We start from the raw sequence: 112713 nt of genomic DNA, 5'->3' as shown, positions 1-112713 counted from the left end.
GCCACCGGCGTGAGCACGTCAAGCAGCAGCGCCGCCCGCTCGCGATCGGCCGGCTCCGGCGCGGTGTCCTGCTCGTCCACCAGCCGGGCGCAGTACAGGCCCAGCGCCAGTCCGCCCTCCACGTAGGACTTCTGGGCCAGCAGCATGCGGCGCACGTCGGCGTGCTCGATGATCGGCACCGGCGGCGAGGCCGGGTCCTTGGCGGTGGCCGGTCGGCCCTGGGTGCGGGTGCGGGCGTAGTCCAGCGAGTGCAGGTAGCCGGTGTAGCCCAGCGCCGTGGCGCCCAGGCCCACCCCGACGCGGGCCTCGTTCATCATGTGGAACATGTAGGCCAGCCCGTGGTGCTCCTCGCCCAGCAGGTAGCCCACTGCGCCGGCCGCGCCGCCAGGGGTGTGCTGGCCCTCGCCGAAGTTGAGCATGGTGTTGGTGGTGCCCCGGTAGCCCATCTTGTGGTTGAGCCCGGCGAGCACCACGTCGTTGCGCTCGCCCAGGCTGCCGTCGTCGTCGAGCAGGACCTTGGGCACGATGAACAGCGAGATCCCCTTGACCCCGGCCGGACCGCCCGGGACCTTGGCCAGCACCAGGTGGACGATGTTCTCGCTCAGCTGGTGGTCGCCGCCGGAGATCCACATCTTGTTGCCGAAGAGCCGGTAGGTGCCGTCAGCCTGCGGCTCCGCTCGGGTGGTGATGTCAGCCAGCGAGGACCCGGCCTGCGGCTCGGACAGGCACATGGTGCCGAAGAAGCGCCCCTCGGTCATGGGGCGCACCCAGGTGGCCACCTGCTCGGGCGTGCCGTGCGCGACCAGCAGGTTGGCGTTGGCCATGGTGAGGAACGGGTACGCCGACGTGCCGACGTTGGCGGCCTGGAACCAGGCCAGCATCGCGCGGGCGACGACGCTGGGCAGCTGCATGCCACCGAGGGACTCGTCGAGCTGGCCGGACATCAGGCCCGCCTTGGCGAACACGTCCAGCGCGGCGGCGACCTCGGGGATGAGCTCGACGGTGCCGTCCGGGCGCATCACCGGCTCGTTGGCGTCGGCCTTCTTGTTGTGCGGCGCAAAGTGCTCGGTGGCGATCTGCTCGCCCAGCTCGAGCACCGCGTCGAAGGTCTCCCGGGAGTGCTCGGCGAAGCGCGGCCGGGTGGTCAGCAAGGTGACGTCCAGCCACTCGTGCAGGAGGAAGGCAAGGTCGCGGCGAGAGAGGATCAGTCCCGACTTGTCCATGCCGTCATCTCACCACGCGGCGGCAGGCCCGGGCCGGGCTGGGGGGAACTACTCAGCGGCGGTGGGTAGGCCCACCGAGTCGCCCCGGGCCGGAGCGGCCGTCTCACCTGTGCACGGCGACGACGGCTGAGGGGTTGTGCAGAGACTCGCACCCCGCCGGGGACGAGGAGAGGAGCTGACCACGTCGAGGCTGGACCGCGGAGGGGCGGTACGGCCGCGACACCCGCCGTCGACCGTCGAGCGGCAGCGCGGCCCGGGTGAGGGTGAACCTCCCCGGGCCGCGCTCACTCGTGCCAGGGCCGATGGCCCTCCCGCCAGCTACGGCTCGGCCTCGACCTCGACTCGCGCAGCTGCTCGGGCCGGACGACGCCCACTCCCGGGTGCTCGCCGGTGAGCCCACGCCGCCGGAGCCGGCGCACCACCAGGCTGAACACCAGCCAGAGCGCGGCCAGCGCAGCGATCACCATGACCGTCTCCACGCGCTCCACTCTCCCCCTGCACGGCCGAGGGGCGGGCACCCGGCCGGTTGGCTTGCGGTACCCGCCCCTCGGGCAAGCGCGCACACCCACGTGGGGTGCGTCGTCGGTGGTCAGCCCAGGCGGTGCTTGAGCGCGTCGAGCTCGTCGCTCAGGCTGCTGGGCAGCTTGTCCCCGAACATGGTGAACCACTCCTCGATGGAGGGGATCTCGCGCTTCCACTCCTCGTCGTTGACCTCCAGCGCCAGGTCGACGTCCTCGAGGCCGCCGGTGAGGCCGTCCAGGTCGATGTCGGCGCTGGTGGGCACGTAGCCGATGGCGGTCTCCCGCGCCGCGGCCTTGCCCTCGATGCGCTCGATGGCCCACTTGAGCACGCGGGCGTTCTCGCCGAATCCGGGCCACAGGAAGCGCTTGTCCTCGCCCCGGCGGAACCAGTTGACGTAGAAGATCTTCGGCAGCTTGGACTCGTCCGCGGACTTGCCCAGGTCGATCCAGTGCTGCAGGTAGTCACCGGCGTTGTAGCCGATGAAGGGCAGCATGGCCATCGGGTCGCGGCGGACGTCACCGACCTTGCCGCTGGCGGCAGCGGTCTTCTCGCTGGACATGGTGGAGGCCATGAAGACCCCGTTCTGCCAGTTGCGGGACTCGGTGACCAGCGGGATGGTGGTCGCCCGGCGGCCGCCGAAGAAGATCGCCGAGATCGGCACACCCTTGGGGTCGTCCCACTCCGGCGCGAGCACCGGGCACTGCGACATCGGGGTGCAGTAGCGGGAGTTGGGGTGGCTGGAGAGCTCGCCGCTCTCCGGCGTCCAGTCCTCCTGCTTCCAGGACGTCAGGTGCTGGGGGTCGCCCTCCATGCCCTCCCACCACACGTCGCCGTCGTCGGTCATCGCGACGTTGGTGAACAGCGAGTTGCCGCGCTCGATGGTGCGCATGGCGTTGGGGTTGGTGGCCCAGTTGGTGCCGGGGGCGACACCGAAGAACCCGAACTCCGGGTTGACGGCGTACAGCCGGCCGTCCTCGCCGAAGCGCATCCAGGCGATGTCGTCGCCGAGGGTCTCGACCTTCCAGCCCGGGATGGTGGGCTCGAGCATCGCCAGGTTGGTCTTGCCGCAGGAGCTGGGGAACGCGGCGGTGGCGTAGTAGACCTTCTCCTCCGGCGAGGTCAGCTTGAGGATGAGCATGTGCTCAGCCAGCCAGCCCTCGTCGTGGGCCATCGCCGAGGCGATGCGCAGCGAGTAGCACTTCTTGCCCAGCAGCGCGTTGCCGCCGTAGCCGGAGCCGAAGCTCCAGATCTCGCGGTCCTCCGGGAAGTGGGTGATGTACTTGGTGTCGTTGCAGGGCCACGCGACGTCGGTCTCGCCCTCGGCCAGCGGCGCACCCACGGAGTGCAGCGCCTTGACGAAGGGGGCGTCGGTGCCGAAGCGCTCGAGCGCCACGTTGCCCATGCGGGTCATGATCCGCATGGAGACGACGACGTACTCGGAGTCGGTGAGCTCCACGCCCAGCTTGGGGTCCTCGGCGTCGACCGGGCCCATGCAGAAGGGCACCACGTACATGGTGCGGCCCTTCATGCAGCCGCGGTAGAGGTCGGTCATGAGCGACCGCATCTCCGTGGGGTCCATCCAGTTGTTGGTGGGGCCCGCACTGGACTCCTCGCGGGAACAGATGTAGGTGCGCTCCTCGACGCGCGCCACGTCGGCCGGGTCGGAGGCGCACCAGAAGGAGTTGGGCTTCTTCTCCGGGTTGAGCCGGGTGAAGGTCCCCGCGTCGACGAGCTGCGTGGTGAGTCGGTCCCACTCCTCGTCCGAGCCGTCCACGAAGACGACACGGTCAGGCTGGGTGAGCTCGGCAACGTCTCGTACCCAGGCCAGCAGGTCGCTGTGCTGGGTTGGCACGGTGCCGTTCTGCTCGTCGAGGCCGGGAATGGTCGCTGCCGTCATCAGACTCTCCTGAAGTGGACCGAAGCAGGACCTGACGAGCGGAGCCGACAGGCCCGGCTGCGGCCCTTGAAGGGACGCGGCTCGGGTGCCTGCCGGGTGGCGGGCACGAGCGCCGGGTTCAGTACGTCCTTAGGTTAACTGGGCGGCCCGGAGAAAAGCGACTCCACTTAGGGGAATTGGTCACAAGTTGGTCACGGCCCCTGGCAAAGTCGGCGCAAGCGCGCTACCGGGCGATCCACTCGCCGGTGACGGGGTCGGTCACGGCCGGCGCCGGCGGCTCGGTGGCTCCCGCGCCGGGGCTGCCGGTGCCGTCGCCGAGGTCCCCGCCCCCGGCCTCCCGCCACTGGCCGTCAGCACCCTGTTCGTAGGAGGTGTGCTCCCCGCTGCTGGTCACCTCGGTCAGCACGTCGGCAGTGCCGTCACCGTCCACGTCGGTCACCAGCACGGTCCGGCCGGCGGTCTGCAGCACGGCGGTGTCGGCCACGCCGTCGCCGTCGGAGTCCACGGTGGAGGGACCGGCTTGGTCTGCGGCGGCCTGGATCTCGGCGGAGACCGTGGGCGCGGTGGACACGGCTGCGGGGGTGGTGGTGGTCCTGTCGTCCGCGGTCCAGGTGCCGGTGGCGGGATCGAGGACGGCGTGGCCGAGGACCTTGCCGTGCACGTCGTAGCGGGTGAGCTCGTCCGCCGCGCCGTCCCCGTCGGTGTCGGAGTACTCGTAGCTGCCGTCGACGGTGTCCAGGTGGACGGTGTCCGCGATGCCGTCGGCGTCCGCGTCGACGGTGGCGTGGTAGGTGTGCTCGTCCCCGTCCACGGTGACGGTCAGCAGCTCGGCCGGGCTCTCGTCGATGTGCATGGACATTCCTCTCGGCAGGTTCGGGTCGGAGATGAGACTCCCTCGTCTCGGGTTCGGTTCCCTCAGGGCATGCTCGCGGCCGCGGCCGGCGCTAGGGTCGCGCCATGCGCAGCCGAAGCCCCCAGGTGGTGGTGATGGGCGTCGCGGGTGCCGGCAAGAGCACGGTGGCGCGGTTGCTGGCTGAGCGGCTGGGGGCGGAGGTGGGCGACGCCGACGACTTCCACCCGCCGGCCAACGTCGCCAAGATGTCGGCGGGCGAGCCGCTGGAGGAGGCAGACCGGTCGCCGTGGCTGCTGGCGGTCAGTGCCTGGATGCAGGAGCGGGCCGACGCCGGGCGCACTGCGGTGATGGCCTGCTCGTCCCTGCGGCGGGCCCACCGCGACGTGCTGCGCGCTGCCGCCGGCGACGTCTGGTTCCTGCACCTGCACGGCTCGCCGGAGCTGCTGTCGCGCCGCCTGGGCTCACGCGTCGGGCACTTCATGCCCCCGGAGCTGCTCGGCTCGCAGCTGGCCGCGCTGGAGCCGCTGGGCCGGGACGAGGCGGGGATGACCGAGGACGTCACCGCCCCGCCCGCCGTGCTGGCCGAGCGCGCTGCCCGGGCGCTGCGGCTGGGCGAGGGCGTCGCCCGGGTGCAGTAGCGCCCGGCCTCGGCCAGCTCCTCACCGTGCGTAGGCGACGATCCGGTACCGCAGGCCGGTGGTGGAGGTGTGCCAGCCCCGCTGGGGGTCGCGGTCCACCACCTGCCATCGAGAGCCGATCTCGGGGGCGTGCACGTCGCCGTCCACCGGGTCAGCCAGCTCGGTGACCACCAGCTGCTCGGCCAGGGGCATCGCCGCCGCGTACACGCTGGCACCGCCGATCACCCAGGTGTCGCCGGCACCGAGGGCGACGGCCTCCTCCAGCGAGTGCACCACGGTGGCGCCGAACGCGGTCCAGCCAGGCTGGTGGGTGAGCACCACGTTGTTGCGGCCGGGCAGCGGGCGCACCAGCGGCGGCAGCGACTCCCAGGTGGCGCGGCCCATCACCACGGTGGCACCGCGGGTGGTGTGCCGGAAGTGGGCGAGGTCCTCGGGCAGGTGCCAGGGGAGGTCGCCGTCCCGGCCGATGACGCCGTTGGCGGCCTGCGCCCAGATCAGGTTCAGACCCATGCCGGCCTCACACCGCCACCGGCGCCTTGATGGCCGGGTGGTGCTGGTAGCCGACCACCTCGAAGTCGGCGTAGGAGTAGTCGAAGATCGAGGACGCCTTCTGCAGCTTCAGCTGGGGGAAGCCGTAGGCGGTGCGGGCGAGCTGCTCGCGGACCTGCTCGACGTGGTTGTCGTAGATGTGGCAGTCGCCGCCGGTCCAGATGAAGTCCCCGACCTCCAGGCCTGCCTGCTGGGCCACCATGTGGGTGAGCAGGGCGTAGCTGGCGATGTTGAACGGCACGCCCAGGAACAGGTCGGCGCTGCGCTGGTACAGCTGGCAGGACAGCTTGCCGTCGGCCACGTAGAACTGGAACAGCGCGTGGCAGGGCGGCAGCGCCATCTGGCTGATCTCGCCGACGTTCCAGGCCGAGACCATCATCCGGCGGGAGTCCGGGTTGGTGCGCAGGGTCTGCATCACCTCGGCGATCTGGTCGACGTGGCCGCCGTCCGGGGTGGGCCAGGACCGCCACTGCACGCCGTAGACCGGGCCGAGCTCACCGTCGGCCCCGGCCCACTCGTCCCAGATGCTGACGCCGTGCTCGTGCAGCCAGGCGACGTTGGAGTCGCCCCGCAGGAACCACAGCAGCTCGTAGGCCAGCGACTTGAAGTGCACCCGCTTGGTGGTGACCAGCGGAAATCCCTCGGCGAGGTTGTAGCGCAGCTGGTGGCCGAAGATGCTGCGGGTGCCCGTGCCGGTGCGGTCGGCCTTGGGCGTGCCGTGCTCGAGCACGTGCGCGAGCAGGGCCTCGTACTGGGTGTTCGGGGCGGGCTGGGTACCGGGAGCAGCCGAGGTGTTCACCGCGACCACCCTAGGCGAGCGCGCAGGGCACTAGGCCCGAGTGTCGCGGACCGCACGTACCCGGGTGAGCAAGCTCGCCACGCGGTCCTGGGCCGCGAGCAGCGAGGCGAGCTGCCGCTCGGTGGCGCTCAGCTGCTCGGCGCGCTCGGCACCGTCCATCCGCAGCGCCTCGTCCACCGCGTGCAGCTCGCCGTCGATCTGCTCCAGCCGGGTCGCCAGGGCCTCGTCCAGCGCCGCGCTGAGCTGGTGCTCGGCGTCGATCAGCTGCTCGGCCACCACCTGGTCGAGGCTGGCCCGAGCCTCCGCGAACACCTCGCCCGACCACTGCTTCACGTGGGACTTGTCGGCCAGGTGCCCGCGGGCGCGGGCCATCCACCACGCGGCGCCCGCCCCCAGGCCGAGGGTGAGCGGGATGAGCACCACGTTGAGCCCCGGCACGAGGGCCAGCGGCATCAGCGCCAGCCGACCCAGACCGATGCCACCGGAGGCGCCGGCGATCACCATCAACCGGTCCTCCGCGGCCGCCTGGCGCTTCTCCACCGGCCGGATCACCAGCGGCACCTGCTGGGCGCGGACCGTCTGCGCAGCCAGCGCCGCCAGCTCCTCGGGCGTGAACAGTTCGGCCAGCACCTGCTCCACCAGCAGGCGCAGCCGCTCGGCCAGCGCCGCGCTGACCTTGTCCGCCACCCCGGCCAGCGCGGGCTCGAGCTGGCCGGGCAGGGCGGCGAGGGCCTCCCGGTCGGCGTTGTCCACCGCTGCGCGGAACGCGGCCTGCACCTCCCGCACGTGCCGGGCAACCTCGTGGGTGGACTCCACCCTGGCGTGCTGGACGAGGGCGCGCAGCCGCAGCGACCAGCCGCGCTGCCCGGTGCGTCGCTGGGCCAGCAGCTCGGCGCGGCGGCGGCGCAGCTCGGTGGCGGTGCCCGCCCCGGAGCGCAGCACCCGCACCCGGTCGCGGCGCTGCTGGGCGGCGTGGCCCAGCGCGGAGTGCAGGGCGCGCAGCGTGTTGGCGTCGGCCAGCATCGCGGCCCGGTGGGTGACCAGCCGCTGCAGCTGTTCCTGCAGGTCGCTGATGCCCGACTGCAGGCGGAGCGTGGTGGCGACCTCGCGGCTGGGGGCCTGGGCGGCCAGCGTGGCGAGACGGGCGGACACCGTCAGGAAGGGTGCCTCGGCGAAGCGGGGGGCGTGCTCGGCGAGCAGGGCGCGATCGGCGGCCAGCACCTCGCGCCAGCCCCGGTGGGCATCGGTCTTGGTGAGGGCGAACACCACCGTCTCCACGCGCTCGCTCACCTGCCGCAGGAAGTCCAGCTCGCCGCGCGTGAACGGGCTGCTCGCGTCCACCACCATCAGCAGGGCGGTGGCCGTGGCAGCGGCCTCGGTGGCCAGCTCGGCGTGGAAGGGGCGCAGCCCGCCGACCCCGGGGGTGTCGACCAGGGTGAGGTTGGCCAGCAGCGGGACGGGGCCGCAGACCTCCACGTAGCGGGGCGGGGCGACCGGCTCGGCACGCCCGTTCGGGCCGCCGCACACCCACGCGGGCAGCTCGGCGAGATCCACTGGCACCGGTGGGCGCTCGTCGGCGTAGCGACCCTGAGCCGACCACTGGGGGCCGTGGCGCAGCACCAGGTAGGTCGACGTCGCTGGCCCCGCCTGCACCGGGGACAGCTCCGGGGTGGCGAGCAGGGCGTTGACCAACGAGCTCTTGCCGCGGTTGGTCTCGCCGATCAGCACCACGGTGGGCGCCTCGGTCGGCCTGGCCTGCTGCCGGCTCAGCTGCGCGGCGGCGGTGGGGTCGGCCTCGGCCAGCAGCGCGGACAGCTCGGTGATCGCGGCGCGGACCGCGGTCGGCAGCCCGCTCACCGAGCAGCGTCCCGCAGCTCCTGCCAGAGCAGGAAGTACGCGCGGTGGACCACCTGGCCCACCCGTGCCTGCCCGGTGTCCTCGGCGAACGTGGCGAACGAGCGCCACCACCCCGCCCGCTGCAGCGCGCGCTCGGCCAGCTCGGCGCGGGTGGCGCCGGGCAGCCCGAGCTGGTGAGCGGGGGCGGTGCCGGGGCGCAGCCGCAGCGCCTCGCCCACCAGTGCCGGCGGCAGCGGCACCGCCCCGGTGCGCAGCAGCGTCTGGACCTCCACCAGGCGCAGCTGGTGGGTCTCCGGCCGTCGCAGCAGCTGCTCCACCGCCCCGCGCAGCAGCCGTTGGTCGCTCGGCTGCGGACAGCTGCGGGCCAGCGCGGACAGCGAGGCGAGTGCGGCGGAGGCCTTGATCCCCTCGGCGCGGGCGCTGAACACGACCGCCAGCCGCTCCCGCACCTGGGCCAGGCCGGACACCGCGTTGAGGGCGGTCCGCAGGCGGCCCACGGACATGTGCGGGTCGGCGCGCAGGGCCCGCACCGCGCATGCCACCCCGTAGAGGTCGAGCACCTCCAGCAGGTGCCGCCGGGTGGCCACGTCCAGGGGGCAGTCCAGGGAGAGGAACAGGTCAGTGGCCAGCAGCATCGCGATGCGGGTGTCGTCGGGGACGGCGGCGAGCACCCGTAGCGCCTCCACCTCGCGCGCCCCCAGGCCCCCGGTCTCGCAGGTCTCGCCCAGCAGACCGATCACCGGCAGCACCTCGGCCACCCGTGACCCCAGCAGCCGCTGCTGGGCGGCGGCGAGCAGCCGTGCCGCCTGCGAGACGTTTCCGCCGGCCTCGGCCACCGACTCCGGGGCCACGGTGTCGGCCTTGTTCAACAGCCCCAGCGCGTTCACCGGGCCCGCTTCCTGCCCGGCGGTGGCACCGGCGAAGGCGGCCAGCGCCTCGGCGTCGTCGGCGCGCACGGTCTGGGTGAAGACGTAGAGCACCGCCTCGGCTCCGGCCACCGCGCTGCGGGTGCTGCCCACCAGGTGCGCATCGGTGCGCGCCGACGACGCGATGTCCAGCGACCCCAGGCCGGGGGTGTCCACCACCGTCAGCTCCGCGAGCAGCGCGCTGGTCAGGTAGGCCTCGAGGTGGGACACCTCCTCGGGCCGCACCCCGGCGAGGGTGGCCACGTCGGCCGGGATCATGCCCTCGGCGGTCAGCGGCACCACCGTGCGGGCCCCGGCGTGGGTGATGACCTCCACCCGGTCGACGTCACCGTAGGAGAAGCGGGTGACCAGACGGGTGCACTCACCCACCGCGGTGGGCGCCACCCGGCGGCCGATGAGGGCGTTCACCAGCGTGGACTTGCCCGAGGAGATGCGTCCGGCGACGGCGACCTGCAGGGGACTGCTGAGCCGTGCGGCGACGTGCCCCACGCCGGCCGCGGTCTCCGGGGAGCAGCGCTGGGCCAGGTCGTGGCAGGTCGCGAGCAGGGCGTCGCGCAGGGAGGTGGCCGGGGCGCCGGGCAGGGCCTGGCCCACGACAGCGGTCATCAGCCCTCCCTCCGGTGCACGCCTGTCGGACGATCGTGCCATGACGCAGCGTTGCCGTGGGGTGACCGGCAGCAGTCAGCTCCCGTCACAGTGGGCAGGGTCCGTCGACGACCCGGTCAGGGCCATGAGGCAGCCTGGTACCGGCCCCGACCCCTGAAGCCCTGACCCCCGAAGCCCTGACTCTGGAGCACACCCGATGTCCGACACGTCCGCCCCGCTCGACCGGCCCCGCGCCCGGGTGGTCAGCTTCCGGTCCCGGCGCGACGCGCTGACCCCGGCCCGCCAGCGCGCCTGGGACGAGTGGTGGCCGGCCATGGGCACCGACGCGGGCGACGAGCCGCTGGACCTGGCCGCGTGGTTCGGCCGCGAGGCCCCGCTGGTGGTGGAGATCGGGTCCGGCACCGGCACGGCCACCGCCGCGATGGCTGCCGCGGAGCCGGAGGTGAACCTGCTGGCCATCGAGGTCTACCGGCCGGGCCTGGCCCAGCTGGTGCAGCACTGCAGGGCCTCGGGCGTGACCAACGTGCGGGCGGTGCGTGGCGACGCGGTGCAGGTGTTCACCCACCAGCTCGCCGAGGAGTCGCTGGCCGGGGTGCGGGTGTTCTTCCCCGACCCCTGGCCCAAGCACAAGCACCACAAGCGCCGCCTGCTCAAGCAGCCGGTGGTGCAGCTGATCGCGACCCGGCTGCGCTCGGGGGGCGTGCTGCACGTCGCCACCGACCACCTGCCCTACGCCGAGGAGGTGGCGGAGGTGGGCGACGCGGAACCGCTGCTGACCCGCGTCGACCTGGCTGCGGAGTCACCGATGCTGCTGCGTCGCCCCGTCACCAAGTTCGAGAACCGGGCCGAGCAGGCGGGCACGGCGGTCACCGAGCTGCTGTGGCGAAAGCGATGAACGTCGCGCGAGCGATGGTCGCCTGAGGCATCATCACAGCATGAGCACCAGCACTGCGAGCGCCTCACCCGCGATCTCCTCCCAGCCTGAGCAGAGCCGTCGGGTCCTGCTGGTGTGGGACGCCCCGAACCTGGACATGGGTCTGGGGTCCATCCTCGGCGGCCGACCGACAGCGGCCTTCCGGCCCCGCTTCGACGCGCTGGGTCGCTGGTTGCTGACCCGCACGGAGGACCTGCAGCGCGAGAACGGCTCGGGCGGCCCGCTGGAGCCCGAGGCGACGGTGTTCACCAACATCGCCCAGGGCACCGCGGAGGTCGTCCGCCCGTGGGTGGAGGCCCTGCGCAACGTCGGCTTCGCGGTGTTCGCCAAGCCCAAGCTGGACGAGTACAGCGACGTGGACGCAGACATGCTCGACCACATCGCGCTGCGCCAGCACACCTGCGGCTTGGCCGGGATCATCGTGGCCTCCGCCGACGGTCAGGCCTTCCGGGAGCCGCTGGAGGAGCTGGCCGCCGAGGGCGTGGCCGTGCAGGTGCTGGGCTTCCGGGAGCACGCCAGCTGGGCGGTCGCTGATCCGCTGGTGAACTTCGTGGACCTGGAGGACATCCCCGGGGTCTTCCGGGAGCCGCTGCCGCGGATCAACCTGGAGAACCTGCCCGACGACGGTGCCTGGCTGCAGCCCCTGCGCCCGCTGTCGGCGCTGCTCGCACACCGCTGAGCCGCGGACGGGCCACCGGTACGCGCGAGGGGGCCCGTCGCGCACGGGGGGTTGGCGCGACGGGCCCACCTTCGAGTTTGCCACGGTCGACGCGCTGGGGTCGGGCCGGTCAGTCGCCCTTCGGCGCCCGTTAGGCAGACTGTCCGCGGCCCTTCTCCCCACCGTCAGGAGTCCCGTCCGTGTTCGCCAGCTGGGGTTACCTCGTGCACCGCCGCCGCCGGTGGGTGCTGGGGCTGGTGGTGCTCGCGGCGGTGCTGGCTGGCGTCTTCGGCGCGGGCCTGTTCGATCGCTTGGCGCAGGGCGGATTTGACGATCCGGAGTCGGAGTCGGCGCGGGCCGCGCAGCTGGTGGAGGAGCGCTTCGGCCGCACCGGCGGGGACGTGCTCGCCGTCTACACCGCGCCGGCGGGCACGCGCATCGACGACCCCGTGCTGGGCCAGCAGATCCGCGACCGCCTGACGACGCTGCCGCCGGAGCACGTCGCGTCCGTGGTCTCGCTGTGGACCACCCCGGCTCCGCAGCTGATGGACGCGACCGGCACCCGCGGCCTGGCCGTGATCACCCTGGCCGGGCAGGACGACTCCGCGGTGCTGGACAGCTACACCCAGGTGCAGGACGCCTTCGCGGTCGACGGGGTGGAGCTGGCGCTGGCGGGATCAGCCCCGGTGGGCACCGAGGTGAACGAGCGCACCGCCGCCGACCTGGTGCGGGCGGAGAGCATCTCGCTGCCGGTGGTGCTGGTGCTGCTGCTGTTCATCTTCGGCGGGCTGGTGGCCGCGTCGCTGCCGCTGGTGGTGGGAGTGCTCACCATCCTCAGCTCGCTGGGCCTGCTGCGGCTGCTGAGCCTGGTGGTGCCGGTCAACTCCTTCGCGGTCAACGTGGTGACCCTCATCGGGCTGGGCCTGGCCATCGACTACGGGTTGTTCACCGTCAGCCGCTTCCGCGAGGAGCTGGCCGGTGGACGCACCGTGGCCGACGCGGTCGCACGCACCGTGGCCACCGCCGGGCGCACCGTGGCGTTCTCGGCGACGCTGCTGGCGGTGGCGATGTCCGGGCTGCTGCTGTTCCCGCAGAACTTCCTCAAGTCGCTGGGCTACGGCGGCATGGCCGCAGTGGGCATGGCCGCGTTCCTGGCACTGACCGTGCTGCCCGCGCTGCTGTCGGTGCTGGGTCCGCGCATCGACGCCCTGAGCGTGCCCGGTCGGGCTCGCCGCAAGGTGGGCGCGGCGCAGCTGGACGGCTTCTGGGGGCAGGTCGCGAGCACGGTGATGCGCCGCCCCGCCCTGGTGGCCGTCCCCATCGTGGCGGTGCTGGCCGCGCTCACCCTGCCCTTCGCCGGAGCCTCCTTCGGCGACGTCAGCGAGCGTGCGCTGCCCGCCGACTCTGCGGCCCGCACCGCGACCGAGCAGGTCGCCCAGCAGTTCCCCGCGCTGGCCTCGGAGTCAGCGACCGTGGTGATCAGCAGCGCCACGCCCGAGCAGACGCAGCAGGTGGTCGCCGCCGTGAGCGGCGTGCGTGGCGCCGGCCCAGCGCAGCCGGGGGCCAGCGGCGAGGGCGTCACCGTGCTCACGGTGCCCCTGGCCGAGGGCGCCCCTAGCCGGCAGCAGGTGGTGGACGAGCTGCGTGCCCTGCCGGTCCAGGAGGGCACGAACGTGCTGGTGGGCGGCAAGACCGCCAGCAGCATGGACAGCCTGTCCGCGCTGCAGTCGACGCTGCCCTGGATGGCGCTGCTGCTGGCGGTGGCCACCTTCGTGCTGATGTTCCTGGCCTTCGGGTCGGTGATCCTGCCGCTGAAGGCGGTCCTGATGAGCGCCCTCGGGCTCGGCTCGACGCTGGGCTTCCTGACCTGGATCTTCGTGGACGGCCACGGTGCGGGGCTGGTGGGCATCACCCCCGGTCCGATGGAGGCCGGCGTGGTGGTGCTGATGGCGGCCATCGTCTTCGGCCTGTCCACCGACTACGAGGTGTTCCTGCTCTCCCGGATGGTCGAGGCGCGGGCCAACGGGGCCAGCACCCGGGACGCCGTGCGCGCGGGCACCGCCCGGACGGGCGGGGTGATCAGTGCCGCTGCGCTGCTGCTGGTGGTGGTCACCGGGGCGTTCGCGTTCTCCGAGGTGTCCACCATGCGCTTCCTGGGGCTGGGCCTGATCTTCGCCCTGGCGCTGGACGCCACCGTGGTGCGGCTGCTGCTGGTGCCCGCGGTGATCGCGCTGATCGGGGACCGGACATGGTGGGCCCCGCCGGCGCTGCTGCGGCTGCAGCAGCGCATCGGGCTGTCCGAGCACGAGCCGAGCGAGGCGGGCGAGGACCATCCCGACGGCTCGGGCCCGCCGTCCTCGGGCGGACGTCGTGGATCACGGCAGCGCAGCGCCCCGGGCAAGCACCGCTCGACGCCGGAGCGCCCCGGCTACCCCGTCCCCCGCTGGTAGCGGGGGGAGGCAGCGCGGGACGGGGTAGCCGGGCCCGGGCGGTCAGCCCAGGTGGTGTGCCGAGGGCACCTGCGGGCCACCCGGCTGCTGCTGCGACTCGGGCTGGCTGCCGATGGCCCTGGCGTAGCGCATGCCAGCGGCGATGAGCATGAGGCCCACCACGATGAACCCGATCACCCGGGCGATGCCGCTGACCGCGGCCAGGTCGAACAGCAGCAGCTTGGCCACGGCCGACCCGGCCAGGATCAGCCCGGCCACCCGGGCCACCAGCGACTGCCTCGTGGTGGACAGGCCCAGGCTCAGCAGCACCAGCGCGGCGATCATCCAGGTCACTGTGGCTGCGGTGTGGCCCCCCATGTAGCCGTGCTCCGGGGAGATCAGCACGCCGGCGGCGACGAGCGCGGTGCTGGCGCCGTAGAGCATCGCCGCTCCGCCGACGAGCCAGCTGATCGGGTCGGCACCGAGCACCCGGGACCAGTGCACCTCGTAGGCGAGGGCTCCGGCCGCCACGACGAGCAGCGTGCCGGCGACCACGGCGGGCCAGCCGGCGTGCGCCGAGGCCCAGGAGTCGGACAGCGCGAGCTCGGGCGGGGCGAGCTCCATCAGCATCGCGAGGCCCAGAGCGCCGAAACCGGTGGCCAGGCCCAGCGCCAGCCGCGAGCGCAGCTGGTGGGCGATCACCACGAGCACGATGGTGGCCGTCAGCATCAGCGAGGCCCGCGACTCCACGGTGGCGGCCAGGCACATGGCCTCGAACGCCGCGACGCAGCCGGCGCCGGTGAGGACCATCTGCACCGATCGGGGCAGCCACGGCAGGGAGAAGCGCAGGGCGATGAGCACGGCAGCCGCGCCGGAGACCACGGCGACCGCCGACCACTGCGACAGGATCGTGGGAGTCAGCAGGGTGGGCACCACCGACAGCGGCAGCAGGCCCGGCGCCACGCTGTCGGTGCGATCACGGTGGACGGCCAGCAGCGCGAAGACCAGGCCCGTCACGGTCACCAGGACGCAGGCGCCGGCGGTGGTCCAGAGGAGGGTGTCGCGATCGGCTGCCACGACGATGGAGATCGCCGCTGCGAGCACCGGAGCCACGGTCTGCACCACGTAGAGGCCCTGCCAGGGTCGCAGCAGGTGCAGCACGCCGGCGGCGACGCACACCGCCAGGACGAAGCCAGTGAGCTCAGGACCGCCGTCCTGGATGAGGAACGGGGAGAGGGCGCACGAGGCCAGCACGGCGAGCAGGGCCATCAGCTGGGAGCGCCACCAGTAGGCGATGCCCAGCCCGGCTGCGGTGATGGCGAAGCCGAGCACGAGACCGACGGGCACCGGCACCCAGTGGTAGGTGCTGGTGACCACCACGACGTCCAGGTACAGCCCGACCGCTCCGGTGGCGGCCAGCGTGACCGAGCCGATCTGCCCACCGGGCCGGTTGCGCACCCAGAAGGACAGGCCCAGCAGCGCGGTGGCCAGCACGGCGCCGCCCACGACGCGGGGGACGACTCCCAGGAAGCCGTTCTGCACCGCGAGGACGAGCAGCATCACCACGCCGAGCAGGGTGATGACGGAGCCGGCGACCGCCAGCACGCGGCTGGTGGTGTTCTCCCGGGCCCACCACCCGGGCTGGGCGGCCGGGGCCGGCGGCGGGGGGTAACCCGGGGGTGAGCCGGACCACGGCGGTGGGCCCGCCGGCGGGCGGGGCGGGCCACTGGGCGGGCGGGGGCCGCGGGCGGCCGGGGGGATCGGCCCGCTGGGCAGCTGGGCGACCTGGGGCGGGCGAGGCGCGGGCCCCTGGGGGCCGGCGCGGAAGGCCGGCTGGGGGGGGCGGACCGGGGCGGGCGGGGGCACCGGGGCCCAGCTGGGGCCCGGTCGGCCAGGCGCAGGCTCGGTGGGTGGCGCCGGAGTCTGTGGGGGTTCAGCACCGACCTCGTCCAGCCGCTTGCGCAGCGAACGGACCTCGTCGGCGAGCTGTGCCACGGCGTCGTCATGGTCGGGGTGCTGAGTCATGAACCCATCGTGGCCAAATGCCGCGGCCGTGTCCTGAGTATTGCTACTTGTGTCGGGCAGAAGTGTTCTGCGCGTTCACTACTCGAGGCCGTGCTCGATGGCGTAGCGGGCCAGCTCGACGCGGTTGGCCAGCTGCAGCTTGCGCAGCGTCGACTGCACGTGGTTCTCCACGGTGCGGTGGCTGATCACCAGCCGGGCGGCGATCTGCTTGGCGCTGAGGCCCTTGGCCACCAGTCGCAGCACCTCCGTCTCCCGCTCGGACAGCTGCGGGGTGGACGGTCCTGCAGCCGCCGGCTCGGCGGACATGCGCCGGTACTCACCGAGCACCAGCCCAGCCAGGCCCGGGGTGAACACCGCCTGCCCCGCGGCAGTGGCGCTCACCGCGTCGACCAGCTCGGTGACGGACGCGCTCTTGACCAGGTAGCCCGAGGCGCCTGCCTTGACGGCGTCGAGCACGTCGGACTGCTCGCCGGAGGCCGACAGCACCAGCACCCGCGTGCCCGGCGACACCTGCAGCACCCGGGCAGTGGCGTCGACGCCGGAGCCGCTGCCCAGCTGCATGTCCATCAGCACGACGTCCGGCTGCACGGCACTGGCGATGCGCTCGGCGGAGTCCACGCCGTCGGCGGTGGCCACCACGTCGAAGCCGCGAGCGGTGAGGTCGCGGGCGACCCCGTCCCGCCACATCGGGTGGTCGTCGACCACCATCACCCGGACCACGGTGTCCCGAGCCGGCTCGGTCGTGCTCTCCTGCATGGTGCCCCCCGTTGGCAGTGTGGAACCTCGGGCCCGCTGAAGCTGGGCGCTGCTGATCTCGGCTACCGGCCGCGCCGGTGCGCCCACCGACGCACAGACATCATGACGGTCTCGTCGCTCCTGCGGGGCGTGCTCGGCCGCGCCACCCGGACCTCCCACTCGGTTCCCTCGCCCGGCGCGGTCTCCAGCACCAGCTCACCGCCGAGGTCGGCGACCCGGCCGCGGATCGACCGCGCGACCCCCATCCGGCCCTCGCGCTCGGCCTCCTCCAGGCGGCCCTCGGCGATGCCGCAGCCGTCGTCGCGAATGCTGAGCACCACCTCGCTGCCCAGGTCCTCCAGCAGGACGAAGGCCTTGGCCCCCACCCCGGCGTGCACCGCGACGTTGGACAGCGCGGTGCGGGTGACGGCAGCCAGCTCGGTCGCCACCGCTCCCGGCAGCGGGACGCTGGTGCCAGGCACGGACACCGACACCGTCGAGCTCGCCTGGGCCTGCAGCAGCGTGCGCAGGTCGATGCTGGGCAGCTGGCGATCGTCGGTCGGGTCGGTGGGCGCGGCCGAGACCATCGCCCGCAGGGCCACCTCCTGCTCCCCGGCCATCGCCGCCAGCGACGCGGCGTCACCGCCGAGCTCGCTGCCCTGGCGACGGATGTAGGCGAGCACCTGCAGCACGCTGTCGTGCACCTCGCGGGCCAGTCGGTCCCGCTCGGCGATCGCGGCCTGCACCCGCAGCGCGCGCTCGAGCTGGGCGTGCGAGCGTCGTGCGGTGTCGGCGGCCACCCCGAGCACCAGCCCGGTGCACAGCAGCAGCACCCCGTCCCGGCTGATGTCGGTGTCCACGTAGCCGTTCACCAGCGCGGTGGCCACCGCGACCACCAGTCCCACCCCGAAGCCCAGCGCCGGGCCCGCGAGCACCGCGGCGGCCACCACCGGGTTGGCCGCCCAGATGGTGGTGACCAGCGGGTCGGGGGAGGCGAGCTGGTCGGTGGTCAGCGCCAGGCGGGACAGGGCCAGCAGCGCCAGGACCACGCCCACGTCGGCCGCCACCATGGCGAGGTTGCGGCCCCAGCCCTGCGTGTGACCCAAACCGGTGACCACCGTCCAGGCGCCCATCACACCCACCAGCACCCAGCTCAGCACGGGGTGGGCGTAGCCGGGGGAGAAGGCGACCTGCACCCCGAGGGCGAAGAGGAAGGTGAGCACCCGGAAGACGGTGGCGCCCTGCCACAGCGGCGTGGCCGGGTCGATCCGTGTGCCGGCCGACGAGCGCGCGTGCTCACGCCGACGGCCGCCCCCCGTGGCGGTCACCGGGTCAGGCCGGTCCGGGGCCGGGGCCCGACGAGCCCGGACGGTCGGCATCGGCATCGGCATCGGCGCTGGTGTCGGTATCGGTGTCACGAGGCTGCGGCTGGCCGCTCGGCACCTTCGCCTCCGCGGGATCGGACCCGCTCAGCCCCGCCGCGTCCGCGTGCTCCTCGTCGGAGAACAGCGACCGCACGGCCGAGTTGAGCACCGCCACCATGGGCACGGCCAGGACGGCACCGAGGATGCCGCCGAGCACGGTGCCCGCCGCGATGGCCAGCACCACCGCCACCGGGTGCAGCGCCACGGCGCGCCCCAGCAGCAGCGGCTGCAGCACGTGGCCCTCGAGCTGCTGCACGGCCAGCACCACGCCCAGCACGATGAGCGCCACCACGAAGCCCTTGGTGACCAGGGCGACCAGCACGGCGACGATCCCGGTGAGCACCGCTCCGATGATCGGGACGAACGCGCCCAGGAACACCAGCGCGGACAGGGGCAGGGCCAGCGGGACCTGCAGCACCGCCAGCCCCACGCCGATGCCGATCGCGTCCACCCCGGCCACCGCGATGGTGGCCCGGACGTAACCGACCAGGGAGGCGAAGCCACGGTGGCCGGCGACGTCCACCGCGTCGCGGTTCTCGCGGGGGATGACCTGGATGCAGAACTCCCAGATCTGACGGCCGTTCTGCAGGAAGAAGATGAGGGTGAACAGCGTGAGCAGCCCGCCGGTGAGCAGCTCCCCCAGCGTGCTGGCGGTGCTCAGGGCGCTGGTGGTCAGCGCGTCGCTGTGCGACTTCAGCGCGTCGGTGAAGGTGGTGCCGGCGTTGTTGATCTCCTCCTGGCGGAGGTGGAACGGCCCGGTCACCAGCCATTCCTGCACCTCGGTGACGCTGGAGCCGACCTTGTCCTGCATCTCCGGCAGGCCGTTGATGAACTGCTGCACCACGAACGTCAGCACGCCGCCCACCAGGGCGAGCCCGCCGACCATCGCGATGGCCGTGGCGAGGGCACGGGGCAGACCGGCGCGCTCCATCCACGCCACGGCCGGCGACATCAGGGCCGAGCCCAGCAGCGCCAGCGCCACCGGCACCGTCACCACACCGAAGTTGCTGACCAGCTGGAAGACCACGTAGACGAGGGCACCGATGACGAGCAGGCGGGCGGACCACGACGCGGCGACGCGGACGCCCCACGTGACGGCTTCCTTGCTGTCCCTGCGTGCGGGAGCTTCTGGGACTGCGGCGGATCTGGTCACGGGGCGTGAGCCTAGTGACGCTGGGCGCACTACGGTGAGCGCGTGCCCACCCGCGTCGAGATTCTCCAGCGGATGCGCACCAGTCCATGGCCGGGCTACGCGGCAAGCATGTTGCTGGCCAACCTGGCTGGTGCGCTCATCCTGTGGGCCTTCGTCCGCTACGTGCTGCCGCTGCCGCCGGAGGACATGCAGTACGCGCAGGGCCTCAACCGGCTGATATTCGGCACCTACCTGGCCCTGGCGCTGGTCGTTGACGTCGTCCTGGGGCTGCGGATCCTCAAGCCGGTGCTGCTCTGGCGACGCCGCGGCGGTCCGCCCACCGCGGCCGAGCAAGCAGCGGTGCTGCGCGCCCCGTTCTGGCAGACCGTGGTGCACGCCGGGATGTGGACGGTGGGCGGGGTGATCTTCGTGGCGCTGAACGTGGCCGCCTCGCACCGCCTCGCGGTGGTCATCGCCTTCAGCGTGGTGCTGGGCGCGGCGGCCACCTGTGCGGTGGGCTACCTGCTGGCGGAGCGCTGCCTGCGGCCGGTGGCAGCCGACGCGCTGAAGGCGAACATGCCGGACAACCCGACCGGGCCCGGCGTGGCCAGCCGGGTGCTGCTCACCTGGGGGCTGACCTCGGCCCTGCCCACGTCGGGGATCCTGGTGATCTGCGTGGCCCAGCTGACCGGCTCGCTGGTGGACGACCCCCAGCGGGTGGTCGGCGCGATCATCTTCGTCGGTGGCCTGTCTTTCCTGGTCGGCCTGCTCGGCACGGGGCTGACGGCGCGCTCCATCGCCGACCCCATCGAGCAGGTGCGCTGGGCGCTGGGCGAGGTCGGGCGCGGCCAGACCGAGGTGTCGGTGGAGGTGTACGACAGCAGCGAGGTGGGCCTGCTGCAGAAGGGCTTCAACGAGATGGTCTCCGGGGTGGCCGAGCGGGAGCTGCTGCGCGACCTGTTCGGCCGGCACGTCGGGGTGGACGTGGCACGGCGGGCGCTGGAGACCGGCACCGACCTGGGCGGGGAGCTGCGCGAGGTCGGCGTGCTGTTCGTGGACATGGTGGGCTCGACCCGGATGGCCGCCAGCCACCCTCCCGCCGAGGTGGTGGCCCTGCTCAACGACTTCTTCCGGGTGGTGGTGGACGTGGTCACCGAGCACGGTGGGCTGGTGAACAAGTTCGAGGGCGACGCCGCCCTGGTGATCTTCGGCGCCCCGCTGGAGCACAGCGACGTGGCCACCGCCGCGCTGGCCGCCGCCCGCCAGCTGCGCCGCGAGCTGGAGCGGGCCACCGGGGTGGACCTGGGCATCGGGGTGTCGGCGGGCATGGCGGTGGCCGGCAACATCGGGGCGGCCCGCCGGTTCGAGTACACCGTGATCGGTGACCCGGTGAACGAGGCGGCCCGGCTGACCGAGCTGGCCAAGAACCGGGACTGCCGCGTGCTGGCGTCGGAGCGGGCCCTGCTCGCGGCGACCGTCGAGGAGCGCCAGCTGTGGGCCACCTGCGAGGAGGTCACCCTGCGGGGCCGGCTCGAGCCGACCCGCCTGGCCATGCCGATCGAGGTCTCCGCGGTCCCCTGACCAGTGGGTTCGCGTCCACCCCTTCGTCGTCTGGTTCTGCGCCGCCGGCCCAACATCGGCACACTGGCACCACGGTGTGCAGAAAGCTGCGCCCAGGCGTCACCTCGCGGCCGCGGTGCCGTGCCGGTGCTGCTGGTTCCGAGCGCAAAGAGGGAGACCGAGATGACGCACGCAGCGCCCCATGACCCCGACGACCTCTCCACCCCGCAGCTGCTGGAGCGGCTCACCGACCAGGTGTCCACCCTGGTCAAGCAGGAGGTCCAGCACGCCACTGCCGAGGTGAAGCAGAAGGGCGCCCGCCTCGGCGTGGGCATCGGCATCTCCGGTGCCGGAGCGGTGGTGGCCCTCTACGGCCTCGGGGCGCTGGTGGCCTGCGCGATCCTGGCGCTGACGCTGGTGCTGGACGCCTGGCTCGCCGCCCTGATCATCGGTGCCGCGCTCGTCGTCCTCGGCGCGCTGATGGGCCTGTTCGGCGCCCAGCGTGCTCGCAAGGCCGTTCCCCCGGTGCCACAAGAGACCCTCAACAGCGTCCAGCGCGACGTGCAGACGGTGAAGGAGAACCTGAAGCGATGAGCGTGGACAAGACGCAGCAGAGCCGGGAGCAGACCCGGGCGGAGCTGGCGGAGACCCTTGACGCCCTGGCGCACAAGGCCGACGTCAAGGGACGAGCCAGGGCGAAGGCGCAGCAGACCTGGTCCGAGGCGCAGCAGACCTGGTCCGAGGCCAGCAGCCGGGTCGACCCCAAGGTGGCCGGCGCGGCCTGTGGGGCCGTGGTGGTCATGGTGGTCGGGCTGCTGATGTGGCGGCACCGGCGATGAGCGCGGTCAACAAGGTCCTCTACAAGCCGTTGAGCCTGCTGGCCAGCGTTCTCGGCGGGCTGGCGGCCAGTGCGATCTTCGGCAAGCTGTGGGGCCGCATCGGCGACGACGAGAAGAAGGCGCCCAAGCCGGACGACCTGCGCCACTCGACCCGCGAGGTGCTGCTCGCCGCGGTGCTGCAGGGCGCCATCTTCGCCCTGGTGCGGGCGGCGGTCGACCGGGCCAGCGCCAAGGGCTACCGCAAGATGACCGGGCAGAACCCGACCTAGGCCTGGACGGCTAGCTCTCGCCGGGGTCAGCCACCACCGGGGCGGCGAGGATGGCGATGAAGTGGCCGGCAGCCTCCTGCACGTCGTGCAGCCGCAGGCCTGCGGCCATCGCGACGTGCTGGACCGCGTCCACCCCCAGCCGGGCCCAGTGGAACCACTCCCCGACGGCGCTCTCGGTCTCCATCCGCAGCCGCGTGCAGGGGGTGCCCACCCCGGGGCCGTCCACCTCGACCACGGCGAGCCCGCCGGGCTGCAGCAGCGCGGCGGCGCGGCGCAGCACCCGCACCGGGTCGCCACCGATGCCGATGTTGCCGTCGGCCAACAGCACGCTGGACCAGCCGCCGGCGCCGGGCAGCGAGTCGAAGAGGTCGCGCTGCAGCGCCGGGGCACCACGGGCGGTGGTCAGGCGGACCGCCTCCGCCGAGGAGTCCACCCCCAGCGCGCAGGCCCCCCGCCCCACCAGCGCGGCGGTGAGCCGACCCGGCCCGCAGCCCAGGTCGAGGGTCGCGCCGACACAGCGGGCGAGCAGGGCGGCGTCGGCCGTGCGCTCGGCGGTGCTCATGCCGGGCCCTCCCATCCAGCGGGTCATCGGCAGCTCGATGCGCCGCCCCGCGGTGTCGCCCACCCAGCAGGGCTGACCTCGCGCGGCCCGCTGGTAGAGCTCGTCGGCAGAGACGGTGCCGCTGCCCTCCACAGCCGTCACCGGCCCGCCTCCCGCTGCTGGTGGCACCGCGCCGCAGCCGCGAACAGGGTGTCCGGGGCCAGCTCCGCCACCGCCAGCACGTCGGCGGGCCGGTCGACGTCGCGCAGGTCGGGCAACGACCGCGCAGGGGCTCCGGCCGCGCGCAGGGCCGCCGCGGTGCGCGCGCCGGTGTCGGGCTGCGACATCGGCACCCCGGCCAGGCACTGGGCCAGCGCAGGCCGGCCCACGCCCAGCGCCCACCAGCCCCCGTCGGTGGCTAGGCCCAGCGCGGCATCGGCCTCCCGCAGCACCGCCAGGGCGGCCCCCAGCAGCGCCGGCGTGACCTGCGGGGTGTCCATCCCGATCTGCAGCACGCCCGTGCCCGGACCGGCCGCTGCCGCATCGGTGTGGGCGGCGCAGAGCCGGGCGGCGAAGCTCGGGCCCCGCTGGGGCAGCACCACGAAGTCGCACAGGGCGTGGCCGATCTCCGCGCTGCGGCATGCCTGGTGCAGCTCCCCGGCCAGCGCCACCACGTGGCAGTCGGCGGGCGTGGCGGCCACCGCGGCGAGGGTGTCCAGCAGCGCGGCCGCAGCCAGGTCGGCCGCCTCCTCGGGCGCCACCCAGGGGCTGAGGCGGGTCTTGGCCCGGCCCGGCACCGGCGCCTTCGCCACCACCAGCAGCGTGCTCACCGCAGCACGGCCCCGAAGTCGCGGACCGCGTGCACCGTGCCCCGCACCGAGCCGGAGACCTTGGAGCGCCCCGCGGTCCGCGGGGAGTAGGTGACGTCGACCTCGGCCACCGACCAGCCGGCGCGCGCCGCCCGCACCAGCAGCTCCAACGGGTAGCCCGACCGGCGGTCCCGCACCCCGAGCTGCAGCAGGTCGCCGCGGCGCACCGCGCGGACCGGTCCGATGTCGTGCACCGCCAGCCCGTGCCTCTGCCGCAGCCGGGCCGCGACGAGGGCGTTGCCCAGCCGGGCGTGCCAGGGCCAGCCGCTGCCCCGCACCGCGCGTCGCCGCCCCACCACCAGGTCGGCACCAGCGTCGAGCCGGGCGACCAGGCGGGGCAGCTCGGCGGGGTCCATGGAGCCGTCGCCGTCGAGCACGCAGACCACCTCGGCGTCGCTGGCCAGCACCCCGGCGTGCACCGCGCTGCCGTACCCCGCGACTGGCTCGTGCACCACCCGCGCGCCACCGGCGGTCGCGACACCGGCGGTGTCGTCACCGGACCCGTTGTCCACCACCACGGCCCGGTAACCGGTGGGCAGCGCGGCCAGCACCCCGGGCAGCGAGCCCGCCTCGTCCCGGCACGGGATGACGACGTCGATGCTGCTCACCGCATCGAGTGAAGCCGACCAGCGCCCCGCGCGCAGCACGAGCACAGGGGGCTGTGGCCGGGCCTGCGGCGACCGTCAGGCCTGGTCACGGCGCTGTGCCTAGGGTTTGGCGGGTGAACCTCGCACCGCCTGCCACCGCCGCGCGGCGCCACCCCGACCGGTCGCTGCTGGGTGACGTCGCCAGCGCGGTGCTGGCGGTGGCGCTGCTGGTCGCGGCGATCGTGGTGCCGCGCCGCATGGCGCCGGCGGAGCGGGACGCGCTGCACGCCGAGACCGCCCCGCTCTACGGCATCTGGGAGCCGCACGTGGGCGTGGGCACACCGCTGGCCGTGGTGCTGGCGGTGCTGGTGGTCGGCTGGGGCCCTCGCCTGGCGCAGCGGCTGCGCTGGCCCTGGCTGCTGGCCGGCACGGCCGCGGTCGCAGTCGGCTGGGCGATGGCGCTGCTCCTGGTGGACGGGTGGCAGCGCGGGTTCGTCGATCACCTGGAGGATTCGAACGAGTACCTGCCCACGGTTCGCACCATCGCCGACGTGCCCGCGATGGTGCAGGACTTCAGCAGCCGGATCCTGGAGGGGGTGCCCGGTTCCTGGCCCACCCACGTCTCCGGCCACCCACCGGGAGCCCTGCTGAGCTACGTGGCGCTGGACCGCCTGGGCCTGGACGGCGCGGTCCCGGCGGGGCTGGCCGAGGTGCTCGTGGGCTGCTCGGCGGTGGTGGCGGTGCTGGTGACGGTGCGGGTGCTGGCCGACGAGCAGACCGCCCGCCGCGCGGCACCGTTCCTGGCCCTGGCCCCGGCGGCCATCTGGGTGGCGGTCTCCGCCGACGCCCTGTTCGCGGGGGTGGTGGCCTGGGGGATCGCCCTGCTGGCGCTGGCCGCCACGCGGGCGGTGCGCTGGCCCACTGTTGCCGCGCTGGCGTCGGGGCTGCTGCTGGGCTACGGCATCTTCCTGTCCTACGGCCTGGTGCTGATGGGCCTGGTGGCGGTGGCGGTGCTGGTCGCCGCGCGCACCGTGCGGCCGTTGCTGCCCGCCGTGGCCGGGGCGCTGGTGGTGGTGGCCGCGTTCGCCGCGGCCGGCTTCTGGTGGCTCGACGGCTACCACCTGGTGGTCGACCGGTACTACCAGGGCATCGCCACCGAGCGCCCGTTCAGCTACTGGGGCTGGGCCAACCTGGCGTCGTTGCTGTGCGCGGTGGGCCTGGCCACCGCCGCGGCGCTGCACCGGGTGCTCGCACCGGCACGGCTGCGGGCCAGGGACGGGCTGAGCCTGCTGGTGCTCGGCGCCGGGCTGGCGGTGGCGGCGGCGGACCTGAGCGCGCTGAGCAAGGCCGAGACCGAGCGGATCTGGTTGCCCTTCGCGGTGTGGCTGCTGGCCGCCACCGCGGCGCTGCCGGTGCGCTGGCAGCGCGGCTGGCTGGCCGTGCAGGCGCTGCTGGCGCTCGGGGTGGTGCACCTGGTGCTGACCAACTGGTAGCCCCTCAGGGGCAGCCGGCGGGAACCACCAGCACCGGGCGGGTGCTGTTGTGCAGCACCTGCTGGGAGACGCTGGCGTGCAGCAGTGACCGCAGCCCGTGCAGGCTCCGAGTCCCGGTGACGATGATGTCGGCCTGGTGCTCCTCGGCGGCGTCCACGATGCCGGTCCACACCCCGCCGGCGGCCGGCTGGGTGGCGGCGGTGGCCTGCAGCCCCAGCGCGGTGGCCACGCCGGCGCCCTCCTCGGCGAGCAGGCGGGCCTGGGTCTCGGCGTAGCGGTCGGCGGGGTGGTCCTCCCCAGCCCAGCCCACGACGGACAGCTCACCCCACATGGTGGCCAGCTGGGCGGTCTGCACCACCAGTGGCGCCCACACGCTCACCACCACCACGTGCGTGGAGCGCAGGCAGCGCGCGACGTGCTCCAGCGCCCCGCGGGCGCAGGCGGAGCCGTCGTAGGCCACCAGGACCACGTCGGTGCTGGTGGCGGCCGGTCGTGCGCGGTCGGTGCGGGGTGCCGCCATGGTGGGCTCCTGACCTGCGGGCGCCGGGCGCACGTCCGGTCCGTGGGCTGGCGTCCGCCTGGTTCCCCGCCGATTGTGCGCCGTGCGCGCCGGTTCCGCGAGGGGTGGACCCGTGGCGGTCAGCCTCGGTCGAGGCCGGCGAAGACGTCCTCGCGCAGGGATCCGGGCGCAGCATCGCGCTGGAGGAACCACTCGCGGCCCAGCACCTGGCGGAACACCGGGCGCGGCAGGCGCAGCAGCAGGGCGAGAGTGCGCTGGTCGGAGTCGGCGGTGGCCTGGCTGGCGTGGGCGGCCATCGCGGCGCGCTTGGCGGCGGCGTGCGGACGGACGTCCACGCGGTGGGTCACCACGTCGCTGTAGGCCTCGGCGAAGGCGGCGGCTCGCACCCCTGGCAGCACGCCGGGCACCGCCTCGACCAGTCGCACGGCGCGCTGGACGAGCCGCCGGTCCAGCGTGGCCTCGAGCACCCGTGGAGTGCCCGCCAGCCGAGCCGCCAGCGCTCCCACGTGGTGCACCTGCACGTGGTCGGGGTGGCCGTAGCCGCCGGCGGGGTCGTAGGTGGTGAGGACCTCCGCCCGCTCCTGCTCCAGCACCCGCGCCACCCGTCGTGCCGCGCTCACCCGGTCCACGTCGGAGAAGCCGCCCGGGGTCGCGCTGTCGCGCCAGCCGGAGTCGCGGTAGCCCAGCAGGACCAGGCGGGCACAGCCCAGCGCCCCGGCCGAGCGCTCCAGCTCAGCCACTCGCCGGGTGCCCAGCCCGCCGTCGGCGCGCAGGTGCGTCGCAGCCAGCCCGGCCTCCCCGTTGGTGGCCACCACCAGCACCACGCGGTGGCCCTCGGCGGCGGCACGGGCAAGCGTTCCCCCGGTCAGCAGGACCTCGTCGTCGGGGTGGGCGTGGAAGGAGACGAGGGTGCGGGCCACGGGCTCAGCATGGCAGCCGGCTCGCTCAGCCGTGACGCGTGCTACACCTGAGCGCGGTTGGTGCTTACATTGTGCGGACTGCTTTGTACTTCACCTGAGCCCTACGACGCACGAGGACCCGCACACGATGACCACCACTCCGGCTGAGGAGACCCCTGCCGCCGCGCCCCGGCGCGGCTGGGTCGGGCTGCGCGCGCTCGCCTCCGTCGCCGCGCTGGCCACCGTCGTCGGGCTGCTGCTGGTGCTGCCCCGGGTGCTGGGCACCTCGTGGGACCCGGTGAGCAAGGTGCTGGCCGGGGTGCCGCTCACCGCGCTGCTGCTGCTCGCCGCGCTGTGGCTGGCGGGACTGTGGTCCTACACCTGGGTGCTCACCGCGGCCCTGCCCGGACTCACCCACCGCCAGGCGCTGATGCTGAACCTCACCGGCAGCGCCGTGGCGAACGTGGCGCCCTTCGGCGGGGCGGCCGGGGTGGGGCTGAACTTCGCGATGATCCGCTCCTGGCGGTTCACCCGGTCCGCCTTCGCCACCTTCACCGCGGTGAGCAACCTGTGGGACTGGCTGGGCAAGCTGGTGTTCGCCGGCGCGGTGCTGGCCTGGCTGTTGTCCACCGGCACGCTCACCTCCGGTCCCGTGCTCAGCGCGGTGCGCACGGCCGTGGTGGTGCTCGCGCTGGTGCTGGTGGCGCTGCTGTCGGCGCTGAGCAGCCACCGCGTGGCCCGCGGCTGCGGCACCGTGCTGGACCAGGCGGTCGCCGGCGGCATGCGTCTGGTCCGCTCCCCGCGGCGCTCCCGCATGGTCGACGTGCTGCCGCAGCTGAGGTCGTCCACGGTGGAGGTGATCCAGACGGCGTGGCTGCAGATGAGCGTCGCCGTCACCGGGTACCTGCTGCTGCAGGTGCTGCTGCTCGGCAGCTGCCTGCACCTGCTGGGTGAGGACCTGCCCGTGGGGGTGATCGCGGCCGGCTTCGCCGTGGAGCGGCTGCTGACGCTGGTCCCCATCACGCCCAACGGCGCGGGCTTCGCGGAGACCGCCTGCGCCGGCATGCTCATCGCGCTGGGCGGGGGAGCGGTGGGGGTGGCCGCGGCAGTGCTGCTGTACCGCGGGTTCACCTTCCTGCTGGAGATCCCGGTGGGCGGGCTGGGCATCGTCGCCTGGTTGGTGCAGCAGTCGCGGCGCCGTCGCGCACTGGTGCCGGTGGCCACCGCGTGAGGATCACCCACGTCACCGACTGCTACCTGCCCCGCCTGGGCGGCATCGAGATGCAGGTGCACGACCTCGCCCGGCGCCAGCGCGCCCAGGGCCACGAGGTCCGCGTCATCACCCGCACCGCCGCCGAGGCGCCGGAGGACCCTGCCGGGCCCACCGTGCACCGGGTGCCGGGCTTCCGGCAGGGGGTGCCCGGGGTGAGCACCCGTGCGGCGCTGCACCGGCTGCTCGCACCGGGAGAGGTGGACGTGGTGCACGCGCACGCGTCGCTGGTGTCCCCGCTGGTGTGGACGGCCGGGGCGATCACCTCGGCCGCGGGGGTGCCCATGGTGGTCACCATGCACTCGGTCCCGCCGCCGGGGGCGATCCTGCGGGTGGCGGGCACAGCGGCGGGCTGGACCCGCTGGAAGGCCCGCTGGACCGCGGTGAGCCAGGTGGCGGCGAAGCCGATGCGCTACATGCTGGTCGGCCAGGAGGTGGCCGTGCTCGGCAACGGGGTGGACGCCGCGGCGTGGCAGCTGCCCGCCCACCACGCCGACCCGCGCGAGCTCACCATCGTCAGCGTGATGCGGCTGGCCCAGCGCAAGCGCCCGATGCCGCTGATCCGCACGCTGCAGGCCATCCGGGCACAGGTGCCGACCGACGTCCGCCTGCGCGCGGTGATCATGGGCGAGGGCCCCCGGCGCGCCGACATGGAGAAGGCACTGCGCCGGCGCGGGATGCAGGACTGGGTCAGCCTGCCCGGCGCTCGCACCCGCGAGGAGATCCGGCAGGTCTACCGCACCGCCGACGTGTACCTGGCGCCGGCGCGGCTGGAGTCCTTCGGCATCGCCGCGCTGGAGGCCCGCAGCGCGGGTCTGCCGGTGGTGGCGATGTCCTGCGGCGGGGTGGTGGAGTTCGTGCGCGACGGCGTGGAGGGGCTGCTGGTGGGCTCCGACGCCGACATGGCCGCCGCCACCGCCGGGCTGCTCACCGCACCGGAGCGGCTGCGGGCCATCCGGGAGCACAACGTGGCCACCACGCCGGAGATGACCTGGGACCACATGCTGGCGCGCAGCATGGAGCACTACCAGCAGGCCGCCGTCATCGCCGGCACGCGACTGCCCGACCCCGTGCTGGCGCGCACTGGCTCTGACGGGGCGGTGGGCCGCCCGGGCGGTGCGCGGCTGCGCAGCAGGGTCAGCACCGGCGGCACTGCCGGCGGCGAGTGCCGGTGTGGGACCGGGCGAGACGGCCGTCACACCTGCGTGCCAGACTCCCACGGATGAGCGACTGGACCACACCTGGCGTGTACCCCGTGGCCGAGGGCGTGCACCGCATCCCGCTGCCCCTGCCCAACGACGGGCTGCGCGCGGTCAACGTCTACGCCATCACCGACGGCGACTCGCTGGTGCTGGTGGACTCCGGCTGGGCGATCCCGGAGTCCATGCAGCAGCTGGAGCGCGGCCTGGCCACGCTGGGCGCGGACCTCGGCGACGTCAGCCGGATCCTGGTCACCCACGTGCACCGCGACCACTACACGCAGGCGGTCACCATCCGCCGCCGAGTGGGCTCCGACGTCGCGCTGGGCGCCGGGGAGAAGCCGTCCATGGACCTGCTGCTGCACCGCGCCGCCGAGGCCAACGTCCTCAACGCCGACCGGATGGCCCGCTACGGGGCGCAGCAGCTGGCCGACCTCATCCGCAACGCCCCGCCCAGCGAGGGCGGCCCGTGGGAAGCCCCCGACCAGTGGCTGGAGGAGGGCGACACCATCGCCCTCGGCAGCCGCAGCCTGGACTCGGTGCCCACCCCGGGCCACACCCGCGGCCACGTGGTGTTCGTCGACGCCGCCGCCGACCTGCTCTTCGCCGGCGACCACGTGCTGCCCAGCATCACCCCGTCCATCGCCGTGGAGCCCGGACCGCCCCGGCTGGCCCTGGGCGACTACCTGCAGTCGCTGCGCGTGGTGCGGGCGATGCCCGACCGGATGCTGCTGCCCGCGCACGGGGCCGTGACCGACAGCGCGCACAAGCGCATCGACGAGCTGCTGGAGCACCACGACACCCGGCTGGCCGACACGCTCGCCGCGGTGACCCAGGGCAGCACGGTGCTCGACGTGGCCCGCATCCTGCGGTGGACCCGGCACAAGCGCAGCTACGCCGACCTGGACATCTTCAACCAGGTGCTGGCCATCGGCGAGACCGCCGCTCACCTGGATCTGCTTGTGCACCAAGGCCGGCTGCGCTGCGACGACAGCTCGGGAGTCAGCACCTACGGCAGCTGAGGCCGGTGGCTCCGCCCCGGTCCACCGTGCTTGACTGGCGCGATGGTGAAGACGGACCGCACGGGCCCCCGCGCGTTCCGATCCGCGCGTCGCGGCCTGCTCGCCGGCGTGCTGGGCGCGACGATGGTGGTCGGCTGCAGCTCCCCTGGGCCGCCGCCCAGCGCGGCGCTGCCCCCGGCCATCGCCGCCCCGTCGAGTCCTGGTCCGAGCGAGCCGACCGGACCCACCACCGCCCCCGTCCCCGGTCCGTCATCTCCCGCGCCGCCGTCTCCCGGGCCGTCGTCTCCCGAGCCACCAACCACCTCGGTGCCGGCTGCTGCGCCGGTCCCCGGCTGTGTGCCCACCGACTACCTGGCCACCCTGCCGCTGCGCCAGCAGCTGGGACAGCTGCTGATGGTCGGGGTGGACTCGTCCGGACCCGGTCAGGTCACCGACGTGGTCCGCCAGGGTGTCGGCGGCGTCTTCGTCGGCGGCAACGCCACCGGGTTGCTCACCAGCGGCGCGCTGTCCCGGCTCGACGCCCAGTCCCCGGCAGGCCTCGGAGTGATGGTGGCGGCCGACGAGGAGGGCGGTCGGGTGCAGCGCATCGACGCCCTGGACGGCAGCATCCCCTCGGCGCGGGCCATGGTGCAGTCCGGGATGAGCCCCGCCCAGGTGCGCCAGCTCGCCCTCACCCGTGGCCAGCAGCTGCGCGGCTACGGCATCACCGTGGACTTCGCCCCCGACACCGACGTCTCCGCCCAGGCGAGCACCACCGTCATCGGGGACCGCTCGTTCAGCCCGGACCCGCAGGTGGTGACCAGCTACGCCCGGGCGTTCGCCGACGGCCTCCGCGCCGCCGGTGTGCTGCCCGTGCTCAAGCACTTCCCGGGCCACGGCGCCTCCAGCGGCGACTCGCACCGGGGCACGGTGACCACGCCCGCCCTGCCTGCCCTGCAGCAGCGTGACCTGGTGCCCTTTCGCGCGCTGGTCGCGGAGTCGTCACCGGCGGGCACCGGCGTGATGGTGGGTCACCTGGCCGTTCCCGGGCTCACGGAGCCGGGCCTGCCCGCGAGCCTCAGCCCGGCCGCGGTCGGGTTGCTGCGTGCTGGCAGCGGCTACGGCGCCCCGCCGTTCGAGGGGGTGGTGTTCAGCGACGACCTCGCGGGCATGGCCGCCATCAGCGACCGGTTCGACGTGCGAGAGGCGTCGCTGCGTGCGCTGCAGGCCGGCAGCGACGTGGCGGTGTTCATCACCGCCACTCGGCTGCCCGCGGTGCTCGACTACCTGGAGGCGGCGGTGGCCGACGGTCGGCTGCCGGCCGCGCAGGTGCAGCAGTCGCTGCGCCGCGTGGTGCTGGCCAAGCAGGTTCCGCTCTGCGCGTGAGCTGAGCGGGTCGGGGCTGGCATGCTCACCCCGTGACGCGACTCCTGGTGACTGCCGGACTACTGGGTGCCATCGGCGTGCTGGCCGGTTGCGGCGGTTCCCCCGAGCAACCGGCCCCGCAGACGACCGTGGCGCCCCCGGCCAGCTCCGTGTCCGCGCCGCCGAGCACACCGCCGCCGGTGCCGGCCGAGCCCGCCCCGCGCACGACCCTGGCGCCCCCGACGCTCGCCCCCTCGGCCACCACCCGGCCCGTGGCCCCCACGACGGCGACGCCCACGCCGGCGGTACCCACCTCACGGGCGGCGGCGGTGTCGCTGCCGCCGAACCTGTGCGCCGCCACCGACCGCGCGCAGGACACCGCGGACGCCTTCATGGGTTCCCTCAGCGCCGGGCAGGTGGCCGAGGCCAGCAAGTGCGTGGCGCCCGGGGCGGTGCCGGCCGAGCTGGTGGCCAGCCTGGCCGGTCAGCAGCGGCAGACGGCCGGGTACGCGCCGGTCGGTGGCGGCGAGGGGCCGGTGTTCACCTACCGCGGCGACGGCAGGACCGTGCTCGTGACGGTGTCCCGCTTGGCGGACGGCGCCACCTGGGTCACCGGGCTCGTGGTGCGCTGAGAGCGGTGATGCTGAGGCCGATGGTTACATGCAGTGGCTGAAAGATCACCACATGTAACGGTTTTCGTGTTAGATGACGCGCACCACTGGTCGAGCCCTCGGAGCACCATGCGCCCCAGATCGATGCGCCCCAGAGTTGTCGTTGCGTCGCTGGTCCTGCTGGCGCAGGTGTTGTTCGGGGCGGTCGTCACCGCCCCCTCGGCGGCCGCCGAGGGCGCCGACGACGCGGCAGCCGCGGTTGGCTACGCCAACGCCCGCGGATACCGCTCGGCGATCGGCGTCGTGGACACCACCAACGGCCAGTTCTGGGGTGGCGGTGACTTCGACCTGCAGTACGCCTCGGAGTCGGTGATGAAGGTCTTCATCGCCACGCGACTGCTCGTCCAGGGCCAGATGAGCGGCTGGAACGAGACCACCGCCTGGAAGATGATCACCCAGTCCGACGACGCCTCCGCCAACGCGCTGTACTACCGAACCGGCGGCGACAGCGTGGTGACCTGGGCCGCCCAGCACTACAACATCCCGTTCCTGGGTGCTCCGCCACCGCGCTCGGGCTGGTGGGGCGGCACCCGCATCACCGCGCACGGGATGGCGGTGTTCTACAACGCCGTGGCGCACGACCCCCGGGTGTGGCCGTGGCTGAGCAACGCCATGCGCAACACCACCGTCCACGGCTCCGACGGCACGTTCCAGCACTTCGGCCTACCCAGCGCCACGGTCACCTGGGCCGTCAAGCAGGGCTGGGGCGCCGACAGCGCCAGTGGGCTGCCCACCTTCAACTCCACCGGCTACGTCGGCCCCGGTGACCGCTTCGCGACCGTCATCCTCACCGAGGGGCCGGGCTACGGTGCGCCGATCGCGGGCGTGGTCACCGAGCAGGCCCGCACCCTGCTGCACGCCGGCACCATCCGGCCCCCGGTGGCGGCGCAGGACCCGTTCGCGTTCCTGTTCCAGCTGCTGCTGAACTACCTCATCGACCTGGCCCGCCAGTTCCACTGGTTCGGCTTCTAGTCCGCAGGCCCTGGCCGGCGCGGCCTCAGGCGTGCGCGTCCACGATCTGCTGGACGGTGCGGTCAGTCCTCGAGGCTGACGATCCGAGTGGGCGCTGTCAGGTCTTTGCCGACGCGCGCAGGGCACCGGCCCCGTCCGTACCGCGACGGTGCGGGGGTGGTCTGATGGGGCCATGAGCGCAGTGGGCAGGAGCGACGTGGCAGAACCCGGGCGCGACGCGGTGCTGGTGGACTTCGGTGGCGTGCTCACCTCCAGCGTGATGCGCTCGTTCGCGGACTTCGGTGCCACGCTCGGTGGCGACCCGGGCCTGCCGCTGCGACTGCTCAGCGAGGACGAGGTGGCCCGACGGCTGATCTCCGAGCACGAGTCCGGTCGCACCAGCGCCGAGGAGTTCGAGCGCGGTTTTGCCGAGCGGCTCACCGCCCACGGTGCACCGGTGAGCGCGGAGGGGCTGATCGCCCGCATGCAGGCGGGCCTGACCCGCGACGAGGACACCATCGCCCTGGTGACCGGGCTGCGGGCGGCGGGTCACCCGGTGGCCCTGGTGACCAACGCCTTCGGCCGCGGTGGCTACGCAGGCTTCGACCTGGCGTCCATGGCCGACCAGGTGGTGGTGTCCTCCGAGGTGGGCGTGCGCAAGCCCTCGCGCAAGATCTACGCGCTGGCCTGCGAGCGGCTCGGGGTGTCCCCGGAGACGGCCGTGCTGATCGACGACCTGCAGCAGAACCTGGACGGCGCGGCGCGGCTGGGCATCGCCGGGGTGCTGCACACCAGTGCCGCCGAGACCCGGCGCCAGCTGGCCGAGCGGTTCGGGATCGTGGCGGCGGACTAGCGCGTCAGCCCTGGTCGGTGCTCATTCCTGGCTGGCGCCGACCCGCAGCACCAGCCGGCCGTCCCGGATCCACTCGCTCAGGGCGGCGATGCCCTGTCCGAACGACCTCATTGAAGTCGACACCGGATTCAGATATACATCGGCCCATGACCACCGACGCCGCCGCCGCGCCCGCGCGGCGGGAGCCCCCGGCCACCAGTCGCGGCGTGCGCACCCGGGCCGCGCTGGTGCAGGCGGCGCGGGTGGTGTTCGAGCGGGCCGGCTACCTCGACGCCCGGCTGGTGGACATCACCCGGGAGGCCGGCTGCGCCACCGGCTCGTTCTACACCTACTTCGCCAACAAGGAGGAAGTCTTCGCCGCGGTGCTCGAGGTGGCGCAGGAGGACATGCTGCACCCCGGCGTGGACCGCGAGGTGGACGGCGACGACGCCTACGCGGTGCTGGAGGCGAGCAACCGGGCCTACCTGGAGGCCTACCGGCGCAACGCCCGGCTGATGGGGCTGCTGGAGCAGGTGGCGCACATCGACCCGGCGTTCCGCGCCTTCCGCGCGGAGCGGGCGGCTGCGTTCATCCAGCGCAACGCTCGGGGGATCGCGGAGCTACAGCGGCGCGGGGTGGCCACCACGCGGGTGGATCCGCTGCTGGCCTCGCGGGCACTGTCCGGAATGGTCAGCCGCCTGGCCTACAGCGTCTTCACCATCGGGGAGGGTGAGGACGCCGAGCGGCCCACCGACTTCGACGAGCTGGTGCACACGCTCACCCAGCTGTGGGCGCACGCCCTGGGCATCCCGGTGCCGCCGGATCCCGACCGGGGCTGATCCAGCCTGCTATTGAAACTGAAGCCGGATTCACCTATACATAGGTTCACCCAGGCCCCGGCCCCTGTACCGGTGGATCTCTCCAGGGTGGCGAGACCCCGAGGAGCTGCTGTGCCGGTTGCAGACACCCAGGGCGGGCTGGTGCTGGCCGAGCGCCGGGGCGCGGTGGCGGTGCTGACCTTCAACCGGCCGGAGCGGCTCAACGCCTGGACCAACGCCATGGAGGACGAGTACTTCGACCTGCTGCTGGCCGCCGAGGACGACCCTGACGTGCGCGCCGTGGTGGTCACCGGCGCCGGCCGCGGCTTCTGCGCCGGTGCCGACCTGGCAGGGCTGCGCAACGTCGGCGATGCCCGGCCCGAGGACCTCGCCCGCGCCCGGCCCCGTGACCTCCCGCTGACCCTGCGCAAGCCGCTGGTCGGGGCCATCAACGGTGTCGCCGCGGGCCTGGGCCTGGTGGAGGCGCTGTACTTCGACGTCCGGTTCGCCTCGACCGCCGCCCGGTTCACCGCCGCGTTCTCCCAGCGCGGGCTGATCGCGGAGTACGGCAGCTCCGTGCTGCTGCCCCGCCTGGTCGGCCACAGCCGGGCCACCGACCTGCTGCTGTCCAGCCGGATGGTGGACGCCGCCGAGGCCCACCGCATCGGCCTGGTGGACCACCTGGTGGACGGTGACGTGCTGGCCGCGGCCGTCGACTACGCCACCACCCTGGCCACCACCTGCTCGCCCACCTCCATGGCGGTGATGAAGCAGCAGCTGCGGGCCGACGTGCCCTACGCCGAGGCGCTGCGCCGCTCCGAGGAGCTGATGCTCGACGCCTTCCGCGGCCCCGACGTCAGCGAGGGCGTCTCCAGCTTCCTGCAGCGCCGTCCCCCCGAGTTCCCGCCCCTACCGATGAGGACCAGCCATGTCGATGTTTAGCTTCTCCGACCGTTCGCTCGAGCTGCAGGACGAGCTGCTGGCGTTCATGGACTCCCACGTCTACCCGGCCGAGGCGGTGTACGAGGAGCAGATGCGCGCCTCGGGCAACCCGCACTTCCAGCCGCCGGTGCTGGAGGAGCTCAAGGTGGAGGCCAAGCGGCGCGGGCTGTGGAACCTCTTTCACCCGCACCCGGAGTGGGGCCCGGGGCTGAGCAACCTCGACTACGCGCCGCTGGCAGAGATCATGGGCCGCAGCCACCTGGCCCCGGAGGCCTGCAACTGCAACGCCCCGGACACCGGAAACATGGAGGTGTTCACCCTCTTCGGCACTGACGAGCACAAGCAGAAGTGGCTGCGGCCGCTGCTGGACGGGGAGATCCGCTCGGCGTTCGCGATGACCGAGCCGGCCGTCGCCAGCTCCGACGCCACCAACATCCAGCTGCGCATGGAGCGCCACGGTGACGAGTACGTGCTCAACGGCCGCAAGTGGTTCGCCTCGAACGCCCTGCACCAGAACTGCAAGGTGATGATCGTGATGGGCAAGACCGATCCCACCGCGGCCACGTACAAGCAGCAGTCGATGATGGTGGTGCCGATGGACGCCCCCGGCGTGACCGTGCTGCGCGGGTTGCCGGTGTTCGGCTACCAGGACCGCGAGGGCCACGCCGAGATCGACTTCCAGGACGTGCGCGTGCCGGTGAGCGACCTGCTCTCCGGGGAGGGCGAGGGCTTCGCCATCAGCCAGGCCCGGCTGGGCCCGGGCCGCATCCACCACTGCATGCGGGCGATCGGGATGGCTGAGCGTGCCCTGGAGCTGATGTGCCGCCGGGCCCAGTCCCGGGTGACCTTCGGCCAGCCGCTGTCCGAGCGCGCCAACATCCAGGACTGGATCGCCGAGGCGCGCATCGAGATCGAGATGGTGCGCCTGCTCACCCTGAAGGCGGCGCACCTGATGGACACCGTGGGCAACAAGGAGGCGCGCACCGAGATCGCGGCCATCAAGGTCGCTGCCCCCAAGATGGCGCTGAAGATCATCGACCGCGCCATCCAGGTGCACGGTGGAGCCGGCGTCACCGACGACTTCCCGCTGGCGATGGCCTACGCGCACATGCGCACCCTGCGCCTGGCCGACGGCCCCGACGAGGTGCACCAGCGCGCCATCGCCCGCCAGGAGCTGCGGAAGTACCGCGACGTCACCGCGGCGAGCAACGGCCACGAGGCCGTGGTGCGCTGAGTGACCAACGCGCAGGTGGTGGGGCTGGACCCCCACGCGGTGACGGAGTGGTTCGACAGCCTGGGCCTGCAGCGGCAGGGACGGCTGAGCTTCGAGCGGGTGGGCCTGGGCCAGTCCAACCTGGTGTTCCTGGTGCAGGACGAGGGCCGGGGGCGGTGGGTGCTGCGCCGCCCGCCGCTGGGCCACCTGCTGGCGTCGGCGCACGACGTGGCCCGGGAGGGGCGCATCCTCTCGGCCCTGCAGGACACCGCGGTGCCCACCCCGCGCGTGCACGGGCTGTACACCCCCGGGGCGGGCTCCGGCCCGGCGGTGAGCGAGGTGCCGCTGCTGCTGATGGAGTTCGTCGACGGCCGGGTGGTGGACCGCATGTCGGTGGCCGAGGCGCTCACCCCGGAGCAGCGCCGTGCCATCGGGGTGTCGCTGCCGTGCACCCTGGCCACGATCCACGCCGTGGACCTGGACGCCACCGGCCTGGCGGACCTGGCCAGCCACAAGCCCTACGCCGCCCGCCAGCTCAAGCGCTGGGGCGGGCAGTGGGAGCAGTCGCGCACCCGGGAGCTGCCCGAGCTGGACGACCTCACCGCCCGGCTGGTGGCCGCGGTGCCGGAGCAGCACGAGCTGACCCTGGTGCACGGCGACTTCCACCTGCGCAACGTGATCGCCGCCGCCGACACCGGGGAGGTGGTGGCCGCGCTGGACTGGGAGCTGTGCACCCTCGGTGAGCCCCTGGCCGACGTGGGCACCCTGCTGGCCTACTGGCCCGAGCCCGGTGAGGACACCGGCGGTGACTTCCCCGCCTCCGCGCTGCCGGGCTTCCCCAGCCGCGCGGAGATCGCCGAGATCTACCTGGCCGAGACCGGGCGCGACGCCGCGGCGCTCGCGTACTGGCACGCGCTGGGGCTGTGGAAGGTGGCGATCATCGCCGAGGGCGTCATGCGGCGGGCCAGGGACGAGCCGCAGAACGCGGCCGCGAGCGGCACGCCCACCGTGGCGCGGATCGACCAGCTGGTGGCCAAGGCCCGCGAGGTGGCCGACCATGCCGGGATCTAGCGGTGACGGCCCTGGTCAGCGCCGCCCGGTCAGCGGGATCGTGGTTGGCCCACGCCCCTCGGGTTGCCACGCTCAGCGCATGACTGAGACGCCCGCCACTTTCGCCGACGTTCTGCTGCGCCGCGCCGACGACGAGCACGACGGACTGCTCTTCGAGGACTCGCGCTGGAGCTGGCGGGAGCTGGTGCAGGAGTGCGCCGACCGCTCCGCCGTGCTGCAGGAGCTGCGGCGCCCGGAGCGCGCGTTCCACGTGGGTGTGCTGCTGGAGAACGTGCCGGAGTTCCTCTTCCTCATCGGCGCGGGCGCGCTCAGCGGTGCCACCGTCGTGGGGATCAACTCCACCCGCCGCGGCGAGGAGCTGGCCGCCGACATCCGCGGCGTCGACTGCGACCTGGTGGTGACCGACGCCCACGGCGCGGCCCTGCTGGCGGGCCTCGACCTGGGCCTGCCCAGCGAGCGGGTGCTGGAGTGCGACGGCGCCGACTGGCAGGCGCGGCTGGAGCGGCACCGCGGTGCACCCCTGGAGCCCACCGCCGAGGCGCGCGACCCCCGCACCCTGCTGATGCTGCTGTTCACCTCCGGCTCCACCGGCAACCCCAAGGCCGTCATCTGCAGCACCGGCCGGATGGCGATGCTGGCGTCGGCCAACGTCATGCACATCACCCGCGACGACGTCTCCTACAACGCCATGCCGATGTTCCACGGCAACGCGATCATGGCCTGCTTCGCCCCCGCGGCGCTGGTGGGCGGGACGTTCGTGCTGCGCCGGAAGTTCTCCGCCTCCGGGTTCCTGCCCGACGTGCTGCGCTACGGCGTCACCTTCTTCAACTACGTGGGCCGCTCGCTCGCCTACCTCCTCCACCAGCCCGAGAACCCCGACGAGAAGCGCACCAGGCTGCGCGCCGCGTTCGGCACCGAGGCCGCGCCGCTGGACCGGGCGGAGTTCGAGCGGCGCTTCGGGGTGGCGCCGACGGAGAGCTACGGCTCCAGCGAGGGTGCGGTGGTGATCAGCCACGGCCCCGACGCCCCGCCCGGGTCCCTGGGCACGCCGCCGGCGGTGATGCCCGTGCAGATCCAGGACCCCGACGGCAACGAGTGCCCGCCGGCGGAGTTCGACGTCGACGGCAAGCTGCTGAACTCCGCCGAGTGCATCGGCGAGATCGTGAACACCCAGGGCGCCATGATGTTCGAGGGCTACTACAAGAACCCTGAGGCCACCGCGGCTCGGCTCGACGGCACCGCCTACCGCTCCGGCGACCTCGGCTACCGCGACAAGGACGGCTTCTTCTACTTCGCCGGTCGCGCCGGCGACTGGATGCGGGTGGACAGCGAGAACTTCGCCAGCGCCCCCATCGAGCGCGTGCTGGCGCGATTCCCCGGGGTGCTGCTGGTGGCGGTGTACCCCGTGCCCGACAGCCGCACCGGCGACCGGGTGATGGCCACGCTGAGCATGGCCGACGGCGAGCAGTTCTCGCCCGCGGCCTTCTACCAGTTCCTCACCGAGCAGCCCGACATGGGCACCAAGTGGGCGCCCACCTACGTGCGGCTGGTGGAGGACGTCCCGGTGACCGCCACCCGCAAGATCGACAAGATGCGGCTGCGCCGGGAGAGCTGGCTGGTGGACGACCCGATCTACGTGCGCGAGGAGGACTGCTACGCGCTGCTGCGCGAGGACAAGCGTGCCGAGATCCTCGCCGAGTACGCGATGTTCGACCGGCCGACGGCAGCCCTCTGAGCCCTCGGGGCGGCTAGTAGTCGGGCCGGCCGCGCAACCGCTTGGTCTGTCCCCGCGCCACCTTCGCGTCCACCCGCCGCTGCCGCGCCCGCCGGCTCGGCTTGGTGGGGCGGCGCGGCGGGGCGTCGGGGGCGAGCGCCTGCGCCAGCAGCATCGCCATCCGGGCCCGGGCGGCCTCGCGGTTGCGCAGCTGGGAGCGGGTCTCCGACGCCGCGATGGTGAGCACGCCGTCCACGGTGCGGGTGTGCAGCCGGTGCAGCAGCCGCTCCCGCTGGTGGGCGTCCACGGTGCTCAACGTGCTCAGGTCGACGCTGAGCTCCACCCGCGAGTCGGTGGTGTTGACGCCCTGCCCGCCGGGGCCCTGCGAGCGGGAGAACCGCCAGGTGAGCTCGGCCGCAGGTACCGCCAGCCGCGCGGTCACCCGCAGGTCGCCCTCCACCGGATCCGCCACCCGGCCATTATTGCCCCGCCTCACGGCCGTGATGCGGGGCGCTGGTGCCACGACGGGCGGACGTCCGTGCCGCCCGGACCCGCTGAACCCCGCAGCAGCAGCCAGCGGGACACCGTCCTCCCCGCAAGGAGAGGGGAGGAGAGCGAGGGTCAGCGGATGTGCACGCCGGAGATGGCGCGCGCGATCACCAGCTGCTGGATCTGCTCGGTGCCCTCGAAGATGTCGAAGATCTTGGCGTCGCGGTGCATGCGCTCCACCGGGTACTCGCGGGTGTAGCCGACGCCGCCCAGGATCTGGATGGCGCGCTCGGTGGACCACACAGCCACACGACCGGCCTTGAGCTTGCTCATCGAGCCCTCGGCCGCGGCGAAGGGCACGCCGTTCTTGGCCATCCACGCCGCACGGTGCACCAGCAGGCGAGCGGCGTCGATCTCGGTCTTCATGTCGGCCAGGGTGAACGCGATCGCCTGGTTCTCGATGATCGGCCGGCCAAAGACCACGCGGCCCTTGGCGTACTCCAGGGCGTAGTCGTAGGCGGCGCGGGCGATGCCCACCGCCATGGAGCCCACGGTCGGGCGGGTGAGCTCGAAGGTGGCCATGGCCGCCTGGCCACCGCCCTTCTTGCCCTCCCGCGCCCGAGCCAGCCTGGCGTCGAGCTTCTCCTTGCCGCCCAGCAGGTTGGCGCCGGGGATGCGCACGTCGTCCAGGAACACGTCGGCGGTGTTGGAGGCGCGCAGCCCGTGCTTCTTCAGCTTCTTGGCCACCTCCAGGCCCTTGGTGCCGGCGGGCACCACGAACGCCGCCTGCCCGCGGGAGCCGAGGGTCTTGTCCACCACGGCCTGCACCACGAACACGCTGGCGACCCCGCCGTTGGTGGCCCAGGCCTTGAGACCGTTGAGCACCCACTCGTCGGTGGCCGCGTCATAGACCGCGCGGGTGCGCATGTTGCCCACGTCCGAACCCGCCTCGGGCTCGGAGGAGCAGAACGCGCCGACCTTGGGGTCGTTGACGTCACCGAAGCACTGCGGCACCCACTCGATCATCTGCTCGGGGGTGCCCGCGGCCACGATGCCCGCGGCGGCCAGGCCGGTGCCCATGATGGCCAGGCCGATGCCGCCGTCGCCCCAGAAGAGCTCCTCGTTGAAGATCGGCATGCTCAGCCCGGTGGGATCGGCCTGCAGGGTGCCCATGGTCTCGTAGCCGTAGAGGCCGATCTTGGCCGCCTCCTGCAGGATCGGCCACGGAGTCTCCTCCCGCTCGTCCCACTCGTGGGCAGCCGGCCGGACGACATCGGCGGCGAAGCCGTGCACCCAGTCGCGAAGCTCGGTCTGTTCCTGGCTGAGCTCGAGCGAGAACATGGGCGTTCGTCCCTTCGGAGGCGTGCGGTACCCGGGGCAGCGGGATGGAGCGGTGCGGCACCGGAGAACACCTTACTGCGGAGTAACATTACCTGTGGGTAAGGTCTTTGGCGACACGCAGGGAGAGGTGAGCGATGAGCGCGAGCAAGCGGCTGCCCCGCGCGGTCCGGGAGCAGCAGATGCTCGACGCTGCGGTGTCGGTGTTCGCCCGCAAAGGATTTCACGATGCTGCCATGGACGACATCGCAGAGGCCGCGGCGATCTCCAAGCCCATGCTCTACCTCTACCTCGGCTCCAAGGAGGACCTGTTCGCCGCGTGCATCACCCGGGAGGCCGAACGCTTCCTGGCGGCGGTGTTCACCGCGGTCGACCCGGACCTGCCGCCCCGCGAGCAGCTGGCCAACGGCATCACCTCGGTGTTCACCTTCGCCGCCGAGCACCGCGACAGCTGGCTCGTCCTCTACCGGCGCGCCCGGTTGCAGCAGCCCTTCGCCGCCCAGGTGTCCCAGGTGCACGACGGTGCGGCGGCGGCGGTGTCCCAGCTGCTGCAGCGCTCCGCGTGGGGCAACCACCCCGCTGCACACTTCGACAGCCTCGCCGTGGCCCTGGTCGGCGCCGCAGAGGCGCTGATCGACCGGATGCTCGACGACCCGACCGCCGACCCGGTGGTGACCGCGGAGCTGCTGGTGGACTTCGCCTGGCACGGCCTGGGCGGGCGGCGGCGCACCGAGTCGGCCGACCGCACCGGGGCCGCCGCCCCCCGCTAGCGCTGGGTGATCTGCCCGCCCAGGTGGGCGGTGCCCTTGGTGGCGCTGCGCAGTCCCACGTTCCAGCCGTTCTTGGTCTGCTCCGCCGCGAAGGCGACGGTGGAGGGCAGCAGGATCGGCTTGCGGAAGGCCACCGTGTAGTCCATCGCCTCGGGCAGGCGCCCCTCCAGCGCGGACAGACAGCGGGCCGCGCTCCACATGCCGTGGGCGATGGCTCGGGGGAACCCGAAGGCCTTGGCGCTCAGGGCGTGCAGGTGGATGGGATTGCGGTCGCCGGACACCGCGGCGTAGCGCCGGCCCAGGCCGTCGTCGAGCTTCCAGATCGCCGAGGGCTCCACCTCGTCGTCCACGCCCACCTTGGGTGCGGGGGCGGCGGCGTCGGACTTGCCGGCGCCCTTGCGCAGGTAGGTGCTGGTGCCGGTGTAGACCAGCTCCTCGCCCACCCGGGCCTCGGTGACCAGGTCGAGCTGGCGGCCCTGCCGGTGCGGACGCAGGTTGGTCGCGCGCACCCTCAGGTCGAAGCTCTCCCCGGCCAGCGCGGGCCGGGTGGTCTCGATGCGGTTGGCCACGTGCACCAGCCCGAGCAGCGGGAACGGGAAGTCACCGGCCGTCATCAGCTTCATGCTCATCGGGAACGACAGCATGTGCAGGTAGGTGGCCGGCAGGGTCTCGCTCAGCCGGAAGCCGCACACCTGCGCGTACTCGGCCAGGTGGTTGCGGTCGACGGTCACCCCGTCCAGCCGCAGCTCTCGCTCGGGCAGGGCCTGCGGGCGACCACCGGGCAGCGGCAGCGCGGCCAGCGCGGCCTTGAGGTAGGGCTGCGCCAGGCCGGGAGAGGAGCTGAGCGTCTCGGTCTGCACGTCAGGCCCCCAGCAGGCTCTGGCCGCACACGCGCACGACCTGTCCGGTGACCGCCGAGGAGGCCGGGCTGGCGAAGTACGACACGGTCTCCGCCACGTCGATGGGCAGCCCGCCCTGGGTCATCGAGTTCATCCGCCGGCCGGCCTCGCGGACCACCAGCGGGATGGCCGCGGTCATCTGCGTCTCGATGAACCCCGGTGCCACGGCGTTGATGGTGATGTCCTTCTTGCCCAGCTCCGGGGCCAGCGCCTCCACCAGGCCGATGACGCCGGCCTTGGAGGTGCCGTAGTTGGTCTGGCCGTTGTTGCCCGCGATGCCGGCGATGGAGGCCACGCCGATCACCCGGCCACCGTCCTTCAGCGCACCGGACTCCAGCAGCTCGGCGGTGAGGCGCTCCGGTGCGGCCAGGTTCACGCCGATGACGGCGTTCCAGCGGTCGGCGTCCATGTTGGCCAGCGTCCGGTCCCGGGTGATGCCCGCGTTGTGCACGATGACGTCGGCACCGCCGTGGCGCTCCAGCAGGTGCGCGGACAGGGTGGCGCCGGCGTCGGCCGCGGTGACGTCCAGGGCCAGCGAGCTGCCGCCCACGGCGTTGGCGGTCTTGGACAGCGCCTCGCCCGCGCCAGCCATGTCCACGCACACCACGTGCGCGCCGTCGCGGCTGAGCACCTCGGCGATGGCGGCACCGATGCCCCGGGCGGCCCCGGTGACCACGGCGACCTTGCCGGCGAGCGGGCTGTCCCAGCTGCGGGGCACGGCCTCGGCGTTGGTGGTGGAGCCGTGCGCGCCGATCCGGATGACCTGCCCGGAGACGTAGGCCGACTTGGCCGAGAGCAGGAAGCGCAGGGTGGACTCCAGCGCGGAGGGGTCAGCCTGGGGTGCGGCGTAGACCAGCTGCACGGTGGCGCCTCGCTTGACCTCCTTGCCGGCGGAGCGGGTGAAGCCCTCCAGCGCGCGCTGGGCGATGTGCTCCTGGGTGGAGCCGGTCTCCTCCGGCGGCGTGCCGATGACCACCAGGCGACCCGACGGGGCGACCTTGCGCATCACCGGGTGGAAGAAGCTGTAGAGCTCCTCGAGCTGGTCGATGTGGGTGATGCCGGTGGCGTCGAACACCAGGGCGCCGTACTTGTCGGCGTCGGTGGCCAGCCCGTAGTCGGCGCCGGAGAACAGCTCGCGCAGCGGCTCCACCAGGCGGCCGGACCCGCCCAGCAGCACCGGGCCGGGCAGCGGGGGCTTGCTGGGGTCGTGACGACGCAGCTGCTCCGGGCGCGGCAGCCCGAGCTGGCCGGCGAGGAAGCTGCCCGGTCCGGATGCCATCAGCTGCGAGTAGCGGTCGGAGGGCTGGCGGGGACTGGACTGGGTCGAGGTCACAGGGTGCACCTTCTCGCTCGGGTGGGGCTTGGGTCGACAAGGAACTTACTGGCGGGTAAGAATACCCATCAGTAGCTACAGCGTCGAGTCCACCAGGGCCGAACCCACAGCGTCGAACGCCGAGCAATGGAGATGAACCGTGGCCACACAGCCTGCCCGCAGCAACCCCACGGCGCCGGCCGGAAACGCCGGACGCCCCGTCGCCGTGCTCGGCGGCAACCGCATCCCCTTCGCCCGCTCCAACGGCGTCTACTCCCGCGCCTCCAACCAGGACATGCTCACCGCCACCCTGGACGGCCTGGTGAGCCGCTTCGGCCTGCAGGGCGAGCGCCTGGGCGAGGTGGTGGCCGGTGCCGTGCTCAAGCACAGCCGCGACTTCAACCTCACCCGTGAGTCGGTGCTGGGCAGCGCGCTCTCGCCGGAGACCCCGGCCACCGACATCCAGCAGGCCTGTGGCACTGGGCTGCAGGCGGCCATCCAGGTGGCCAACAAGATCGCCCTCGGCCAGCAGGAGGTGGGCATCGCCGGCGGGGTGGACACCACCAGCGACGCGCCCATCGCCGTCAACGAGGACCTGCGGCGAGTGCTGCTGGAGTTCAACCGCACCCCCAGCACCCTCGGCCGGCTCAAGCTGCTCGGCTCGCTGCGTCCCGGCCAGGTGGTGCCGGAGATCCCCCGCAACGGTGAGCCCCGCACGGGCCTGTCGATGGGTGACCACGCGGCGCAGACCGCGCTGAAGTTCAACATCTCTCGCGCCGACCAGGACGCGCTCGCCGCGGCCAGCCACCACAAGATGGCGGCCGCCTACGACCGCGGTTTCTTCGACGACCTGGTCACCCCGTTCATGGGGCTCTCCCGCGACCAGAACCTGCGCCCGGACTCCAGCGTGGAGAAGCTGGCCAAGCTCAACCCGGTGTTCGGCAACGGGCCCAAGCAGACGATGACGGCGGGCAACTCCACCCCGCTCACCGACGGCGCGTCCGCGGTGCTGCTGGCCAGCGAGGAGTGGGCCACGTCGCGCTCGCTGCCGGTGCAGGCGTGGATCACCCACTCCGAGACCGCGGCGGTGGACTTCGTGCACGGCGAGGACGGGCTGCTCATGGCCCCCACCTACGCGGTGCCGCGGATGCTCGCCCGCGCCGGGCTGAAGCTGGGCGACTTCGACTTCTACGAGATCCACGAGGCGTTCGCCTCGCAGGTGCTGGCCACCCTCGCCGCCTGGGAGGACCCCGAGTACTGCCAGACCAAGCTCGGCCTGGACGGTCCGCTCGGCTCCATCGACCGCGCCAAGCTCAACGTCAACGGCTCCTCGCTGGCGGCGGGCCACCCGTTCGCCGCCACCGGCGGGCGGATCGTGGCCAGCCTGGCCAAGCTGCTGGCGGAGAAGGGCTCGGGCCGCGGCCTGATCTCCATCTGCGCCGCCGGCGGGCAGGGAGTCACCGCGATCCTGGAGCGCTGAGCGCGAGCACTCCACCAACGGCGCGGGTGGGACGGCCACCACCGTCCGCCCGCGCCGTTCGGCGTCCCCAGGTCCAGGGCGGGCTCTTTCTGCGCGCCTATCGGTGGGCCTCTAGATTGGCCGATACTGTCCGAGCGTGGATCCCGTACGCAATCCCTTCGCGCCCGGCGCCGGCCAGCGCCCACCCGAGCTGGCCGGACGCGACCGCGAGCTGCAAGCCTTCGACGTGCTGCTGGAGCGGGTCTCGCGGGGCAAGCCCGAGCGCAGCCTGGTGCTGACCGGCCTGCGCGGGGTGGGCAAGACGGTGATGCTCGGCGAGCTGCGCTCCCGGGCGCTCAACCGCGGCTGGGCCAGCGGCAAGGTGGAGGTCAAGGCGGGATCGCCGCTGCGGCGCCCGCTCAGCGCCGCGCTGCACCGCGCGGTGCGCGACCTGGCGGTGCGCCACCGCGCGCCCGACCGGGTGGACGACGTGCTCGGGGTGCTCAAGGCGTTCGCGCTCAAGGCCAACCCGGAGGGCACCGGGATGCGGGACAAGTGGCAGCCCGGTATCGACGTTCCCGCCACCCGCGGGCGTGCCGACTCCGGGGACATGGAGATCGACCTGGTGGAGCTGTTCACCTGCGTGGCCGAGCTGGCCGCCGACGTGGGCACCGGCCTGGTCCTGCTGCTCGACGAGATGCAGGACCTGGGCATCGACGACGTCTCGGCGATGTGCGCCGCCTGCCACGAGCTGAGCCAGTCCGGGGCCCCGCTGGTGGTGGTGGGTGCGGGCCTGCCGCACGTGCCCAGCGTGCTCGCCGCCAGCAAGTCCTACTCCGAGCGGCTGTTCCGCTACCTGCGCATCGACCGCCTGGACCCCGCCGCCGCCGAGCAGGCCATCCGCGCGCCCATCCAGCGCGAGGACGCCGACATCGACGACGACGCCCTGGCCGCGCTGTACGAGACCTCCGGTGGCTACCCCTACTTCGTCCAGGCCTACGGCAAGGCCGCCTGGGACGCCGCTCCCGGTGCCAGCATCACCGCCGCCGACGTGGCCATCGCCGGGCCGGAGGCCGAGGCCGAGCTGGCGGTCGGGTTCTTCGGCTCCCGGCTGGAGCGCGCCACGCCCGCCGAGCGGGAGTACCTCTACGCGATGGCCGAGCTGGCCGACCTGCGGGGCGCGCCCGACGAGGCGGTGCCCACGGCGCAGGTGGCCGAGCACCTGGGCCGCAAGGCGTCGTCGCTGTCCCCGGCGCGGGACAGCCTGCTCAAGAAGGGGCTCGTCTACGCCACCGAGCGGGGCTTCGTCGCGTTCACCGTCCCGCACTTCGGCCGGTTCCTGGCCGGCCGGGCTGCCTGACCGGCGCAGACCGGCACGTCACGCTGACGCACGCGTCGACAAAAGAAAATTCAACTGATGTGTAACGCAGGCAGACCCGCCCTCGATGTACCTGATAGCTCCGCGCTGCTGCCTACCCCGACTTGGCAGCAGCGCGGAGCTTTCCAGTGCCAGCTCCGCGGTGTTCCTGAGATGGACGCCGGTCTGTGCGCCCTGTCCCCCGTACGCTGATCAGGTCAAGTGTCCGTTTGATCTGGGGAGTACCGCGTGTCCGACAGCAGCGAGCTTCGAGGCAGGGTGGCCGTCAAGGTCGCGCTGGGCGCCGCCGTCGTGCTGGCGGTCCTGGGCATCGCCTACACGGCCGACCTGCTCAGCTCTCGCGGCGAGGTGCCCCGCGGCGTGCGGGTGGCTGGCGTCGAGGTCGGTGGGCTGGACACCGCTGCCGCCGAGGAGAAGCTGCGCCGAGAGCTGACCCCACGCTCCGGCCAGCCCGTGCCGGTGCAGGCCGGGGACGTCAGCACCACGCTCGACCCGACCACGGCCGGGCTCAGCGTGGACTGGTCGGCCACCCTGGAGCAGGCCGGCTCCCAGCCGCTCAACCCCGTCACCCGGGTTCGCTCGGTGGTGGGCACCATCGACGTCGGCATCGTCACCACCACCGATCGGGCCCAGCTCGACCGGGCGGTGCAGGGCCTGCGCGGTCAGACCGACCGGCCGGTCGCCGAGGGCGGTGTGCGCTTCGACGGCGCCACTCCGGTGGCCGAGGCGCCGCGCGCCGGGCAGCAGCTCGATGCGGCCGGGGCTGCCACCGCGCTGGTCGACGGGTGGCTGGACGAGACCCCCGTGCCGCTGCCGGTGACGCGCCAGGAGGTGTCGGTGTCGCAGGCCGCGGTCGACAGTGCCCTCGCCGTGGCGCGCACCGCGGTCGCCACCAGCGTCGTGGTGGAGGGCAGAGGGGCCAGCGCCGCGCTGCGCCCCGACGGCATCGCCACCGTGCTCAGCTTCGAGGCCGACGGCGACGGCGGGCTGCGGCCCAAGGTCGACGTGGCGGGCGCCACCCGGGTGCTGGCACCCCAGCTGGCCAAGACGGAGACCAAGCCCACCGACGCCACCGTCGTGCTCCGCGACGGGGCTCCGCAGGTGGTGCCGTCCTCGGACGGCGTCGCCATCGACTGGGCCCAGACGCTGGCGGGGCTGGAGAAGGTCGTCGTCGCCGAGCGCAAGCCCCTGCAGGCGGTCTACGCCCCCAAGCAGGCGTCGTTCACCACCGCCCAGGCCGAGGGGCTGGGCATCAAGGAGGTGATCGGGGAGTTCCGCAGCGGCGGCTTCTCCTACGCCAGCGGCGTCAACATCCGCCAGGTGGCCAAGGAGGTCACCGGGGCGGTGGTCAAGCCGGGCGAGACGTTCTCCCTCAACGGACACACCGGGCCGCGCGGGACCGCCCAGGGCTACGTCGACTCCGGCGTCATCATCGACGGCCACGCCGGCAACGCGGTGGGTGGCGGCATCAGCCAGTTCGCCACCACGCTGTACAACGCCTCCTACTTCGCCGGGATGACCGACGTCGCCCACACCGAGCACAGCTACTACATCTCGCGCTACCCCGCGGGCCGCGAGGCCACCGTCTACGAGGGCGCCATCGACCTCAAGTTCAGCGTGCCCACCAGCACCGGCGTGCTGATCGAGGCCTTCGGCGACGCCAGCTCGATCACGGTGCGCCTGTGGGGCACCAAGACGGTGGACGTGGAGTCGATCAACGGCGGCCGGAGCAGCTACACCGACCCCAAGGTGATCGAGCTGCCCAAGGGCAAGGACTGCGCCCCCTCGGCCGGAGCCAAGGGCTTCACCACCACCGACACCCGCGTGGTGCGCGACAGCACGACGGGCAAGGAGCTCTCCCGAAAGACCCGCACCGTGGTCTACGACCCCAGCCCGATCGTGCGCTGCATTTAATCCAGCGCTGCATCTAGTCGCCAACGCACGCAGGGCCCGCAACGTCCTTTTCCGGCGGCTGCCGGGACGTTGCGGGCCCTGAGTGCGGTTTGCTAGCGGGCTAGCGGAGGCGCGGGATCAGAACGCGGCCTCGTCGAGCTCCATGATGTCGTTGTCGGTGTTCTCCACGATCTGCCGGCTGGCGGTCAGCTCGGGCAGCACGTTCTTGACGAAGAAGGAGGCCACGGCCACCTTGCCGTTGTAGAACGCGGTGTCCTTGGCGCTGATGGTGCCGTCCAGCTTGGCGAGGGCCACCTCGGCCTGGCGCAGCAGCAGCCAGCCGATGAGCAGGTCGCCCACGCTCATGAGCAGCCGGACGCTGGCCAGGCCCACCTTGTAGAGGTTCTTGGCGTCGTCCTGGGCGGCCATCAGGTTGCTCGTCATCGCGGCGAGCATCGCCTGGACGTCGGCCAGCGCGGTCGCCAGGTGCGCCCGCTCCTCCTTGAGGCGGCCGTTGCCGGACTCCGCCTCGATGAACTTCTGGATCTCCCCGGCGACGAAGCCCAGCGCGGCGCCCTTGTCGCGGATGATCTTGCGGAAGAAGAAGTCCTGCGCCTGGATCGCCGTGGTGCCCTCGTAGAGGGTGTCGATCTTGGCGTCCCGGATGTACTGCTCGATCGGGTAGTCCTGCAGGTAGCCGGAGCCACCCAGGGTCTGCAGGCTCTGCGCGAGCTGCTCGTAGGCACGCTCGGAGCCCACGCCCTTGACGATCGGCAGCAGCAGGTCGTTGACCCGCTCCGCCAGCGTGACGTCGGTGTCGTTGCCGTCGCCGGCGATGATCTCGTCCTGGAAGGAGGCCGCGTAGAGGTACACCGCACGCAGGCCCTCGGCGTAGGCCTTCTGCATCATCAGGCTGCGACGCACGTCGGGGTGGTGGGTGATGGTGACGCGCGGCGCCGCCTTGTTGCTCATCTGGGTGAGGTCGGCACCCTGCACGCGCTCCTTGGCGTAGTCCAGCGCGTTGAGGTAGCCGGTGGAGAGCGTGGCGATGGCCTTGGTGCCGACCATCATGCGGGCGTTCTCGATGACCTTGAACATCTGCGCGATGCCGTTGTGCACCTCGCCGACCAGCCAGCCCTTGGCGGGCACGTCGGTGTCGCCGAAGGTCACCTCGCAGGTGGCGGAGACCTTCAGGCCCATCTTGTGCTCGACGTTGGTGACGTAGACGCCGTTGCGCTCGCCCAGCTCACCGGTCTCGGGGTCGAAGTGGAACTTGGGGACGAAGAACAGCGACAGGCCCTTGGTGCCCGGCTTCGCGCCCTCGGGGCGCGCCAGGACCAGGTGGTAGATGTTGTCGAAGAGGTCGTTGTCGGCGGAGGTGATGAACCGCTTGACGCCCTCGATGTGCCAGGAGCCGTCGTCCTGCTGGATGGCCTTGGTGCGGCCGGCGCCCACGTCGGAGCCGGCGTCGGGCTCGGTGAGCACCATGGTGGCGCCCCAGCCCTTGTCCACCGCGAGAGCCGCCCACTTCTTCTGCTCCTCGGTGCCCTCCTCGAACAGCACCTGGGCGAAGCTCGGGCCGGCCATGTACATGTGGGCGGCGGGGTTGGAGCCGAGCACCAGCTCGCCGATGGCCCACACGACGGTGCGCGGAGCGGGGATGCCGCCGATGTCCTCGGCCAGGCCCATCCGGTACCACTCGCCGTCCCACAGCGCCTGGAAGGACTTCTTGAACGACTCGGGCAGGGTCACCGAGTGGGTGGCCGGGTCGAACACCGGCGGGTTGCGGTCGGCGTCGGCGAAGGACTCCCCGAGCGGACCCTCGGCCAGCTCGCGGACCTGGCCGAGCATGTCGCGCACGGTCTCCTCGTCGAGGTCGCTGAACAACCCCTTGCCGAGACGGTCGCCGAGACCGAGCACCTCGAAGAGGTTGAACTCGATGTCGCGGAGGTTGCTCTTGTAGTGGCCCATCGTGATGCTCTTCCCGTTTCGTCGGCCCAGGTGGGATGGATCGTCGACGGAGCAGCATTCACTACCCGCCGGTAACAAGAGGATATTACCGACCGGTAACCACGGCAACCACTAACCCTGGGCGCTCCGGCGCGCGACCACCACGGCATCGATCGCCATCCCCAGGCCGTCAGGCGTGTCCACCTCGCGGTGGGGCTGGGCGGCAGTGACCAGGGTCATGTCTGCCGGCAGCTCCGCAGCCACGTCGGCGGGGGTGAACAGGATGTCTGGGTCCTGCGGGCCGCCGTAGCCGTCGGTGAGGTTGGTGGAGTCGTGGGCGACCACCAGCAGGTGTCCGCCGGGGGCGAGGGCGGCGCAGGCCGCGGCCAGCACCGCGCGTCGCTGCTCGCGCGGCAGGTGCAGGTAGACCACCAGGACCAGGTCGTAGGGCGCCTCGCCGGGACCGCGCAGCTCGGTGGCGGTGACGTCGGCCTGCTGCCAGTGCAGCCGGGAGACCACCGAGCGGGGGGAGCGCGCCGCGACCTCGGCCGCCTTGGTCAGCGCCACCCGGGAGAAGTCCAGCGCGGTGACGTCCCAGCCCCGGGTGGCCAGCCACAGGGCGTTGCGCCCCTCCCCGCAGGCGAGGTCGAGCGCCCGCCCGCGGGGCAGCGCGGTGGCGTGCTCCACCACGTAGCGGTTGGGCGGAGCACCCCACACCAGGTCGCTGTCGGCGTAGCGCTCGTCCCAGGCGTCGGCATCCATGCCCCGACGCTATCGCTCCACCGGCCCTGTCCCGTGCGGGCAGGGTGGGGCTAGCAGTAGGTCCGCTCGGCCGAGCCGACGAACAGCTCGGAGATCTCCCGGGAGGACTTCTTGGTGGTGGGGGCCAGCATGGTCCCGATCTGGTCGAACTGGGTGAGGATCGACTGGCGGGAGTCGCCACGCGCCTTGGCTTGGCAGGTGGCCTGCGCGAAGAGGATGTAGACGCCGTTGATGGCTTCGTTGCCGGGAACACCACCGGCCGCGAGGGCCTGCAGGTAGGCCTGTCCCTTGGGGCCGGCGTTGGCGAGGGCCTTGGCGGGATCGGTGTCCACCTGCGGCAGGGCGCCGGCGCCGGCTGGAGCCGGTGCGGGCAGCGTGGACGGGACCTGTGCCGGCGGCTGGGCGGCCCCGTTGGGCGCTGGTGCGGGGGCTGCCGCGGTGGGCGCGCCTGCGCCGGTGCCCGGTGCCGGTGCCGGTGCCGGTGCCCCAGGGGCCGCCGGGGCACCCGGAGCCGCGCTCGGAGCCGCTCCCGGGGCGGCGGGCGCACCCGGAGCGGGTGCTCCGGGGTCGGCCGCGGCGGGACCGGGTGCGGCCGGGTCGGCCGCGGTGGGGCTGGCGGCGGCGGTGGAGGAGGCCGGCGGCAGCGCGGGGGCCACGTCGTCGTCGCTGCTCGAGCCGCAGCCGACGAGGCCGACGCAGAGGATCGCGGTCAGGGGGACGGTGAGCTTCCGCAGTGACATCACCTGCCTGATAGTGCCATGCGTGTGATGCGGGACGCATCTACTTAGGAGCAGGGCGACACCAACGGTCGGCGAGACTGGGCGGATGGACCTCAACAGCGATCTGGGTGAGTCGTTCGGCCGGTGGGTGCTGGGCGACGACGAGGCAGTGCTGGCCGCGGTCACCAGCGCCAACATCGCCTGCGGTTTCCACGCGGGTGACCCCTCCACGCTGCGGCAGACCGCCGCGCTGGCCGCGGCGGCCGGGGTCGAGGTGGGCGCCCAGGTGGCCTACCGCGACCTGGCCGGGTTCGGCCGCCGCTTCATGGACGTCTCGGCCACCGAGCTGGCCGACGACGTGCTCTACCAGATCGGCGCGCTGGAGGGCATGTGCCGGGTGAGCGGCACCCAGGTGCGCTACGTCAAGCCGCACGGCGCGCTTTACCACGCCGTGGTGCACCACACCGACCAGGCCGCCGCGGTGGTGGCCGCCGTCCGCGACTACGACCCCGCCCTGCCGATCCTGGGGCTGCCCGGCTCCGCCCTGCTCGCCGCCGCCGAGGCCGCGGGGATGCGGGCGGTGCCGGAGTTCTTCGCCGACCGCGGCTACCTGCCCGACGGTCAGCTGGTGCCGCGGACCTCGCCGGGTGCGGTGCTCGACGACCCGACGGCCGTCGCGGAGCGGGTGGTGCGGGTGGTGCAGGAGGGTGTGGTGCGGGCGGTGGACGGCACCGACGTGCGGGTGAGCGCGGAGTCGGTGTGCGTGCACGGGGACTCGGCGGCGGCCGTGGCGATGGCGGTGGCGGTGCGGGCGGCGCTGGGCGAGGCTGGGGTCGACGTGGCGGCCTTCGTGCGGGGCTGACGTGAGCGGGGGGAGGCCGGTGGTGTTCCAGGTGCACGCCCTCGGTGACACGGCGCTGCTGCTGGAGCCGGCCGACGCCGAGGTGGTGCACGCCCTCGCCGCCGCGGCGCGTGAGCTCGACGACGTGCTGGACGTGGTGCCCGGCGCGCGCACGGTGGTGCTGCACGCCCGCGGCCCCGCCGCCCTGGTCGCCCTGCGCGGGCGGCTGGAGCAGCTGCAGGTGCAGCCCGGGCTGGCGCAGGCCCGTGCCGGCGACGTGGTGGAGCTGGCCACGGTCTACGACGGGCCCGACCTGGCGGAGGTGGCGCGGCTGACCGGGCTGAGCCCGGCGGAGGTGGTGGCTGCGCACACCGGCTCGCTGTGGCGGGTGGGCTTCGGCGGCTTTGCGCCCGGCTTCGCCTACCTGGTGGGTGGCGACCCTCGGCTGCACGTGCCGCGCCGCGACGAGCCCCGGGAGCGGGTCCCGGCGGGCTCGGTGGGGCTGGCCGGCGAGCACAGCGGGGTCTACCCGCGGTCCTCGCCCGGCGGCTGGCAGCTGATCGGCCGCACCGACGCGGTGCTGTGGGACGTCGACCGCGATCCGCCCGCGCTGCTGCACCCTGGCGGGCAGGTGCGGTTCGTGGCGGTGGAGCGGCCGTGACCGCGCTGCGGGTGCTCGCCACCGGACCGCTGGCGCTGGTGCAGGACCTGGGCCGGCCGGGCCTGGCCGCCCAGGGGGTGAGCCGTTCCGGCGCCGCCGACCGCGCCGCCCTGCGCCTGGCCAACCGGCTGGTGGCCAACCCCGAGGACGCCGCGGCCATCGAGGCCACCCTGGGTGGGCTGCAGGTGCGCGCCGAGGTGGACCTGCTGGTGGCGCTGGCGGGGGCCGCGGCGCCGGCGGTGCTGGACGGCACCCCGGTGGGCCACCACGCGGTGCTGCGCCTGCCTGCGGGCAGCGTGCTGCGGCTGGGTGCGCCGGCGGCCGGGCTGCGCACCTACCTGGCCGTGCGCGGGGGGATCACCGTGCCGGCGGTGCTGTCCTCGCGCAGCACCGACGTGCTCTCCGGGCTGGGGCCGGACCCGTTGGCGGTCGGCGTGGTGCTTCCGGTGGGCCCCGCTCCGGAGGCCTACCCGGAGGTGGCCCAGGCCGCGGTGGCGGTGCCCGGCGGCGGGCTGGTGCGGCTGCGGGCGCTGCGTGGGCCCCGCGCCGGGTGGGTGGCCGACGTGGACGCGCTCACCACCCGGGCGTGGACGGCGTCGGCGCGCAGCAACCGGGTGGGCATGCGGCTGGAGGGCCACCGGCTCACCCGCTCGCGCATCGAGGAGCTGCCCAGCGAGGGGCTGGTGCGCGGGGCGGTGCAGGTGCCCCCGGGTGGGGAGCCGGTGCTGTTCCTGGCCGACCACCCGGTGACCGGCGGCTACCCGGTGGTGGCCGTGGTGCTCGACGCCGACGTCGACCGCGCCGCGCAGGTGCGCCCCGGCCAGCAGCTGCGCCTGCACTGGGTGGGCTGAGCCCACCGGTCGAGGGCCGGAGCGGACCAGCTCAGGGCTTTTGGCTCGGACGACCTAGGTTGACCGCCAGGGCGACCACGCCCACAAATCGGCCCGTATGAGTGACGGTGGGTACATACTGTTAGCCCCTGGTGGTGGCTGACGGTGGAGAGGCAGCGGATGCGCGAGCTCGATGTTCGTCGGCAGAGTGACTCCGCCCGGCGCTACCTCGACCTCGCTGCTCCCTCCTCGGCCCTGCGCACCACGCTGTTCCTCGCCGCGGAGTCGGTCACCTACCCGGTGGCGGCGGTGAACATCCTGGACGAGCACGAGCAGCACACGCTGATCAGCGTGGGCACTGCGCCGCCACCGCCCCAGCCCCGCTCGGCCACCCCCTGCGACGTGGTGGTGCGGACCGGGCAACCGCTGGCGATCAGCGACCTCCCGACCCGCGGCTACCCCCAGCAGCCCTGTGTGGGCACGGCGGCCGCGCGGTCCTACATCGGCATCCCGCTGGTGGGCCGCGAGGGCCTGGTGGTGGGCACCCTGGCGCTGGTGGACGTGGCCGAGCGGCACACCACCGAGCAGGCACTGCGGCGGCTGGTCCAGTTCGGCTCGGTGCTGGAGGAGCAGCTGGACCTGCTGCGCCGGGTGGGGCCGAGCCGACCGCAGACCGACGTCTACCAGCTCGCGGTGGCCATCGACGAGGGCCAGATCCTGCCCTACTTCCAGCCGCTGGTGCACCTGGCCACCGGCGAGGTGGTGGCCTACGAGGCGCTGGCTCGCTGGCACCACCCCACGCGCGGCGTGCTGCCGCCCGCGGAGTTCATCCCGCTGGCCGAGGACAGCGAGCTCATCATCGACCTCGACCTGGCCGTGCTGCGGCAGGCCGCGGTGGTGGCCCAGCGGTGGCGGCAGACGTCACCGGAGCTGCGGATCACCGTGAACGTCTCCGGTCGGCACTTCGAGCACCCCGGGTGCGTGGACCGCATCCACGACGCGGTGACCGCGTCCGGCCTGCCGCCCAGCGCAGTGTCGCTGGAGCTCACCGAGACCGCGGCCATCGCCGCCAGCCCGGCCAACGTGGCGTTCCTGGACCAGCTGCGCGCGCTCGGCTTCCGCATCGTGCTGGACGACTTCGGCAGCGGGGTGTCCACCCTGGAGCACCTGGTGTACCTGCCCTGTGACGGCGTGAAGATCGACCGGAGCACGGCGGCGGCGCTGCACACCCGGTCCGGCGCCGCGGTGGTGCGGGCCATCGCCGGGCTGGCCGTGGAGCTGGGCAAGACGGTGGTGCTGGAGGGGCTGGAGACCGTCGACCAGGCGGAGCGGGCCCTGGAGCTGGGCTGCATGATCGGGCAGGGCTACCTGTGGTCGGAACCGCAGCCGGAGGACGTGCTCGTCGGCTAGCGACGGGGTGCATCACGCAGGCGCTTTTGGGCAGCATCGATCCGTCGAACGGAACCTGCAGCAATCACAATAATGGTTCGTCGGTATGCGGTGCTGCGGGAATCAACAGGCGGCGCGGTGTGAGCAAACCATATGTGATGAAGCCGCGGTCCTCGTGTTCTAGGTGGCGATTCGTGACCTCGACCGGTAGCTCTCTGCCACGCTGGGTGGAGTAAGGAACCTCGCGTGGTGTATCGAATGGCCTACGCGGCCCCCGTGCCCTTATCGCGGGCATTCAGGTAATCGATCCGTTCGGCAAGCGCAGCATTCGCCGCTTCGATTGATTTGCGAAGCTCCGTTTCAGCGGCAGCTATCCGGCGCTGCCTTCCGTCGGCTTCCCCATACTGGCTGACCTGTGCCCGGGCCAGGTCCTGCCAGCAACTCCCTACCAGGGATATGCGAACTCCTGCTAGTTGGAATAGCTGATCGATCTGGTCATCGGACAAGCGGGAACTGAGTTGTTTGATTCTCCCGTAAGCAGCGGTGATCGTAGTTGGCACGTCTCCAGGAACAGGGTCGCCCTGTCTCAACAGGCTCTCGATTTCGCCTATCTCTTCCTTAACCAACTCTACGATCGCTCGTAGTTGGTCATGCAGTTGTTGCTGTACTTGCCGGGTTGGCTCGCCGAGCGCATGTTGGCGGTTCTGAAGTCCGAGCCGCAACGCGAATACCCCCAGCGCCACGTTGCCAATACCTACGAGCAACGCCACTACCACTCCCCACGCCACCGCACTCATGGCGACGAGTATTGCAGCAACCGTGCAATGAGGTACGCCGGCTACAAGGAGAGGTGCAGCCGTGAGCCGTCGCCTAGATTGAAGTCGATTCCAATGGGGCAGTGATGGCCGACGGCATATGCGTCAGTCACATCGTTTCCCGGGGCGAGCTCGGAATCAGGATGGTCGTCGGCGTACGCAATACGCAGGCACTAGTTGCAAGTGGCAAGCAGGGGAACTTCCGCCCTGCGCAGTGGTGGAGCGGATGACGGGAATCGAACCCGCGTGTTCAGCTTGGGAAGCTGATGTTCTGCCATTGAACTACATCCGCGTGACGCTGCCGGTTGGCTCAGGCCGTGGCCCGGGTCGGGTGGCAGCGTCGAGAGGCAGCATAGCGGCTCACCACCCGCGCAGGTCCACCGGCCAGCGCTGCAGCACCTCCTCGCCGTCCACCAGCCACATCGCCTCGTGCAGAGCGACCGTGGGATCGACGTGCGCGGGCAGCACCCGCACCCGCTGGCCGACGGTCGGCAGCTCTGCGCCGGACAGCTCTGCCGCCCCGAAGGTGGTGTGCTCGTCGCTGCAGAACCACACCTGCCCGTCGGCGATGGTGGGGTTGCCGTGGTCCATGCCCAGCGACTTCAGCCCGACGTCGGCCACCGCGTACGGCGTCTCGCCCGCCGTCCCGGTGGACAGGACGGTGGCGAGCAGGCTCAGCGCGTGGCCGAAGGGCAGGCCCAGCTCGGCGTAGGCAGTGTCCATCAACGCGTAGGAGCCGGCCTGGATCTCGGTGGCCCAGGTGTTCACCGCGTAGGTGCCGGTGCCTCCGGCGCTCACCAGCTCCCCGCCGACGTCGGCGTGCGCGGCCAGCAGCAGCGCCATCGCCTCCTCGGTGAGCCGGGCCTGCTCCGCCGCGGGCTGAGCCATCATCAGGTGGCCCTCGTAGCCCATCACCCCGCGCACGGCCAGGCCCCGCCCACGGGCCAGGTCGGCGATGCGGCCGGCCTCGGCCGGGGTGCAGCCGCAGCGGGGCAGGCCCACGTTGACGTCCACCACCACCTCGCGCACCCCGCCGTCGGCCGCGGCCGCCACGGTCTCGGCGGAGTCCACCGCCACGGTCACCCGGTGCCCGGCCGCCACCAGCACCCCCAGGCGCCGGGCGTCCAGCACCTCGTTGGCCAGCAGCAGGTCCGTGCCGAGTCCGGCTGCGGCCATGCCCTCCACCTCGCGGATGGTGGCGCAGGTGAAGCCGTGGTGGCCCACCGCGTCCTGGCGCCGGGCCAGCGCGGTGCACTTGTGCGCCTTGACGTGCGGGCGCAGCCGCGCCCCGGGGTGGGCGGCGGCCATGGTGTCCAGGTTGGCCTGCAGGACGCTCTGCTCCACGAGCAGGGCGGGGGTCTGCAGCTCGTCGATCTTCATCCCAGCACCCGTTCCAGGTAGTCGTTGCCGAAGCGCCGCTCGGGATCCACCGCGGCGCGCACCGCGGTGAACTGGTCGAAGCGGGGATAGCGCTGCCGCAGGGTGGCCGCGTCCTGGTAGTGCATCTTGCCCCAGTGCGGACGGCCGTCGAGGCGGTCCATCACCGCCTCCACGGCGCGGAAGTACCGCTCGAAGGGCTCACCGCGGAACACGTGCACGGCCAGGTAGGCGCTGTCGCGGCCGCTGGCGGTGGACAGCGGGACGTCGTCGGCGGCGGCGAAGCGCACCTCCACCGGGAAGGACACCCGCAGGTGGTGCTCGGCGATCACCCGCTCGATGCCCGCCAGCGCCTCGCCCACCGCCGCGGCGGGCACCGCGTACTCCATCTCCACGAAGCGGACCCGGCGCGGGGAGACCAGCACCCGGTGGGAGACGTCGGAGTACTCCCGCGCGCCCAGGGCCCGGGAGGCCACGCGGTTGATCCGGGGCACCAGCCTCGGCCGGGACCGGCCCAGCCGGCAGGTGAGCTGGAACAGCCCGTTGCTGAGCACCTCGTCCTCCAGCAGCGCCCGACCGCGGGGCAGCGGCTGGGGCACGGCGTCGGCGGGCAGCCGGTTGTTCCGCTTGGTGAGCGTGGCCGTGGTGTGCGGGAACCAGTACAGCTCGAAGTGGTCGTTGTCCCGCACCAGCTCCGGGAGGTTGTCCAGCACCTCGCGCAGCGGCATCGGCTCCTCCCGGGCGTGCAGGGTGTAGGCGGGCTCGGTCTGCAGGGTCACCGTGCTCAGCACGCCCAGCGCGCCCAGACCCACTCGTGCCGCGCTGAACAGCTCGGGGTTCTCGGTGGGGCTGGCGGTCACCACCGAGCCGTCGGCCAGCACCAGCTCCAGCGCCCGCACCTGGGTGGCCAGCCCACCGAAGCTGCCGCCGGTGCCGTGGGTGCCGGTGGACAGCGCCCCGGCCAGGGTCTGGGCGTCCACGTCGCCGAGGTTGGTCATCGCCAGGCCCAGCTGGGCCAGCACCGTGTTCAGCCGCCGCAGCGTGGTGCCGGCCCGCACCGTCACCAGCCCGCTGCTCGGGTCGGCCCACACCAGCCCGGTCAGCAGGCCGAGGTCGACCTGGACACCGTCGGTCAGCGCGATGCCGCTGAAGGAGTGTCCCGACCCGACGGGCTTGACCCGCTCGCCGGCCGCAGCGGCGGCACAGACCACCTCCGCCAGCTCCGCGGTGCTGGTGGGCCGGGCCACCGTGTGCGGGTCGGCGTGCTGGTTGCCCGCCCAGTTCGTCCAGGTCACGCCCGTGGCCCTTCTGTCGTCAGGTCGTGTCGCGACCCCGAAGCTAGTCGCTCGTCCAACAGTGCGCCGAGCGGACCGGCGGCCATGGGCATTGCCGTTCGGCCGGCATAGGCGCTGTTCAGGGCTAGTCTGGCGCGGGGCGGTCGTCAGCGTTGGGGGACTCAGGTGGCACGCATTGCGGTAGCAGAACGACGTCAGCAGCTGATCGACGCGACGATCCGGGTGATGGTCGAGGACGGGGTGGCCGCGGCCACCACCCGCCGGATCGCGGGCGAGGCCGGGGCCACGCTGGCCACCGTGCACTACTGCTTCGAGTCCAAGCAGGCGCTGCTGCGCGAGGTCATCACCACGCTGGTGCGCCAGCTGGCCACGGCGGTGCGGCAGCCGCCCCGGCAGACCAGCGACCTGGCCACGCTGGTGCGGGAGTACCTCGACGCGGTGTGGCAGGTGGTGGAGGGCGAGCCCAAGCGGCAGCGGCTCACCTACGAGCTCACCCAGTTCGCGCTGCGCGAGCCCGACCTGGCGGAGCTGGCCCAGTGGCAGTACCGGCTCTACCACCAGGAGTGCGAGCAGACGCTGGGCGCGGTGGCCCGCGCGGCGAACGTCAGCTGGATCCTGCCGTTGGACGTGGTGGCCCGGATGGTGCTCAGCGCCATGGACGGTGCGGTGCTGGGTTGGCTGGTGGACGGTGACGCGGCCCGCTCCCGCCAGGTGCTGCTCACCTACGGCGAGCTGCTGGCCGGGCTGGCCGAGCCGGTCCGGGACGCGCACCCGGCAGTGGTCGGCGTCCGGCCCTAGCGCTGCACGGGTCGGCGCTCGAGGGCGCTAGCGCTGCACGGGGCGGCGCTCGAGGGCGCTGGCGCTGCACGGGGCGGCGCCCGAGGGGGTGCTAGCCGACCGCGCTGCGGCTGGGTGCGGCCACGGGTCGCCCGAACAGGAAGCCCTGCGCCTGCGGGCAGCCGTGCTCGCGCAGCCAGTGAGCCTGCTCGACGGTCTCCACGCCCTCGGCCACCACGTCCAGCGCCATGCCGGCGCCGAGCCCCACCAGCCCGTCGACCAAGGTGCGAGCCTCCCCGGTGTGCGGCAGCCCGGCGATGACGCTGCGATCGATCTTGACCGCGCTGATCGGCAGCCGGTGCAGCGCGGCGATGGAGGAGTGCTGGGTGCCGAAGTCGTCCAGGGTGAACCGCACTCCCAGTGCGCTCAGCCGGGTGGCGGCCGCGCGGGTGGACGGCGAGGAGCTCAGCGCCGTGTGCTCGGTGATCTCCAGCCGCAGGCGGGTTGGCGCCAGCCCGCTGCGGGTCAGCTCGGCCTGCACCATGTCGGCGAAGCCGCTGCGGCCCAGGTGGTTCGCGGAGACGTTGACGCACAGCTGCACGTCCTCGGGCCAGCTGAGCGCGTCGGCGCAGGCTCGCTGCAGCACCCAGCGTCCCACCGCGGGCACGCGCTGCCTGCTCTCCGCCGCGGACAGGAACGCCTCCGGCAGCAGCAGCCCGCGCCGTGGGTGCTCCCACCGCAGCAGCGCCTCCCGGGCCACCACCTCCTCGTCGTCCAGCCGCACGATCGGCTGGTAGTCGATGCGCAGCTGGTCGCCGCGCACCGCGCTCTCCAGCTCCGCGATGAGGTGCAGCCGATCCACCGCCGCGGTCTCGCTGACCTCGTCGGTGCGCACCCCGCCGGCGGCTCCGCCGGCACGCTGGCGCTTGACCCGGTACATCGCGGCGTCGGCCTGGCTCAGCAGCACCTCGGCGGGCCCCCCGCTGCCCAACGCCATGCCGATGCTGGCGTGCATGCTGAGCTGCTCGCTGCCCACCTGGAACGGTTCGTGGAAGAGGGTGCCGATCCGCTTGCGCAGGGCGCGGACCTGCTCCGGCTCGGCCACCTGCTCGCAAACCACGACGAACTCGTCACCGCCCAGGCGCACCGCGGTGTCGCCCTCCCGGACGGCGCCGGACAGCCGCGCGGCCACCTGCCGCAGCACCTCGTCGCCGCGCTCGTGCCCGTAGGTGTCGTTGACCTCCTTGAACCCGTCCAGGTCCAGGAACAACACTCCCACCGAGGTGCCCTGCCGGTCGGCCAGCGCCAGGGCGTGGGTGAGCCGGTCGAGCAGCACCAGGCGGTTGGGCAGCCCGGTCAGCGGGTCGGACAACGCCTGCCGGGCCAGCTCGGCCTGGGCCTGCTTGCGGGCGGTGATGTCCTGCACCTGCACCACCAGGTGGCTGACCTCGCCGTCGTGGCCCCACACCGGCACCGCGTGCCGGTGCACCCACACCACGGTGCCGTCGGCGCGCACGTAGCGCTTGTCGGTCTCGGTGGGGCCGGGAGTGCCGTCCTCGTCGAGCATCTCCTCGAACAACGACTGCGACTCGTCGAGGTCGTCAGGGTGAGTGATGTCGCGAAAGGTCCTGGCCATCAGCTCGGCCTCGGTGTAGCCGGTCAGCTCGCACAGGGCGCGGTTGACCTGCACCCAGTGCCCGTTGCGGTCGACCACGGCCAGTCCGATGGGGGCGTGGGCCATGGTCAGGTGGAACAGGCTGACCGCCTGGTCGCGGGCCTGCTCGGCCAGCACCCGCTCGGTGATCTCGCGGGTGACGGTCTGCAGCTGCACCTGGCGCAGGGCGCGGTCGTACATCGCCTGGCCGGTGATCTCCACCCACACGGGGCGGCCGTCGGCGTGCCGCGCGCACACCACCTCGGTGACCGGGGTGCCGATGCGGGCGTGCCGGAAGGAGGCGACCAGGCTGTCGCGGTCGCCGGGCTCGACCAGCTCGATGGCGCGCACCCCCAGCAGCTGCTCGGGGGTGTAGCCCAGGTGGGTGCGGGCCGAGCCGGACACCCAGGTGATGGTGGAGTCGGGCAGGTGCAGGGCCACCACGCTGTCGGCCCGCTGCAGCAGCATCTGCGAGGCGCGCTCGGCCTGGCGGCGACGCAGCTGGTGCAGGCGCTGTCCCCGCACCGGGCTGACGGTGCTGAGCGCCCCGACCAGCGTGCCGTGCTCGTCGTGCACCGGCTCGGAGCTGCTGTGCAGCCACAGCTCCTCGGGCTCCCCGGACAGGCCCCGCCGGCGAACGCCGACCACGAAGTCGTGGGCGGGCACCGCCGTGCGCAGGACCTGGGCGGCCGGGTGGTCGCGCAGCCGGATCGGCTGGTCGTCGCGGTCCACCACGGCGAACAGCAGGGTGGACGGGTCGTGCTCGGCGGAGCCCCCCTGCGCCAGGCCCAGCAGCCGACGCCCGACCGGGTTGACCGCCAGCACCGCCCCCCGGCAGTCCTGCAGCAGCCGCCCCACCTCGGCTGCCCCGGCCGGGGCACCGGCGTCGGCGTCGGTGCGCTCGGCATCGGGATGGTCGGGCTCGGCGCTGATCTGTGCCGCGAGCATGATCAGGTCCATGCGACTGTGTTGCTCCCCCCAGAGACGGTGAGCACCCGGATGGACGACGTCCCGCGGGCATTCGGCGCCCAGAATGGCACCGACCAGGCACTTTCGCCACCACGGCGGGTCCCGTGGCGGTGGGCCGGGGGATACCCGGCGTCGACTACGCTCGCGTCGTGCTGCTCTCTGATCGTGACATCCGGGCCGAGATCGACGCAGGGCGTCTGGGGCTCGACCCCTACGACCCGGCGATGGTCCAGCCCTCCAGCGTGGACGTGCGGCTGGACCGCTTCTTCCGGGTCTTCAACAACACCCGGTACACCCACATCGATCCTGCCCAGCAGCAGGACGAGCTGACGTCGCTGGTGGAGGCCGAGGGCGACGAGCCCTTTGTGCTGCACCCGGGCGAGTTCGTGCTGGGGTCGACGCTGGAGACGTGCTCGCTGCCCGACGACCTGGCCGGGCGGCTGGAGGGCAAGTCGTCGCTGGGGCGGCTGGGCCTGCTCACCCACTCCACCGCGGGCTTCATCGACCCGGGGTTCAGCGGGCACATCACCCTGGAGCTGTCCAACGTGGCGAACCTGCCCATCACGCTGTGGCCGGGCATGAAGATCGGCCAGCTGTGCCTGCTCAAGCTGTCCTCGGCCGCGCAGGACCCCTACGGCAGCGCCGCCGCCGGCTCCCGGTACCAGAACCAGCGCGGCCCCACCCCGTCCAAGGCGTACCTGAACTTCCACAAGGTCAGCACCCAGCGCTGACGCTGGGGGCGTCTGCAAGTACGCCCATCCCCGCGCTTGGCGCGTCTGCAAGTACCACCTACTCAGCACGGCGGCCCCGCACCCTCCACGGTGCGGGGCCGACTGCGTGCGGGGCTAGCGGACCAGGTGGCCGAGGTCGACGGGCAGCTGGATGCCGGTGACGTGCCGGGCCTCGTCGGAGGCGAGCCACGCCACCGCGTTGGCGATGTCTTCGGGCTGGCTGATCGGGTCGGACAGCGCGTTCATGAACATCGGTGCCAGCGTGTGCGCGTGCTCGGCGATGTAGGGCGTCATGTCGGTGGGCCGCATCCCGCTGTCCACGCCGTTGGGGTGCACCGTGTTCACCCGGATGTTGTGCTGGCCCAGCTCGTTGGCCATGGTCCGGGCCAGCCCGACGATGCCGTGCTTGCTGGCCACGTAGTGCCCGACGAAGGGCAGCCCGCGCAGGCCCGCCACCGAGCTGGTGAAGATCATGCTGCCGCCGGTGCCCTGCTCGAGCAGGATCGGGATGGCGGCCTTGGCGGTGTGGAAGACGCCGGTGAGGTTGATGTCGATGGTCTCCTTCCACTGCTCGGCAGTGATCTCCCAGGAGTTGGCGGCGGAGCAGACCCCGGCGTTGGCGATCACCACGTCCAGGCGGCCCAGCTCGGCGACCCCGGCCTGCAGCGCCGCGGACAGCCCGTCGAAGTCCCGGACGTCGGCCTCGGTGGCGATCATCCGCCGCCCGGTGGCCTCCACCAGGCGCACGGTCTCCTTGAGGTCGGCGGAGGTGGCGCCCTCGTAGATGGTGGAAGGCAGCTTCTCGCAGATGTCGATGCCGATGATGTCGGCGCCCTCCTCGGCCAGCCGCACCGCCTCGGCACGTCCCTGGCCGCGGGCGGCTCCGGTGATGAAGGCGACCTTGCCGGTGAAGCGCTGCATCGAGGGCATGCGGGGTAGACCTTTCGCGAGACGGCGGGTGCAGGTGCCGGCTGCGAGCTCGCCGGGCCGTGGCGGACGCTACGCCGGGGCCTGGGCGGGCCTGGGGCACTTCCCGCTCGGTGGGACAGGTCACACTCGATGGGTGACCTCGGACAACCCGGCCGGGACAGCCGGGCCGGGACGGGGCTCGCCGCGGGAGGTCAGACCGGGGTGGCGACGTCCGCCGTGGTGCGCCCGAGCAGGGCCACCAGCTCGGTGGCGGGCATCGGGCGGCCGTAGTAGTAGCCCTGCGCCATCGGGTAGCCCAGCGCCGCCAGCGTCTCCGCCTGGTAGTCGTCCTCCACGCCCTCGGCGATCACCTCGATCGTCAGCGCCTTGGACAGCGCGGCGATGGCGGTGAGCACGGCGGGGACGGGCTCGCCGCGCTGCAGCGTGGAGACGAAGGCGCGGTCCAGCTTGAGGAAGTCCCGTGGCAGGTCGTCCAGGCGGCTCAGCGAGGAGTACCCGGTGCCGAAGTCGTCGATGGCCACGCGCACGCCGAGGGCGCGCAGCTGCTTGAGCAGGTTGACCGCGTGCACCGCGTCGGGCACCAGCACGCTCTCGGTCACCTCCAGCACCAGCTGCTCGGCCGGCCAGCCCGTGCTGGCGAGGACGTCCTGCACCCCGTGCAGGTAGCGCGAGCTCATCAGCTCCAGGCCGGAGACGTTGACGTTCAGCCGCAGCGCCACCCCGGTGGCGTCCTGCATCCAGGCCGCGTCGGAGCAGGACTTGCGCAGCACGTGGTGGCCCAGGGCGTGGATGCAGTCATCGCGCTCGGCGATGGCGATGAACTGGTCCGGAGTGATGCCGGGGTAGCTGCTGCTGCGCCAGCGGGCGAGCGCCTCCATGCCCACCACCACGCCGGTGCGCAGATCCACGACCGGCTGGTAGTGCACGTCCAGGGCCCCGGTCTCCACCGCGGCGCGCAGCTCCACCGCCACCGGTGAGCGGCGGGTGCGCTCCACCACCACCCGGCTTCCGCCGTCCTTCTTGGCCCGGTACAGCCCGGCATCGGCCCGGCCCACCAGCAGCGACGCCGACTCCCCGGCCTGCCAGGTGGTGACGCCCGCCGAGCAGGCGTGCTGGGGGAGCGCGGCGCGGACCTGCTCGACCACCGCGGCGGCCTCCTCCTCACCGCAGCCGAGCAGCAGGGCGAACTCGTCGCCGCCGAAGCGGGCGATGGCGTGGTCGGGTCCGACGACCTCGCGCAGCACGGTCGCCACGGTCTGCAGCACCGCGTCGCCGGCGGCGTGCCCACCGGTGAGGTTGACCAGCGAGAAGCGGTCCAGGTCCAGCAGCGCGAGGGTGAGCGGCTGGCCGGTGAGCCGGGCCTTGTCCACCGCGGCGCGCAGGTAGCGGTCGAAGCCGCGGCGGTTGTGCAACCCGGTGAGGGTGTCCACGTCGGTCTGGTCGGCCAGCCGCATCAGCCAGTGCTGCAGGTACCCGATGATGACCACGATGGCCGCGACCACCAGCCCCGCCCAGCGCTGGGTGTCCCCGTCGGCCCAGGTCACCCCGATGCAGGAGGCCACCGCGCTGAGCAGGTGCACCACCACCCACCAGCGAGAGAAGAAGAACACCACCGCGGCCACGAAGACGTTGCAGCACAGGATGGAGATGGCGGGTGCACCGCCGCCGCTGGTGTGCGCCCCGACGCCCAGCAGGAGCACGCCCAGGGAGACCAGCGGGTTGAACGCGGCTCGGCGCAGCCGGTCGCCGCACAGCAGCAGCGCGGTACCCACCACCACCGCGACCCCCGCCACCACGTACAGGGTGCCGAGGGAGGCGGCCTGGTTGTGCGGGACGAGCGCGGCCAGGCTGACCAGCAGGCCACCGGCGGAGAAGAGCAGGCCGAAGGCGCGGGCCATCACCATCGGGGTGGCGATCACCGGGTGTCGGCGCTGCCGCCGGTGCCAGGCGCTCGCGGAGTCAGGCCAGCGGGGCACGGCTCACCTCCTGGGCGCTGGGGCGCAGGTGCCCCACGAGGAAGGGCCGCCCCAGCTGGTCGGCCACGTGGTACAGGTTCAGCTCGCTGGGCACCGAGCTGCCGTCGGCGTGCAGCAGCACCAGCCCGCCGCTGATCTCGGTGCCGCCGCCGGTGCGGGCCTGGCGCAGGTGCGCGGCCACCTCGTCGTGGGTGTCCGGGTGCACCAGCTCGTGCAGCCGCAGGCCGACCAGCTCCGCCGCGCCCCGGCCCAGCAGGCTGGCCAGCGCGGTGTTGGCCTGCAGCACCGTGCCCTGCGGGGACAGCGCGAGCGCCCCGTGCGGCAGGGCGTCGAACGCCCGGCGCAGCAGCTCGGCGCGGTTGACCAGCGCGGTCTGGGCGTGCACCCGGTCGGTGACGTCGACGGCGGTGGTGGACAGCCGGCGCAGCCCGCCGTTGCCCGGCTCGCGGATGGGCCGGAAGGCGACGTCCACCCAGGCCACGCTGCCGTCCTTGCGCACCAGCGGGTGGGTGCGGGTGCGCTCGGCGGCGGCCAGGTCGCCGGAGGCCAGCTGGTCGCGGTGCGGCTGGGGCACCAGGTCCAGGGCACGGGTGCCCATCAGCTCGGCGGGCTGGTAGCCCAGCAGCTCCACGCAGTCGGCGGAGACGTAGGTGATCAGGCCGTGGTCGTCCAGCAGGGTGGTCAGGGTGCCGGCACCGTGGCGCTGGGTGGGCCCGGCGGTGATGAGGTGGCGCACCGCCCGGTCACGCGTGTCCAGCAGGGTGGCGCTGACCGGCCCGCCGAGCAGGTGTCCCTGCGCGACGTCGCAGCCCAGCGCCGCCAGCTGCTCCAGCTGGGCGTGACGGTCCACGCCCTCGGCGCACACCCGCAGCCCCAGCGCGTGGGCGGCCTCGATGATGAGCCGGGTCAGCACCGCGTCGGTGGGGCTGGTGTCCACGTGCGAGACGAGGTCGGCGCCGATGTGCACGCAGTCCAGGGGCAGGTGCCGCAGCAGGGTGACCGAGGAGTGACCGGCGCCGTAGCCGTCCACCGCGATCAGCACGCCCTGGGCCTGCAGCGTGTGCAGGGTGTCGGCGACGGTCTCCTGGTGCGCGCTGGTCCCGGTCTCGGAGACCAGCAGGCACAACCGCTCGGCGGGCAGCCCGGTCTCCTCCAGCGTCGCCATGACCAGCGCGGGCAGCGCCGGGTCCTCCAGCTGGGCCGGGCGCACCCGCACGCTGAGCACGGCGGCCTCGGTGTCGTCCAGGCGAGCTCGCGCGGCGATGTCGCGGCAGGCCTGGCGCAGCACCCACTCGCCCAGCGGGCCGATCAGCCCGGTGCGCTCGGCCAGCGGCACCAGCTGGTCGCTGGGCATGGCCTGGCCCGGGTGCTGTGGCCAGCACGCGCCGGCAGTCACGCCCTGCACCTGGCCGCTGACCAGGTCGACGCTGGGCTGGTACTGCATCGTCAGGGCATCGGTGTCCAGCGCGTCCTGCAGGCGCCGGCCGGCGGCGGGGTCGTCGGCCCAGCGGCGGTTGCGCGAGCTCACCGGCGGCTTGATGCGCTCGGTGTAGACCTCCGCCCGTCCGCGGCCGCGCGACTTGGCCCGGTACATCGCCAGGTCCGCCTGGTGCAGCAGCACGTCCAGCGGCGGCGGGTCCTGGTGCGCGGTGGGCACGGTGGTGACACCCACCGAGGCGCCGATGGTGACGAGGTGGGTGTCCACCAGGAACGGCTGTGCCGCGGCCCGCACCACCCGCTCGGCCACCGACAGCGCCTGCTCGGTGGTCAGCGGCTCCACCATGAGCAGCGCGAACTCGTCGCCGGCCAGCCGGGCGGGCACGTCGTCGGGACGGCAGGACTCGCGCAGCCGACGCGCGAACTCCACCAGCACCGCGTCGCCCACGGTGTGCCCGTAGTCGTCGTTGACCGACTTGAAGGAGTCCAGGTCGATGTAGAGCAGCACCGGGTGCACCGCCTGTGCGGAGTCGGCGGAGCGGTCGGGGGATGCGGGAGACCGGGTGAGGTGGGCGGTGCGCTGCTCCAGCAGGCTGCGGTTGGCCAGGCCGGTCAGCGCGTCGCGCAGCGCAGCCTCGGCCAGCTCGGCGTTGACCCGGGCCAGCTCACGGGCGGCGCTGGACTCCTCGACGACGGCACGCAGCAGCTGCTCGCGCAGCAGGGCGGTGGCCAGCCCGGTGTCCGCGCTGAGGGCGAGCTGCTCGGTGAGCGCACGCTCGTGGTTGGTGAAGCCGCGGGGTGCGGCGTCGCTGTGGGCGACGGTGAGCAGCGCGGCGGGGGGCTCGCCCACGGCGACCGTCAGGTACGAGCAGATCCCCGCGCTGGGGTCGAGCGGGTAGCCCAGCGGGTTCTCCGTGGCGTCCTGCACGCAGCTCGGCAGCTGGTGCCGGTGGTCCCACTGCCGCCGCATCACGTCGTCGAGCAGCGCGGTGTCCAGGGTGAGCCCGGGCGGCCCGGACACGCGCAGCCTGCCGTCGGGCAGCCAGATCACCGCTCGGGCGCATCCCAGGGCCTCCCGGGACACGTCCGCCACGGCGGCGAGCGCGTCCTCCACGCTGCTGGTGGGCCCGCTCCGGTCGCTGAGCACCCGCCGAGCGGTGAGGATCTCCAGCTCGTCGGCCAGCGGCTTGGCGGCGGGCACCTCGCGCACCTGTCCGGCGGCGGCGCCGGCGATCTCCACCAGCTCCACGTCGGTGCGCTCCAGCAGCGCGGCGTGCGGGTCGTCGGTGCCGAACACCACGACCAGGTCGTCGCTGAGCCGCACCACCACGGCGGCCCGGGCGAAGTAGGGACCGAACACCCGCTGCGGCCGGGAGTGGTGGAACACCCGCACCGCGCCGACCGCCAGGTGACGCTCCGGCGGGTCGCTCCGCGGGTCCAGCCACAGCCCGCCGGCCCAGCGCTCGCCGGCGCCGACCCCACCGACCAGGCGGAAGCGCGGCTCTGCGGACCCAGCGCCGTGCTGCGAGGTCCCGCGGCGCAGGACGAGCAGGTCCTGCGCCCCGAGCACGCCGGCGAGCCGGTCCAGCGCGGCGGTCTCGGCGACCGCCTCCAGGCGCAGCGCGCGCGGCACCGTGCCCGGGGAGGACGGCGCTGCGGACGAGGGGCCCATCGGAGTCTCCTGTGCTTGGGACAGCTGCTGGGTCCAGCGTCGTCGCGGCTTTACCCTCAGTAATCGGCCGGGTGTCGCGAAAGTGAAGCGCGGTGCGCCCCGCGACAATTCACCGATCTCAACCCTATAGTCAGGGCGGGGCAGGGGTGGTTTCGGACATCGGGGGCGGGCTGAGGTGCAGTGTCGAGTGGGGTGCGACCTGCAGTCGGTCGGCGAGGTCGCCGACAGCGTCGCCACCTTCGGCAGGCGCTACCTGGACCGGGTCTACACCGCCGGTGAGCTGGCGGCCTCGGGCGAGCGCCCCGAGCGCCTGGCTGCCCGCTTCGCAGCCAAGGAGGCGGTGGCCAAGACGTTGCGCACGGCCGACGCCGCGCTGCCCTGGCCCAGCATCGAGATCGTCAGCGATCCCGGCGGCTGGTGCGGGGTGCGCCTGAGCGGTGCGGCGGCGGCACTGGCGCGCGCCCAGGGCCTGGGCGAGTTCGAGGTGTCGCTGTCGCACACCAGCGAGCACGCGATGGCCGTGGTGCACGTGCCGGTTCGCTCAGGACGGGACGCACCCGTGCCGAAGGAAGCAGGGACGGCACTGGTGGTCCAGCAGGACGACCAGCACGAGCGCAAGGCGGAGGACCAGCTGTGACGGCGGACGAGCAGATCGCGGACGAGCAGATCATCGTGGACGTGCTGCGCGAGCACGGCAAGGTGCCGATCTCCAGCGCGGGCGTGGATCCCGACGCCGACCTCTACGCGCTGGGGCTCACCTCGCACGCCAGCGTGAACGTGATGCTCGCGCTCGAGGACGCCTTCGACATCGAGCTGCCGGACCGGTTGCTGCGCAAGTCCACCTTCGCCAGCGTCGGGGCCATCCGCAGCGCCGTGCAGGAAGTCCGCGGGGCTGCCTGAGATGGGCACTCCCACCGACGCCGCCAGGTCCATCGCCGCCACCGTGGTGCGCGAGCACGCGGAGGAGGTGGACCGCGACGCCCGCTTCCCCCAGGAGGCGGTCACGGCGCTGCGCGAGGCTCGGCTGATGTCCTGCGCGGTGCCGGTGGAGCTGGGTGGGGACGGCTGCTCGCTGGGCGAGGTCGGTGCCGTGGTGCAGGCCCTGGGGGAGCACTGCGCCTCCACCGCGATGATCTTCGCGATGCACCAGATCCAGGTGCTGTGCCTGGTGCGCCACGGCGGCACCGAGGCGGCCCGCCAGCTGCTGCAGCAGGTGGTGCGCGAGCAGCTGCTGCTGGCCTCGGCCACCACCGAGATCGGCATCGGTGGCGACGTCCGCTCCAGCAGCTGCCACGTCGCCGACGGCGGTGCCGGCCGGGTGGTGCTGACCAAGAACGCGCCGGTGATCTCCTACGGCGAGCACGCCGACGTGGTGCTGGCCACCGCCCGGCGCAGCAGCGACAGCCCGCCCAGCGACCAAGTGCTGGTGGTGTGCCCCCGGGCCGACCTGCGCCTGGAGCCCACCGGCACCTGGGACACGCTGGGCTTCCGCGGCACCTGCAGCCCCGGCTTCCTGCTGCACGCCGACGTGCCGGCCGAGCTGGTGCTGCCCGAGCCCTACGCCGAGGTGTCGGCGCAGACCATGCTGCCGGTCTCGCACGTGCTGTGGGGCCACGTGTGGCTGGGCATCGCGGTGGCCGCCACCGCCCGGGCCCGCCGCTACGTCCAGCAGGCCGCGCGGCGCACGCCGGGCACCATGCCCCCTGGCGCCGTCCGCCTGGTGGAGCTCACCGCGCTGGTGCAGCAGCTGCGCGACCTGGTGACCGGCGCCGCGCAGCGCTTCGACGACGCGCCGCTGGGCTCGGACGTGCTCACCAGCATCGGCTTCGCCGTGGCCATGAACAACCTCAAGGTCACCGCCTCTGGGCTGGTGGTCGACGCGGTGGGCCAGGCCATGCTGATCTGCGGCATCTCCGCCTACCGGGAGGACAACGAGTTCCGCCTGGGCCGGCACCTGCGCGACGCGCACGGCGCCGCGCTGATGGTGAACAACGACCGCATCATCGCCAACAACGCCCAGCTGGTGCTGGTGCACCGAGGTACGTCATGACCCTGGATCCTGACCCGAGCACCACCGTCGCCGACGTCTCCGCGCTGGCGGCGGCGCACGGCGACTTCCGCACCGAGCTGGTGGGTGCCGGGCTGCTGGTGCCCACCTCCGTCCCCGGCCTCTACGGGCGCTCCGGCGTGTTCGAGGACGTGGTGGAGGGCATCGACGTGGTGGTCCGTGCCGCCGGTCCCGGTGCCGCCGCGGACCGCTACCGCTTCCCGCCGGTGTTCCCCCGCGACAGCTTCGAGCGCACCGACTACATCGCCTCCTTCCCGCACCTGACCGGCGCGGTCAACACCTTCGCCGGGGACAACCGCGCGCACGCGGCGCTGCTGGCTGCGCGCGCGGACGGGCAGTCCTGGGACGGCTGGCTCACCCCGGCCGACACCATGCTGGTCTCCGCCGCCTGCCACCCCGCCTACGCCATGCTCGCCGGCACGCTGCCGCCGGAGGGCCGGCTGCTGGACGTGCACGGCTACTGCTTCCGGCACGAGCCCGCCGTGGACCCCGCCCGCATGCAGGCCTTCCGGATGCACGAGTTCGTCACCGTCGGCACCGCCGAGCAGGCGGCGGCCCACCGCGAGCAGTGGATCGGCCGCGGCCTGCAGGTGCTGGCCGACCTGGGCCTGGCCGCCGAGGCAGTGGTGGCCAACGACCCGTTCTTCGGCCGGGCCGGTCGCATGCTCTCGGCCAACCAGCGCGAGGAGAACCTCAAGACCGAGCTGGTGGTGCGCCTGTACGGCGACCTGGACGCGGGCACCGCGGTGGTGTCGTGCAACTGCCACCGGGAGCACTTCGGCGCTACCTTCGGCATCAGCACCGCCGCCGGGGACGTCGCGCACAGCGCCTGCGTGGGCTTCGGCATGGAGCGCATCGCCCTGGGCCTGTTCCGCACCCACGGCCTGGACCCCCGCGGCTGGCCGGCGCCGGTGCGGGCCCGGATGCAGCTGTAGGCGTCATGTCTCCCGCCATCGCACCCGACCTGCGGCTGCTGCCGCTGGACGCCGACACCTACCGCTGCCACCGGCTGCACGCAGGGGAGCGCGCCTGGTCGGAGACCAGCTGCTACGTGGACCTGTGGGTGGAGCTGCTGCACGCCCTGGGCCACGACCCGGTGCCCGCGCTGGCGTCGGTGCTCAGCGCCGACCACGACGGTGCACAGTGGACCTTCCTCAAGCCGGCCCCCGAGGACCTGCGCCGGCTCTACGGCATCGACGTCGACGAGCTCAACGTGTGGCGCAGCGTGCTCGAGCACGTCGTCGAGGCCCTCGGACAGGGCCGGCTGCTGACGGTGGAGGTGGACTCCTGGTGGCTGCCCGACACCGCCGGCACCACCTACCGCGCCGAGCACGGCAAGACCACCGTGGTGGCCAACCGGGTGGACTCCGCCGGGCAGGTGCTGGAGTACTTCCACAACGCCGGCTACCACCGGCTGGCCGGCGAGGACTTCCGCGGCCTGTTCCACCTGGACGGCACCGACCCGCGGGTGCTGGTGCCCTACGTGGAGCAGGTGCGCCTGGACCGGGTGCACCCGCCGGAGCCCGTTCCGGTGCGGGCGGTGGTCCGCGAGCACCTGGCCCGGCGCCCCGAGCACAACCCGGTGGCCGCGCTGGGGACCGCGGTGCGCCGCGACCTGCAGTGGCTCACCGGCGGTGGGCTGGAGCTGTTCCACCGCTGGGCCTTCGGCGGCCTGCGCCAGTGTGGGGCGGGGGCCGAGCTGGCCGCCGACCTCACCACCTACCTCGGTGCCGAGGCGGGTGTCGCGGGCCTGGAGGCGGCCGTGGAGAGCTTCCACGCGGTGGCCACCGGAGCCAAGAGCGTGCAGTTCCGGCTGGCCCGCGCCGCGCGGGGACGGACGGTGAGCGTGGACGCCGAGCTGGACGCGATGGCCGCGCACTGGGCCGCGGCCACCACCACTCTGGCGGAGCAGGTGTGAGCACCGACCTGCTGGCCGACCGACCCTGGCGCTGCGCCGCCACCGCACCGGGCGCGGCGCTGAGCCCGGCGGAGCTGGCCGGGCTGGACCTGCACTGGTACCCCGCCACCGTGCCGGGCACCGCCGCCGCTGCCGTGCGCGCCGCCGAGGGACGCGACGCCGCTTTGGCCCGCGACTACGACGCGCAGGACTGGTGGTTCGTCACCACCCTGGGCGAGGCGGTGGGTGCGGGCCCGTGGACGCTGCACGCCCTGGGCCTGGCCACCGTGGCCGAGGTGTGGGTGGACGAGTGCTGCGTGGCGCGCTCGGAGTCGATGTTCACCACCACCACCGCCACGCTGGACACGCTGGTGCCGGGAAGCGTGCTGGCCCTGCGCTTCGCCGCGCTGCGCCCGCTGCTGGGCGTCTCCCGGCGACCCCGTGCCCGCTGGCGCAGCCTGCTGGTGGACGAGCAGAACCTGCGGTGGTGGCGCACCAGCCTGCTCGGCCGCGCCCCGCTGCTCACCGGCACCGCTGCGGTGGTGGGCCCGCACCGTCCGCTGACGCTGCACCGGCGCCCGGACCTCGAGGTGCTCAGCCGCGACCTGCAGACCAGCGTGCGCGGCGACACCGGGGTGCTCGAGGTGCGCGCCCGGCTGCGCGGCGCGGAGCGGCTGCGCAGGGCCACCGTGCGGGTGGGGGCGCACCAGTCCACGGTGGACCTGGAGCACGTCGGTGACGAGGCGGTGCTGCACGCGGTGGTGGAGGTGCCGGCGGTGGCGCGGTGGTGGCCGCACACCCACGGCGACCAACCGCTCTACCCGGTGCTCCTGCACCTGGGCGAGCGGGAGCTCGACTGGGGCACCGTGGGCTTCCGCGACGTGCAGGTTGGCACCGACGACGGCGGCTTCGCGCTGTCGGTCAACGGCGTGGCGGTGTTCTGCCGCGGCGCCTGCTGGACGCCGCTGGACCCGGTGGGCCTGAGCAGCGACCCCGACGCGCTGCTTGCCGCCCTCACCGCGGTGCGCGAGGCCGGGCTGAACATGCTGCGCGTCACCGGGACGATGACCTACGAGGAGCCGGAGCTCTGGCGGCTGTGCGCCGAGCTGGGCCTGCTGGTCTGGCAGGACGCCATGCTCGCCACCCTCGACCCGCCCGCCGAGGAGCACTTCGAGGCGCTGCTGCGCACCGAGGTGGAGCAGCTGTGCACCGCGCTGCAGGGCAACCCGGCGCTGGCCGTGCTCTCCGGCGGCAGCGAGACCGAGCAGCAGCCCACCATGCTCGGCCTGGACGCCACCCGCCGCCGCGTGCCCGCGGTGCACGAGCTGGTCCCGGCGGTGGCGCAGCGGCTGCTGCCCGGCGTGCCCTGCGTCAGCTCCAGCCCCTCCGGCGGTGCGCTGCCCATCCACGTGGGCACCGGCGTGGCGCACTACTTCGGCGTGGGCGGCTACCTGCGCCCGCTCACCGACGTCCGCACCGCCGGGGTGCGCTTCGCCGCCGAGTGCCTGGCCTTCGCCACCCCGCCCGAGGCCGCCGCCGTGGAGCGCGAGTTCGGCTCGGCCGCGGTGGCGGGGCACCACCCGCGCTGGAAGGCGGCAGTGCCCCGCGACCACGGCGCCTCCTGGGACTTCGAGGACGTCCGCGACCACTACGTGCGCACCCTGTTCGGGGTGCAGCCCGCCGAGGTGCGCCGCCACGACCCCGCGCGCTACCTGGACCTGGGCCGGGCCGCGGTGTGCGAGGCGGTGCAGGCCTGCTTCGAGCACTGGCGACGGGCCGACTCCGGCTGTGCCGGCGCCCTGGTGCTCACCCTGCGTGACCTCGAGCCCGGCGCCGGGTGGGGCCTGCTGGACTCCACCGGCGCCCCCAAGGCGCCCTGGTACGTGCTGCGGCGGCTCAGCGCCCCGGTGGCGGTGAGCATCACCGACGAGGGCCTGGACGGGCTGCGGGTGGACGCCTGGAACGACCGCCCGCAGGACCTGCCGGGCGTGCTGGTGGTGACCGCGCACCAGCGGCTCGGGGCGCGCCAGGTGCTGGCCGAGACCGACGTGGTGCTGCCCGCCCACGGCGGCGGCACCTGGGGGGTGGACGCGCTGGTGGGGACGTTCCTGGACCTCAACCACGCCCACGGCTTCGGCCCGCAGACCTACGACGCGCTCACGGTGCAGCTGCGCACCGCGACCGGCAGCACCCGTGCGGTGCGCCTGCTCGGTGGTGCCGACCGTCCCCTGCAGACCGACGTGGGCCTGGCCGCCACCGCCACTCGCGACGGCGACGGCGGGTGGGCGCTGGAGATCAGCACTCGGGGCACCGCCCAGCACGTGCACGTCGACGTGGCCGGCTTCCTGCCCGAGGACTCCTGGTTCCACCTGGGCGCCGGGGACCGGCGGGTGGTGGCGCTGCGGCCGACGGGCCCGGACGCCCCGGCCCTGCCCGCCGGCACCGTGGGAGCACTCAGCTCGCTCACCGCTGCCCCCGTGGTGCTGCCGCGATGAGCGCCCACCCCACCTGGTTCGGGCCCGAGGCCGCCCCGTTGCTGGGCGTGCTGCACGTCCCGGACGACGCGACCGCCCGCGGCGCCGTGGTGCTGTGCCCGCCCCTGGGCAAGGAGCACACTGACTCCTACCGCGGTCTGGCCCTGCTGGCGCAGCAGCTGTGCGCCGCCGGCGTGGTGGTGCTGCGCTTCGACTACCAGGGCACCGGTGACTCTGCGGGCGAGCCGGCGGACGACTCGGTGCAGCGCTGGCTGGACAGTATCGCCACCGCGGTGGCCCACGTGCGCTCCACCGGCGTGGACCACGTCGCGCTGGCCGGGCTGCGGGTGGGGGCGCTGCTCGCCGCTGCCGCCGTGGCGCGCTGCGGGGAGCTGGCCGGGCTGGCGCTGTGGGACCCGGTGACCAACGGCCGCAGCTTCCTGCGCCACCAGCGCACCCTGTACCGGCTGACCATCGGCACCGACGTCGCCGAGGACGGCATGGTCTCGCTGCCCTTCACGCTGCTCGCCCCGGGCGCCGTGGCCGAGCTGGGCGGGCTGCGGCTCACCGTCCCGGAGCCCGCGGGCGGACGACCGCTGCCGGTGCTGGTGGCGGCGCGGCCCAGCGCCGCCGACGACCAGGCCCTGGCCGCGCTGGCCGCTCGCCCCGAGACCACCCGGGTCACGGTGCACGAGCACGAGGGCTTCCTGGAGCCCACCACCTCCATCGTGCGCATCCCCGCCGACAGCGTCGCCGCCGTGGCCCGGTGGCTGCTCGGCGTGCTGCCCGCGCAGCGACAGCCGGTGGTGGCCCAGGCACAGACGTCGGCGGTGGTGGCAGTGACGCCGGACGGCGCCGCGGTGCGGGAGAGCCTGCACCGACGTGGACCCCACCAGCTGTTCACCATCGTCACCAGCACCGACCACCCGCCGCGGCGCTCGCTGGTGCTCAACAGCCTGGGCTCGCACCACCGCATCGGGGCGGGTCGGATGCACGTGGACCTCGCCCGGTCGCTGGCCGCTGAGGGCGTGGAGGTGATCCGCTTCGACCGCAGGCTGACCGGGGACACCACCGAGGTGCGCGCCGACGAGCTGGCCCCGATGTACGCCCAGGTATGTGTGCAGGACGCCCGGACGGCGGCAGGCACGGTGCGCAGCGCCGCCCGGGACACGGTGGTGGCCGGGGTGTGCGCCGGTGGATGGATGGCTGTGCACGCCGCGGCGGCCGGTGACGCCGGCACCGTGGTGGTGCTCAGCCCCACCATCTGGGGGCTGCGCAGCCAGGAGCGCTACCGGGAGGCGGAGCTGGCTGCCGCGCAGCAGAGCGGGCCGGACGAGCAGGGCCCCGCACCGGTGTCGGCCACTCGGCGACACCAGGTCAAGCAGCTGCTGCGCCGCCGCCTGCCCTACCCGCTGTGGCTGCTGCTCGGCCGGGCCGGGGTGACCCAGGTGCCGGAGGTGGCCCTGGCGCGACTGCTCCGGGCTGGAGTGGACGTCACGGTGGTGCTCACCCCGGCCGACCACACCTGGTTCGTGGAGCAGCGCGGTCCCGAGGGGCTGCGCCGGCTGCACCGTCGGGGTCTGCGGCCCCGGGTGGTCATCGGCGCGGAGGGCGACCACAGCCTGTTGCACCGCGGCATGCGGGAGCAGTCCGTGACCGAGGTCCGCCGCGCCGTGCTCGCTCACCTTCGCCGGCAGGACGCCGATGAGGACGCTGCACCGGTGTGACGGTCCGCCCCCTGCCACGCGGGTCAGGCAGGCTGGCGCAGGTGAGTGGTTGCGCGACAGTGCCGCTCACCTGCAGTTCGCAGTAGGCTGCCACCGTGCCCACGGGGGGTCGCGAGGAGAGGGCGTGAGGGTGACAGCCACGACGGACGAGCGCGGGTCGTCAGCTGCTGCCCCCGGGGTGCCACCCACCCTGGACCTGGCGCAGCACTTCCGTGACCTGCGCAGCGTGCTGCTGCCGGCGCTGGTGGTCGCCGTGGTCTGCGCCCTGCTGGTGTTCCTCGGCCGCGGCATGGCGGCCGAGCGCTGGGAGGCCACCGTCACCGCGCGGGTGGACGCCCCCACCGCCAGCACGAGCAGCACCGACACCACCGCGCTGACCACGGCCTCCTACCTGGCCCTGGCCACCGATCCCGCCGTGCTGCAGCAGGCCGCCCAGGCCACGGGCGCCACCTGGCCCGCCAGCGAGCTCACCTCCCGGGTGACGGTGACCGAGGGGGACACCCCCGGCCTGCTCACCGTCACCGTGCGGGGCGACACCGCCGGGCAGGCCGCTGCCGTCGCCAAGCAGGTGGTGCAGGTCTTCGACGCCGAGGCGCGCAACACCGCCGCCGGGGCCGCCGCGGTCCAGGTGCGCCAGCTGCAGGAGCGCACCTCCCCGCTGTTCGACCGTCTGCAGGCGCTGGGGCCCAACGACCCGGCCCGCCCTGCCGTGGAGGCGCAGTACCAGGCCCAGCTGGCCCAGATCGGCCAGCTCGGGGCGGTGGCGACCGGTCGGCTGGTCGCGCTGTCCGCCCCGACCACCTCCGACGGACCGGTGGCGCCGACCCCGGCCCGCGACGCCGCCCTCGCCCTGATCGCGGTGCTCATCCTGGCCGCCGAGGCCCTGGTGCTGCTGCGCGGCCGGTTCGGCCGGACGGTGTCCCGCCCGTGGGCCACCCATGCTGCGCAGTCCACCGGGGCGGAGCTGATCGACTGCACCGCGGGCAAGCACAGCGGCGCGGCGGTGCGGATCGAGATGATGGTGCGCCGCGAGCTGCGCGCCGGCGACGATGTCCTGGTGCTGTACTGCCCGCCGCTGGTCCCGGGCACGGAGGGCAACCAGGCCGCCGACGCCGCAGAGGCTGACGCCGATGCCGCTGGCGCCGCCGCTGAGCAACCCGGCGATGGGCGTGGTGCGCTGGTCCAGCTCTCCGCCGACGAGCCGTGGTGGCGCAGCACTCCGCTGGAGCAGGTGAGGCTGGCCGTGGTGGTGGTGGAGCGAGGCGCCCGGACCCGTGCAGTGGTGCAGCGCACCCTGCAGGTGCTGGCCCAGTCGCAGGTGCGCACCGTCCTCAGCGTGGTGCGCCCCGGTCGGGCCGTCGCCGAGGTGCTGCTGGCCACCCAGCTGGCGGCGGCCCGGCAGGACCCGGCCCGGCCGGACCCGGACCGGCAGGACCCGGACTGGCAGGACCCGGACTGGGAGGAACCGGAGGGTCAGGAACCGGGGCCGGCCCGGGTGGACCCCCGAGACCACTCCGAGGCGCCCACCCAGCCGCAGGAGCGCGTGCGCGCGGACACCGACCCCGCCGCGCGGGCACGACGCGCTGCCGCCCGTCCTGGGCTGTCCCCGGACCGGGGTTCGCTGCGTTGGTGAGCACCCCACGGCTGGCCCTGGTGCACGAGCGCCTCACCGAGGTCGCCGGTTCGGAGAACGTGGTCGAGCAGCTGAACCGGCAGTGGCCCGAGGCGCGCGTGCACGTGCCCATCGCCCGACCCGGGGGCATCCCCGCCGGGCTGACCCACGCACCGGTGACCACCTGGCTGGACCGGCTGTACCGCCGCAGCGGGCAGGGCTCCTACGCGCCGCTGCTGCCGCTGCTGCCCGGCTCCTTCCGCCGGATGCCGCTGCGCGAGGCCGACGTGGTGATCACCAGCCACCACGCCTTCGCCACCCAGGTGGTGCACGCCACCGACGCCCCGGTGATCGCCTACGTGCACAGCCCCGCCCGCTGGGCCTGGCAGGCCGAGCTGCGCGCCGGCGAGGCCGGTGGTCGCCTGGGTGAGCTGGCGCTGACCGCACTGGCCGCGCGCACCCGCCGCCAGGAGCTCGACGCCGCCCCCCGCCTGGCCCACGTGGTGGCCAACTCCACCGCGGTGGCCGAGCGCGTGCAGCAGTGCTGGAACCGCACGGCCGAGGTGGTGTACCCGCCGGTGAACACCAGCTACTACCACCCGGACCCGACCGTGGAGCGCGAGGACTTCTTCCTGCTGGCCGGGCGGCTGGTGCCCTACAAGCGGCCCGACCTGGCGGTGCGGGCCGCCGAGGCGGCCGGGGTGCGGCTGGTCGTGGCCGGCGACGGCCGGTTCCTGCAGCGCTGCCAGGAGCTCGCCGGCCCGCGCACCACCTTCGCCGGCCGGGTCTCCGACGCTGCGCTGCGCGACCTGCACCGGCGCAGCCGCGCGCTGGTGATGCCTGGCGTGGAGGACTTCGGCATCGTCCCGGTGGAGGCCATGGCCTGTGGCAGCCCGGTGCTCGCCCTCGGCAGCGGCGGCGCGCTGGACACGGTCCTGCCGCAGGTGAGCGGTCAGCTGGTGGCGGCGGGCAGCGACGAGGAGGTGGTGGCGGCCCTGGCCGAGGCGATGACGGGGTTCCGCGCCGGCGACTACGACCCGCAGGTCGTGCGCAAGCACGCGGAGCGCTTCTCCGAGGACGTCTTCCGCACGGCGATGCGCGACGTGGTCACCCGGGTGACCCGGTGAGCGATCCGGTGCGGGTGCTGTTCGTGAACGAGAACATCGGTGGCCACGTCACCGTGCACAACGCCATCCGGCGCTGCGTGCAGGAGCGCACGGACGTCGTCGCGGAGTTCCTGGACGCCCAGGACCCGCACCTGGCGGGCAAGCTGCTGCGCGCCCCGCTGCCGGGCCTGGCCCGCCTGGACCTGGACCTGCAGCCGCTGCGCGCCCAGCTGGTGCGCTCCCGCGGGGTGCGTCGCGCCCTCGCCGCCCGCCTGGCCCGCGGGGACGTCGACGTGGTGCACGTCTACACCCAGAACTGCGCGCTCACCTCGGCCCGCCTGCTGCGCCTGCTCCCGTGCGTGGTCACCACCGACAGCACCACCGCGCTCAACGCCTACCGCATTCCGTACCGCACCCCCACCCGGTTCACGCCGCTCACGGTGCGGGCCAGCGTCCCGGCCGAGCGGCGCGTCCTGGACGCCGCCGACCACGTCATCGCCAACAGCGCCGAGGCCGCCGACTCGCTGCGGCAGGACTACGGCGTGACGGAGCCGCGGCTGGAGGTGCTGCCCTTCGGGGTCTGGCTGCCCCCCGAGCCGGCTGAGCGGCCGGAGCGACGCCCCACCCTCGTCTTCGTCGGGCACAACCTGGAGCGCAAGGGCGGCAACCGGTTGCTTCGCCTGCACCAGCAGCACCTGCGGGACCGCTGCGACCTGGTGCTGGTGACCACGCAGCCGGTGCAGCCCGCGCCCGGGGTGCGGGTGGTCGCCGACCTCGCCGGCGGTGACGACCGGCTGTGGGAGGTGCTCGCCGGGGCCGACGTCATGGTCTTCCCCAGCACCATCGACCAGGCACCCAACGCGGTGCTCGAGGCGGCCGCGGCCGGGTTGCCGGTGATCGCGCACCCGGTGGCCGCGGTCGGAGAGATGGTCCGCGACGGGGTGACCGGGCTGCTGGTGCCGCCCGAGGACGACACCGCGCTGCTGGCGGCCATCACCAGCCTGCTGGACGACCCCGCTCGGCGCCGGGAGATGGGCCGCCAGGGCCGCCGGCACGTGGAGCAGCACTACGACATGCGGGTGGCGGTGGACCGGCTGCTCGCGATCTGCCGAGACCTTGCCGCCGCACCCCGTGCCGGGCGGGGCCACCCGGCATGAGCTCGACCACCGACCACAACCGCGCCGCGGTGAGCAACTCCGTCGCACTGGTGCTGAGCCGGGTGGTCATCGCCGCGATGGGGTGGCTGGGCAGCGTGCTGGTGGCCCGGGCGCTGTCGCCGGAGGCCTGGGGCCAGTACTCCTTCGTCTTCGGCCTGCTCGGGCTGTTGTCGATCATCACCGACCTCGGGGTCGGGCGGGTGGTGCTGGCCCGGCTGGTCGCCGACGACGAGCGCGAGGTGTCCCTGGTCGCCGGCTCCTACATCGCGCTCCGCCTGGTGCTCGGCCTGCTGGGCTACCTGGTGGGGCTGGGCTTCGTGCTGGCGCTGGGGTACCCGGGGGAGGTGGTCCGGGCGACCGCGGTGGCGGGCATCGTGGTGGTGGTGGCCACGCCCAGCCACGCGCTGACCGTGCTGTTCCAGAGCCGGCTGCGGCTGACGGTGGTGGCCATCGCCGAGTCGGTCGGGCAGGCGGTGCAGCTGCTGCTCACCGTGCTCGCCGCGGTGCTCGCCCCGACGCTGCTGATCTTCGTGCTGCCGGTGATCGTCAACGAGCTGGTCAAGATCACCTGGAAGCTGCGAGCAGTGCGCCGCGGCGAGGCCGGCCCGCTGCCCGCCCGGCACGTCGGTGCCCACCGCTGGCGAGCACTGCTGGTGGACGCGCTGCCGATGACGGTGGGTGCGGGCCTGGGCATGCTGCTGTCCAAGATCGACCTGCTGCTGCTCAGCCGGCTGGACACCTTCGACTCCGTCGGCCTGTACTCGGTGGGCTACAAGTTCGCCGACGTGCTCGACGTCGTCTCCTACGCGGTGATCACCCCGGTGCTGACGCTGCTGGTGCGGGCCTGGCCCGGTGACCTGGCGGAGTTCCGCCGGCGGGTGCAGGAGTCGGTGCTGGCGCTGGCGGTGCTCGGCGCGGTGAGCCTGGCCGTGTTCTGGGCTGCCGCGGAGCCCATCCTGCGGCTGCTCTACGGCGAGCGGTTCGGCGAGGCCGCGTTCGCCAGCCGGATGCTGGTGCTCGGCTCCTGCTTCGGGATGCTCACCTACCTGGGCTTCATGGTGGCGGTCTCGGCGGAGCGCCGCCGTGCGTACCCCTTGGTGGCGGTGGTCGGCCTGGTGGTCAACGTCGGGCTCAACCTGGTGCTGATCCCCCGGATGTCCTACGACGGCGCGGCCATCGCCACCGTCGCCACCGAGGCGCTGGTGCTGGTGCTCATCTGGACCGTGGCCGCCCGGGCGGTGCGCGGCCTGGTGCCGCTGGGCACGGGGCTGGGCCTGGTCGCGGTCACGGCGGCGGTGATCGGCCTGAGCGAGCTGCTGGTGGACGTGCTCCCGTGGCCGCTGGTGTCGGCGGGCAGCGGGCTGGTGGTCCTCGCGGCTGCCTGGCTGCTGCGGGTGCCGGTGGTGCGGGGCGCGCCGGCCTTCGTGCGCGAGCGCTGGACCGCGCGCCGCTCCTGAGCTCGGCCTGCTCGGACGTCGCTGGAGCGCACGACCCCCGAGGTCGTGCGCTCCAGCCTGGCCAGGCGGTCGGTGGTTGGGCCGGGCAGGGCGGTGTGGGTGGCGCCAGGTGTCAGCGGAACCAGGTGTCAGCGGAACCAGGGGTCAGCGGAACCAGGTGGTCAGCAGGGCCAGCAGCCAGCTCCACACCGAGGAGAAGAAGTCGGGCGCCGGGACGGCGGCCGGGGGAGCAGGCGCCGGCGCCGGTGCCGGGGCGGGGGCAGGGGTGCTCGGGGCCACGGCGCCGGTGTCCCGGGCGGCCTGCGACACCGCGGTGTAGGCGGGCTTGGCCGAGCGGTCGGTGCGCAGCAGCCCGAAGTTCTCCTCCAGGTCTGCGGTCCCGGTGCGGGAGTCGCGGATCTCGTAGAGGAAGGTCGGGCCGGTGTAGGACAGGCCGCGGGCGGTGGCCAGGCCGTCGGCGATGATCGAGGCCTGCTGCTGCTCGGTCACCGCGTTGTTGCCTGGGCCGGTGGGAGCGCCGAACTCGGTGAGCCAGATCTTCTTGCCGGCGTCACCCTTGCTGACCATCAGGTCGTGCACGTTGCGCAGCCGGTAGAAGGTGTTCCAGTTCGCCGTGGTCGGGTCGCTGGGCAGGGCCGGGAAGCTGTACGGGTGCACCGACACCGCGTCCATGTAGGGCTGGACACCCGCGTTGTACATCTGCTGCAGGAAGGTCACCGGCGAGGTCGAGCTGCCGTCCCGGCTGTCCACCGCGGGGGCCATCGACCCGGCGAGCACTGTGGCGCCCGGGGCGTTGGCGCGGATGGCAGTGGCGCTGGCCTTGACCAGCGAGGTGTAGAAGCCGGCGTCCACGCGCGGGGAGAAGAACGTGGCCAGGTTCGGCTCGTTCCAGATCTCCCACGCGGAGATGCGCCCGGCGAAGTGGGCGGCGGCCTGGCCGGCGAAGGTGCCGAAGGCCTCGGCGCTGGCCGGACGTCCGTGCGTGGTGCCCGCGGGCACCGAGGCGTCCTGGGCCCAGCGGGGGGCGTAGGTGGCGATGCCGAGGACCTGCAGGCCGCGGCTGCGGGCGGCGTCGACCACCCGGTCGGCGTTGGACCAGCTCTGGCGTCCCTTGGTGCCCTCGATGGAGGACCAGTCGATGTCCAGCCGCACCCAGCCCGCGCCGGCGGCGCGCATGGCGTCGAGGTCGGCGGCCAGCTGGTCGGCGGGCTCCCACATCAGGTCGCCCCCGCCGTTCATGCCGATGCTGCCGGCGGCGGGCACGGTCGCTGCACCGGCCGACAGGGCGGGGGCGGCGGACGCGGCTCCCGACGCCAGGGGCAGCACCAGGGTGGCGGCGGTGAGGGCGGCGGCGGCGAGGACGCGGAACCTACGCATAGTTGTTTCTCCACTACGTAGAGTGACCTCGACGGGTACGCCTGCGCCCGTGGAAATGTCAGGGAGTGACGGGAGTGAACTGGCCGTAAAGTTAGCCCTCGGCCCGTGTGATTGGCAACACCCGGTCAGAGTGAATAACTCTTAGTGACTATCGGCCGCTGCGCTGCTTTGCTGAGCGGTCCGGGGGAGTTGGACGGCTATCGCGGCCGGGTGTACTCCTGCACCACGGTGTAGGCCGCCTTGCGGGTGAAGTCGGTGCGGACCAGGCCGAAGTTGCGCACGCTCTCCCGGTGGCCGGTGTCCTCGTCCCGGATGCTGTACAGGAAGACCGGGCCCACGTAGCCCAGCTCCCCGGCGTAGCGCAGCCCCTCGGCGATGATCGCCGCCTGCTGGCGCTCGTCGATGCGGACGAGGTTTTCCCCGGCCCGGACCGTCCCGGTGGGGGCGCCGTACTCGGTGAGCCAGACCTGCTTGGCGGCGTCGTCGAAGCGGAGCATGGTGGCCCGCATGTACCGCAGCCGGTAGAAGGTGTTCCAGTCGGCCGTGGCCGGGTCCGACGGCTGGGCGGGAAAGCTGTACGGGTGCACCGAGACGGCGTCCATGAAGTCCTTGGCCCCGGCGGCGTACATCTGCTCCAGGAAGGTGGTGGGCGCCACGGCGGAACCATCCGGCAGGTTCTCCGCCGGCGCCAGGCTCCCCCCCAGCACGGTGGCCCCGGGAGTGGCCGCGTGAATGGCTCGGTGGCTCGCCCGCAGCAGCTGGGTGTAGGCCTGCACGTCCGGGCGCGGCAGGAAGAACTCCTCCAGGTTCGGCTCGTTCCAGATCTCCCACGCGGCGACGTCGCCGCCGAAGTGGCGAGCCGCCTCCCCGGCGAAGGCGCCGAACAGCTCGGGGTTTGCCGGCCGGACGTGGGTGCTGTCGTGGCTGCTGGCGGGGTCCTGGGCCCAGTAGGGGGTGTAGGTGAGGATGCCGAGCACCTGCAGGCCGTGCCCGCGCACGGCGCGGACCACCCGGTCGATGTTGGTCCAGTCGAAGCGGCCCTGGGTCGGCTCGATCTCGGCCCAGTCCACGTCGATGCGCATCCAGGTGGCGCCGAGGTCACGGGCGATGTCCAGCTCGCGGTTGAGCTCGGTGTTGGACAGGTAGGAGAACGGCGCCCCGGAGGACATGCCGACCGGAGGCCTCTCCCTCGCCGTCGGCGCCGGGTCCACGAGCGTGCGCCCGTCCGGGGTGGTGGCGGAGACCGGGGCGGACAGCGGCCCGGGGCCTTCCGGTGCGGAGCAACCCAGCACGGTGAGGACCACGGCCAGGGCGCACGCAGCCAGCCCCGGCCGTCGCACCCGCCTGCCTGCCGGTGCCGTCACGGCAGCGCCCTCGACATCATGCTCGTCCCCCGGTCGTCTGCGGTGCGCTGTCACTGTCTCCCCCGTCCGCACCGGCCCCGGCGTGCAAGCCTGGACTGGTCCACCTGTCTCCCATGCTATTTCGGCAGCGAAGTCGCGCCCCTGATCAGCTCGGCAGCAATTCGTCCAGCATCCGCGGCAGGGTGTGGCTGCGGTCGTGCTCGGCGGCGACCCGGGCCCGCCCGCAGCGGGCGGTCTCGGCGCGCAGCCCGGCGTCGTCCAGGACGCGGGTGAGGGCGGCAGCCAGGGCCGCCACGTCGCCGGGCGGCACCAGCAGCCCGGCCCCCTCGCGCAGCAGCTCGGAGGTGCCGCCGTGGTCGGTGCCCACCACCGGCACCCCCAGGCTCAGCGCCTCCAGCACCGACAGCGGGCACGCCTCCGGGGAGGTGCTGGCCGAGACGCAGACGTCCCAGCCCCGCATGGCGTCGAGCGCGGCGACGTGGCCGAGGAAGCGCACTCGCCCCGCCAGGTCGGGCTGGGCCGCGCGCCGGCGCAGGCCCTCGGCGTGGACGGCGTCGCCGGGAAACTCCCCGCCGGCCAGCTCCAGGTGCACCTCGGGCAGCTGGGCCACCGCCTCCAGCAGCACGGCGTGCCCCTTCCAGGGGGTGAGCAGGGCCAGGCAGCCGACCACCGGGGGGTGGCGCAGCGTCGTGGTGGGCACCGCGTCCACCGGCCAGCTCACCCCGTTGCCGACCACCTGCACCGGCAGGCCCAGGGCGCGCAGCGGCGTTGCGGTCGCTGTCGAGACCGCCACCACCCGGCGCAGCCCGGCTCGGCCGGCCCGGACCACCAGCCGCTGCTGGGCCTGGTGCACCGTGTCGTGCACCAGCCACGACGCGCCCCCGGTCGGGGCGGCCAGGCGCACCGCGGGCAGGGCCAGCAGGGAGTTGACCACGGTGCGAGCGCCCGGCCGGCGCACCGCCGGCCGCAGCACCCGCGCAGCCTGCGCCCAGCGCGCAGCCAGCCGGGCCGCCCCGAGCGCCCGGCCCCCACCCAGACCCAGCGCGGGCAGCGGCAGGTGGGTGACGCCCGCGGGCCGCCGGGCCGCCAGCGGGCCCGGCGGGCAGGCCAGCGTCACGGGGTGTCCGCGCTGCACGGCCAGCTCCAGCAGGTCCAGCAGCACGCCCTCGGCGCCGGAGACGTTGGCGGTGGCGTTGACCAGCACCAGCGGTGCGGGCGCCGCGGCACTCACAGCCGCGCGCCGAGGTTGCGGTAGGCGGCGACGGTCTGGGCGGCGGTGCTGCGCCAGCTGAGCAGACCTGCGTCGGCCACCGCCCGCTCGCGCAGCTGCTGGCGGGCGGGCTCGTCGGCCAGCAGCGGGCGCAGCGCGGCCACCCAGGCGTCCACGGTGTGCCGGCGCACCAGCACGGCCCCGTCGTGCACCACTTCCGGCAGCGCGCCCACTGCGCTGGCCACCACGGCGCCACCGCAGGCCATCGCCTCCACCGGTGGCAGCCCAAAGCCCTCGTAGCGGGAGGCGTAGGTGACCACGGTGGCGGCCCGGTACAGGGCGGGCAGGTCGGCCACGTCCACGTAGCCCAGCCCGGTGCTGCCCGCGGGAGCGTCCGGCCCGGTGGACCCGGCCCCGGCCAGCACCAGCGGCACGTCCAGCTCCCGAGCGGCTGCAGCCACCAGCGCGACGTCCTTGCGGGGTTCCACGGTGCCCACCTGCAGCAGGAAGCGTTCCGGCAGACCGTGCCGCGCGCGCACCTCGCGGACCTGCTCGGGGTCGGGCACCCGTGCCCAGCGGGCCGGCGCCAGCGGGGTGACCACGCAGGTGCGGCCCAGCAGGGCCTGCACCCGCTCGGCGGTGAACGCCGAGACCGCCAGCAGCAGGTCCGCCCGGCCCAGCGACGTGCGCAGCAGGGCCCGCTCGCCGGTGGCCCGCACCCGGCTGTAGGCCTCGGGCACGTCGAACACCGACATGTCGTGCACGGTGGCCACCCGCAGCGCCGGGGTCAGCACGGGCAGGTCCACGTCCAGGGCGTGCACCAGGTCCACCCCGCGCAGCGGGGCCATGGCCATCGCGGCGCGCCGCGCCCCCGCGGCCACCGGCCGGCGCACCGGGTGCACCCCGGTGGGGAGCTCGCCCACCGCGTCGCGCTGCACCACGGCCGACAGCGCCGCGGCCGGCAGCTGCTCGGCCACGCCGTGGATCAGCTCGCGGGCGTAGGTCTGGACCCCGCTGCCACCGGGGCGCAGGGCGAGGGCGCCGAAGCGGATGCGGCCACCTCCTCGCTCCTCGGCGCCTGCCGCGCGCTCGTCAACCCGGCCGCGCGCTGCGAGACGGCGCATCCCACGCTCCCTAGTAGTAGCCAGAAGTAGATGTCGAGCGGAAAGATCTCCAGGTAGGTGGCGAACAGCGAGGCTGCCGCGGCTCCCAGGACGGACGCACTCACGCCCACGGCGAGCGCGGCGTCGCGGCCCCGCAGGAAGCGGGCCGCACGCAGGCAGGAGACCAGCGCGCACACCAGCACCAGCACGAACAGCCACAGCCCCAGCGGTCCCAGCTCGAGGATCATCTTCACGTAGTAGTTGTCCGGCTGGTAGGTCAGCGCCGCCGAGCGTCCGCTGGCCTCGGCCATCTTGTCCGCCGCCGAGCCGCTGGCCCCCAGCCCCAGCCCCAGCGGGTGGCTGAGCACGTCGGAGATGATGGCGCTCCAGCCCGAGCCACGCTCGCCCAGGCTGGAGGAGGAGAACAGCGTGCTCACCACGCGCGGGGAGACGAAGCCGGCGACCACCGCGGTGGCCACCACCGCCCCACCGAGCAGCGCGAGCAGCCGGGGGTGGCGGTGCAGGCCCAGCCACAGCAGGCCCACCGCCAGCGCCACGTAGCTGGCCCGCACGATGGACACCCCCATGCCGGCCACCATCACCGGCGTGGCCAGCAGGAACAGCCGGTTGCGCAGCCGGCCGGGCTCGGCCAGTGCCGCCGCGCCACCGACCACCAGGCTGAGCATCACGTACAGGCCGAACGCGAACGGGGCGTCGAAGGTGCTGAACGAGCGCAGCAGACCACCCGCGGTGCGCACCTGCACGTTGTAGGAGTAGCCCAGGTCCACCAGGTGCTGCGCCCCCACCACCTGCTGCCACAGCCCCACCACGGCGACCACCAGCCCCACCGCCATGAGGATGCTGACGAGGGTGTCGCGGTCGCGGCTGCTGAAGGGGGCGCGGAAGAGCACCACCACCACCAGCAGGTAGAAGAAGGTGATCTTGATGGCGATCAGCCCCACCAACCCGGCGGTGGCCAGCGCCGACACCGAGCCCAGCACCACGAGAGCGGCCGCGGCGGGCCACCAGGGCAGCGACGGTGCGGGACCGGCGCTGCGGGCACCGGGACCGCGAAGGGCGGTGCGCGGGGCCAGGAAGGTGGCGCCCAGGGTGGTCAGCACCAGCGCCTCCTTCCAGTAGGAGGCGACGTCGCCCACCGGGGCGATCACCAGCAACCCGTGGAAGGGGGCGAGCGCGGCGAGCGCGAGCAGGCCACGCTGCGGGCGGTCGAGCAGCGCCCGCAGGGCCAGCAGCAGCGTCGCCAGTGCCGCCAGGCCGGCCAGCACCAGCACCGGATCAGCCACCGGTGCGGCGCACCACCGCGAGGATGGTGCGGCAGATGATCTTGAAGTCGAGCCAGAGGCTCCAGTTCTCGATGTAGTAGTTGTCGTAGGAGGCCCGCTCGCGCACCGAGGTGTCCCCGCGCAGCCCGTGCACGGCGGCCCAGCCGGTCAGGCCCACCGGCACCCGGTGGCGGGCACCGTAGTGGCGCAGCGCCTCGGCGAACTCGGCGGCGAAGTGCGGACGCTCGGGGCGGGGACCGACCACGCTCATGTCGCCGCGGAGCACGTTCCAGAACTGCGGCAGCTCGTCCAGGGAGGTGCGGCGCAGGAACCGGCCCACCCAGGTCAGCCGCGCGTCGTTGGCGACGTTCCACAGCGTGGCCGACTCGGTCTCGTCCACCGGCCGCAGCGTGCGGAACTTCAGCACCGCGAACTCCTCGCCGTCCAGACCGATCCGGGTCTGCCGGAACAGCACCCCTGCCGAGCGGTCGGACAGCCACACCACCACGGCGATCACGGCCAGCAGCGGTGCGAGCAGCACCAGCGCGACGGCGCTGAACAGCACGTCGAACCACCGCTTGAAGCGCCACTCCACGGTGCGGTGCGGGGCCCGGCGCACCCGGGTGAGCGGGATGTCGCGGACCAGCTCCATGTCGCCGGTGACGCTGGCCAGCTCGAAGAGCCGGGGCACCACCAGCAGCTCGCAGTCGAGCCGGTCGCAGGTGCGCAGGGTGTCCAGCAGCTCCAGGTCGTTGGTCTCGGAGAACGCCACCACCACGGTCTCCACCCGCAACGAGGTGATCACCTCGGCCAGCGGGTACCCGGGTGCGATGAGCTGCACGTCCAGGGTCTGCGTCTCCGGCACGGGGTTGGCGTCCACGATGCCCACCGGGTGCAGCCCCAGGCCGCCGTGCTGCAGCGCGTTGCGGGTGAGCTGGGCGCCGATGGTGCCGCCGCCGATCACCAGGGTCCGGGAGGTGAGGGTGCCGCGTCGACGCAGCCACCGCACCAGTGCCTGGCTGAGCACCCGTCCCACCACCAGCGCGAGGAGCACGGCGAGGGCGAGCCGGGCAGCGGGCAGCGGCTGGTCGTCCGGGTGCAGGAGGACACCCGCCGCGAAGACGCCGATGGCGGCGGCCAGCGCCAGGCGGGGCAGCTCGTCCAGGGTGGAGAGGGTGAGCCGTCGGCGGTAGGACCGCTGCAGCGCCAGGGTGACCACGATGACCGCCACGGTCGTGGCCGTGTCTGCCGTGGCGCGACCGAGCGCCACCAGCGCCAGCGCGCTGAGCAGCACGTCGCCGAGCAGGAGGATCGCCCCGGACCAGCGAGCCCGCAGGTGCCGGTTGGTCTGTGTGTCGCCGGGCTCGAGTGGCGGTACCGCTGGTGCCGGGAGGAGGCTGGGCTCGGGGGCCAGATCCTCGCGGTCACGCACGTCCACAGTGGGGTCGGCGGGGTCGTACAGAGGCTGCATGCACCCCTCCTCGCAGACGCGCTGGCCAGGCGACGGATGTTACTGGCCGTCGGTCCACATTGGTGGGAGTTCGGCGTGCGGTAGGTCCTGTGTCACAACCTAGTGCGAACCTGGGTTGCTGTGCCAGTTCCCGTCCCGCCAGACATGCTCAGCGCCAGTGCTTCTCGGTCTCCGTGGGTGCCCATGGGACGCGGGATCCCGGGCCGGTACCCGGCTGCGAACTACGCTCGAGGCGCGGGCGGGGCCCTCGGGACGTGGACAGGAGTGCCAGATGATTCGCCAGACGACAGTCGCCGAGCTCTCGGACGCGGTGCGAGACCAGCAGCTGGTGGTGGACGTGCGCAGTGCCGAGGAGTTCGCCGAGGGCCACGTCCCCGGGGCGGTGAACATGCCGCTGGAGACGCTGGTCCGCCACTGCGCAGACCTGGACACCGCCAAGCCGGTGTACCTGGTCTGCGGTGGGGGCACGCGCAGCATGGAGGCGGCGGGGGCGCTCGACCTCGGCGGTTTCGACGCCCGCCCCGTGCAGGGCGGCACCAGGGCCTGGACCGAGGCCGGCCACCAGCTCGACCGCTAGGAGCCGGGCCGCCCCCACGGCGGCAGCAGGGTCCCGCTGAGGGTGACCAGCGCGCGCGGCGACAGCAGCCCCACCGTGTGCTCGGCGGCACCGACCAGCCGAGACGCACCCACGGGCAGTGCCCGCAGCGGGCGGGTGCCCAGCCGCACCGCGGTCGGGGCTGGGGCCGTCGCAGGGACGCCGGACAGCCGCGACCCCCAGGTTTGCAGGGCCACCTCGTGCGCCCGCGGGTCGTCCCGGCTGACCGTCTCGCTGGGCTCGCTGAGCTCGGCGCCAGGGACGCTGGGGCCGTCCACGGTCACGGTGCGGCCGACCAGGCGAACCAGGGCCGCGGCAAGGTCGGGGAGCAGCAGGTTCTCCTGCTCGGCCACCCGCTGCAGCTCGGCGAACGCCGCCAGCTCGTCCCGGCCGTCGAGCACCATGAGGGCCCCGGTGGCGACGTCGGAGCTGGGACGGTCGCGCATGCTGTGGCGCAGGTGCTCGGCCTCGAGGGCGAGGTCGGCGCCGGTCCGGATCCAGGGTTCGGGGCTCACTCAGCACCTCCTTGCTGCTCGACCGCATCGGCCTCGCAGGACACATCTCCAGGATGACGTTTCCTGGTCGGCGGGCCACCGAACCGCCCGGTGACACGCCAGGAGCCGACCGCGCTGCAGGACGCTGACCTGGGCGGTTACGCCTCAGTGGGGATTCTCACACTGGTTTTTCTGCCGCCTCGGGGCCAGGTGGGGGGCGGGGGTGGCCCGGCCACGTCCGGTACTCGACCGCGACCCTCGCTACCGTGGACCGTGCCGGCCAACCTGTCCGGCGTCCACGCCGCCGGCGAGCGGAGGGGCCGATGAGCGCAACTGCGGGACTAATGGTTTGGTAAACGACATGCTGCTGCTGCGCCCACCGGGCGTGTACCCACCGCAAGACGACACGTGGCTGCTGGCGGAGGTGTACCGCCGCGAGGTCCGGGCTCCTGGCCAGCACGTGCTGGACATCTGCACCGGAACCGGTGCGCTGGGGGTGGTCGCCGCCATCGAGGGCGCGGCCAGCGTCACGGTGGTGGACGTGAGTCGTCGCGCGCTGACGGCGGCCTGGGTCAACGCCCGGCTGCGCGGCCACAAGCTGACGCCCAGGCGCGGCGACCTGGTGGAGCCGGTCTCGGACCAACGCTTCGACGTGATCCTGTCGAACCCGCCCTACGTGCCCGCCCAGGACGACCGCCTGCCCACCCGTGGCCAGGCTCGGGCCTGGGACGGCGGGGTGGACGGCCGGGCGGTGCTCGACCGCGTGTGCGCCGAGGCCCCCAAGGTCCTCGCCCCGGGCGGGACGATGCTGGTGGTGCACTCCGCGGTGTGCGGGGTGGAGACCACGTTGAAGCTGCTCTCCACCGACGGGCTCTCCGCCTCGGTGGCCGACCGCGCCACGGTGCAGTTCGGTCCCGTCATGCGTGCCCGGGCGGCGCTGATGGAGTCGCGCGGGCTCATTCCGCAGGGCGAGCGCACCGAGGAGCTCGTGGTGATCCGCGCGGTCAAGCCGCTGGTCTGAGCGGCCCCTCGCCACGCAGCGAGCTCTGCCCGGCCTGCCAGCGGTCCATCATGTGCTGGGCCCCGAGCTCGTCCATGGCCAGGCACACCGCCGCGCCGAGGACGACGTCGGCGGTCCGCTCCGGCTGCTGGCGGGCCAGGCCGCCGGCCAGGTCGCGGCTGACGATCTGCTCGTGCACCGCATCCGCCTCGACGTGCTCGTCGAAGAACAGGGTGGCGGCGGTGCCGAAGCCCAGCCGGCGCAGACCGCGGGCGTAGACCTTGCACGGCAGCGACGACGTCATCTCCACCGCGCACAGGTGCCCGACGAGAGCGCCGAGCAGGCGGCGGTGCAGCGCGAACAGCGACAGGGCGTTGACCGAGGCCAGGGTGACGGCGGGCACGCGGTCCAGGTGTGCGGCGTAGCTGGCGTCGATGCCCAGCTCGCGCATGGTGTGGCCGAAGAGGGTGGAGTGCATGCGCTCGGCCCGGCCCCCGCCGTACTCGTCGGCCTGCACCTCCACCAGCGCAGCCTTGGGGCCACCGGCCAGCCGGGGGATGCCCAGGGTGTGGGGGTCGGCCTCGCGCAGCTGGTAGATCGAGCGGTGCGCGCAGAACTCCTGCCACTGCTCGAGGGTGCCGGTGCGGGCCAGGTGGCGGGACAGGCCCGGGCCGCCCTCGGCGGTGGTCATGGTCTCCAGCGTCTGCTGCAAGGTGTCCGGCGTGGCCTCGGGCAGCTCCACCAGCGCCCGCAGCGCTGCCTCGAAGGGGCCCTCCAGCAGGGCACGGGTGGCCAGCAGGTCGGGGTTCCACTCCCAGGAGTCGTCCACGCCGCCCAAGCCCTGCAGGTGCAGCTCGTAGAGCAGCGTCAGGGTCAGCTGGGCGTCCTCGTCGGTGAAGATCCCGGCGCCGCCTGAATCGGTCGTGGCGGCCCACTCCTGCGCGGCGCCGTGCAGCTCGGCGGAGGGGCGCTCCTCGCGCAGCACGGCCAGCAGGGCGGTGCTGACGGGTCCGCGGGCGGCCGGCAGCGGCATGGCGGTGCCGGCACCGACTGGCGCTGCGCAGGCCTCGGCGAGTACTACTTCAGACATGGCAGCCCTTCCTGACGACTCCACCGACGAGGACTCCACTGTTGAGGACTCCACTGTCGAGGACTTCACTGCTGAGGACGCCGCTGCAGCCGAGCGCGCCGCGCTGCTGGGACCGGAGGTCACCATCACGGTGTGTCCGGACGGTCCGCTGCTGGTGCGCGGCCCGGCCGAGCTGCTGGACGGCGACGGCAACGCGCTGACCCGCAACCGGGAGACGGTGGCGCTGTGCCGCTGCGGACGGTCGGGCATTGCGCCGTTCTGCGACAGCACCCACAAGAAGCGAAGGGCCACCACGGGTTCCGCGGGAGGCTCGGCGAGCTGAGGAGGGCATGGGCCGAGCCTAGGCAGGCCCTGGCGGGTGTGCCGAACGGGGTGTTCAGGCCAACAGCACCGGGGGCAGGCCGAAGGCGGCGAACTGCTCAGCACCGAGGAAGTTGTGGTGACCGCTGATGCGGCCGTCGCTGACCTCGATGACCTGGATGGCCCACGGCTCCCAGCGACCAGGTCCCACCCGGTGGTAGTTGCCGAAGCCGGCGGTGCCGTTCACCTGCACCGGTAACAGCCGGCCGCCCTGGCAGACGATGCCAGGCCCCAGGAACCACGCCGCCAGGTCGTCGGCGCCGCGCATCCAGAACGGAAAGGGCGGCATGGACAGCACCACGTCCTCCTTGAGCAGCCGCACCAGCGCGTCGATGTCGTAGCGCTCGAAGGCATCGACGTAGCGGGTCAGCAGGTCCGTCTGGCGAGCGTCGAGCGTGGAGTCCAGCGGGGCGGACCTGGTGGTGGCCATGGTGGCCCTGGCCCGCTGCAGCGCGCTGTTCACCGAGGCCACCGAGGTGTCCAGCAGCACGGCAACCTCCGCGGCCTGCCAGCGCAGCACCTCGCGCAGGATCAGCACCGCGCGCTGGCGGGCGGGCAGGTGCTGCAGCGCCCCGATGAAGGCCAGCCGGATGGACTCCCGGGCCACCGCGACGTTCGCCGGGTCGCCCTGGGTGTCGATCACCGAGTCGTCCCGCACGGGCTGGACGAACACCGACTCGGGCAGCTGCTCGCCGACGACCACCTCGGCGGCGGGGGTGGGGGCGGCCAGGTCCATCGGCCGGGCCCGTCGCTGCGGGCTGCGGATCATGTCCAGGCACACGTTGTGGGCGATGCGGTACAACCACGACCGGAGCGAGGAGCGGCCCTGGAAGGTGTCGATGCTGCGCCAGGCGTTCACCAAGGTTTCCTGCACGGCGTCCTCGGCCTCCGAGGCCGCACCGAGCATTCGGTAGCAGAAGCCGGTCAGCTCGCGGCGGTGCGACTCCAGCGCGCGCTCCAGGTCGCCGCCGGACAGGTCACTACCCACCAGGGAGGTGCTGTCGCTGCCCGTCGTAGAGATCGACATGGGCCGAGTCTAGGGGTGCAGCCCCCTCGCCGGGAAGCGGTTTCTCGGCCAATCGTGCAGGTCAGCGGGCCGCAGGCGGGAGGCGCTCCGCGACGTTCTGCGGAGGGTGCCGCAGGGGGCTACGTTCAGTAGTCCAGCCGTCCGTGTCGCCCAGGCGTGCGCGGAGGAGGACACCATGAGGAGCAGTGATGACTGAGTACGGCACCACGACGAAACAGCCCCGACGCGCGAAGGGCATCCCTCGCACCCGCGGCGCCATCACCGGGCTGCTGCTGGTGCTGCTAGGTCTGTGGGGTGCGCTGATCCCGTTCGTGGGGCCGTACTTCGACTACGCCACCACACCCGACTCCACCTGGGAGTGGACCACCGGCCGGTTCTGGCTGGAGGTGCTGCCCGGCGGGGTCGCCGTGATCGCAGGCCTGCTGCTGCTCCTCGCCGCCAACCGGCCTGCCGCCGTCCTCGGCGGGTGGCTGGCCAGCCTGGCCGGCGCGTGGTTCATCGTCGGGCCGGTGCTCAGCCGGATCTGGCCGGACTTCCTGGGCGAGACCGGTGCCCCGGTCGGTGACACCACTCGACAGGCCCTGGTGGACCTCGGCTTCTTCTACGGCCTCGGCGCGCTGATCCTGTTCCTGGGGGCACAGGCAGCCGGCCGGCTGAGCGTCAAGTCCGTGCGGGACGTCCGCGCCGCTGAGCGCAGCGCGGAGACCGCGCCGGTCACCACGCACGAGACCCAGCACCGCGGCGGCACGGAGCACTCCGGCACCGCCCACCAGCGCACCGAGCCCGGCGTGTCCGACAGCTCGGCGGAGACCCAGCGCATCAACGACCCGTCCGGGCAGGGTCGCACCAGCGGTGCCCGGGTGATGGGCAGCCAGGACGGGCCGCCGGAGACGCGCCGCTAGGACGGCAGCCGCAGCTTCGCCACCAGTTCCTCCCTGCTCGGCTGCCACGGCGCCGGCCAGTCCCGTCCGCGGATCAGCGCGTCGGTGCCGCCGTCGGTGAAGACCACCGTGCCGCAGAGCAGGGAGGAGCGCTCGTCGAGGAGGAACTCGATCACCGAGGCCACCTCCTCCGGCCGTCCCCGGCGTCCGAGCGGCACCGGGTAGACGTCCAGCAGCTTCACCAGCTCGGGGTCGAGGTCGGGCCCACCGGTCATCGGGGTGTCGATGGTGCCGGGGGCCACCGCGTTCAGCCGGATGCCCGCGCCGATCCACTCCGCAGTCGGGGCCTGCGTGCGGATCCACCACGCCAGGGCCAGCTTGGTGGCCGGGTAGGTGCCCAGCGCGCCCAGCTCCTCGGCGCGCGCACAGGCGTCGCCCTCTGACCCGGCCAGGCACGCCTGCACCAGCTCGAGGGGGATGCCCGGCTGGGTGCTGCTGCTGCTGGAGGACACCGCCACCACCGCAGGGTGCTGCGCCGCCAGCAGCGTGGGGCGCAGGCCCTGCACCACCTCGACCACGCCGAAGTAGTTCACCGAGGCCAGCACGCTGCCGGGGCGGTCGGAGAGCGGGCCGACCCCGGCGCAGGCCACCAGGCCGTCCAGCACGCCGCCGCACTGCGTGGTCACGGCCTCGACGGCCGCCGCGCGGCCCTGGGCAGTGGCGAGGTCGGCGACGACGTCCGCGCCGGGCTGGACGTCCACCCCGATCGTGCGGTGCCCGGCGGCCTGCAGCCGCGCCACGCAGGCGGCGCCGATCCCCGACGCGGAGCCGGTGACGGCCACTGTCCTGGTGCTGGTGTGTGTCATTCCCGGAGTACAGCACGCCCGAGGGGCGCAGGGGCAGTGCTCTCAGCGGGCGAGCCCCCTGGGGGTGTCAGCGCTCCGTGAGCGGCTTGGCCACGGTGAGCAGCACGACGGCGTCGGTGTCGGCGTGCAGGGAGTGGCGCGCAGGCGGAACGATGATGAGGTCGCCCGGGGAGCCCTCCCAGGAGCTCTGCCCGGCCACCAGCCGCACCCGGCCCTGCAGCACGTGCACGGTGGCCTCGCCCGGGCTGTCGTGCTCGTCCAGGTCCTGCTCCGCCACCAGCGCGATCAGCGTCTGCCGCAGCGTGTGCGTGTGCCCGCCGAAGACGGTCGCGGCACTGCGCCCGGCCGATCCGTTCTTCGCCAGCTCCAGCTGCTCGCGGGCGAGGGCGCTGAGGGAGAGCTTGTCCATGGTGTGCTCCTCCGGTGTGGTCAGTAGTCGCGCGGACGACGCAGCGGGCGGCCGTACTCGTCGACGTCGGCGGGGGCCACGTAGTCGTCGCGACGGCGACGCCGGGGCATGAGGATCGCCAGGTCCAGGATGATGCCGAGGACACCGACGATCATGAGGATGATGCCGACGACCTGCAGGTCGACTCCCTGTACCTGCACGTCCAGCGCGAACTTCAGGATCGCACCTACCGCAAGCAGGAAGATTCCGGCTCCGATGCCCATGAACAGCTCCTCGTCGTGCGGTGTGGTCGCGGTGATCGTCGGGTCGCGCGCAGGCAGCGTGCTTCACGTCCCTGCACCGTCAAGGTAGAGCATTCGGTGTGTCCGAAGCACTTCTGAGCTGGTTGCGCAGGCGGCGCGGCGGTGTCCACCGGCCGCCGACCGCATGCAGCCTGGTCACCGCAGGTTCTCCCGGGCACTGCCGGAGTCGGGCGGCGCCAGCGGGTCCTGGGCCCCGGCCCGGTGCGGTGCCGACCCCACCGAACGTGGGTCGAAGCCGAACGGCAGCTCCAGCCGGTGCGCGCGCATGAGCTCGTCGTCGGTGAGCACCTCGTACGTCGGCCCGTCGGCCACGATCGACCCTCCGGAGAGCACGACCGAGCGCGGGCAGAGCTCGAGCGCGTACGGCAGGTCGTGGGTCACCATCAGCACGGTCACGTCCAGCGACCGAAGGATGTCGGCGAGCTCGCGGCGCGAGGCCGGGTCGAGGTTGGAGGACGGCTCGTCGAGGACGAGCACCTGTGGCTCCATCACCAGCACCGTGGCCAGCGCGACCCGGCGGCGCTGGCCGAAGGACAGGTGGTGCGGCGGGCGGTCGACGTGCTCGGCCATCCCGACCTGCTCCAGCGCGGCCAGCACGCGGCGGTCGAGCTCAGCGCCGCGGATCCCGAGGTTGGCTGGGCCGAAACCGACGTCCTGGCGGACGGTGCCCATGAAGAGCTGGTCGTCGGGATCCTGGAACACGATGCCGACGCGGCGCCGGATCTCCGCGAGGTGCTTCTTCTCCACCGGCAGCCCGCCGACGGTCACCGTGCCCGCGCCGGCGGTGAGGATTCCGTTGAGGTGGAGCACCAGGGTGGTCTTGCCGGCCCCGTTGGGACCCAGCAGCGCCACCCGCTCGTGGCGCTGGACCTGCAGGGTGACCCCGAAGAGCGCCTGGTGACCGTCGGGGTAGGCGTAGGCGAGCCCCTGGAGGTCCAGCACGGGCGTGCTCATCGGTCCGCTCCAGGCATGGTCCCGGTGTAGCCACGCGAGAGCATCGCGAGATGGACCCGTTCGCCGCGCTCGTAGGAGCGGATGAACAGCGCGCCCAGCGACCGGGCGAGGCTCGGCCAGTGGCGCGGCCACCGTGGGTCGCACCCGCGGGAGCGCATCGCCACCAACATCCGGCCCATCTCCGCGGTGACGACGTCGAGGTAGCGAATCATGAAGCCCATGATCTCCACGATCAGGGCGGGTGCCCGCAGCCGCCGCAACCCGGCGAGGACTGCGGTGGGCTCGGTGGTGGCCGCCAGCGTCAGCGAGGCCAGCACGCCCAGGGTGCCCTTGGCGAGCAGGGCCCACGCACCCACCAGCCCGGCCTGGGAGACGCTGAGCCCCAGGACCTCGGTCCGTGGGCCGGTGGCCACGAACGGCATCAGCGCGGCGAAGACCACGAAGGGCAGCTCCACCACCATCCGCTTGCCGAGGTAGAGCGCCGGCACCTGGGAGGCACCGATCACCCCGAGGAGCACCAGGAACCAGACCAGGTGGACGGCGTACCACTGCCTCGGCGTAGCCACCACGAGCACCATGAACCCCAGCAGGACAGCGAGCTTCAGGTGCGCGGGGGTCCGGTGGACGGGGCTGTGCCCGTGGTAGTGCAGACGGTGCCCGTGCCCGGCGCCCACTAGCGCTGCGACGAGGCGGGGACGCCCTCGTCGTCCTGCTCGGCGGAGGGGCCGCGGCGGCGCACTCCCCAGGCGATCCCTCCGGCCAGCAGCAGGACGACGAACACCCCGGTGACCCCGGCCAGCCCGACGCTGACCCGCTCGTCGTCGACCCCGCTGACCTGGTAGTCGGCGAGCGGGCTGTCGGCCGCCGCGGAGTCCTCGGCGGTGTCGGCGAACCCGGTCCGCTCGGCGACGTGTTCCAGCCCGTCCGGGTGGGCGCTGGCGTAGTAGCTGGCCACGCCGGCCAGGAGCAGCGCCGCCACCAGGGCGCAGACGTAGAAGGTGCGAGTCTTCATGCGGCGCTCCCGGTCGTGCGGATCTCCATCGGACGGCTGCGAACCAGGTCCTGCGCCCCGTGCACCAGGTCCGGGCGGGCCGTCATCACCGCGCCCACCACCAGGCCGGTGATGATCGCTTCGCCCACTCCGATCAGGACGTGCCAGCCGAGCATCGCGGCCAGCACCGAGCCGGTCTCCACCGGGGCGGTGCCGCCGACGGCGAACAACAGGGTGAACACCGCCGCGGCCGCAGGCACGGAGACCAGCGCACCCAGCGCCGCCGCAGGGGCGATCACGCCCGGGCGGCGCGGCAGCACGGCGCGCAGACCGCGGAACACCAACCAGCCCACGACGACGGTGACCACCCCGATCAGGGTGATGTTGGTGCCCAGGGCGGTGATCCCCCCGTCGGCCATGAACAGCGCCTGGACGATCAGCACCACCGCCAGGCAGAGGATGGCGGTCCACGGCCCCACGAGGACGGCCGCGAGCGCACCTCCCATCAGGTGCCCGCTCGTGCCTGCACCGACGGGGAAGTTGATCATCTGCGCGGCGAACACGAAGGCCGCCACCAGTCCCGCCATCGGGGCGGTGCGGTCGTCGAGCTCGGAGCGCGCCTTGCGCAGGGCCACGCCCACCGCAGCCACGGCGACGACACCGGTGGCCACCGACGTCGGCGCGTTCAGGAATCCGTCGGGCACGTGCATGGTGGCTCCTCAGGGGCTGCTCGGCCCGGCGTCACAGGTGGTCCGGCGCGACCAGGGGCGATGCGTGCTGCAATCCACTGTAGGTTGTTGCGCACCGATTGCAAGAAGACGGCTCCTGGGCCCCAGGCGGGCGCTGACCAGGCCAGCGGGGGAGGGTGCCTCAGCCGGCCGGGGTCTCGGCGCCGCTGGTGTAGTACAGCCCCAGCAGGTGCCCGCCCACCTGCTCGATGGCGATCTCCATGTCGAAGACACCACGCAGGCAGTCGGTGGTCATGATCTCCGCGGGCGAGCCCTGGCAGCACACCGCGCCGTTGCGCATGGCGACGATGTGGTCGGAGTAGCAGGACGCGAAGTTGATGTCGTGGATGACGATCACGATGGTCTTGCCCAGCTCCCGGGCCGCCCGGCGCAGCAGCTGCATCATGGCCGCGGAGTGCTTCATGTCCAGGTTGTTCAGCGGCTCGTCCAGCAACACGTAGTCGGTGTCCTGGCACAGCACCATGGCGACGAACGCCCGCTGCCGCTGGCCGCCGGAGAGCTCGTCGAGGTAGCGGTCGGCCAGGTCCTGCAGGCCCAGGTACGCCACGGACTCGTCGATGTGGCGCTTGTCCTCCACGGTGAGCCGGCCGCCGCTGTGCGGGAACCGGCCGAAGGCCACCAGGTCGCGCACGGTCAGCCGCACGGTGACGTGGTTGTCCTGGCGGAGGATGGCCATCCGGGTGGCCAGCACGCGGCTCTTGGCCTGGGAGACGTCCAGGTCGTCCACGGTGATCACCCCGGAGTCCATCGGCAGCAGCCGGCTCATCATGGCCAGCAGGGTGGACTTGCCGGCACCGTTGGCGCCGATGATCGAGGTGATCCCGCCGCGGGCGATCTGCAGCGAGACCCCGTCGACCACGGTGGTGTGGCCGTAGCTCTTGGTGACGTTGTCGATGGTGATCACGGGGTGGACCTCCGCAGGAGCAGGAAGATGAAGACCAGGCCGCCGAGGAAGTCGACGATGATGGACAGGCTGGTGTCGGAGCGGAAGACCCGCTCGAGCACGGTCTGGCCACCGACCAGGGTGATCACCGAGACGAGGGCGGCGGCGGGCACCGTCACCCGGTGCTTGTGCGAGCGCATCAACCGGTAGGCCAGGTGCGCCACCAGCAGGCCGAAGAACGTGGTGGGCCCGACCAGGGCGGTGGCCACCGACACCAGCAGGGTGACCATCACCAGCACCGTGAGCAGCGTGCGGCGGTGGTCGACGCCGAGGTTGACCGCGGTCTCCCGGCCCAGCGCCATCACGTCCAGCTTGGCGAGCATGCGCCAAGCCAGCACGCTGATCACCACGACCACGAGTGCGCTGACCACGAGCAGGCGCCGGTCCACGCGGGAGAAGTCGGCGAAGAAGCTGTCCTGCAGCACGATGAACGCCGCTGGGTCCATCAGTCGCTGCAGGAAGCTGGAGATGCTGCGGAAGAAGACGCCGCAGATGATGCCCACCAGCACCAGCAGGTGCATGCTGCGCTGCATGCCCACCAGCAGCCAGCGGTAGAGCAGCAGCGAGAACACCACCATGAACGCCACCTCGACGCCGAAGCGGCTGATGGGGTCGGCCGTGGCGGTGGCCGTGGCGCCGATGAAGAACGCCGCCACCGTCTGCATCAGCAGGTAGAGGGAGTCGAAGCCCATGATGGACGGCGTGAGGATCTGGTTGTTGGTGACGGTCTGGAACAGCACGGTGGACAGCGCGATGGCGTAGCCGACCACCACCATGGTCACCACCACCACGGCACGCCGCTCCAGCACGTACGACCAGTTGCCTCGCACGCCCAGGGTGAGGAACGCGACCACTGACACCAGCGCCAGCAGCCCGAGCAGGGCCAGCCGGACGCCGTCGGAGCCGAGCAGGCCGGCAACCGTCCGGGAGCGCGTGCGCTGCGGTGCCGTCAGTGCCTCAGGCGGGGCCACGGCGAGTGCCTCTCAGCAGCAGGAACAGGAACACGGCGGCACCGATCACGCCGACCACGGTGCCGATGGGCATCTCGAAGGGGTAGCGCACGGTGCGGGCCACGATGTCGCAGGCCAGCACGAAGCCGGCACCGCCCACGGCCACCCAGGGGATGCCGCGGCGGGCGTTGTCGCCCACGATCATGCTGACCACGTTGGGCACGATCAGGCCGAGGAAGGGGATGGCGCCCACGGTCACCACCACGACCGCGGTGACCAGGGCGACGATGGACAGCCCCAGGGTGAGGACTCGGCGGTAGTTCAGCCCGAGGTTGGTGGTGAAGGTCTCGCCCAGGCCGGCCACGGTGAACCGGTTGGCCACCGCGTAGGCGATGACGGCGAGCAGCCCGGCGAGCCAGAGCATCTCGTAGCGACCCTGGATGACGGCGGAGAAGTCGCCGGTGGTCCAGGCCGACAGCGACTGCAGCAGGTCGGCGCGGTAGGCGAAGAAGTCGCAGACCGCCCCGATCACGCCGCCGAGCATCAGACCCACCAGCGGGACGAGCAGGGTGTTGGCGGTGGGCAGCCTGCGCAGGATGCGCAGGAAGAGCGCGGTGCCGATCAGGGCGAAGACCGCACCGCCGAGCATCTTGGCCAGCACCGGCAGGCCGGGGGCGAGCATGGTCATGACGAGGATGCCCAGGGTGGCCGACTCCACGGTGCCCGCGGTGGAGGGCTCGACGAACTTGTTGCGGGCGAGCATCTGCATGATCAGCCCGGCGATCGCCATGGAGGCGCCGGCCAGCACCAGCGCCAGGGTGCGCGGGACGCGGCTGATCACCAGCACCTCCCAGGCCTCGCTGCCGCCCTCCCACAGCGTGGACGGCCGGACGTCGCTCACCCCGATGAACAGGCTGACCCCCGCCAGGACCACCACCGCGACCGTCCCCAGCACGAGCCAGAGACGGTCGCGAGACGGCCGAGTGGCCACCGGCGTGCTGCCGGTGGCCACTGCGACGGGAGACGAGAGCGTCACTTGGCGAAGGTGTCCTGGACGGACTTGATCATCTCGGAGACGTTGCTCAGACCGCTGCCGAGGGAGTACCAGCGGTAGCCGTCGAGGGTGACCACCTGCTTCTTCTGCCACGCGGTGGTCTTGGCGACCAGCGGGTTGTCCAGCACCTCCATGGCGGCCTTGCTCTGCTGGCCGATGGCGGCGTCGCGGTCGATGACGAACAGCCAGTCGGGGTTGGTCTCGGCGATGTACTCGAAGGAGACCGACTGGCCGTGGATGTCGACCTTGAGCTCGGGTGCTGCGGGGGTGACGCCGAGGGCGTCGTGCAGCAGGCCGAAGCGCGAGCCCGCGCCGAAGGCGCTCATCTTGCCGCCGGTGACCAGCACGATGAGGCCGTCACCCTTGCCTGCGGTGGCCTTCTTGGCCGCCGCGACCTGGTCGTCGATCTTCTTCAGCGCTGCGCTCGCCTGGTCCTGCTTGCCGAAGATCTGGCCCACGGTGGTGGTGGTGCTCTTCAGCGCCTCCAGCGCGTCACCGTCGCTGGTCAGGTCCACGGTCGGGGCAATCTTGCTCATCTCGGCGTAGCTGGCCGCGCTGCGGCCGGCGACGATGATGAGATCGGGGGCGGAGGCGGCCACGGCCTCGGCGTCCGCGGTCTTGTTGGTGCCGTAGTCGGCGTACTTGCCGTCGGCGTACTTGCTCAGCATCGGGGGCAGGGCCTGCTTCGGAACGCCGGCCACCGGGACGCCCAGGGTGTCCAGGGTGTCCAGCACGGCGAAGTCGAGCACGGCGACCTTCTGCGGGTCGGCCGGCACCTGGGTCTCGCCCTGGGCGTGCTTGATGGTGAGGGTGCTGCTGCCCGACTCGTTGGCGGAGGCGTCGTCGCCACAGGCCGTGAGGGTGAGCGCGGCGACCAGGGCGACGCCGGTGGCGGCGACGGCGCCGCGGAAGCGGCGGGTACGACTTGTCATGAGGGCTCCGGGTTCTTGCGCAGGCTCAGTGGTTGCGAGCAACCGATTCTGAGGTGACCCTAACCTAAGAACTGCGGTGCGTGTGCCGCGTCGTCCCAGCCAGCGGACGGTCCGTCGGCGGAGAGCCACGCACGAAGGGCCACAGCCGTCTGCTCGGCTGTGGCCCTCGGTGCGCGTCGGGCTCGGCTAGCGGTCGGCGTCGGTGTAGCGGATGACGCCGCGCAGGTTCTTGCCGTCAAACATGTCCTGGTAACCCTGGTTGATGTCCTCGAGCTTGTAGGTGTTGGTGACCAGCTCGTCCAGCTTGAGCTGGCCCTCCTGGTAGAGCGAGAGCAGCTTGGGGATCTCCACCCGGGGGTTGGCACCACCGAAGATGTTGCCCTTGAGGTCCTTCTGCAACATGGTGAAGGTGAAGAGGTTGAGCTTCACGTCCATGTCGGCGATGTCGCCCATGCCGGTGATGACGGCCGTGCCGCCCTTGCCGATGATGGACACGGCGGTGTCGACGTCCTCGCCGTGGATGTGACCGATGCAGACGATCGACTTGTCGGCGCCGCGGCCCCACGTCATCTCGTAGACCTTCTCCATCGCCTCCTGGGCGGTGGCGTAGGCGTGTGTGGCACCGAACTCCATGGCCTGCTCGCGCTTGAACTCCACCGGGTCGACCACGACGACGCGCTTGGCGCCGGAGGCGGCCGCACCCTGGACGGCGTTGATGCCCACGCCACCGCAGCCGATGACCACCACGGTGTCGCCCACCTGGACGTTGGCCACGTTGGTGGCCGAGCCGAAGCCGGTGGTGACGCCGCAGCCGACCAGTGCCGCCACCTCCAGCGGGATGTCCTTCTCGATCTTGACCACTGACGCCTGGTTGACGGTCATGTACGGCGAGAACGTGCCGAGCAGGACCATGGCGGAGACGTTCTGACCGCGCGCCTGGATGCGGAACGAGCCGTCGCTGATCGACGCGCCGCCGAGGAGCGAGCCACCGAGGTCGCAGAGGTTCTGGTGGCCCGAGGAGCAGGCCGGGCAGTGGCCACAGGAGGGGATGAAGGAGCTGACCACGTGGTCGCCCTCCTGCAGCCCGGTGACGCCCGGACCGACCTTGGTGACCACGCCCGCGCCCTCGTGCCCGCCCAGGAAGGGGAACGTGCTCGGCGTGGCCCCGGTGACGACGTGATGGTCGGAGTGGCACATCCCGGAGGCGACGAGCTCGACGGTCACCTCTCCCGCGTGCGGGTCACCGATCTCGATCTCCTCGACCGACCACGGCTCGTTGAGTCCCCAGAGGATTGCGCCCTTAGTCTTCACGTCGCCTTAACGCCCTTCGTTGTGATGAGAGACTTGCTCCTTGTGATGTGAGTCATTGTGGCCCACGACACGTGCTCGACTCTGCATCACCCGCCCAGCGGCGTCAAGAACACGTTCTAGTCCTTTTTGCGCAGGCCGATCTTGCTGCCCAGCCACACCAGCGGGTCGTAGCGACGATCGGCCACCCGCTCCTTCATCGGGATGATCCCGTTGTCGGTGATCTTGATGTGCTCGGGGCACACCTCGGAGCAGCACTTGGTGATGTTGCACAGGCCGATGCCCTGCTGGTCTCGGGACACCTCGGCCCGGTCGGTGCGAACGTCCAGCGGGTGCATGGCCAGCTCGGCGGCGCGGATCAGGAAGCGCGGGCCGGCGAAGGCCTCCTTGTTGTCCTCGTGGTCGCGGATGACGTGGCAGACGTCCTGGCAGAGGAAGCACTCGATGCAGCGGCGGAACTCCTGCGAGCGCTCCACGTCCACCTGCTGCATGCGGTACTCGCCGGGCTCCAGGTCAGGCGGGGCGAAGGCGGGGATCTCCCGCGCCTTGGCGTAGTTGTAGGAGACGTCGGTGACCAGGTCGCGGATCACCGGGAAGGTGCGCAGAGGCGTGACGCTGATCGTCTCCTCCTCGGTGAAGGTGGACATCCGCGTCATGCACAGCAGCTTGGGGCGGCCGTTGACCTCGGCGCTGCACGAGCCGCACTTGCCCGCCTTGCAGTTCCACCGCACGGCCAGGTCGCCGCACTGGGTGGCCTGCAGCCGGTGGAGGACGTCGAGCACCACCTCACCGTCGATGGCCTCCACGGTGTAGTCGACCAGCTCGCCGCCCTCGGCGTCACCGCGCCAGACCTGGAAGTGCGCGTCATAGCTCATTGGTCCTCCCGGACAGCGCTCATGGGGCCTTCCCGGACAGCGCTCATTGGTCCTCCCGGACGGTCTCGAGCTCCTCGTCGGTCAGGTACTTCGCGAGCTCCTCGCGGGTGAACAGCTCCTGCAGGTCCGGGCGCATCGGCTCCATCACCTGCTCGACGATGTCGACCTTGCCGTCCACGGCCGAGCAGAGCAGGTTCTTGCGCCGCCACTGGGGATCCATCGTCGGGAAGTCGTCCCGGGTGTGCCCGCCCCTGCTCTCCTCGCGCAGCAGGGCCGCCCGGGCCACGCACTCGCTGACCAGCAGCATGTTCCGCAGGTCCAGCGCCAGGTGCCAGCCCGGGTTGAACTGCCGGTGCCCCTCCACGGTCAGGTGCTCGGCACGGCCCTTGACCTGCTCCAGCCGGGACAGCGCCTCCTGCATCTCGTCGGCCTTGCGGATGATGCCGACCAGGTCGTTCATGGTCTGCTGCAGGTCCTGGTACAGCGTGTACGGGTTCTCCCCGCCGTCCTCCTCGAACGGGGCCAGCGCGGTCGCCGCCGCCGCGTCCACCGCCTCCTGCTCCACCTGCGGCCGCTGCCCGTCCAGCCCCTTCACGTGCTCGGCGGCACCGATCCCGGCCCGGCAGCCGAACACCAGCAGGTCCGACAACGAGTTGCCGCCGAGGCGGTTGGAGCCGTGCATGCCGCCGGAGACCTCTCCCGCGGCGAAGAGCCCCGGCGCCCCCACCGCGGCACCGGTGTCCGGGTCCACCTGCACCCCGCCCATCACGTAGTGGCAGGTCGGTCCGACCTCCATCGGCTCGCTGGTGATGTCGACGTCGGCGAGCTCCTTGAACTGGTGGTGCATCGACGGCAGGCGGCGCATGATCTCCGCGGCGTCACGCCGGGTGGCGATGTCCAGGAACACCCCGCCGTGCGGGGAGCCCCGCCCCTCCTTGACCTCGGTGTTGATCGCCCGGGCCACCTCGTCCCGCGGCAGCAGCTCCGGTGGGCGCTTGTTGTTGTCCGCGTCGTCGTACCAGCGGTCGGCCTCCTCCTCCGACTCCGCGTACTGGCCGCGGAAGACGGCGGGCACGTAGTCGAACATGAAGCGGCTGCCCTCGGAGTTGCGCAGCACCCCACCGTCGCCACGGACCGACTCGGTGACCAGGATTCCCTTGACCGACGGCGGCCACACCATGCCGGTGGGGTGGAACTGGACGAACTCCATGTTCACCAGCGTGGCGCCCGCGCGCAGGGCCAGCGCGTGGCCGTCGCCGGTGTACTCCCAGGAGTTGGACGTCACCTTGAACGACTTGCCGATGCCGCCGGTGGCCAGCACCACGGCGGGGGCGTCGAGGCGGAGGAACCGGCCGGTCTCCCGCCAGTAGCCGAACGCACCGGCGATGGCACCGGAGGGGTCGCGCAGCAGCTCGGTGACGGTGCACTCCTGGAACACCCGGATGCGGCTCTCGGCGTCGCCGGAGGCGGCCAGGTCCTCCTGCTGCAGCGACACGATCTTCTGCTGCATGGTGCGGATGAGCTCCAGGCCCGTGCGGTCGCCGACGTGGGCCAGCCGCGGGTACTCGTGCCCCCCGAAGTTGCGCTGGCTGATCCGGCCGTCCGGGGTGCGGTCGAACAGGGCCCCGTAGGTCTCCAGCTCCCACACCCGTTCCGGCGCCTCCTGCGCGTGCAGCTCGGCCATCCGCCAGGAGTTGAGGAACTTGCCCCCGCGCATGGTGTCGCGGAAGTGCACCTGCCAGCTGTCCTTGCTGTTGGCGTTGCCCATGCTGGCGGCGATGCCGCCCTCCGCCATCACCGTGTGCGCCTTGCCGAGCAGCGACTTGCACACCACCGCGGTGCGCATCCCGGACTCGCGGGCGGCGATCGCCGCCCGCAGGCCCGCTCCGCCGGCGCCGATGATCACCACGTCGAAGTCGTGCTGCTCCACGTCGGCAGCCATCAGTTCACCAGCCGGAGGTCGGTGAGCGCGCCTGAGGCCACCAGCGCCACGTAGCCGTCGGCGATCACCAGGGTGGCCAGGGTGATCCAGGCCAGCTCCATGTGCCGGGTGTTGAGCTTGGAGACCCCCGTCCACGCCTTGTACCGCAGGGGGTGGGCGGAGAAGTGCTTGAGCCGGCCGCCGATGAGGTGGCGGCAGGAGTGGCACGACGCCGTGTACGTCCACAGCAGGGCCACGTTGAGCACCAGGATCAGCGTGCCCAGCCCGATGCCGAAGCCACCGTCAGCGCCGCGGAAGGCGCGCGCCGCGTCGTAGGTGTTCAGCGCCGAGACCAGCACGGCGGCGTAGAAGAAGTAGCGGTGCACGTTCTGCAGCACCAGCGGGAGGCGGGACTCTCCGGTGTAGCGGGAGTGCGGCTCGGCCACCGCGCACGCCGGCGGGGACAGCCAGAACGAGCGGTAGTAGGCCTTGCGGTAGTAGTAGCAGGTCAACCGGAAGCCCAGCAGGAACGGCAGCACCAGCAGCGCGTAGGGCAGGAAGGGCGGGAACTCCCCGAACCAGGTGCCCAGGTCGCGCGCGGCGGGGGCGCAGGAGGCGGACACGCAGGGGGAGGAGAACGGGGAGAGGTAGTGGTACTCCTCCACGAAGTACGCCCGCTGCGACGCGGTGCGCACCAGTGCGTAGAGCAACCAGGCGGTGAGCAGGGTGAAGGTGACCGCGGGCTGCAGCCACCACCGGTCCCGGCGCAGCGTGCGGGCGCGGATGGTGGCCCGGCCGGCCTCGGCGTCCCCCACCCCGGCGCGGACCGCCGAGCGGGTCACAGCCCCCTGCCGCCGTGGTAGCCGCCAATGCCCTCGTCGTCGACGCCCAGCCACATCGCGGGGTCCACCGGGGTGTCGTCGATGCGCTCCAGCGGGGGCCGAGTGGCCACCACGGGGGCGGGCAGCGTGTCCATCTCCGACAGGTCGAGGTCGATGCGGTCAACGTCGCCCATCAGCCGGCGCACGTGTGGGATGTCTCCGTAGCGCCCGCGCAGGTCGCCCACGCAGCTGCGCAGCTGCTCGACGGCGCGGTGGAGGGTGTGCAGCTCTGCGGTCTCGGTCATCAGTCGACTCCTCAGCAGCGTCGTGTTCGCCAGCCGAGTGTGGCCCACCGAGCAGTTGTGAGCAACATCTCACTTTCTGCGCGCGAGCTCCAGCATTCCCTCCACCAGCAGCAGCTGGGCGAGCACGTACGAGGCGAGGACGACGCCCTCCGCGGCGCTGCGACCAGCGCCGTTGGCAATCACCGTGCGGCGCACCGCGACCAGCGCGTCCGAGGCGGCGAACGTCAGTCCACCTGCGGCCAGCCAGGTGCGGGGGTCGCTGCGGCGGGGCAGCGGCAGCCCCAGCAGTCGAGGCGCTGCGGGGGCCAGCGCCGGGTCGGCGGCCAGGGTGGACGTGGCGCTGAGGGTGAGGCCGTAGGCGCCCAGGGGTGCTGCCACCTCCGGGGCGCGCCGGGCCAGCAGCGCACCCAGGCCACCACTCGCGGCCAGTCGGGGCAGGGCCGTCGCCAGGTGCGAGCGCGCGCCGTGGCGGCGCAGCACCCGCGAGTAGGCACCGTGCATGGCCGCGAACGCCGAGGCGCCCTGCACGATGCGAGCGTCGTCGTCGGGCTCGAGCATGTACACGTCGCCCACCGTCGCGGCAGCGAGGCCGGCGAGCAGCAGCGCGGTGTCGGTGCCGCTGAGGTCGGCGCGTGCCCGCAGCACCCGGACGGCCAGCGACGGCCCGATCAGCGGCTTGGCCGCCCGCTGCAGCGCGGGGCGGTCGGTGAGCGCCCCTGCGACGGTCACGGCCGCCGCAGCGGCCAGCACCAGGTGCTCGGGGCGCCTCACGACGCGGGGGTGACGTCGGCGGGCCGGTTGGCGGCTCGCTGGTTGGTGGCTTGCTGGGTGTTCGCGGCGACCAGCTGGTAGCGGCTGGGGTCGAACCGCTTGGTCAGCTGCCGGTAGCGCCAGGTGAACGTCGGCCACATGGCGGAGTTGCGCCCGCTGGCGTCGAGGTACCAGCTGGAGCAGCCGCCGGCGTTCCACACCGTGCCCTGCAGCTGGTCGTCGATCCGGGCGTTGTAGGCCTGCTGCTCGGTGGGCAGCACCTGCAGGGAGGACAGCTCGCGGCGGCGCATCACGGCCAGGGCGTCGCTGATGTAGGCCGCCTGGCTCTCCAGCATGTAGACGATGGAGCTGTGGCCCAGGTTGGTGTTGGGCCCGTACATCAGGAACAGGTTGGGAAAGCCCGCCACCGTGGTGCCCAGGTAGGCGTGCGGGCTGCCGGCCCAGTGCTCGGCCAGCGTCTGGCCGTCGGCCCCGCGCAGCAGGTGCGCCACCGGCGGCTCGGTGGGGGTGAACCCGGTGCCGAAGATGATGGTGTCGACGGCGTGCTCCACGCCGTCGTTGTCCACCACGCCACGCTCGGTGACGTGGTGGATCCCGCTGGCCACCAGGGTGAGGTCCGGTCGGGCCAGGGTGGGGATCCAGGTGTTGGTGAGCAGCACCCGCTTGCAGCCCAGGGTGAAGCTCGGAGTCAGGGCCTTGCGCTTGCCCTCGTCGGTGACGTGCTTGCGCAGGTAGCGCCGCGGCCACACGCTGATGATCGGCAGCAGCCGGGTCAGGTGGGCCAGCACCAGCACCAGCAGCTCCAGGATGGCGTACACCCCGCCGCGCACCAGCTTCTGCACCAGCGGGATGCGACGGTAGAGCGCGCGGGTGCGGGCCGATGGCGACCCGTCGGGCCGTGGGCAGGCCCAGGCGGCGGTGCGCTGGAAGACGGTGAGGTGCTCGGTGTCGTCGATGATCTCCGGCACGAACTGCACCGCGGAGGCACCGGTGCCCACCACGGCGACTCGCTCGCCGCGCAGGTCGTGGTCGTGGTTCCAGGTGGCGGAGTGGAAGGTGGTGCCGGTGAAGTCGGCCAGGCCGGGCAGCGCGGGCAGCTTGGGCTGGGAGAGCGTGCCGGTGGCGGCGATCAGCACCGTCGCCGTCAGCTCGCCCAAACTGGTGCGGACTCGCCACAGCTGGGCGTCGTCGTCCCAGGTGGCGCCCAGCAGCTCGCAGCCGGTGACCAGGTTGCGGCGCACGCCGGCACTTGTGGCGACGTTGCGCAGGTAGTCGAAGATCTCCGGCTGGCGCGAGTACGAGTGCTTCCAGTCCGGGTTGGGCGCGAAGGAGAAGGAGTACAGGACGCTGGGCACGTCGCAGGCCGCGCCGGGGTAGGTGTTGTCCCGCCAGGTGCCACCTACCTCGTCGGCGCGCTCGATCACCAGCACGTCGGCGTTGCGGTCGGCACGCAGCAGCTTGGCGGCCATGCCGATGCCGGCGAAGCCCGCACCCACCACGAGGGTGTGGACGTGGCCGGGCAGCGTGCGCGGGCGGGTGGGGGCGTTCTCGGTGGTGGTCACTGCTGCTCCAGCATCTCTCGCCAGGCGGCGAGCAGCCGCTGGCGACGTCGTTGCGCGGTGGCGGGGGAGTTGAACAGGACGGACATGCCCAGG

General features: G+C 73.0%; 105 protein-coding genes and 1 tRNA gene (2 of these 106 cut by a window edge). 46 read left to right on the top strand and 60 right to left on the bottom strand.

What is annotated here, in order from left to right; translation table 11 throughout:
* The 4 genes from AC3YO9_RS03430 to AC3YO9_RS03415 form a co-directional block, all read right to left on the bottom strand.
* Positions 1-1223 carry the 5' portion of an acyl-CoA dehydrogenase gene (locus AC3YO9_RS03430; RefSeq protein WP_489982135.1) on the bottom strand. The gene continues 583 nt to the left of window position 1, outside the view, so only the first 1223 of its 1806 coding nucleotides appear in the window; the start codon lies at positions 1221-1223; its stop codon lies off the left edge, out of view.
* Between the two features lie 284 nt (positions 1224-1507).
* On the bottom strand, positions 1508-1690 hold the full coding sequence (locus AC3YO9_RS03425; RefSeq protein ID WP_127784326.1) for a hypothetical protein: 183 nt from the start codon (positions 1688-1690) through the stop codon (positions 1508-1510).
* A 122-nt stretch (positions 1691-1812) separates the two neighbouring features.
* Entirely contained in the window at positions 1813-3642 is a 1830-nt protein-coding gene (locus tag AC3YO9_RS03420) for a phosphoenolpyruvate carboxykinase (GTP) (protein WP_127784325.1), read from the bottom strand.
* Between the two features lie 223 nt (positions 3643-3865).
* Complete coding sequence (locus tag AC3YO9_RS03415; protein ID WP_127784324.1) at positions 3866-4495, bottom strand: DUF6802 family protein; 630 nt, start codon at positions 4493-4495, stop codon at positions 3866-3868.
* A 104-nt stretch (positions 4496-4599) separates the two neighbouring features.
* Here AC3YO9_RS03415 and AC3YO9_RS03410 point away from each other — a divergent pair, with 104 nt between their 5' ends.
* Positions 4600-5133 (top strand): gluconokinase, encoded by a 534-nt coding sequence (locus tag AC3YO9_RS03410; protein WP_489982134.1) that lies wholly within the window; start codon positions 4600-4602, stop codon positions 5131-5133.
* Positions 5134-5154: 21 nt separating this feature from the next.
* Here the strand turns inward: AC3YO9_RS03410 and AC3YO9_RS03405 are convergent, their stop codons facing one another.
* Genes AC3YO9_RS03405 through AC3YO9_RS03390 form a run of 4 tightly spaced genes read right to left on the bottom strand, consistent with a single transcriptional unit; the run spans position 5155 to position 9870 of the window.
* Positions 5155-5643 carry a dihydrofolate reductase gene (locus tag AC3YO9_RS03405; protein WP_489982133.1) on the bottom strand — a complete coding sequence of 163 codons (489 nt, stop codon included), beginning with the start codon at positions 5641-5643 and terminating at the stop codon, positions 5155-5157.
* Positions 5644-5650: 7 nt separating this feature from the next.
* Entirely contained in the window at positions 5651-6490 is an 840-nt protein-coding gene (locus AC3YO9_RS03400) for a thymidylate synthase (protein ID WP_489982132.1), read from the bottom strand.
* Between the two features lie 21 nt (positions 6491-6511).
* Complete coding sequence (locus AC3YO9_RS03395; protein WP_489982131.1) at positions 6512-8338, bottom strand: dynamin family protein; 1827 nt, start codon at positions 8336-8338, stop codon at positions 6512-6514.
* A complete protein-coding gene (locus tag AC3YO9_RS03390; protein WP_164860676.1) occupies positions 8335-9870 on the bottom strand; it encodes a dynamin family protein in 1536 nt (511 codons plus the stop codon). Before AC3YO9_RS03390 ends, AC3YO9_RS03395 begins: the two co-directional genes overlap by 4 nt.
* Positions 9871-10066: 196 nt before the next feature.
* Here AC3YO9_RS03390 and trmB point away from each other — a divergent pair, with 196 nt between their 5' ends.
* The 3 genes from trmB to AC3YO9_RS03375 all read left to right on the top strand — a co-directional run bounded on the left by trmB (position 10067) and on the right by AC3YO9_RS03375 (position 13912).
* The gene (gene trmB / locus AC3YO9_RS03385; protein WP_489982130.1) at positions 10067-10765 is read left to right on the top strand and encodes a tRNA (guanosine(46)-N7)-methyltransferase TrmB; all 699 of its coding nucleotides are present in this window, start codon (positions 10067-10069) and stop codon (positions 10763-10765) included.
* A 40-nt stretch (positions 10766-10805) separates the two neighbouring features.
* Entirely contained in the window at positions 10806-11483 is a 678-nt protein-coding gene (locus AC3YO9_RS03380) for an NYN domain-containing protein (RefSeq protein WP_127784317.1), read from the top strand.
* 179 nt (positions 11484-11662) lie between these two features.
* Entirely contained in the window at positions 11663-13912 is a 2250-nt protein-coding gene (locus AC3YO9_RS03375; RefSeq protein ID WP_489982129.1) for an MMPL family transporter, read from the top strand.
* A gap of 42 nt (positions 13913-13954) precedes the next feature.
* On the opposite strand, the gene AC3YO9_RS03370 is transcribed toward AC3YO9_RS03375, so the two are convergent.
* The 4 genes from AC3YO9_RS03370 to AC3YO9_RS03355 form a co-directional block, all read right to left on the bottom strand.
* Positions 13955-15916, bottom strand: a complete 1962-nt coding sequence (locus AC3YO9_RS03370) for a DUF2339 domain-containing protein (RefSeq protein ID WP_489982128.1) — start codon at positions 15914-15916, stop codon at positions 13955-13957.
* A gap of 78 nt (positions 15917-15994) precedes the next feature.
* A complete protein-coding gene (locus AC3YO9_RS03365; protein WP_127784314.1) occupies positions 15995-16672 on the bottom strand; it encodes a response regulator in 678 nt (225 codons plus the stop codon).
* A gap of 62 nt (positions 16673-16734) precedes the next feature.
* Entirely contained in the window at positions 16735-17979 is a 1245-nt protein-coding gene (gene macS, locus AC3YO9_RS03360; RefSeq protein WP_489982127.1) for a MacS family sensor histidine kinase, read from the bottom strand.
* A 4-nt stretch (positions 17980-17983) separates the two neighbouring features.
* On the bottom strand, positions 17984-19228 hold the full coding sequence (locus AC3YO9_RS03355; protein ID WP_489982126.1) for an AI-2E family transporter: 1245 nt from the start codon (positions 19226-19228) through the stop codon (positions 17984-17986).
* Between the two features lie 72 nt (positions 19229-19300).
* Between AC3YO9_RS03355 and AC3YO9_RS03350 the strand changes: the two genes are divergently transcribed.
* The 4 genes from AC3YO9_RS03350 to AC3YO9_RS03335 all read left to right on the top strand — a co-directional run bounded on the left by AC3YO9_RS03350 (position 19301) and on the right by AC3YO9_RS03335 (position 21875).
* Complete coding sequence (locus tag AC3YO9_RS03350) at positions 19301-20788, top strand: adenylate/guanylate cyclase domain-containing protein (protein WP_489982564.1); 1488 nt, start codon at positions 19301-19303, stop codon at positions 20786-20788.
* Between the two features lie 162 nt (positions 20789-20950).
* On the top strand, positions 20951-21361 hold the full coding sequence (locus AC3YO9_RS03345; RefSeq protein ID WP_127784312.1) for a phage holin family protein: 411 nt from the start codon (positions 20951-20953) through the stop codon (positions 21359-21361).
* On the top strand, positions 21358-21606 hold the full coding sequence (locus AC3YO9_RS03340) for a DUF3618 domain-containing protein (RefSeq protein ID WP_127784311.1): 249 nt from the start codon (positions 21358-21360) through the stop codon (positions 21604-21606). The genes AC3YO9_RS03345 and AC3YO9_RS03340 overlap by 4 nt, the downstream gene beginning before the upstream one ends.
* Positions 21603-21875: a DUF4235 domain-containing protein gene (locus AC3YO9_RS03335; protein WP_127784310.1), complete on the top strand. Its 273-nt coding sequence runs from the start codon at positions 21603-21605 to the stop codon at positions 21873-21875. The genes AC3YO9_RS03340 and AC3YO9_RS03335 overlap by 4 nt, the downstream gene beginning before the upstream one ends.
* 10 nt (positions 21876-21885) lie before the next feature.
* On the opposite strand, the gene AC3YO9_RS03330 is transcribed toward AC3YO9_RS03335, so the two are convergent.
* The 3 genes from AC3YO9_RS03330 to AC3YO9_RS03320 are packed head-to-tail and all read right to left on the bottom strand — an operon-like array spanning position 21886 to position 23893.
* Entirely contained in the window at positions 21886-22578 is a 693-nt protein-coding gene (locus AC3YO9_RS03330; protein ID WP_489982125.1) for a methyltransferase domain-containing protein, read from the bottom strand.
* Positions 22575-23246 carry a TIGR04282 family arsenosugar biosynthesis glycosyltransferase gene (locus AC3YO9_RS03325; protein ID WP_489982124.1) on the bottom strand — a complete coding sequence of 224 codons (672 nt, stop codon included), beginning with the start codon at positions 23244-23246 and terminating at the stop codon, positions 22575-22577. Before AC3YO9_RS03325 ends, AC3YO9_RS03330 begins: the two co-directional genes overlap by 4 nt.
* Entirely contained in the window at positions 23243-23893 is a 651-nt protein-coding gene (locus tag AC3YO9_RS03320) for a glycosyltransferase family 2 protein (protein ID WP_127784308.1), read from the bottom strand. The genes AC3YO9_RS03325 and AC3YO9_RS03320 overlap by 4 nt, the downstream gene beginning before the upstream one ends.
* Positions 23894-24006: 113 nt before the next feature.
* Between AC3YO9_RS03320 and AC3YO9_RS03315 the strand changes: the two genes are divergently transcribed.
* Positions 24007-25365 (top strand): hypothetical protein, encoded by a 1359-nt coding sequence (locus AC3YO9_RS03315; RefSeq protein WP_489982123.1) that lies wholly within the window; start codon positions 24007-24009, stop codon positions 25363-25365.
* A gap of 4 nt (positions 25366-25369) precedes the next feature.
* On the opposite strand, the gene AC3YO9_RS03310 is transcribed toward AC3YO9_RS03315, so the two are convergent.
* Both AC3YO9_RS03310 and AC3YO9_RS03305 read right to left on the bottom strand, forming a co-directional pair.
* The gene (locus tag AC3YO9_RS03310; RefSeq protein ID WP_127784307.1) at positions 25370-25885 is read right to left on the bottom strand and encodes a universal stress protein; all 516 of its coding nucleotides are present in this window, start codon (positions 25883-25885) and stop codon (positions 25370-25372) included.
* A 119-nt stretch (positions 25886-26004) separates the two neighbouring features.
* A complete protein-coding gene (locus tag AC3YO9_RS03305) occupies positions 26005-26805 on the bottom strand; it encodes a PIG-L family deacetylase (protein WP_489982122.1) in 801 nt (266 codons plus the stop codon).
* Positions 26806-26932: 127 nt separating this feature from the next.
* On the opposite strand from AC3YO9_RS03305, the gene AC3YO9_RS03300 reads away from it, so the two are divergent.
* From AC3YO9_RS03300 to AC3YO9_RS03245, 12 genes are all read left to right on the top strand, one after another.
* Positions 26933-28015, top strand: coding sequence for a lysylphosphatidylglycerol synthase domain-containing protein (locus tag AC3YO9_RS03300; RefSeq protein ID WP_489982121.1), 1083 nt, complete (start codon positions 26933-26935; stop codon positions 28013-28015).
* On the top strand, positions 28012-29280 hold the full coding sequence (locus AC3YO9_RS03295; RefSeq protein WP_489982120.1) for a glycosyltransferase family 4 protein: 1269 nt from the start codon (positions 28012-28014) through the stop codon (positions 29278-29280). The genes AC3YO9_RS03300 and AC3YO9_RS03295 overlap by 4 nt, the downstream gene beginning before the upstream one ends.
* On the top strand, positions 29277-30275 hold the full coding sequence (locus AC3YO9_RS03290; protein ID WP_489982119.1) for an MBL fold metallo-hydrolase: 999 nt from the start codon (positions 29277-29279) through the stop codon (positions 30273-30275). The genes AC3YO9_RS03295 and AC3YO9_RS03290 overlap by 4 nt, the downstream gene beginning before the upstream one ends.
* 42 nt (positions 30276-30317) lie before the next feature.
* Positions 30318-31640 carry a glycoside hydrolase family 3 N-terminal domain-containing protein gene (locus tag AC3YO9_RS03285; RefSeq protein WP_489982118.1) on the top strand — a complete coding sequence of 441 codons (1323 nt, stop codon included), beginning with the start codon at positions 30318-30320 and terminating at the stop codon, positions 31638-31640.
* A 32-nt stretch (positions 31641-31672) separates the two neighbouring features.
* On the top strand, positions 31673-32251 hold the full coding sequence (locus AC3YO9_RS03280) for a hypothetical protein (protein WP_489982117.1): 579 nt from the start codon (positions 31673-31675) through the stop codon (positions 32249-32251).
* Positions 32252-32374: 123 nt separating this feature from the next.
* Positions 32375-33262 (top strand): hypothetical protein, encoded by an 888-nt coding sequence (locus AC3YO9_RS03275; RefSeq protein WP_489982116.1) that lies wholly within the window; start codon positions 32375-32377, stop codon positions 33260-33262.
* Positions 33263-33434: 172 nt separating this feature from the next.
* Positions 33435-34094, top strand: coding sequence for an HAD family hydrolase (locus AC3YO9_RS03270; protein ID WP_489982115.1), 660 nt, complete (start codon positions 33435-33437; stop codon positions 34092-34094).
* Between the two features lie 146 nt (positions 34095-34240).
* Positions 34241-34912 carry a TetR/AcrR family transcriptional regulator gene (locus tag AC3YO9_RS03265; RefSeq protein ID WP_489982114.1) on the top strand — a complete coding sequence of 224 codons (672 nt, stop codon included), beginning with the start codon at positions 34241-34243 and terminating at the stop codon, positions 34910-34912.
* A 111-nt stretch (positions 34913-35023) separates the two neighbouring features.
* On the top strand, positions 35024-35833 hold the full coding sequence (locus AC3YO9_RS03260) for an enoyl-CoA hydratase-related protein (RefSeq protein ID WP_489982113.1): 810 nt from the start codon (positions 35024-35026) through the stop codon (positions 35831-35833).
* Positions 35820-37067 (top strand): acyl-CoA dehydrogenase family protein, encoded by a 1248-nt coding sequence (locus AC3YO9_RS03255; RefSeq protein WP_489982112.1) that lies wholly within the window; start codon positions 35820-35822, stop codon positions 37065-37067. The genes AC3YO9_RS03260 and AC3YO9_RS03255 overlap by 14 nt, the downstream gene beginning before the upstream one ends.
* Positions 37068-38117 (top strand): phosphotransferase family protein, encoded by a 1050-nt coding sequence (locus AC3YO9_RS03250; RefSeq protein WP_489982111.1) that lies wholly within the window; start codon positions 37068-37070, stop codon positions 38115-38117.
* Between the two features lie 79 nt (positions 38118-38196).
* Complete coding sequence (locus tag AC3YO9_RS03245; RefSeq protein WP_489982110.1) at positions 38197-39852, top strand: AMP-binding protein; 1656 nt, start codon at positions 38197-38199, stop codon at positions 39850-39852.
* Between the two features lie 13 nt (positions 39853-39865).
* Here AC3YO9_RS03245 and arfB read toward each other — a convergent pair whose 3' ends face one another.
* Both arfB and AC3YO9_RS03235 read right to left on the bottom strand, forming a co-directional pair.
* A complete protein-coding gene (arfB, locus tag AC3YO9_RS03240; RefSeq protein WP_489982109.1) occupies positions 39866-40303 on the bottom strand; it encodes an alternative ribosome rescue aminoacyl-tRNA hydrolase ArfB in 438 nt (145 codons plus the stop codon).
* A gap of 149 nt (positions 40304-40452) precedes the next feature.
* The gene (locus AC3YO9_RS03235; protein WP_127784292.1) at positions 40453-41661 is read right to left on the bottom strand and encodes an acyl-CoA dehydrogenase family protein; all 1209 of its coding nucleotides are present in this window, start codon (positions 41659-41661) and stop codon (positions 40453-40455) included.
* Between the two features lie 134 nt (positions 41662-41795).
* Here AC3YO9_RS03235 and AC3YO9_RS03230 point away from each other — a divergent pair, with 134 nt between their 5' ends.
* Positions 41796-42428, top strand: coding sequence for a TetR/AcrR family transcriptional regulator (locus tag AC3YO9_RS03230; RefSeq protein ID WP_489982108.1), 633 nt, complete (start codon positions 41796-41798; stop codon positions 42426-42428).
* Here AC3YO9_RS03230 and AC3YO9_RS03225 read toward each other — a convergent pair.
* Complete coding sequence (locus tag AC3YO9_RS03225) at positions 42425-43288, bottom strand: MaoC family dehydratase (protein WP_489982107.1); 864 nt, start codon at positions 43286-43288, stop codon at positions 42425-42427. The genes AC3YO9_RS03230 and AC3YO9_RS03225 overlap by 4 nt on opposite strands.
* Before the next feature lies 1 nt (position 43289).
* The gene (locus tag AC3YO9_RS03220) at positions 43290-44660 is read right to left on the bottom strand and encodes a 3-oxoacyl-ACP reductase (protein ID WP_489982106.1); all 1371 of its coding nucleotides are present in this window, start codon (positions 44658-44660) and stop codon (positions 43290-43292) included.
* Positions 44661-44799: 139 nt separating this feature from the next.
* Here AC3YO9_RS03220 and AC3YO9_RS03215 point away from each other — a divergent pair, with 139 nt between their 5' ends.
* The 3 genes from AC3YO9_RS03215 (at position 44800) to AC3YO9_RS03205 (ending at position 49390) form a co-directional block, all read left to right on the top strand.
* Positions 44800-46119 carry an acetyl-CoA C-acetyltransferase gene (locus AC3YO9_RS03215; RefSeq protein WP_489982105.1) on the top strand — a complete coding sequence of 440 codons (1320 nt, stop codon included), beginning with the start codon at positions 44800-44802 and terminating at the stop codon, positions 46117-46119.
* A gap of 136 nt (positions 46120-46255) precedes the next feature.
* Positions 46256-47458, top strand: coding sequence for an ATP-binding protein (locus tag AC3YO9_RS03210; protein WP_127784288.1), 1203 nt, complete (start codon positions 46256-46258; stop codon positions 47456-47458).
* Between the two features lie 246 nt (positions 47459-47704).
* Positions 47705-49390 carry a VanW family protein gene (locus tag AC3YO9_RS03205; protein ID WP_489982104.1) on the top strand — a complete coding sequence of 562 codons (1686 nt, stop codon included), beginning with the start codon at positions 47705-47707 and terminating at the stop codon, positions 49388-49390.
* A gap of 117 nt (positions 49391-49507) precedes the next feature.
* Here AC3YO9_RS03205 and AC3YO9_RS03200 read toward each other — a convergent pair whose 3' ends face one another.
* The 3 genes from AC3YO9_RS03200 to AC3YO9_RS03190 form a co-directional block, all read right to left on the bottom strand.
* Positions 49508-51340, bottom strand: coding sequence for an acyl-CoA dehydrogenase (locus AC3YO9_RS03200; RefSeq protein ID WP_489982103.1), 1833 nt, complete (start codon positions 51338-51340; stop codon positions 49508-49510).
* Between the two features lie 111 nt (positions 51341-51451).
* Positions 51452-52081, bottom strand: a complete 630-nt coding sequence (locus AC3YO9_RS03195; RefSeq protein WP_489982102.1) for a class I SAM-dependent methyltransferase — start codon at positions 52079-52081, stop codon at positions 51452-51454.
* A gap of 50 nt (positions 52082-52131) precedes the next feature.
* On the bottom strand, positions 52132-52821 hold the full coding sequence (locus tag AC3YO9_RS03190; protein WP_489982101.1) for a DUF732 domain-containing protein: 690 nt from the start codon (positions 52819-52821) through the stop codon (positions 52132-52134).
* 85 nt (positions 52822-52906) lie between these two features.
* Between AC3YO9_RS03190 and AC3YO9_RS03185 the strand changes: the two genes are divergently transcribed.
* The 4 genes from AC3YO9_RS03185 to AC3YO9_RS03170 all read left to right on the top strand — a co-directional run bounded on the left by AC3YO9_RS03185 (position 52907) and on the right by AC3YO9_RS03170 (position 56542).
* Positions 52907-53662 carry a LamB/YcsF family protein gene (locus AC3YO9_RS03185; RefSeq protein ID WP_489982100.1) on the top strand — a complete coding sequence of 252 codons (756 nt, stop codon included), beginning with the start codon at positions 52907-52909 and terminating at the stop codon, positions 53660-53662.
* A 19-nt stretch (positions 53663-53681) separates the two neighbouring features.
* Positions 53682-54302 carry a 5-oxoprolinase subunit PxpB gene (gene pxpB, locus AC3YO9_RS03180; protein ID WP_489982563.1) on the top strand — a complete coding sequence of 207 codons (621 nt, stop codon included), beginning with the start codon at positions 53682-53684 and terminating at the stop codon, positions 54300-54302.
* Positions 54299-55153 carry a 5-oxoprolinase subunit C family protein gene (locus AC3YO9_RS03175; RefSeq protein WP_489982099.1) on the top strand — a complete coding sequence of 285 codons (855 nt, stop codon included), beginning with the start codon at positions 54299-54301 and terminating at the stop codon, positions 55151-55153. Before pxpB ends, AC3YO9_RS03175 begins: the two co-directional genes overlap by 4 nt.
* 159 nt (positions 55154-55312) lie before the next feature.
* On the top strand, positions 55313-56542 hold the full coding sequence (locus AC3YO9_RS03170; protein ID WP_127784281.1) for a sensor domain-containing phosphodiesterase: 1230 nt from the start codon (positions 55313-55315) through the stop codon (positions 56540-56542).
* 242 nt (positions 56543-56784) lie between these two features.
* On the opposite strand, the gene AC3YO9_RS03165 is transcribed toward AC3YO9_RS03170, so the two are convergent.
* The 4 genes from AC3YO9_RS03165 to AC3YO9_RS03150 form a co-directional block, all read right to left on the bottom strand.
* A complete protein-coding gene (locus AC3YO9_RS03165; protein WP_489982098.1) occupies positions 56785-57291 on the bottom strand; it encodes a hypothetical protein in 507 nt (168 codons plus the stop codon).
* Between the two features lie 263 nt (positions 57292-57554).
* A tRNA-Gly gene (locus AC3YO9_RS03160) sits at positions 57555-57628 on the bottom strand.
* A gap of 68 nt (positions 57629-57696) precedes the next feature.
* Entirely contained in the window at positions 57697-58716 is a 1020-nt protein-coding gene (locus AC3YO9_RS03155; RefSeq protein WP_489982097.1) for an alanine racemase, read from the bottom strand.
* A complete protein-coding gene (locus AC3YO9_RS03150) occupies positions 58713-60008 on the bottom strand; it encodes a D-arabinono-1,4-lactone oxidase (RefSeq protein WP_489982096.1) in 1296 nt (431 codons plus the stop codon). Before AC3YO9_RS03150 ends, AC3YO9_RS03155 begins: the two co-directional genes overlap by 4 nt.
* Positions 60009-60173: 165 nt before the next feature.
* Here AC3YO9_RS03150 and AC3YO9_RS03145 point away from each other — a divergent pair, with 165 nt between their 5' ends.
* A complete protein-coding gene (locus AC3YO9_RS03145; protein ID WP_489982095.1) occupies positions 60174-60806 on the top strand; it encodes a TetR/AcrR family transcriptional regulator in 633 nt (210 codons plus the stop codon).
* A 91-nt stretch (positions 60807-60897) separates the two neighbouring features.
* Here AC3YO9_RS03145 and AC3YO9_RS03140 read toward each other — a convergent pair whose 3' ends face one another.
* A complete protein-coding gene (locus AC3YO9_RS03140; RefSeq protein ID WP_489982094.1) occupies positions 60898-63399 on the bottom strand; it encodes a sensor domain-containing protein in 2502 nt (833 codons plus the stop codon).
* A gap of 158 nt (positions 63400-63557) precedes the next feature.
* Here AC3YO9_RS03140 and dcd point away from each other — a divergent pair, with 158 nt between their 5' ends.
* A complete protein-coding gene (gene dcd, locus AC3YO9_RS03135) occupies positions 63558-64139 on the top strand; it encodes a dCTP deaminase (protein ID WP_127784276.1) in 582 nt (193 codons plus the stop codon).
* Positions 64140-64253: 114 nt separating this feature from the next.
* Here dcd and AC3YO9_RS03130 read toward each other — a convergent pair whose 3' ends face one another.
* The 3 genes from AC3YO9_RS03130 to AC3YO9_RS03120 all read right to left on the bottom strand — a co-directional run bounded on the left by AC3YO9_RS03130 (position 64254) and on the right by AC3YO9_RS03120 (position 70154).
* Positions 64254-65069, bottom strand: coding sequence for a mycofactocin-coupled SDR family oxidoreductase (locus tag AC3YO9_RS03130; RefSeq protein WP_127784275.1), 816 nt, complete (start codon positions 65067-65069; stop codon positions 64254-64256).
* A gap of 191 nt (positions 65070-65260) precedes the next feature.
* Entirely contained in the window at positions 65261-67045 is a 1785-nt protein-coding gene (locus tag AC3YO9_RS03125) for a putative bifunctional diguanylate cyclase/phosphodiesterase (RefSeq protein ID WP_489982093.1), read from the bottom strand.
* On the bottom strand, positions 67029-70154 hold the full coding sequence (locus AC3YO9_RS03120) for an EAL domain-containing protein (protein WP_489982092.1): 3126 nt from the start codon (positions 70152-70154) through the stop codon (positions 67029-67031). Before AC3YO9_RS03120 ends, AC3YO9_RS03125 begins: the two co-directional genes overlap by 17 nt.
* A 187-nt stretch (positions 70155-70341) precedes the next feature.
* On the opposite strand from AC3YO9_RS03120, the gene AC3YO9_RS03115 reads away from it, so the two are divergent.
* The 11 genes from AC3YO9_RS03115 (at position 70342) to AC3YO9_RS03065 (ending at position 83652) form a co-directional block, all read left to right on the top strand.
* Positions 70342-70791, top strand: a complete 450-nt coding sequence (locus AC3YO9_RS03115; protein ID WP_489982091.1) for a holo-ACP synthase — start codon at positions 70342-70344, stop codon at positions 70789-70791.
* Complete coding sequence (locus tag AC3YO9_RS03110) at positions 70788-71054, top strand: acyl carrier protein (protein WP_241249314.1); 267 nt, start codon at positions 70788-70790, stop codon at positions 71052-71054. The genes AC3YO9_RS03115 and AC3YO9_RS03110 overlap by 4 nt, the downstream gene beginning before the upstream one ends.
* A gap of 1 nt (position 71055) precedes the next feature.
* Positions 71056-72204 carry an acyl-CoA dehydrogenase family protein gene (locus AC3YO9_RS03105; protein ID WP_489982090.1) on the top strand — a complete coding sequence of 383 codons (1149 nt, stop codon included), beginning with the start codon at positions 71056-71058 and terminating at the stop codon, positions 72202-72204.
* Positions 72201-73157 (top strand): amino acid--[acyl-carrier-protein] ligase, encoded by a 957-nt coding sequence (locus AC3YO9_RS03100; RefSeq protein WP_489982089.1) that lies wholly within the window; start codon positions 72201-72203, stop codon positions 73155-73157. The genes AC3YO9_RS03105 and AC3YO9_RS03100 overlap by 4 nt, the downstream gene beginning before the upstream one ends.
* Before the next feature lie 5 nt (positions 73158-73162).
* Positions 73163-74140 carry a DUF1839 family protein gene (locus tag AC3YO9_RS03095; RefSeq protein ID WP_489982088.1) on the top strand — a complete coding sequence of 326 codons (978 nt, stop codon included), beginning with the start codon at positions 73163-73165 and terminating at the stop codon, positions 74138-74140.
* On the top strand, positions 74137-76614 hold the full coding sequence (locus tag AC3YO9_RS03090) for a glycoside hydrolase family 2 protein (protein ID WP_489982087.1): 2478 nt from the start codon (positions 74137-74139) through the stop codon (positions 76612-76614). Before AC3YO9_RS03095 ends, AC3YO9_RS03090 begins: the two co-directional genes overlap by 4 nt.
* A complete protein-coding gene (locus tag AC3YO9_RS03085) occupies positions 76611-78320 on the top strand; it encodes a serine aminopeptidase domain-containing protein (RefSeq protein WP_489982086.1) in 1710 nt (569 codons plus the stop codon). Before AC3YO9_RS03090 ends, AC3YO9_RS03085 begins: the two co-directional genes overlap by 4 nt.
* A gap of 130 nt (positions 78321-78450) precedes the next feature.
* On the top strand, positions 78451-79953 hold the full coding sequence (locus AC3YO9_RS03080) for a hypothetical protein (RefSeq protein WP_489982085.1): 1503 nt from the start codon (positions 78451-78453) through the stop codon (positions 79951-79953).
* A complete protein-coding gene (locus tag AC3YO9_RS03075; RefSeq protein ID WP_489982084.1) occupies positions 79950-81059 on the top strand; it encodes a glycosyltransferase in 1110 nt (369 codons plus the stop codon). Before AC3YO9_RS03080 ends, AC3YO9_RS03075 begins: the two co-directional genes overlap by 4 nt.
* Entirely contained in the window at positions 81056-82195 is a 1140-nt protein-coding gene (locus AC3YO9_RS03070) for a glycosyltransferase family 4 protein (RefSeq protein ID WP_489982083.1), read from the top strand. The genes AC3YO9_RS03075 and AC3YO9_RS03070 overlap by 4 nt, the downstream gene beginning before the upstream one ends.
* Entirely contained in the window at positions 82192-83652 is a 1461-nt protein-coding gene (locus tag AC3YO9_RS03065) for an oligosaccharide flippase family protein (protein WP_489982082.1), read from the top strand. Before AC3YO9_RS03070 ends, AC3YO9_RS03065 begins: the two co-directional genes overlap by 4 nt.
* A gap of 144 nt (positions 83653-83796) precedes the next feature.
* Here the strand turns inward: AC3YO9_RS03065 and AC3YO9_RS03060 are convergent, their stop codons facing one another.
* The 6 genes from AC3YO9_RS03060 to AC3YO9_RS03035 all read right to left on the bottom strand — a co-directional run bounded on the left by AC3YO9_RS03060 (position 83797) and on the right by AC3YO9_RS03035 (position 91460).
* Positions 83797-85029 carry a cellulase family glycosylhydrolase gene (locus tag AC3YO9_RS03060; protein WP_489982081.1) on the bottom strand — a complete coding sequence of 411 codons (1233 nt, stop codon included), beginning with the start codon at positions 85027-85029 and terminating at the stop codon, positions 83797-83799.
* A gap of 197 nt (positions 85030-85226) precedes the next feature.
* Positions 85227-86393, bottom strand: coding sequence for a glycoside hydrolase 5 family protein (locus AC3YO9_RS03055; protein ID WP_489982080.1), 1167 nt, complete (start codon positions 86391-86393; stop codon positions 85227-85229).
* Positions 86394-86538: 145 nt separating this feature from the next.
* Positions 86539-87624: a glycosyltransferase family 4 protein gene (locus AC3YO9_RS03050; protein ID WP_489982079.1), complete on the bottom strand. Its 1086-nt coding sequence runs from the start codon at positions 87622-87624 to the stop codon at positions 86539-86541.
* The gene (locus AC3YO9_RS03045; RefSeq protein WP_489982562.1) at positions 87621-88553 is read right to left on the bottom strand and encodes a glycosyltransferase family 4 protein; all 933 of its coding nucleotides are present in this window, start codon (positions 88551-88553) and stop codon (positions 87621-87623) included. Before AC3YO9_RS03045 ends, AC3YO9_RS03050 begins: the two co-directional genes overlap by 4 nt.
* A gap of 35 nt (positions 88554-88588) precedes the next feature.
* The gene (locus AC3YO9_RS03040) at positions 88589-90010 is read right to left on the bottom strand and encodes an O-antigen ligase family protein (RefSeq protein ID WP_489982078.1); all 1422 of its coding nucleotides are present in this window, start codon (positions 90008-90010) and stop codon (positions 88589-88591) included.
* On the bottom strand, positions 90003-91460 hold the full coding sequence (locus tag AC3YO9_RS03035) for a sugar transferase (protein ID WP_127784257.1): 1458 nt from the start codon (positions 91458-91460) through the stop codon (positions 90003-90005). Before AC3YO9_RS03035 ends, AC3YO9_RS03040 begins: the two co-directional genes overlap by 8 nt.
* A gap of 271 nt (positions 91461-91731) precedes the next feature.
* Here AC3YO9_RS03035 and AC3YO9_RS03030 point away from each other — a divergent pair, with 271 nt between their 5' ends.
* Complete coding sequence (locus tag AC3YO9_RS03030) at positions 91732-92037, top strand: rhodanese-like domain-containing protein (protein ID WP_489982077.1); 306 nt, start codon at positions 91732-91734, stop codon at positions 92035-92037.
* On the opposite strand, the gene AC3YO9_RS03025 is transcribed toward AC3YO9_RS03030, so the two are convergent.
* Positions 92034-92570: an ANTAR domain-containing protein gene (locus AC3YO9_RS03025; protein WP_127784255.1), complete on the bottom strand. Its 537-nt coding sequence runs from the start codon at positions 92568-92570 to the stop codon at positions 92034-92036. The two genes, AC3YO9_RS03030 and AC3YO9_RS03025, sit on opposite strands and share 4 nt — an antisense overlap.
* Positions 92571-92910: 340 nt before the next feature.
* Between AC3YO9_RS03025 and AC3YO9_RS03020 the strand changes: the two genes are divergently transcribed.
* Positions 92911-93570 (top strand): HemK2/MTQ2 family protein methyltransferase, encoded by a 660-nt coding sequence (locus AC3YO9_RS03020; protein WP_489982076.1) that lies wholly within the window; start codon positions 92911-92913, stop codon positions 93568-93570.
* Here AC3YO9_RS03020 and AC3YO9_RS03015 read toward each other — a convergent pair.
* Entirely contained in the window at positions 93554-94639 is a 1086-nt protein-coding gene (locus AC3YO9_RS03015; RefSeq protein WP_489982075.1) for an iron-containing redox enzyme family protein, read from the bottom strand. The two genes, AC3YO9_RS03020 and AC3YO9_RS03015, sit on opposite strands and share 17 nt — an antisense overlap.
* A 103-nt stretch (positions 94640-94742) precedes the next feature.
* On the opposite strand from AC3YO9_RS03015, the gene AC3YO9_RS03010 reads away from it, so the two are divergent.
* Entirely contained in the window at positions 94743-94961 is a 219-nt protein-coding gene (locus AC3YO9_RS03010) for a CDGSH iron-sulfur domain-containing protein (protein ID WP_241249961.1), read from the top strand.
* Positions 94962-95015: 54 nt separating this feature from the next.
* Here the strand turns inward: AC3YO9_RS03010 and AC3YO9_RS03005 are convergent, their stop codons facing one another.
* Positions 95016-96026, bottom strand: a complete 1011-nt coding sequence (locus AC3YO9_RS03005) for a sigma-70 family RNA polymerase sigma factor (protein WP_206518039.1) — start codon at positions 96024-96026, stop codon at positions 95016-95018.
* A gap of 188 nt (positions 96027-96214) precedes the next feature.
* On the opposite strand from AC3YO9_RS03005, the gene AC3YO9_RS03000 reads away from it, so the two are divergent.
* Positions 96215-96928: a hypothetical protein gene (locus AC3YO9_RS03000; RefSeq protein ID WP_127784253.1), complete on the top strand. Its 714-nt coding sequence runs from the start codon at positions 96215-96217 to the stop codon at positions 96926-96928.
* On the opposite strand, the gene AC3YO9_RS02995 is transcribed toward AC3YO9_RS03000, so the two are convergent.
* The 19 genes from AC3YO9_RS02995 to AC3YO9_RS02905 all read right to left on the bottom strand — a co-directional run.
* Positions 96925-97773 carry an SDR family oxidoreductase gene (locus AC3YO9_RS02995; protein ID WP_489982074.1) on the bottom strand — a complete coding sequence of 283 codons (849 nt, stop codon included), beginning with the start codon at positions 97771-97773 and terminating at the stop codon, positions 96925-96927. The two genes, AC3YO9_RS03000 and AC3YO9_RS02995, sit on opposite strands and share 4 nt — an antisense overlap.
* Positions 97774-97840: 67 nt before the next feature.
* Positions 97841-98182 carry a cupin domain-containing protein gene (locus tag AC3YO9_RS02990; protein WP_127784251.1) on the bottom strand — a complete coding sequence of 114 codons (342 nt, stop codon included), beginning with the start codon at positions 98180-98182 and terminating at the stop codon, positions 97841-97843.
* 20 nt (positions 98183-98202) lie between these two features.
* A complete protein-coding gene (locus AC3YO9_RS02985; RefSeq protein WP_127784250.1) occupies positions 98203-98445 on the bottom strand; it encodes a DUF6458 family protein in 243 nt (80 codons plus the stop codon).
* A 174-nt stretch (positions 98446-98619) separates the two neighbouring features.
* Positions 98620-99438 (bottom strand): energy-coupling factor ABC transporter ATP-binding protein, encoded by an 819-nt coding sequence (locus tag AC3YO9_RS02980; protein ID WP_489982073.1) that lies wholly within the window; start codon positions 99436-99438, stop codon positions 98620-98622.
* A complete protein-coding gene (gene cbiQ, locus AC3YO9_RS02975) occupies positions 99435-100112 on the bottom strand; it encodes a cobalt ECF transporter T component CbiQ (protein WP_127784248.1) in 678 nt (225 codons plus the stop codon). Before cbiQ ends, AC3YO9_RS02980 begins: the two co-directional genes overlap by 4 nt.
* Positions 100112-100450, bottom strand: coding sequence for a PDGLE domain-containing protein (locus AC3YO9_RS02970; protein WP_489982072.1), 339 nt, complete (start codon positions 100448-100450; stop codon positions 100112-100114). Before AC3YO9_RS02970 ends, cbiQ begins: the two co-directional genes overlap by 1 nt.
* The gene (locus tag AC3YO9_RS02965) at positions 100447-101139 is read right to left on the bottom strand and encodes an energy-coupling factor ABC transporter permease (protein WP_489982071.1); all 693 of its coding nucleotides are present in this window, start codon (positions 101137-101139) and stop codon (positions 100447-100449) included. The genes AC3YO9_RS02970 and AC3YO9_RS02965 overlap by 4 nt, the downstream gene beginning before the upstream one ends.
* A gap of 160 nt (positions 101140-101299) precedes the next feature.
* A complete protein-coding gene (locus AC3YO9_RS02960) occupies positions 101300-102082 on the bottom strand; it encodes an iron ABC transporter ATP-binding protein (RefSeq protein WP_489982070.1) in 783 nt (260 codons plus the stop codon).
* Positions 102079-103092 carry an iron chelate uptake ABC transporter family permease subunit gene (locus AC3YO9_RS02955; RefSeq protein WP_127784245.1) on the bottom strand — a complete coding sequence of 338 codons (1014 nt, stop codon included), beginning with the start codon at positions 103090-103092 and terminating at the stop codon, positions 102079-102081. Before AC3YO9_RS02955 ends, AC3YO9_RS02960 begins: the two co-directional genes overlap by 4 nt.
* Complete coding sequence (locus tag AC3YO9_RS02950; protein ID WP_489982069.1) at positions 103079-104107, bottom strand: ABC transporter permease; 1029 nt, start codon at positions 104105-104107, stop codon at positions 103079-103081. Before AC3YO9_RS02950 ends, AC3YO9_RS02955 begins: the two co-directional genes overlap by 14 nt.
* The gene (locus AC3YO9_RS02945) at positions 104104-105057 is read right to left on the bottom strand and encodes a siderophore ABC transporter substrate-binding protein (protein ID WP_489982068.1); all 954 of its coding nucleotides are present in this window, start codon (positions 105055-105057) and stop codon (positions 104104-104106) included. The genes AC3YO9_RS02950 and AC3YO9_RS02945 overlap by 4 nt, the downstream gene beginning before the upstream one ends.
* Positions 105058-105243: 186 nt before the next feature.
* Entirely contained in the window at positions 105244-106368 is a 1125-nt protein-coding gene (locus AC3YO9_RS02940) for an NDMA-dependent alcohol dehydrogenase (RefSeq protein ID WP_127784243.1), read from the bottom strand.
* 116 nt (positions 106369-106484) lie between these two features.
* Positions 106485-107240 carry a succinate dehydrogenase/fumarate reductase iron-sulfur subunit gene (locus AC3YO9_RS02935; protein WP_489982067.1) on the bottom strand — a complete coding sequence of 252 codons (756 nt, stop codon included), beginning with the start codon at positions 107238-107240 and terminating at the stop codon, positions 106485-106487.
* 43 nt (positions 107241-107283) lie between these two features.
* Positions 107284-109182 (bottom strand): fumarate reductase/succinate dehydrogenase flavoprotein subunit, encoded by a 1899-nt coding sequence (locus tag AC3YO9_RS02930; protein ID WP_489982066.1) that lies wholly within the window; start codon positions 109180-109182, stop codon positions 107284-107286.
* Entirely contained in the window at positions 109182-110003 is an 822-nt protein-coding gene (locus AC3YO9_RS02925) for a hypothetical protein (RefSeq protein WP_489982065.1), read from the bottom strand. The genes AC3YO9_RS02930 and AC3YO9_RS02925 overlap by 1 nt, the downstream gene beginning before the upstream one ends.
* A complete protein-coding gene (locus AC3YO9_RS02920) occupies positions 110000-110287 on the bottom strand; it encodes an Rv0250c family protein (protein WP_127784239.1) in 288 nt (95 codons plus the stop codon). The genes AC3YO9_RS02925 and AC3YO9_RS02920 overlap by 4 nt, the downstream gene beginning before the upstream one ends.
* A 69-nt stretch (positions 110288-110356) precedes the next feature.
* Positions 110357-111058 carry a lysoplasmalogenase gene (locus tag AC3YO9_RS02915; RefSeq protein WP_489982064.1) on the bottom strand — a complete coding sequence of 234 codons (702 nt, stop codon included), beginning with the start codon at positions 111056-111058 and terminating at the stop codon, positions 110357-110359.
* Positions 111055-112527 carry a flavin-containing monooxygenase gene (locus AC3YO9_RS02910; protein ID WP_489982561.1) on the bottom strand — a complete coding sequence of 491 codons (1473 nt, stop codon included), beginning with the start codon at positions 112525-112527 and terminating at the stop codon, positions 111055-111057. The genes AC3YO9_RS02915 and AC3YO9_RS02910 overlap by 4 nt, the downstream gene beginning before the upstream one ends.
* Positions 112528-112616: 89 nt before the next feature.
* Positions 112617-112713, bottom strand: the end of a protein-coding gene (locus tag AC3YO9_RS02905) for a TetR/AcrR family transcriptional regulator (protein WP_127784237.1). Its footprint extends 494 nt past the window's final position; the window shows 97 of its 591 coding nt (coding positions 495-591); its start codon lies off the right edge, out of view — the gene reads right to left on this strand; its stop codon occupies positions 112617-112619.

This window comes from Rhodococcus sp. Z6_132 (assembly GCF_058133635.1).
This window is presented reverse-complemented; position numbering and strand designations above follow the sequence as displayed.

What these genes read in the sequence shown, in the direction of transcription:
- AC3YO9_RS03195 (WP_489982102.1), bottom strand. Translation starts at nt 52,081, where the DNA reads ATGGATGCCGACGCCTGGGACGAGCGCTACGCCGACAGCGACCTGGTG.
- AC3YO9_RS02935 (WP_489982067.1), bottom strand. Translation starts at nt 107,240, where the DNA reads ATGAGCTATGACGCGCACTTCCAGGTCTGGCGCGGTGACGCCGAGGGC.
- AC3YO9_RS03255 (WP_489982112.1), top strand. Translation starts at nt 35,820, where the DNA reads ATGTCGATGTTTAGCTTCTCCGACCGTTCGCTCGAGCTGCAGGACGAG.
- AC3YO9_RS02965 (WP_489982071.1), bottom strand. Translation starts at nt 101,139, where the DNA reads ATGCACGTGCCCGACGGATTCCTGAACGCGCCGACGTCGGTGGCCACC.
- AC3YO9_RS02985 (WP_127784250.1), bottom strand. Translation starts at nt 98,445, where the DNA reads ATGGGCATCGGAGCCGGAATCTTCCTGCTTGCGGTAGGTGCGATCCTG.
- AC3YO9_RS03155 (WP_489982097.1), bottom strand. Translation starts at nt 58,716, where the DNA reads ATGAAGATCGACGAGCTGCAGACCCCCGCCCTGCTCGTGGAGCAGAGC.
- AC3YO9_RS02910 (WP_489982561.1), bottom strand. Translation starts at nt 112,527, where the DNA reads ATGGCCGCCAAGCTGCTGCGTGCCGACCGCAACGCCGACGTGCTGGTG.
- AC3YO9_RS03020 (WP_489982076.1), top strand. Translation starts at nt 92,911, where the DNA reads ATGCTGCTGCTGCGCCCACCGGGCGTGTACCCACCGCAAGACGACACG.
- AC3YO9_RS03425 (WP_127784326.1), bottom strand. Translation starts at nt 1,690, where the DNA reads ATGGTGATCGCTGCGCTGGCCGCGCTCTGGCTGGTGTTCAGCCTGGTG.
- AC3YO9_RS03300 (WP_489982121.1), top strand. Translation starts at nt 26,933, where the DNA reads ATGACCACCACTCCGGCTGAGGAGACCCCTGCCGCCGCGCCCCGGCGC.
- AC3YO9_RS03410 (WP_489982134.1), top strand. Translation starts at nt 4,600, where the DNA reads ATGCGCAGCCGAAGCCCCCAGGTGGTGGTGATGGGCGTCGCGGGTGCC.
- AC3YO9_RS03390 (WP_164860676.1), bottom strand. Translation starts at nt 9,870, where the DNA reads ATGACCGCTGTCGTGGGCCAGGCCCTGCCCGGCGCCCCGGCCACCTCC.
- AC3YO9_RS03265 (WP_489982114.1), top strand. Translation starts at nt 34,241, where the DNA reads ATGACCACCGACGCCGCCGCCGCGCCCGCGCGGCGGGAGCCCCCGGCC.
- trmB (WP_489982130.1), top strand. Translation starts at nt 10,067, where the DNA reads ATGTCCGACACGTCCGCCCCGCTCGACCGGCCCCGCGCCCGGGTGGTC.
- AC3YO9_RS02920 (WP_127784239.1), bottom strand. Translation starts at nt 110,287, where the DNA reads ATGACCGAGACCGCAGAGCTGCACACCCTCCACCGCGCCGTCGAGCAG.
- AC3YO9_RS03170 (WP_127784281.1), top strand. Translation starts at nt 55,313, where the DNA reads ATGCGCGAGCTCGATGTTCGTCGGCAGAGTGACTCCGCCCGGCGCTAC.
- AC3YO9_RS03005 (WP_206518039.1), bottom strand. Translation starts at nt 96,026, where the DNA reads ATGTCGATCTCTACGACGGGCAGCGACAGCACCTCCCTGGTGGGTAGT.
- AC3YO9_RS03345 (WP_127784312.1), top strand. Translation starts at nt 20,951, where the DNA reads ATGACGCACGCAGCGCCCCATGACCCCGACGACCTCTCCACCCCGCAG.
- AC3YO9_RS02945 (WP_489982068.1), bottom strand. Translation starts at nt 105,057, where the DNA reads ATGACAAGTCGTACCCGCCGCTTCCGCGGCGCCGTCGCCGCCACCGGC.
- AC3YO9_RS03335 (WP_127784310.1), top strand. Translation starts at nt 21,603, where the DNA reads ATGAGCGCGGTCAACAAGGTCCTCTACAAGCCGTTGAGCCTGCTGGCC.
- AC3YO9_RS03105 (WP_489982090.1), top strand. Translation starts at nt 71,056, where the DNA reads ATGGGCACTCCCACCGACGCCGCCAGGTCCATCGCCGCCACCGTGGTG.
- AC3YO9_RS03065 (WP_489982082.1), top strand. Translation starts at nt 82,192, where the DNA reads ATGAGCTCGACCACCGACCACAACCGCGCCGCGGTGAGCAACTCCGTC.
- AC3YO9_RS02990 (WP_127784251.1), bottom strand. Translation starts at nt 98,182, where the DNA reads ATGGACAAGCTCTCCCTCAGCGCCCTCGCCCGCGAGCAGCTGGAGCTG.
- AC3YO9_RS03340 (WP_127784311.1), top strand. Translation starts at nt 21,358, where the DNA reads ATGAGCGTGGACAAGACGCAGCAGAGCCGGGAGCAGACCCGGGCGGAG.
- AC3YO9_RS02930 (WP_489982066.1), bottom strand. Translation starts at nt 109,182, where the DNA reads ATGGCTGCCGACGTGGAGCAGCACGACTTCGACGTGGTGATCATCGGC.
- AC3YO9_RS02995 (WP_489982074.1), bottom strand. Translation starts at nt 97,773, where the DNA reads ATGACACACACCAGCACCAGGACAGTGGCCGTCACCGGCTCCGCGTCG.
- AC3YO9_RS03060 (WP_489982081.1), bottom strand. Translation starts at nt 85,029, where the DNA reads ATGCGTAGGTTCCGCGTCCTCGCCGCCGCCGCCCTCACCGCCGCCACC.
- AC3YO9_RS03100 (WP_489982089.1), top strand. Translation starts at nt 72,201, where the DNA reads ATGACCCTGGATCCTGACCCGAGCACCACCGTCGCCGACGTCTCCGCG.
- AC3YO9_RS03030 (WP_489982077.1), top strand. Translation starts at nt 91,732, where the DNA reads ATGATTCGCCAGACGACAGTCGCCGAGCTCTCGGACGCGGTGCGAGAC.
- AC3YO9_RS03270 (WP_489982115.1), top strand. Translation starts at nt 33,435, where the DNA reads ATGAGCGCAGTGGGCAGGAGCGACGTGGCAGAACCCGGGCGCGACGCG.
- AC3YO9_RS03015 (WP_489982075.1), bottom strand. Translation starts at nt 94,639, where the DNA reads ATGTCTGAAGTAGTACTCGCCGAGGCCTGCGCAGCGCCAGTCGGTGCC.
- AC3YO9_RS03405 (WP_489982133.1), bottom strand. Translation starts at nt 5,643, where the DNA reads ATGGGTCTGAACCTGATCTGGGCGCAGGCCGCCAACGGCGTCATCGGC.
- AC3YO9_RS03365 (WP_127784314.1), bottom strand. Translation starts at nt 16,672, where the DNA reads ATGCAGGAGAGCACGACCGAGCCGGCTCGGGACACCGTGGTCCGGGTG.
- AC3YO9_RS03200 (WP_489982103.1), bottom strand. Translation starts at nt 51,340, where the DNA reads ATGGGCCACTACAAGAGCAACCTCCGCGACATCGAGTTCAACCTCTTC.
- AC3YO9_RS03000 (WP_127784253.1), top strand. Translation starts at nt 96,215, where the DNA reads ATGACTGAGTACGGCACCACGACGAAACAGCCCCGACGCGCGAAGGGC.
- AC3YO9_RS02970 (WP_489982072.1), bottom strand. Translation starts at nt 100,450, where the DNA reads ATGAAGACTCGCACCTTCTACGTCTGCGCCCTGGTGGCGGCGCTGCTC.
- AC3YO9_RS03140 (WP_489982094.1), bottom strand. Translation starts at nt 63,399, where the DNA reads ATGGACCTGATCATGCTCGCGGCACAGATCAGCGCCGAGCCCGACCAT.
- AC3YO9_RS03230 (WP_489982108.1), top strand. Translation starts at nt 41,796, where the DNA reads ATGAGCGCGAGCAAGCGGCTGCCCCGCGCGGTCCGGGAGCAGCAGATG.
- AC3YO9_RS03285 (WP_489982118.1), top strand. Translation starts at nt 30,318, where the DNA reads ATGGTGAAGACGGACCGCACGGGCCCCCGCGCGTTCCGATCCGCGCGT.
- AC3YO9_RS03380 (WP_127784317.1), top strand. Translation starts at nt 10,806, where the DNA reads ATGAGCACCAGCACTGCGAGCGCCTCACCCGCGATCTCCTCCCAGCCT.
- AC3YO9_RS03095 (WP_489982088.1), top strand. Translation starts at nt 73,163, where the DNA reads ATGTCTCCCGCCATCGCACCCGACCTGCGGCTGCTGCCGCTGGACGCC.
- AC3YO9_RS03350 (WP_489982564.1), top strand. Translation starts at nt 19,301, where the DNA reads ATGCGCACCAGTCCATGGCCGGGCTACGCGGCAAGCATGTTGCTGGCC.
- AC3YO9_RS03420 (WP_127784325.1), bottom strand. Translation starts at nt 3,642, where the DNA reads ATGACGGCAGCGACCATTCCCGGCCTCGACGAGCAGAACGGCACCGTG.
- AC3YO9_RS03245 (WP_489982110.1), top strand. Translation starts at nt 38,197, where the DNA reads ATGACTGAGACGCCCGCCACTTTCGCCGACGTTCTGCTGCGCCGCGCC.
- AC3YO9_RS03235 (WP_127784292.1), bottom strand. Translation starts at nt 41,661, where the DNA reads ATGTTCTCGCTCGAGCTCAGCCAGGAACAGACCGAGCTTCGCGACTGG.
- AC3YO9_RS03415 (WP_127784324.1), bottom strand. Translation starts at nt 4,495, where the DNA reads ATGCACATCGACGAGAGCCCGGCCGAGCTGCTGACCGTCACCGTGGAC.
- AC3YO9_RS02980 (WP_489982073.1), bottom strand. Translation starts at nt 99,438, where the DNA reads ATGAGCACGCCCGTGCTGGACCTCCAGGGGCTCGCCTACGCCTACCCC.
- AC3YO9_RS03190 (WP_489982101.1), bottom strand. Translation starts at nt 52,821, where the DNA reads ATGTCACTGCGGAAGCTCACCGTCCCCCTGACCGCGATCCTCTGCGTC.
- AC3YO9_RS03310 (WP_127784307.1), bottom strand. Translation starts at nt 25,885, where the DNA reads ATGGCGGCACCCCGCACCGACCGCGCACGACCGGCCGCCACCAGCACC.
- AC3YO9_RS03035 (WP_127784257.1), bottom strand. Translation starts at nt 91,460, where the DNA reads ATGCAGCCTCTGTACGACCCCGCCGACCCCACTGTGGACGTGCGTGAC.
- AC3YO9_RS03370 (WP_489982128.1), bottom strand. Translation starts at nt 15,916, where the DNA reads ATGACTCAGCACCCCGACCATGACGACGCCGTGGCACAGCTCGCCGAC.
- AC3YO9_RS03185 (WP_489982100.1), top strand. Translation starts at nt 52,907, where the DNA reads ATGGACCTCAACAGCGATCTGGGTGAGTCGTTCGGCCGGTGGGTGCTG.
- AC3YO9_RS03290 (WP_489982119.1), top strand. Translation starts at nt 29,277, where the DNA reads ATGAGCGACTGGACCACACCTGGCGTGTACCCCGTGGCCGAGGGCGTG.
- AC3YO9_RS03085 (WP_489982086.1), top strand. Translation starts at nt 76,611, where the DNA reads ATGAGCGCCCACCCCACCTGGTTCGGGCCCGAGGCCGCCCCGTTGCTG.
- AC3YO9_RS03130 (WP_127784275.1), bottom strand. Translation starts at nt 65,069, where the DNA reads ATGCCCTCGATGCAGCGCTTCACCGGCAAGGTCGCCTTCATCACCGGA.
- AC3YO9_RS03120 (WP_489982092.1), bottom strand. Translation starts at nt 70,154, where the DNA reads ATGGGCCCCTCGTCCGCAGCGCCGTCCTCCCCGGGCACGGTGCCGCGC.
- AC3YO9_RS03275 (WP_489982116.1), top strand. Translation starts at nt 32,375, where the DNA reads ATGCGCCCCAGAGTTGTCGTTGCGTCGCTGGTCCTGCTGGCGCAGGTG.